We start from the raw sequence: 115,343 nt of genomic DNA, 5'->3' as shown, positions 1-115,343 counted from the left end.
GCTGTACCGGCCGGATCGCGGAACGGTCGTGTATGAGGCGATAACTCGGGAAGGTAGGGAGGAACGACGGACCAGTGAACGACAGGAGAGGAGCGAGTGGGTGCACAGTGCACCGGAAAAGGCGGTCCCGAACGCCGTCGGCAGGATGCTCCGTGCCGCAGTGATCGCCGCTCCTCGCGATTCTTTCGAAATAAACAGGAACTGAACGTCAACTTGCATCGTTGCAGGTGGTGAGAGCCGCAATTCACCTGAACGGAGGTACGCCGCAGTAGAGGGTGACGACATCCGTCCGGGCGAGATATGTTCGGGTGTGAGGAAAGGCGCAGGCCAGGCCTCGCATATCCGAATGCCGTGCTGCGGGTTTTTCCGCAATCACCCGCACCGGTGGGGTGCAGATCTCGCCCATGGGGGAGGAGGAGGTGGAAGTCACCGAGTCCGAGGTCCGGTGATCACCGGACCTGGTGCGAAAGGGAGATGCTCCGCCGAGGCAGCGGAGCGATCCGGGAACGGAGTTCTGCGTGGACATCGTCGTCAAAGGCCGCAAGACCGAGGTGCCCGAGCGGTTCCGCAAGCACGTGGCCGAGAAGCTGAAGCTGGAGAAGATCCAGAGGCTCGATGCCAAGGTGATCAGCCTCGACGTCGAGGTGTCCAAGGAGCCGAACCCCCGACAGGCCGACCGCTGTGACCGAGTGGAGATCACGCTCCGCTCCCGCGGTCCGGTGATCCGGGCGGAGGCGGCGGCCAGCGACCCGTACGCGGCACTCGACCTGGCGGCGGAGAAACTGGACGCCCGGCTGCGCAAACAGCACGACAAGCGGTTCTCGCGCCGAGGCGCGCGCCGGATCTCGGCGGCAGAGGTCCCCGACCACGTCCCGGACGCGGCGACCCTGAACGGCAACGGCCTCCCCGTTCATGACGAGGAGACGGACGGAGTGCCGACCAAGAAGATCGGCTCGCTGGAGGTCAAGGGCGAAGGACCCCTCATCGTCCGCGAGAAGACGCACGTCGCCGCTCCGATGAGCCTCGACCAGGCCCTCTACGAGATGGAACTGGTCGGCCACGACTTCTACTTGTTCGTCGACTCCGAGACGAAGGAACCGAGCGTCGTCTACCGGCGACACGCCTACGACTACGGCGTGATCCACCTCAGCACGGACCCGATGGTCACCGAGGCGCAGGCCCCCGCGGCGGGTGGCACGCTGGGCGGCTGACCCGCCCGGCTGAAGCTGAGCCGGTGCCCCTGGAGCGCGTGTGCGCCCCCAGGGGCACCGGTGTGCGACCACTTCGCGCCCCGCACGTCACCTCCGTGTCGTCCGGGCATGAAATCATGGCCGCACCGGCCCAACCGGTGGGCCGCTGCCTTGGGTTGGCGATGGCACAGGACCACAGGCCACAGCCTTCAGGGGGAGGAACGATGGCGGACACCTTCGGACCGATGCGGGACGGGGACGCCGACGACGATGTCATCGGCATGGGCCCGGACGCGGGCCCGTCGCGCAAGGAGCCGATCAGGGTCCTGGTCGTGGACGACCACGCCCTCTTCCGGCGCGGACTGGAGATCGTGCTCGCGGCCGAGGAGGACATCCAGGTCGTCGGCGAGGCGGGCGACGGGGCCGAGGCCGTCGACAAGGCCGCCGACCTGCTGCCCGACATCGTGCTGATGGACGTCCGCATGCCCAAGCGCGGCGGGATCGAGGCCTGCACCTCCATCAAGGAGGTCGCCCCCAGCGCCAAGATCATCATGTTGACGATCAGCGACGAGGAGGCCGACCTCTACGACGCGATCAAGGCGGGCGCGACCGGATACCTCCTCAAGGAGATCTCGACCGACGAGGTGGCCACCGCCATTCGCGCGGTGGCCGACGGACAGTCGCAGATCAGCCCCTCGATGGCGTCGAAACTCCTCACCGAGTTCAAGTCGATGATCCAGCGCACCGACGAACGCCGGCTGGTGCCCGCGCCCCGGCTGACCGACCGGGAGCTGGAAGTCCTCAAACTGGTCGCCACGGGCATGAACAACCGGGACATCGCCAAAGAGTTGTTCATCTCGGAGAACACCGTGAAGAACCACGTCCGCAACATCCTGGAGAAGCTGCAGCTGCACTCCCGCATGGAGGCCGTGGTCTACGCGATGCGGGAGAAGATCCTCGAGATCCGCTAGCGCCCAGACCGATCCGGCGGCGCCTATCCGAGGAGACCGGCGAGTTCCCGGGTGAGGGGCTCGCGCAGCTCGGGCGCGTCCACACGCTCGACGCGGACGTTCGTGCAGTCCACCCAGGTCGCCGCCTCGACCAGGGCCTGGGCGACCGCCCGGACCGCCTTCGGGCCGTCCAGGGTGACCTGCTTGGCCACCAGCGTGCGGCCCTCCCGGGCCGGGTCGACACGCCCGACCAGCCGGCCGCCGGCGAGCACCGGCATCGCGAAGTAGCCGTGGACCCGCTTGGGCTTGGGGACGTACGCCTCCAGCCGGTGGGTGAAGCCGAAGATCCGCTCGGTGCGCGCCCGCTCCCAGATCAGCGAGTCGAACGGCGACAGCAGCGTGGTGCGGTGCCGGCCGCGCGGAGGCGTCGCCAGGGCCGCCGGGTCCGCCCAGGCCGGCCGGCCCCAGCCCTCGACCTCGACCGGCACCAGCCCCGAGTCCGCGATCACCGCGTCGACCTGCTCGGCCTTGAGACGGTGGTAGTCGGCGATGTCCGCGCGCGTGCCGACGCCCAGCGACTCGCCCGCCAGCCGGACCAGACGGCGCAGGCACTCGGTGTCGTCCAGCTCGTCGTGCAGCAGCGCGTCCGGGACGGCGCGCTCGGCGAGGTCGTACACCCGCTTCCAGCCGCGCCGCTCCACGCACACCACCTCGCCGTACATCAGCGCGCGCTCCACGGCGACCTTCGTGCCCGACCAGTCCCACCAGTCGTTCGTCTTCTTCGCGCCGCCCAGCTCCGTGGCGGTCAGCGGGCCCTCCGTGCGCAGCTGCTTGATGACCTGGTCGTAGGCGCCGTCGGGGAGTTCGTGGTGCCAGTGGGGGCGGTCGCGGTAGGCGCGGCGGCGGAAGGCGAAGTGCGGCCACTCCTCGATGGGGAGGATGCAGGCGGCGTGCGACCAGTACTCGAAGGCGTGGGCGTCCGTCCAGTACGCGGCCTCCACGGCCTTGCGGCCGACCGCGCCCAGCCGGGCGTACGGCACGAGCTCGTGGGAGCGGGCCAGGACGGAGATCGTGTCGAGCTGCACCGCGCCGAGGTGGCGCAGCACCCCGCGGACGCCCGCGCGCCGGTCGGGCGCGCCGAGCAGGCCCTGGGCCCGCAGAGCGATCCGGCGGGCGTCGTCCGCGGTGAGGGTGGTGGTGGGGCGCGGAAGGGTCGTCATGCGTCGGACGATAGAGGGTGCCACTGACAGCCCGTGGCGAGCTGGGAATTCAGCACAGCGGGCCGGGCTCAGGCACGCGCGGGCAGGTACGGGGCCGTCGAGGGCAGGCCGAGGTCCGAGGGGAGCAGGGAGCCGACCCAGCAGTCCCGGCGCACCCCTTTGTTGTTGATGCCGGAGCGCAGGGTGCCCTCGACGGTGAAGCCCGCGCGTTCCGCCACCGCGCGCGAGGCGTGGTTGCCGACCTCGGCCCGCCATTCGACACGGTCGACACCGACCTCGGTGAAGATCCACCGGCAGGCGGTGAGCGTGGCCTCCACGACATACCCGCGGCCGCGGTGCTCCTTGGCCGCCCAGAAGCCGACCTCGGCCGTGCCCAGCGAGCGCATGGTGAGGGCCAGCATGGCGGCCAGCTCCTCGCCGGCGCGGAAGACGCCGAAGGTGAACATCGACCCCTGCGCCCAGCCCTCGGGGACGATCTGCTCGGTGAAGCCGATCGCGTGCTCGGGCAGGTAGGGCGAGGGGACCGTCGTCCAGCGCTGGATGTCGGGGTCCTGCGCGGCCGCGTACACCGCGTCGGTGTCGGCGGGGCCGACCGTGCGCAGCACGAGGCGGTCCGTGGTGAGCGTGACGGGTTCCATCGCCCGATTCTGCTCGGGTCGCCCGTCCGGGGCCATGGATTTTCGCGATGCGTGAGCGTGTGATCACTTTTCGCGTAATTCCTTGCGCCGGTGCGGCACTATCCGGATGGACCGCCCGTTGTCCAGGGTGAAGCAGCCGTCGGGCCGCCAGGCCTCCCGGCACAGCCGGGTCCTCGCATACGATGGCCGTTGCTCAGTACGTCAGAAGGAAAACCGACCGTCCCAGGCCCGACCGGCAAGGAGACCAGCCCCCGTGTCCGTCCTCTCGAAGATCATGCGTGCAGGCGAAGGCAAGATCCTGCGCAAGCTGCACCGCATCGCGGACCAGGTCAACTCCATCGAAGAGGACTTCGTCGACCTCTCCGACGCCGAGCTGCGGGCCCTCACCGAGGAGTACAGGCAGCGCTACGCCGACGGTGAGAGCCTGGACGACCTGCTCCCCGAAGCATTCGCCACGGTGCGCGAGGCCGCCAAGCGCGTCCTCGGCCAGCGGCACTACGACGTGCAGCTGATGGGTGGCGCCGCGCTCCACCTCGGCTACGTGGCGGAGATGAAGACCGGTGAGGGCAAGACCCTCGTCGGCACGCTGCCCGCGTATCTGAACGCCCTGTCCGGGGACGGCGTCCACCTCATCACGGTCAACGACTACCTGGCCGAGCGCGACTCCGAGATGATGGGCCGCGTCCACAAGTTCCTGGGCCTGAACGTCGGCTGCATCCTCGCCAACATGACGCCGGCCCAGCGCCGCGAGCAGTACGCGTGCGACATCACGTACGGCACGAACAACGAGTTCGGCTTCGACTACCTGCGCGACAACATGGCGTGGTCGAAGGACGAACTGGTGCAGCGCGGCCACAACTTCGCCATCGTCGACGAGGTCGACTCCATCCTCATCGACGAGGCCCGTACGCCGCTGATCATCTCCGGTCCGGCCGACCAGGCCACCAAGTGGTACGGCGACTTCGCCAAGCTGGTCACCCGCCTCAAGCGCGGCGAGGCCGGCAACCCGCTCAAGGGCGTCGAGGAGACCGGCGACTACGACGTCGACGAGAAGAAGCGCACGGTCGCCATCCACGAGTCCGGCGTCGCCAAGGTCGAGGACTGGCTGGGCATCGACAACCTCTACGAGTCGGTGAACACGCCGCTGGTGGGCTACCTGAACAACGCCATCAAGGCGAAGGAGCTCTTCAAGAAGGACAAGGACTACGTCGTCATCGACGGCGAAGTCATGATCGTCGACGAGCACACCGGCCGTATCCTCGCCGGCCGCCGCTACAACGAGGGCATGCACCAGGCGATCGAGGCGAAGGAAGGGGTGGACATCAAGGACGAGAACCAGACGCTCGCCACGATCACCCTGCAGAACTTCTTCCGCCTCTACAAGAAGCTCTCCGGCATGACCGGTACGGCGATGACCGAGGCCGCCGAGTTCCACCAGATCTACAAGCTCGGCGTGGTCCCGATCCCGACCAACAAGCCGATGGTCCGCAAGGACCAGTCGGACCTGATCTACCGCACCGAGGTGGCCAAGTTCGAGGCGGTCGTCGACGACATCGCCGAGAAGCACGAGAAGGGCCAGCCGATCCTCGTCGGCACGACCTCCGTCGAGAAGTCGGAGTACCTCTCGCAGCAGCTCAGCAAGCGCGGCATCCAGCACGAGGTGCTGAACGCCAAGCACCACGAGCGCGAGGCGCAGATCGTCGCCCAGGCCGGCCGCAAGGGCGCCGTGACGGTGGCCACCAACATGGCCGGCCGTGGTACGGACATCAAGCTCGGCGGCAACCCCGAGGACCTCGCCGAGGCGGAGCTGCGCCAGCGCGGCCTCGACCCCGAGGAGCACATCGAGGAGTGGGCCGCGGCGCTGCCCGCCGCCCTGGAGAAGGCCGAGCAGGCCGTCAAGGCGGAGAAGGACGAAGTCGAGCAGCTCGGCGGGCTCTACGTCCTCGGCACCGAGCGGCACGAGTCGCGGCGGATCGACAACCAGCTGCGCGGTCGTTCCGGCCGTCAGGGCGACCCGGGCGAGTCCCGTTTCTACCTCTCCCTCGGTGACGACCTGATGCGCCTGTTCAAGGCCCAGATGGTCGAGCGCGTGATGTCGATGGCCAACGTGCCCGACGACGTGCCGATCGAGAACAAGATGGTCACGCGCGCGATCGCGTCCGCGCAGGCCCAGGTCGAGACGCAGAACTTCGAGACCCGCAAGAACGTCCTGAAGTACGACGAGGTGCTCAACCGGCAGCGCGAGGTCATCTACGGCGAGCGCCGGCGCGTGCTGGAGGGCGAGGACCTGCACGAGCAGATCCGGCACTTCATGGACGACACGATCGAGGCCTACGTCCGTGCCGAGACCTCCGAGGGCTTCCCCGAGGACTGGGACCTGGACCGGCTGTGGGGCGCCTTCCGGCAGCTGTACCCGGTGAAGGTCACCATCGAGGAGCTGGAGGAGGCGGCCGGCGACCGGGCCGGTCTGACCGCGGAGTTCATCGAGGAGTCCATCAAGGAGGACATCCACGAGCAGTACGAGGCCCGCGAGGCGCAGCTCGGCTCCGAGATCATGCGTGAGCTGGAGCGCCGGGTCGTGCTGTCGGTCCTGGACCGCAAGTGGCGCGAGCACCTCTACGAGATGGACTACCTCCAGGAGGGCATCGGCCTGCGCGCGATGGCGCAGAAGGACCCGTTGGTCGAGTACCAGCGCGAGGGCTTCGACATGTTCACCGCGATGATGGACGGCATCAAGGAGGAGTCCGTCGGCTACCTGTTCAACCTGGAGGTCCAGGTCGAGCAGCAGGTCGAGGAGGTCCCGGTCGAGGAAGCCGAGCCGGTGGGCGAGGGCGTGCAGGACACCGTCCCGGCGCAGGCGGGCGCGCGTCCCGAGATCCGCGCGAAGGGGCTGGACGTTCCGCAGCGGCGGGATCTGCACTTCTCGGCGCCGACGGTGGACGGCGAGGGCGGCATCGTCGAGCGTGACCTGGAGGACGAGGAGCCGGTGCGGTCCGAGTCCGACGGGCTGACGCGCGCGGAGCGGCGGCGACAGGCCAAGGGCGGACGCCGCCGTAAGAAGTAACGCAGGCGCTGCGTGAGAAGGGCCGGGTTTCCTTTCGGGAGCCCGGCCCTTCCGCATTGCCGGTGGGACACTCCTCGGCCGACGGCGGGGCCGGCTCCCCGGGGGCGCGGGGAACGTCGCGCCCGACCACGACGCGCCCGCGCCCGACCGGGCGCCCCGGCGCACACTTGGGTCCGGGCTCAACCGGCGCCGCGGCGCCCGTTCGGGTCCGCGTCCGACCGGCGCTCCGGCGCCCGTTCGGGTCCGCGCCCGACCGGCGCTCCGGCGCCCGCTCGGGTCCGCGCCCGACCGCCGCCCCGGCGCCCGCTCGGGTCCATGCCCGACCGGCGCCCGGGCGCACGCCCGTGCCCGCGCTCGACCGGTGCCCTGGCGCACGCTCATGCCCGCGCCTCACCGGCGCCCTGGCGCCCGCTCATGCCCGCGCTCGACCGGCGCCCCGGCGACGCCTGTGCCCGTACTCGGCCGGCGCCCCCGGCGCACGCCTGTGCCCGTACTCGGCCGACGCCCCCGGCGCACGCCTGTGCCCGTACTCGGCCGGCGCCCCCGGCGCACGCCTGTGCCCGTACTCGGCCGGCGCCCCCCGGCGCACGCCTGTGCCCGTACTCGACCGGCGCCCTGGCGCCCGCTCATGCCCGCGCCTCGACCGGCGTCCGGGCGCACACCGGGGTCCGCACTCGACCGGCGCCCTGGCGCCCGCTCGGGTCCGCGTCCGACCAGCGCCCCGGCGCACGCCCGTGCCCGTACTCGGCCGGCGCCCCCGGCGCACGCCGGTGCCCGCACTCGACCGGTGCCCCGGCGCCCACCCATGCCCGCGCCCCACCGGCGGGCGGCCCCGGTGTCACGACGGGCCCGTTTCCACTGCTGTGCAGCGCCAGCGGAGGTCCTTGCCGCGTTCCAGGCGGAAGGCCATGGCGCGGAGTCGGTCGCCGGCGGCGATGCGGGCGAAGACCTCCAGCGTGCCCTCGCTGGGGACGAAGTAGCCGATGTCGTGGACGAAGGGGCGGGGCCCGAGGGTGCGCAGGGGGCTGCGTTCGGCGAGCCGGGCCAGGTCGTCATAGGCGCGGCCCGCCGTGTGGCGGAGCATCCAGTGGACGGGGCGCTGGCCGCTCAGGACGGCCAGCAGGCGCTCGGCGAAGAGGTCGGTGGGCCGGGGCTGCCGCAGGGCCGCTCCGGGCAGCGTACGGGCCGTCTCCGGTCGTGCGGCCGCCGGCCGGCTGGGCGTGCGGGGCGGGGCGCCGCCGGGCCGGCGGGAGTCGCGGCGGGTCGGCGGGCGGTGCCGCGGGCGGGACTGGGCGGTACGGCTCATGACCTTGTTCATGGGGGTCCCCGTTCGGCGGGCCCGGGATACCGGGCGGTAACTAGCTGGTGGGGATCTTGTACGGGGTGCGGGAGACGCCGGCAAGGAAGGCGCGGCCGACGGGGGAGGGGCCGCGAGGTTCACCTATCCGAGGGACGCGGGATGCCCGCAGGCCCGTGGCCAAGCGGGCGGAGAGGGTGAATCCCGGGCCCGGAGTCGACGCTTCCACGGGGGTGGGCAGGGACTCGAAAGGGGACGGCCGCACGTATCCTGAAGGCCCTTCGGGAGACGCGCCAGCCGCCCTCCCCGGGGCCCAGCGGAGCCTTCGACCAGGAACAGGAAAGAGCGGCCAGCATGCGCGTCTACGTCCCCCTGACCCTCCCCGCTCTCGCCGAGGCGCACAAGACGGGGGAGCTGGGGAGCGGCCCCCTCGTCGCGTACGCCGTCACACCCGCGCTCCGCGAGTGGTACCTCTCCGAGGACATCGAGGAGCTGGAGTACGCGGCGCTCAGCCGGGCCGCGCTGGCCTCGCTGCGGCTGCTGGCGGCGGACCCGGACGCGGTACGGCGCCGGGTCGTGGTCGCCGTGGACGTGCCCGACCGCGCCGCGAGCGCCGACCCGGACCGCGGGCTGGAACCGTCGGCCCTCGGCGAGGTCACCGTGACGACGGCGGTGCCGCTCGCGAAGGCGGCCGCCGTGCACGTCGACGCCGAGGACGCGGAGCCGGACGTGGCCGCGGCGGCGGACGCGCTGGAGGCGGCGGACGGCGGGGACGACGACGCGCAGTCCGCCGTGGACGGGGCGGACGACCACGAGCTGCTGTGGTACGCCACGCAGGAGATCCCCAACCTCGTCGGCCTGGCCTGAACTGGTCCGATCCGGGCGGCGTCTTCATTGTCGGTGGGGGCGGGTACGGTCTTGGACATGGGGATGCACGGAAGCGCGCACATCGTCTGGGACTGGAACGGGACGCTGTTCCACGACAATGACGCGATCATCGGGGCGACGAACGCGGCCTTCGCCGAGCTGGGGCTCGCGCCGATCACGCTGGAGCAGTACCGGACGCTGTACTGCGTGCCGGTGCCGAAGTTCTACGAGCGGCTGCTCGGCCGGCTGCCCAGCGACGCCGAGTGGGAGCTGATGGACGGGGTCTTCCACCGGTACTACGCCGAGCACCGGGTGCGGTGCGGGCTGACCGAGGGGGCCGAGGAACTGCTCCTGGGGTGGCGGTCGGCGGGGCACAGCCAGTCGCTGCTGAGCATGTACGGGCACGAGGAACTGGTGCCGCTCGTGCGGGGCTTCGGGATCGAGGCGCACTTCATACGGGTCGACGGGCGTACGGGGCCGTCCGGGGGCAGCAAGGCCGAGCACATGGTGCGGCATCTGGAGGCGCTGGCGGGGTCGGTGGCGCCGGAGCGGACCGTGGTGATCGGGGACGCGGCGGACGACGCGGTCGCCGCGCGGTACGTGGGGGCGCAGGCCGTGCTGTACAGCGGGGGCTCGCACAGCCGGGAGAGCCTGGAGCACGTGGGCGTGCCGGTGGTGGACACGCTGGCCGACGCGGTGGCCGAGGCGTGGCGGATGGCGGCGTAGCCCGCGGCTCTTCCGGAGACCTCAGCTCGCCGGGGCCTTGGAGCGCAGCACCTTCAGGAACTCCCGCATCCACGCCGGGTGGTCCGGCCAGGCGCGGGAGGAGACGAGGGTGCCGTCGACGACCGCCTCGGTGTCCTGGAAGCCCGCTCCGGCCGACTGCATGTCCGGCTCCAGCGCGGGGTAGGCCGTGACCCGGCGGCCCCGGAGGGAGTCGATCGCGGCGGTCAGCAGCGGGCCGTGGCAGATCTGGGCGACCGGCTTGTCCGCGTCGAAGAAGGCCTTGAGGATCTTGCGGAGTTCGGCGTCGTTGCGCAGGTACTCGGGGGCCCGGCCGCCGGGGATGACGAGGGCCGCGTAGTCGCCCGGGTCGACCTCGGAGAAGGCCAGGTCGGCGGGCCAGGTGTAGCCGGGCTTCTCGGTGTAGGTGTCGTAGCCGGGTTCGAAGTCGTGGACGACGAAGCGGAGGGTCTTGCGGGTGGGGGCCGCGACGTGGACCTCGTAGCCCTCCTCCAGCAGCCGCTGGTAGGGGTAGAGGACCTCCAGGGACTCCGCTGCGTCGCCGGTGACGATGAGGATCTTGGTGGGCATGTCGGCTCCTCCGGTCGTACTCCGGGCGGCGGGTGGGACTCTGGGCACCGTGCCCCCGCCGGGCGCGCTTGCCAAGAGGGCCCGGTTGTTTCTCAGGGTGCCGCCGCGGGCGCGGGGACGCGAGCGGGTGACCGAAGTCCGGCCGCTGCGCACCCGGCGCCGGCACCGGGTGTGCGGCACCTGCGCTCGGATACGCCACCGACGCCCACCCCGCCGCTGTGCAGAACGTCAAACTTCACCCCTCGGTTTTGTACACATACGGCTCATGACGGCCCCGGGGTAAGTGGCGATAGCCTTGTGGCGTGATCAGCGCGATAGCTCGCGGGGGCGATCCTGCTCCTGCCCTGCGCCCGGGTTGCACGGAACACCTCCGTGACCGGGCGGCGGTCGCTGGTCTTCGCGGGCGGGACGGGAGCGCCGACGCTCCCAGGACGCCGAGGACGCTCCGGGACACGGCGGTGCCGAGGGCAGCGTCACAGTCGACGGGCGTGCCGAGATTGGCCGAATACCCCCCGCTCATCTCACCTCGCGGCATAGCGTCGGATCGGACCGGACACCCCGGGCCGTGGCGTCGAGCCGGAGGGAAAGAGACCGTACTTCCTTCTACGTCACGCAACGGCGCGCGACAGGAGCCAGAGGACAATGCAGACCAAGCTGGACGAAGCCAAGGCCGAGCTGCTCGAAAGGGCCGCCCGGGTAGCTGAGAACAGCCCGGTCGGGGGGCACCTACCGACCGGGACGACGAGCGAGGGCACCCCCGGCACCCCGGACAGCGCATCCGTGCTCGCGTTCCTCCAGCGTTACTACCTGCACACCGCCCCGGAAGACCTCGCCGACCGCGACCCGGTCGACGTCTTCGGCGCCGCGGTCTCGCACCACCGTCTCGCCGAGACCCGCCCGCAGGGCACCGCGAACGTCCGGGTGCACACCCCGACCGTGGAGGAGAACGGGTGGACCTGCAGCCACACCGTGGTGGAGGTCGTCACCGACGACATGCCCTTCCTCGTGGACTCGGTCACCAATGAGCTGACCCGGCAGGGGCGCGGCATCCACGTCGTCATCCACCCGCAGTTCGTGGTCCGGCGGGATCTGACCGGCAAGCTGATCGAGGTGCTGCCGACCCCGCCCGCCGGAGACCTCCCGCACGACGCGCACGTCGAGTCCTGGATCCACGTCGAGATCGACCGGGAGACCGACCGCGCCGACCTGAAGCAGATCTCCGCCGACCTGCTGCGCATCCTGTCCGACGTCCGCGAGGCCGTCGAGGACTGGGAGAAGATGCGGACCACGGCGACCCGGCTCGCCGACGGCCTGAGCGACGAGCCCGCCCCCGGCGACCTGCCCGGGGCCGAGGTCGAGGAGGCCCGTGAGCTGCTGCGCTGGCTGGCCGACGACCACTTCACCTTCCTCGGCTACCGCGAGTACCAGCTGCGCGAGGACGACACGCTCGCCGCCGTGCCCGGCACCGGGCTCGGCATACTGCGTTCGGACCCGCACCACGCCCAGGAGGACCAGCACCCGGTCAGCCCCTCCTTCGAGCGGCTCCCGGCCGACGCCCGCGCCAAGGCCCGCGAGCACAAGCTGCTGGTGCTGACCAAGGCCAACAGCCGGGCCACCGTGCACCGGCCGTCGTACCTGGACTACATCGGCGTCAAGAAGTTCGACGCGGACGGCAACGTCGTCGGCGAGCGGCGCTTCCTCGGACTGTTCTCCTCCGCCGCGTACACCGAGTCCGTGCGCCGGGTCCCGGTGATCCGCCGCAAGGTCGACGAGGTGCTCGGCCGCGCCGGTTTCTCGCCCCACAGCCACGACGGCCGCGACCTGCTCCAGATCATGGAGACCTACCCGCGCGACGAGCTGTTCCAGACCCCGGTCGCCGAGCTGCAGTCCATCGTCACCAGCGTGCTCTACCTGCAGGAGCGTCGCCGGCTGCGGCTGTACCTGCGCCAGGACGAGTACGGCCGCTACTACTCGGCCCTCGTCTACCTCCCGCGCGACCGCTACACCACCGGCGTCCGGCTGCGGATCATCGACATCCTGAAGGAGGAGCTGGGCGGCACCAGCGTCGACTTCACCGCCTGGAACACCGAGTCGATCCTGTCCCGGCTGCACTTCGTCGTCCGCGTCCCGCAGGGCACCGAGCTGCCCGAGCTGTCGGACAACGACAAGGAGCGCATCGAGGCCCGCCTGGTCGAGGCGGCCCGCTCCTGGGCCGACGCGTTCGCCGAGGCGCTGACCGCCGAGTGCGGCGAGGAGCGCGCGGCCGAGGTGCTGCGCCGCTACAACCACGCCTTCCCCGAGGGCTACAAGGCCGACCACAGCCCGCGTGCCGCGGTCGCCGACCTGGTCCACCTGGAGCAGCTGAGCGAGGACAAGGCCTTCTCGCTCAGCCTGTACGAACCGGTGGGCGCCGCGCCCGACGAGCGCCGCTTCAAGATCTACCAGAAGGGCGGCACGGTCTCCCTCTCCAAGGTGCTGCCGGTGCTGAGCCGGCTCGGCGTCGAGGTCACGGACGAGCGGCCGTACGAGCTGCGCTGCGCGGACCGCACCACCGCCTGGATCTACGACTTCGGTCTGCGCATGCCGAAGTCGCTCGGCGGCGGCAACGGCGACTACCTCGGCGACGACGGCCGCGAGCGGTTCCAGGAGGCCTTCGCCGCGACCTGGACCGGCAAGGCGGAGAACGACGGCTTCAACGCCCTGGTGCTGAGCGCCGGGCTGACCTGGCGGCAGGCGATGGTGCTGCGCGCCTACGCCAAGTACCTGCGGCAGGCCGGCTCGACCTTCTCGCAGGACTACATGGAGGACACCCTCCGCAACAACGTCCACACCACCCGGCTGCTCGTCTCCCTCTTCGAGGCGCGGATGTCCCCGGACCGGCAGAAGGCCGGCCTGGAGATCACCGACGCCCTGCTGGAAGAGCTGGACGCGGCCCTGGAGCAGGTGGCCAGCCTGGACGAGGACCGCATCCTGCGCTCCTTCCTGACCGTCATCAAGGCGACCCTGCGCACGAACTTCTTCCAGGAGGGGCTCGGCGGCAAGCCGCACGACTACGTCTCCATGAAGTTCGACCCGCAGGCCATCCCGGACCTGCCCGCCCCGCGCCCGGCGTACGAGATCTGGGTGTACTCGCCGCGGGTGGAGGGCGTGCACCTGCGCTTCGGCAAGGTCGCGCGCGGCGGTCTGCGCTGGTCGGACCGGCGTGAGGACTTCCGCACGGAGATCCTCGGCCTGGTCAAGGCGCAGATGGTGAAGAACACCGTCATCGTGCCGGTCGGCGCCAAGGGCGGCTTCGTCGCCAAGCAGCTGCCCGACCCGGGCGTGGACCGCGACGCCTGGCTGGCCGAGGGCATCGCCAGCTACAAGACGTTCATCTCGGCCCTGCTCGACATCACCGACAACATGGTGGCCGGCGAGGTCGTGCCGCCGCAGGACGTGGTCCGGCACGACGGCGACGACACCTACCTGGTGGTCGCGGCCGACAAGGGCACGGCGACGTTCTCCGACATCGCCAACGAGGTCGCGGACAAGTACAACTTCTGGCTCGGCGACGCCTTCGCCTCCGGCGGCTCGGCCGGCTACGACCACAAGGGCATGGGCATCACCGCGCGCGGCGCCTGGGAGTCCGTGAAGCGGCACTTCCGCGAGCTGGGCGTGGACACGCAGACCGAGGACTTCACGGTCGTCGGCATCGGTGACATGTCCGGTGACGTGTTCGGCAACGGCATGCTGCTCTCCGAGCACATCCGCCTGGTCGCCGCCTTCGACCACCGGCACATCTTCATCGACCCGCACCCGGACGCGGCCACCTCCTACGCCGAGCGCCGCCGCCTGTTCGAGCTGCCCCGCTCCAGCTGGGCCGACTACGACACCGAGCTGCTGTCGGCGGGCGGCGGGATCTTCCCGCGCACCGCCAAGGCGATCCCGCTCAACAGCCACATCCGCCAGGCCCTCGGCATCGAGGACAAGGTCGCCAAGATGACCCCGGCGGACCTGATGAAGGCGATCCTCAAGGCGCCGGTGGACCTGCTGTGGAACGGCGGCATCGGTACGTACGTGAAGTCGTCGGCGGAGTCGAACGCCGACGTCGGCGACAAGGCCAACGACGCGATCCGCGTCGACGGCGGGGACCTGCGGGTCAAGGTCGTCGGCGAGGGCGGCAACCTGGGCCTGACCCAGCTCGGCCGGATCGAGTTCGCCATGCTCGGCGGCAAGATCAACACCGACGCGATCGACAACAGCGCCGGTGTGGACACCTCCGACCACGAGGTGAACATCAAGATCCTGCTGAACGGCCTGGTCGCGGACGGCGACATGACCGTCAAGCAGCGCAACAAGCTGCTCGCCGAGATGACCGACGAGGTCGGCGCGCTGGTCCTGCGCAACAACTACGCGCAGAACACCGCCCTGGCCAACGCGCTCCTCCAGGCCAAGGACATGCTCCACGCCCAGCAGCGGTTCATCCGCCACCTGGTGCGCGAGGGCCACCTGGACCGGGCACTGGAGTTCCTGCCCACCGACCGGCAGATCCGCGAGCGCCTCGCCGGCGGCCAGGGCCTGACCAGCCCGGAGACGGCCGTCGTGCTGGCCTACACGAAGATCACGGTGGCCGAGGAGCTGCTGGACACCTCGCTGCCGGACGACCCGTACCTGCGCGGTCTGCTGCACGCCTACTTCCCGACGGCGCTGCGCGAGCGGTTCGCCGAGGCGATCGACAACCACCCGCTGCGCCGCGAGATCACCACGACCGTGCTGGTCAACGACACGGTCAACACGGGCGGTACGACGTATCTGCACCGGCTGCGCGAGGAGACCGGGGCCTCCCTGGAGGAGATCGTCCGCGCCCAGACCGTGGCCCGCGCGATCTTCTGCTCGGCGCCGGTGTGGGACGCGGTGGAGGCCCTGGACAACAGGGTCGAAGCGGCCGTCCAGACCCGGATCCGGCTGCACTCGCGCCGCCTGGTCGAGCGCGGCACCCGCTGGCTGCTCAACAACCGGCCGCAGCCGCTGCAGCTGGCCGAGACGGTCGAGTTCTTCGCCGAGCGGGTCGAGCGGGTCTGGCAGGAGCTGCCGAAGCTGCTGCGCGGCGCGGACCTGGAGTGGTACCAGCACGTGTACGACGAGCTGTCCGCGGCCGGCGTCCCGGACGAACTCGCCACCCGCGTGGCCGGGTTCTCCTCCGCCTTCCCGGCGCTCGACATCGTGTCGGTGGCCGACCGCATGGGCAAGGAGCCGCTGGACGTCGCCGAGATCTACTACGACCTCGCCGACCGGCTGAACATCACCCAGCTGATGGACCGCATCATCGAGCTGCCCCGCGCCGACCGCTGGCAGTCCATGGCCCGCGCCTCGATCCGCGAGGACCTGTACGCGGCCCACGCGGCGCTCACCGCGGACGTCCTGGCCGTCGGGAACGGCACCTCGACGCCCGAGCAGCGCTTCAAGGCCTGGGAGCAGAAGAACGCGGCGATCCTGAGCCGCGCCCGCACCACGCTGGACGAGATCCGCAGCTCCGACTCCTTCGACCTCGCCAACCTGTCGGTGGCGATGCGGACGATGCGGACGCTGCTGCGCACGCACTCGTAGGCGTACGACACGACAGGCGCCCCCGGCCGTACACCGGGGGCGCCTGTCGCGTTCCGGCGTTCCCGCATTCTCGCGTTCCGGCGTTTCTGGCGGGCTTCTTGCCGGCGTCTTGCCGGAAACCTGCGGGGTATTTACCTTTTCCTGCTCTTCGCGGGGCTTCGGATAGGGTCGGCGGTGTGCACACCGCGCCGTCAGACACCGAACCGGTGAGCCCCACGGCATCGCCGAGTGGCTCCGCGCCGCGCGCCGGCCGGACGCTGCCGCAGCTCGCCGCCGCGCTGGTCATGGTGCTGCTGCTCCTGGCCGTCGTCCGCCTGCCGTGGGCGGGCGACCTCGGCATGCACGCGGCCACCGTCCAGCGCCTCGGGCACAGCCTGCTGCACCCCGGCAACCCGCTGGTCGACGCCGACACGCCGAGCCCCTACTACTCGCCGTGGATGCTGCTGCTCGGCGTCGTCGCCAAGCTGACGGGCCTGTCCGTCTTCGTGGTGCTGCGGCTGGCCGCGCTCACCGGGCTGGCGCTGCTGGCGACCGGGGTCCTGCGGTACGTTCGCACGCTCAGCGCCCATCGCGCCGCCCCCGCCCTGGCCCTGCTGAGCCTGCTGCTGCTCTGGGGGCCGGTGCTGTTCAACTGGAGCGGCTTCCTCGGGCTGAACTCCCTTGCCCTGACGATGGCGTACCCCAGCGTGTTCGCGCTCGGGCTCAGCTTCCACTTCTGGGCCTGGCTGACACGGGCGGTGCGCGCGGAGGCCGCGTGGGGGGTGTGGGCGGGGCTGGGGGTGCTGTGGGCGCTGATCCTGCTGTGCCATCAGTTCACCGGGGTCGTGGCGTCCCTGGGCGGGCTGGCCGTGGTGCTCGCGGGGAAGCCGGCGCGGGGGCTGCTGCTGCGGCTCGGTGCCGGGCTGGTTCCGGGGCTGCTGGTGCTGTGGCTCTGGCCGTACTACGACTTCTTCGCGCTGTTCTCCGTCGGCGCGGACCTGGAGGCCATCCACCAGCCGCTCTACCAGGACCTGGCCGGACGGTTCGGGCTCGTGCTGCTCGGGGTGGCGGCGCTGGGCCTGCGCTGGCGGCGGGACCACCGGGACCCGCTGGTCCTCTTCTTCCTCCTCGGCGTGCTGGTGTTCGCCGCGGGGGGTCTGACCGGGCACTACTCCTGGGGCCGCGCCCTGCCCGCCGCGCTGATCCCGGCGCAGCTCGCGGCCGCGCTGGAGGCGGTGTCGGCGGGGCGGCGGGCCGTGCGGCGGGGGTGGGCGTGGGTGCTGCTCGCCGCGCTGGCGGTGGGGGCGTGGACGCAGGCCGGGACGCTCGGGTACGTGGTGGACCGGGAGGCGCTTCCCCGGGTGGTCGCCGAGAAGTACCGGACGCCGTGGGTGGGTTATCAGTGGATCATGCGGGCCGGGGTGAAGTACGGGGATGTGGTGATGGCCCGTACGTTCCCGGCCCGGCAGATCCCCGCGTACGGGCCGTACACCGTGGCGCCGGGGTATCCCGATGTGTTCCTTCCGGATGCGGGGCGTCGGGAGGCGGCGGTGGAGCGGTACTTCTCCGCGGGGGCGGGGGCGGCCGAACGGCGGGAGATTCTGCGGGAGTACGGGGTGCGGTGGGTCGTCGGAGGCAGCCCGGCACCGGGGTTGCGCAAGGTGGCCGTGGGCCCAGGCAACCAGACCCTGTACCGAGTGCTCCCCTGAGCCGCACGGGGCCGGGGGTGGGTCCGCTTACCGGCGCGGGCAGGGTGCTGCTTCTTCTGGGACGGGCGCCGCCCCAGCGGCACGACTGCCCGCAGGCTGCGGCGTGCCGACGGGGCGGCCCCGGCCTACTTCAACACGCTCGCTGCCAGGCGGGCGGCGTTTCGGAGGCGGGGGTGGGCCAGGCGGTGGAGCAGGGGGCGGGTGACGTGGGCTGTCACGCCGACCGGGGTCCAGCGGATCTGCAGCCGGCCGGGGTTGCGGGTTTCCGGTTCGATCGTGAGGTCGTGCGGGGCTGCGCCCGAGTGGTAGGGGATGCGGACGGTGCGCGGCGCGAAGTCCAGCGGGGCGAGGAGCACGGCCGAGTTGGAAAGGCCCTGCTGGTCCAGGCGGACCAGGGGGTGCCGTAGGCCGGCGAAGCCGTGGAGCGGGACCTGCGCGGCGGCCAGGTCCAGCCGGACCGTGCCCTCGAAGACGCCGGGGCGGACCGGGTCGAGGCGGAAGGGCACCGTCATGCGGCGTCGGCCGGGCGTCAGGAGCAGCGACGCGCGCTGGGGCCCGACGGGCAGCCGCAGACCGGGGTCGTAGGTGCGGATCGCGAGGAGGAGAGACGCGCCGGGCCCGGGCGTCAGCTCCGTGATCTCGTGGCGGAACTGGGCGGTGGGGAACGGCCGGGTGTCCAGCTCCAGCTCGGAGACGTCGAGTTCGCGGCGGGCACGGTCCGTCGACGGGACGCTGTCGCCCCAGTAGGGAATGCCGTCGGAGCCGGTCGTCACCTGCCGCGGCGCCACCGCGTGGCCCAGTCCGCGCGCCGCCAGCCGCACCTCGGCCAGGCGGCCGTCGCGCAGCAGCTCCAGCACCACCCGCTCGGCGCGGGGCAGCCGGGCGTACGCGTCGGGGGAGAGCGTGTCCAGGTAGGGGGTCATGAGGTCCGCGAAGGACGCCAGCCACTCCTCGTCCCGGTACGGCAGGTCGCCCGCGTACATCCGGAAGTCGTGCTTGAGGAACTTGAAGTCCTTGTCCTCCCGCAGCCCCGCGTGCCCGCTGCTCACCAGGAAGTCGTCGATCAGCCGCTGGACGTGGACCCGGTCGCGGACGTTGGAGATCTTGTGCCGCTGGTTGGAGATGGAGGCGGAGGCCGCCGCGGCGAACGGCTCGATGTACCAGACGTACACCGGGTCCGGGATGATCGTGAACGCCTTCGCCAGGCAGTACGCCTGCGCCGAGAACAGCTGGTCCTCGTAGTGGATGCCCTCGGGGAAGCGGAGCTGGTGGCGGTCGAGGAAGGCACGGGCGTACATCTTGCTGGTCGACAGGTGCTCGAAGAGGAGCCGGGGGTCCTGCTCGATGCCCTCCACCGTGCGGCGTTCGGCGACCAGGTGCGGCATCCACGTGGTGCGGCGGCCGTTGTCCACCCGGACCCGGCGGACCGCGCCCATGGTGAAGTCCACCTCCTGCTCGCGGTGCGCGGCGAGCAGCAGTTCCACCGCGCGCGGCGGGAGTTCGTCGTCGCTGTCGAGGAACATCAGGTACGGCGCCCGGGCGATCTCGATGGCCCGGTTGCGCGGGGCGCTGCACCCGCCGCTGTTCTCCGGCAGGCGGATGTAGCGGATCCGGTGGTCCTGCGCCGCCAGTTCCCGGGCCACCGCGGGCGTGTCGTCCGTCGAGTGGTCGTCGCTGATGACGATCTCGATGTTCGCGTGGGTCTGCGCGCGCAGCGAGGCGACCGCGCGGGGAAGGCGGGCCGCGTCGTTGAAGACGATGACCGTGACCGTGACGTCGGGGGTGGTCATGCGGTGGCCTCCTCGGGCGTCGGGGCGGGGGTGCGGTCCTCCAGGGGGAGCACCGGTGGCAGGGCGTCCTCCGGTTCGCCCAGGAACACCCGGCGTACGACCCGTTCGGCGGCGCGTCCGTCGTCGTACTCGCAGAACCGGCGCCGGAACGCGGCCCGCGCCTTGGCCGCGCCGTCGTCGCGCCAGGCACCGGAGGCGAAGATCTCCGCGAGTTCCTCCTGGGTGCGGGCGACCTGGCCGGGGTGTTCGGCCATCAGGTCGAAGTAGACGCCCCGGGTGGTCCGGTACGTCTCCCAGTCGTCGGCGTAGATCACGATCGGGCGGTCCAGGTTGGCGTAGTCGAACATGATCGACGAGTAGTCCGTGACCAGCGCGTCGGCGGCCAGGCAGAGTTCCTCGACGGGGTCGTAGGAGGAGACGTCGATGATCCGGCCGGAGCGGCGCAGGCCGGTCAGCGGGGAGGCGGCGCCGCCGTAGAAGTAGTGGGCGCGCACCAGCAGGACGGTGTTCTCGCCGAGGCGGTCGGCGAGGGCGGCGAGGTCGAGGCGCGGGGTGAAGCCGGCCTCGTAGTCGCGGTGGGTGGGGGCGTAGAGGACGGCGGTCTTCCCGGGCGCGATGCCGAGGCGGTCGCGGGCGGCGCGGACGTCGGCGGCGGTGGCCCGGTAGAAGACGTCGTTGCGCGGATAGCCGTAGTCCAGGGACGTGTAGCGGGACGGGTAGGCGCGCTCCCACATACGGGTGGAGTGGCTGTTGGCGCTGACGCTGTAGTCCCACTTGTCGATGCGGGCCAGCAGCGCGGCGAAGTCCAGGCCCTTGGCGGCGGCCGGGTGGTCCATCTGGTCCAGGCCCATCCGCTTGAGCGGGGTGCCGTGGTGGGTCTGGAGGTGGATCGCGTCCGGGCGTTTGACCACCGCGTTCGGGAAGTTGACGTTGTTCGTCAGGTACTTGGCGGTGGCCAGGGTCTCCCAGTAGCGGGGGGTGCCGGGGACCACGTGGTCGGTGCCGGGCGGCAGCAGGGCCGCGTTCTCCTTGTTCACCACCCAGACCGGGTGGATGTGCGGGGCGAGTTCGGCGAGTTTCGCGGCGATCGCGGCCGGGTTGCAGGACACCCCGCGGTCCCAGTAGGCGGCGAACACGGCGAGGCTGGGGTTCACCGGGCGGCTCAGCGCGCGCTGGTACTGGTGGTCGCGGATCTTGGCGCCCAGCCGCCGCTTGCGGGTCCGTACGGCCTTGCGGGCGGCGCGGCGGGTGCGGTTGGCCGTCTGGAACGCGCGGTACTTGGTGTAGGCGCCCTCCTCCAGCAGCCCGTGCCGCACGCCCTCCAGGCCCGCCGGGCGCCGGTGGCCCTCGGGGCGCCAGCGGACGGCGGCCAGGGAGGCGCGGCGGAAGAACTCGCGGGCCACCGGCTCGGGCAGGTCCTCGCGGGCGAAGGTGCGGATGAGGTCGCGCACCATCAGGTCGTAGAGCACCGTGCGGGGGGCGCGGCGGTCCCTGGTGAGCGCGAGCAGGGACTCGTAGTGGTCGATGAGCCTCAGCCGGTCCTCGGGGACCCGCGGCGGCAGGCTCTCGGGGCGCAGCACGCGGTGCTCGTACGCCGTCTGGTTCAGGCAGGCGACGCGGCCGGCGAGCAGCAGGGCCGCGTGGGCGGCGCGGGGCTCGTCCTCGGTGTTCAGCTGCTCCTCGTGGGCCTGCCAGAAGGCGGCGCGCAGGGCGCGGTTGCCGAGCAGCGGGGTGAGCCGCAGCAGGTCGGCGGCCTCGTCCAGGGGCAGGCTCGCGCGGCCGACGGCGGCGAGGTGGCGGCCGTCGCGGGAGGGCCGGGCGGCGGTCTGCCAGGTGGTGGTGACGTGGTCGAAGAGGAGGACGTCCACGGGGGTGTCCGGCGCCGGGCTCACGGCGTCCAGTTCGGCGGTCCGCTCGACGATCAGGCGGGGCGCGCCGGCCGGCAGGCCGTCCTCGGTGTGGACGAAGTGCAGCCAGCGGCCGGAGGCGCGGGCGGCGCCGGCCGCCCGGGCCTCCGCGTCACCGGTGCCGTCCGGCAGCGGGACGACGACGGTCTCGGGGGCGTGGGCCTCGGCCGTCTCCCGCGCCCACGCGCCGACCGCGGCGACGATCACCTCGGTGTCGGGGAGGGGGTGGGACTCCAGGGAGCCGAGCAGCTCGGTCAGATGCCCCTGTGCGTTCGGCCCGTAGACGATCACACTCAGCTGGGGCATCGCAGTGGACTCCTTCGGCTTGATGTCTCCGGGCGCAACCCTTCATAACATACTGTCACTAAGCGGATGAAAGGGATGACTGCGCTCGGCGTAAGAGAGGGCTCAGGAAGGAAGAGGCACTTTGGGCGCGTCCGGTTGCGATGTGCCCGTTTTCGTGCCGGACGCTTTCGCCTCCTTCACTTCCCCTTTCGGGTCGGCTGCCTTCGGCTCCGGTTTCTTCTGCTCCGGTGTCTTCGCCGCAGGCCTCGCGGGGGCCGGCTTCTTGTCGCCGGTGAAGGCCTCGTACTCCTTCATGACCTCTTCGGTCGGACCGTCCATGCGCAGTTCGCCGCGCTCCAGCCACAGCACCCGCTCGCAGGTGTCGCGGATCGACTTGTTGTTGTGGCTGACCAGGAAGACCGTGCCCGCCTGCTGCCGCAGCTCGCGGATGCGCGCTTCGGAGCGCTTCTGGAAGGAGCGGTCGCCGGTGGCCAGCGCCTCGTCGATCAGCAGGACGTCGTGGTCCTTGGCGGCGGCGATGGAGAAGCGGAGCCGGGCGGCCATGCCGGAGGAGTACGTGCGCATCGGCAGGGTGATGAAGTCGCCCTTCTCGTTGATCCCGGAGAAGTCGACGATGTCCTGGTAGCGCTCCTTGATCTGCTCCCGGGACATGCCCATGGCGAGACCGCCGAGGTAGATGTTCCGCTCGCCCGTGAGGTCGTTCATCAGCGCCGCGTTGACGCCCAGCAGGGAGGGCTGGCCGTCGGTGTAGATGTGCCCGCTCTCCACCGGGAGCAGGCCCGCGACCGCCTTGAGCAGGGTGGACTTGCCGGAGCCGTTGGTGCCGATGAGACCGATCGCCTCGCCCCGGTAGGCGACGAACGACACCTTCTTCACCGCGTGCACCCGGCGTACGCCGGCCGCCTTCTCGGTCTGCTTGCGGCGCAGGATGCGGTTGAGGGCGGCGGTGGCGGAGCCGCGGCCGGCGCCGGTGCCGTTGACCCGGTAGACGATGTCGACGTCGTCCGCGACGACGGTGGGGATCTTCTCGCTGTGCTCAGCCACGGCCGTACGTCTCCTCAGCCTTCCAGAAGTAGATGAAGCCGCCGATGCCGGCGAGCAGGGCCCAGCCGGTGGCCGCCGCCCAGACGTGCGGGGGCAGGGACGTGGCGTGGAAGCTGTCGATCAGCGCGAACCGCATGAGGTCGATGTAGACCGCGGCCGGGTTGAGCTCCAGCAGGACGGTGACGATGTGCGGCAGGTCGTCCTTCCGGGCCAGTTTGTCGATGCTCCACATCACGCCGGACACGTACATCCACGTGCGCAGCACGAACGGCATCAGCTGCGCGATGTCCGGGGTCTTGGCGCCCATCCGGGCCACGATCATCGACACCCCGGCGTTGAACGTGAACTGCAGCACGAGCACCGGGAGCGCCAGCACCCAGGAGGCGGCGACCGGCACGCCGAAGCAGAGCAGGATGACGACCAGGGCGGCCATCGAGAACAGCAGCTGCTGGAGCTGCTGGAGGGCGAAGGAGATCGGCAGGGCGGCGCGCGGGAAGTGCAGGGCGCGGACCAGGCCGAGGTTGCCGGAGATCGCGCGGGTGCCCGCCATGATCGAGCTCTGGGTGAACGTCCAGATGAACACGCCCGTGACCAGGAACGGGACGTAGTCCGGGACGTTGTGCTTGGTGCCGAGCAGCACGCCGAAGATGAAGTAGTACACCGCCGCGTTCAGCAGCGGGGTCATGACCTGCCAGACCTGGCCGAGCTTCGCCTGGCTGTACTGCGCGGTGAGCTTGGCGGTGGCGAAGGCGCTGATGAAGTGGCGGCGGGCCCACAGCTGGCGGACGTACTCCGGCAGGGAGGGGCGCGCGCCGCTGACCGACAGGCCGTGCCGGGCCGCCAGCGCCGCGAGGTCGTCGTCGGCCGGGGCCTGGGTCGGGGGCGGTGTGTGGAGGACCTGACTCACATCCGCTGCTTTCGCTCGGGGGAGGGGGTGCTGCGTCCGACTTTCGCCGGGATCGCCGCGTTCGCTCCCGTCGTCCGGCGTTTCCTTACGCTTCTCTTCACGTTCTCTTACGTCGGGACGGGACCGTATCGTCGTAACGGGAGCGTAGGGCCAATCGACGTCGGAACGCAACCGTTTCGTCGTGACGCCCCTATGCTGTGCGGTATGACGACGAACGCCGCCGGGTCCGCCGACGAGCCGCCGGTGCGTGCGCGCCGCCGGGCGCCCGCCGGGGCGGCCGTGCTCCGGGAGGACGTGACCGAGGCCATCCGGGCGGCCGTCTTCGAGGAGCTCGCGGCCGTCGGCTACGCGCGCATGTCCATCGAGGGGATCGCCCGGCGGGCCGGTGTCGGCAAGACGGCGGTGTACCGGCGGTGGCGTTCGAAGCTGCACCTGGTGCTGGACGTGGTGTCGGCGCTGGCGGTGACCGGGTTCCCGGTGCCGGACACCGGGTCTCTGGAGGGTGACCTGCGGCTGCTGTACGAGGTCACCTCCCGCGCGCTGCGGCATCCGGTGGCGTCGCAGATCATTCCCGACCTCCAGGCCGAGGCGGCCCGCAATCCCGACCTCGCGGAGGCCTTCCAGAAGGCGCTGCGGGACGGCCAGGAGGGCGTGGCCAGCCGGATCGTGGCGGCCGCGGAGACGCGGGGGGAGCTGCCGGCGGGGCTCGATCCCGAGCTGGCCCTGGACCTGATCTCCGGACCGCTGTACTGGCGCGCGGTGGTGATCCGCTCACCCAGGCTGCCCAAGGACTACCTGGAGAAGCTGGCCCGGGCCACGGCGGGGGCGCTCAAGGCGCTGTGACGGGACCCGCCGAGCCCCTCTGCTACGACCGCGCCGCCTCCGGACGGACCCGGACCCAGCCCTCCCACGCCGACGTGATCATGTCCTGGACGTCGTACTTGGCCTGCCAGCCGAGTTCCGTGGCGATGCGGGTGGCCGAGGCGACCACGCGGGCGGGGTCGCCGGGGCGGCGCGGGGTGACCGTCGGGGGGCGGTTGTAGCCGGTGACCGCGTTGACGCGGTCGATCATCTCGCGGACGGACACGCCCTCACCTCGGCCGATGTTGAGGGTCAGGTCGGTGCCGGGCGCGGAGCGCAGCGCGCGGGCGACGGTCACATGGGCCTCGGCCAGGTCGACCACGTGGATGTAGTCACGGACGCACGTGCCGTCGGGCGTCGGGTAGTCGTCGCCGAAGATCCGCGGCGCCGCGCCCTCGGTGAGCCGCTCGAACACCATCGGGATCAGGTTGGACACCCCGGTGTCGGCCAGCTCGGGGCCGGCCGCGCCCGCCACGTTGAAGTAGCGCAGCGCCGCCGTGGCCATGCCGGTCGCCCGGCCCGTGGCCCGCACGAGCCACTCGCCGGCCAGTTTCGTCTCGCCGTACGGGGACAGCGGCCGGCAGGGGGTTTCCTCGGTCACCAGGTCGACGTCGGGCATGCCGTAGACGGCCGCGGAGGAGGAGAACAGGAAGGACGGGATCTGCGCCGCCGTCACCGCCTCCAGCAGCACGCGCAGGCCCTCGACGTTCTCCCGGTAGTAGTGCAGCGGGCGCTCCACCGACTCGCCCACCTGCTTCTTCGCCGCCAGGTGGACCACCCCGGTGATCTCGTGCTCGGCGAGGGCGCGGGCCAGCCGGTCCGCGTCCAGGACCGAGCCGCGCACCAGCGGGACCTCGGCCGGCACGCGCGCGGCGACCCCCGTGGACAGGTCGTCGTAGACGACCGCGCGCTCGCCCGCCTCGGTCATCGCCCGTACGACGTGCGCCCCGATGTATCCGGCGCCGCCGGTGATCAGCCAGGTCATTGCGGCCATCCCCTCGTCAGCTCGTCGGTCGGCCCGTGTTCAGTGAAACAGGCGGCGGAGCCGGCCGCGGACCACCCGCAGCACTCCGCCGAGTCCGGTCGCGACCCGGAGGGCGAGTGCGCCGGAGTGCGTGGCGTACGGCTGGACCAGGAGCACGCCGTGCACGGCGCTCGGGACGGCGCGCCGGCGCAGCCGGCCGGCGCCCGTGAGGGCGTGCGCCGTCATCTCCCGCTGCGTGCCGTCCGCGAAGCGCAGGGCCAGGCGCAGGTCCCAGGTGCCCGAGCCGATTCGCGCCAGGTCGACGGGGACCTCGGCCGACCAGGTGTCCGTGCCGGAGGGCGTGAGCGCCACCGTCGTGCGTCCGCGCGTGCGGTCGTCCTCGCGTGCCTGCCACTCCAGCTCCACCTCGCGCGGGTCCGCCTCGGCCACCCTGCCGTACAGCTCGTGCAGCCGCAGGCGCAGCAGCGAGACCCGCGCGCGGGGGTGCAGTTCCGCGTCCACGGCGAGCGGCAGCCCGGCGACGGGCCGGGTCAGGAAGGGGGCCAGAGAGACCTGGGGGAGGTCGGCGGACCACATCGGGGTCCCGTCGGGGGTGCGGGCGTACGGCGGGAGCAGGCGCGCCGGGCGGGCGGCGAGCTCCCGCAGCCGGGGCAGGTCGCGCGGCTCGGGCGACTCCAGCAGGACCCGGCCGATCAGGCGGCCGGGGGCGGACGGGTTCAGCTCCCAGTCGGCCGCGTCGTAGCGCGCGAGGTACTCCCGGGTGTGCTCCCACCACGCGCGCCGGTACTCCGCGTCGCGCAACCCCAGCTCGCGCACGTACATGCGCACCTCGTGGTCGAGGAACTTGGCCCGCGCCGCCCGCGCCAGGTCCTTCTGCCCGGCGCTCAGCAGGATGTCGTACGCCAGCGCGGACGCCTCCAGACGCGCGGTCCAGTTCTCTATGCGCCCCCGGTCCAGCGAGAGCGACAGCCGCTCGGCCGACCGGCGGACCTGCCACACGTACACCCGGTCCGGTACGAGCGCCATGCGCGGGCTCGCGGCCAGCACCCGGGCGACGAAGACGAAGTCCTCGTAGAGGAAGCGGCCCTCGGGGAAGCGGATGCCGTGGGTGCGCAGGAAGTCGGTGCGGTACAGCTTGTTGACGCACAGCGTGTCGTGCACCAGGCGGGGGCGCTGGGCGGGGCGCGCGAGGACGGCGGGCGCCGTGTAGAGGGGCTCCTGCCAGGGCTGGTCGCGCCCCGAGGGCAGCTCCCGGCGCACGCACAGTCCGCTCGCCACCTCGGCGCGCGCCTCCGTGGCCGCCGTCAGCAGCGCGTCCACCGCGCCGGGCGGCAGCACGTCGTCGCTGTCCAGGAACATCACGTACGGCGCGGTCGCCGCGTCGACGCCGGCGTTGCGCGGACTGCCGCAGCCGCCGCTGTTCACCGGGCGGCGCACCACGCGCAGCCGCGGTTCCCCGGCCGCCAGCCGGGCGAGCAGTTCGTCGCTGCCGTCGGTGGAGCAGTCGTCGACGGCGATCACCTCGGCGACCGCGGGGCCCTGCGCGAGTGCCGAGCGCACGGCCTCACCCACATGGGCGCGGTCGTTGTAGCCGATCACGACGACGGCGACCTGGGGCGCCGGCGTCGACGATGATGCCGGTCCTGGCGCCGGGGCCGGCGCCGGGTGCGGGTGTCGCGGTTCTGGATGCATGGGGTCCACGGGCCGGGAGCGTACGAATATTCGGTAATACCCCGTTAAGAGAGGCTTAGTGCTCGCTCCGGAAGACGGTCGGAACCGGGTCGGGGTTGCGTCTGCGGCTGGTTCTTTCCGGCCGGCGGCCGCGCGGCCCGCCACAGCCGCACGAAAGAGACCACCGCGGCGGCCGTCAGCACCCCGTTGCGGGCCAGCATCAGCAGGCACCCGGTCCAGGTGCCGTCGACCACCTCACCGTAGAACATCGGGTACACCAGGGTGCTGAGCGCGGACGCCCCCAGGACCAGCATGGCCACCGGCCGCTGGCTGGTGTGCCGCGAGGTCAGGCACACGGCGGCCAGGCCGATCAGCCAGATCATGTACTGCGGGCTGATGACCCGGCTGGTGACCGTGAACAGCAGCACCGCGGTCAGCGCCGCGTCGAACGGCGTGGCCCCGGTCCAGTGCCGCGCCCGCACCCGCCACAGCACCAGCAGCCCGAAGGAGACCGCCGTCAGCGCGAGGGAGGCGGTGGCGACGGCCTGCACGTGCGGGCCGACGACCTCGATCGCCCCGTACCGGTAGCGGGCCCGGCCCGGCCAGCCGGCGAGCCGGGCCAGGTTGAGCGCCGTACCGCCGAGCGACTCGATCTGCACGCCCCGGCCGCCCTGCTCCCGCAGGAACGACAGCGGGTGGGTGAAGCGGGCCGCGAGCAGGGCGAGGCACGCGAGACCGGACCCGGCCGCCCACGCCCACGCCGTGCGCGTCGGCCGGCCCCGGGGCGTGCCCAGCAGCACCAGCGCCGGCCACCCCTTCGCCAGCGCGCCCAGCGCCCCGAGGACACCGCCCGCGCGCGGGGAGCGCGCCGAGGCCAGCAGGGAGAGCATGGCCAAGGCGGTGACCTGGACGTCGTACCGGGCGAGCGGCAGGTGCAGCAGCAGCGGCAGGCCGCCGGTCCACAGGGCGGCGCCGAGCAGGCTGCGTCCGGGCCGGGTGCCCGCGCGGAGCAGCGCCGCCAGCGCCAGCGCGTCCACGGCCAGCGTGACCACCACGAACGCCTCGAAGTACGTCAGGCCCGGCAGCAGGCCGGGCGCCAGCAGCACCGCGCCGGCGCCCGGCGGGTACTGCCACAGCGTGTCGTGCACCGGGAAGGAGCCGTGCGTGAGGACGCCGTACCAGTGGAAGTACAGCCGCCACACCTCGCGGCCCACCGAGCCGCCGCCGAGCAGCCGGGCGCCGCCCTGGACGAGCAGCCACAGCATCAGGGCGCGGGTGGTGAGCCAGACGGCGGTGAGGGTGAGGACCGGGCCGGGGGTGACGCGGAGACGGTTCATCACATGGGAGCCTAAGCGGTGCGGATGGTGTATTCATGCTGATACGCCGTCAAGAACCGCAAATATTGGCTAATCGTAAGAGATCGGGCCATGGTGAACGTCGGGCTTCCTGCGAAACCCCAGTCGCCTCGGGCGGCTGTGACCCCCGGTGTGCCGACGGGTGCAACGAGCCACCCACCGTACCGGGTACCGGTGTCCCGGACCCGGCTGCACCGGGCCGCCGTCGTGGGCCTGCCCGCGCTGGTGATGTCCGGGCTCGGCCTCTGGGGACTCGACCGGGGCGGCATGTGGCGCGACGAGGCGGTCAGTCACCAGGTCGGGCGCCGTACCGTGCCGCAGATCTGGCGGCTGCTGCACGACGTGGACGCGGTGCACGGCCTGTACTACCTGCTGGTGCACGCCGTCCTCGCCGTCCACCCCGGCGAGGTCGCCCTGCGGTTGCCGTCGCTGTGCGCGGCGGCCGGCACGGCGGGCCTGGTGGCCGCCCTCGGCATGCGGCTGGCCGGACCGCGGGCCGGGCTGTGGGCCGGACTGCTGTACGCCGTCACGCCGATGGCCGGCCACTTCGCCCAGGAGGGCCGCTCCTACGCGCTCGTCGCGGCCGGTGCCACCGGCGCGACGCTGCTGTTCGTCCGGGCCGTGCGGGGCGGCTCCTGGTGGCCCTACGGCGCCGTCCTCGGACTCACCTGCTGGCTGCACGAGTTCGCGGTGCTGCTGCTCCTCGCCCACGCGGTGTCGCTGGCGCTGGCCCGGGCCGCGCGGCGGGTGTGGCGGGGCTGGGGGTGTACGGCGGCGGCGGTGGTGCTCGCGCTGCTGCCGATGGTGGCGGTGTCCCAGCGGCAGGCGGCGCAGCTGGCGTGGCTGCGCGCGCCTACGGCCGGGACTGCGGAAAGGTTGCTGCGGGAGTTCCTGGGGCCGACGGACGAGGTGTTCTGGGTGTGCTTCGGGCTGGGGGTCCTCGGACTGGCGGGGTTGGTGGGCCGGCGGGGAGAACTGACCTGCGCGGGGGTGGCGTTGCCGGTGGTCGTGGTGCCGCCGGTGGTGCTGATGCTGGCGTCGCAGTGGTCACCGCTGTACGTCGACCGGTACGTGCTCTACGCCCTGTCGGGGGCGCCGCTGCTGGTGGCCTGCGGGGCCGAGCGGGTGGCGGGGGCCGTCGGGCGCCTGCGCGCCGGTGTCCGCCCTGTGCCCGCCCGCCCGGGCAGGAGCGCCCCCGTACCGGGGTCCCCCTGCGCGACCCTCACCGGCGTACTCGCCCTGGCCCTCTCCCTCCTCCACCAGCTCCCCCTGCTCCAGAAGGACCGGGAGCCCGGTCACCGGCCGGACGACCTGGGCGCGATCTCCCGGGCGGCCGGGCGGAACGTACCCCCCGGCGCCCCCGTGCTGTTCCTCCCCGGGCCGATGCGGAACGTGGCGCTCACGTATCCGGGGGCCTTCCGTGGGACGCGGGACGTGGCGCTGGTGGCGGGGGCCGCCGAGTCCGGGACGTTGTACGGGCGGGAGGCCGGGCCGGCGGAGGTGCGCCGGAGGCTGGCGCGACTGGACCGGGTGTGGGTCGTCGCGGACGGGCGGCTGCTCGCCGGCCGGCGGGCGCCGCGCAACCCCGTCGAGCGGGCGAAGGCCACCGTGCTCGGGCAGCAGTTCGTGGCCCGCCGGGAAGCCGTGCGGGGCGTGGTCACCGTACGGCTCTACGTCCGACCGCTCAGCGGGCTGCCCGCGCCTCCGCCTCCGCCGCCGCGTCCAGAGCGGTGGTGAGCTGGTCGAGGCGGGCGCGCAGGTCGACGATCTCGGCCAGGTCGAAGCCGGTCGCCGACATGATCCGGCGGGGCACCTCCAGGGCCCGCTCGCGCAGTGCCGCGCCCTCCCCGGTGAGCTGGACCAGGACCGAGCGCTCGTCCTCGGCGCTGCGTTCGCGCCGCACCAGACCGGCCGCCTCCAGCCGCTTGACCAGCGGGGACAGCGTGCCCGAGTCGAGCCGCAGCTGTTCGCCGAGCTTCTTGACCGGCAGTTCGCCCTGTTCCCACAGCACCAGCATCACCAGGTACTGCGGGTAGGTGAGCCCGAGTTCCTTCAGGATCACGCGGTAGACGCCGTTGAAGGCGCGGGACGCGGCGTGCAGGGAGAAGCAGATCTGCCGGTCCAGGCGCAGCCAGTCCATGTCGTTCATGGCTCCAGGATAGCTCTTGCGAACCATTTTGTTGTGCACAACTTAATTGTGTGCTCTACTTGTGGTCGCAACGAACCGCCACACCCCAGAGGGATGGTCTCCATGGACGCGCTCTACACCGCTGTCGCCACCGCCACCCACGGCCGCGAGGGCCGTGCCGTCTCCTCCGACGGCAAGATCGACCTGGCCCTCGCCATGCCGGTGGAGCTGGGCGGCAACGGCCAGGGCACCAACCCGGAGCAGCTCTTCGCCGCCGGGTACGCCGCCTGCTTCGGCAGCGCCCTCGGCCTCGTCGGCCGCCAGGCCAAGGTCGACGTCAGCGACGCCGCCGTGACCGCCGAGGTCGGCATAGGCAAGCAGGGCGAGGGCTTCGGTCTGAAGGTCACTCTGCGCATCGAGCTGCCCGAGACCGTGGACGAGGCGACCGGCCGCAAGCTGATCGAGACCGCCCACCAGGTCTGCCCGTACTCCAACGCCACCCGCGGCAACATCGAGGTCGACCTGATCGTCGAGTGACGCCGAGCGCGTCCGAGGGGGCCGGTCCCGGTCGGGGCCGGCCCCCTCGCGCACCGGTCACGCAGAGGTGAGCGCGTCCGGGGCCGCCGCCTGGCCCGGGATCCGCACCGGCTGCGGCCCGGGCGCCGGCTCGCCCAGCAGCAGCGTCCGGACCACCCGTTCGGCGGCCCGCCCGTCGTCGTACGCGCAGAACCGGGCCCGGAAGTCCGCGCGCAGCCGCGCCGACTCCTCGTCCCGCCAGGAGCCCGAGGCGAACAGCCAGGCCAGCTCGCGGTACGAGGTGGAGACGTGGCCGGGCGGCTCGGCGGTGATGTCGAAATAGGTGCCCCGGCTCGCCCGGAACGCGGGCCAGTCGTCGGCGTGCACCACGATCGGCCGGTCCAGGACGGCGTAGTCGAACATCACGGACGAGTAGTCGGTGACCAGCACGTCCGCCGCGAGCAGCACGTCCGCCGTCCGCGGCTCGTCGGTCGCGTCCACCACGATCCGGCGCCGGGCCAGCTCCGCCAGGCCCATGCCCCGCGCGGGGCCGGCCGCCAGCGACGGGTGCAGCCGGACCACGAGCGTGTGCCCCTCGCCGAGGTCGGCCGCGAACCGGGCCAGGTCGATCCGGTCCACGTGCCCGCCCCGGCGGTAGTCCCGGCGGGTCGGCGCGTACAGCACGACCGTGTGGTCCGCCGGGATGCCGTGCCGCTCCCGGAAGTCACCGGCCCCGCCGTTCACCAGCACGTCGTTGCGCGGGCTGCCGGTGCGCACCGACGTGAAGTGGCAGGGGTAGGCCCGCTCCCACACCAGCTCGGAGTGGTGGTTGGCGACCAGGCTGTAGTCCCAGCGGTCGGCCCGGCGCAGCATCTGCGGCACGTCGAAGCCGAGCCGGGCGCCCGGCTTGTCGAGCAGGTCGGCCCCCATGTACTTCAGCGGGGTGCCCTGGTGGGTGTGGATGTGCACACTGCCGGGGCGCTTGACCAGGGAGCCGGGCCAGTTGACGTCGTTGACGAAGAACTTCGCGCGCGCGGTCACCTCCAGGTACCGCCGCGAGCCGACGATCACGTGCTCCGTGCCGGGCGGCAGCTGCGCGGCCGTCTCCGCGTCCCGCACCACCCACACCCCGCGCAGCTGCGGGGCGATCTCCCGGGCCGCCGCGTGGACGGCCGCCGGGTCGCCGAGCAGGCCCCGGTGCGAGGACGCCGAGTAGACCACGAGGTGCTCGTCCAGCGGACGGTGCGCGTGCAGGGCCGCCCAGCCGGCGCGGGCCCGGCCGCCGGCCGCGTGGCGCACCCGTTCCGCCCGCCGGGCCGCCTCTCGCCCGGCCCGCGCCGCCTGCTGCTTCAGCCGGTACCCGGCCCAGGACCCCTCCAGCACGGCGACCTCGCCGTCCACCGGGGCGCCCGCGGGCCGGTGCCGGCGGAACATCTCCGCCGTACGCCGGAAGAACTCGGCCTTGTCCGCGGGCGGCAGCCGGTCCGGCTTGGCGAGGATGTCCAGGCAGTGCTCGCCCATCTTGCGGTGCAGGTACGGCCGCCAGCGCGCCAGCTCCGGCCGCCCGGCCACGAACGCGAAGACCCGCTCGTACTGGTCGTGGATGTCGAAGTGCTTGCGGCTGGTGGTGGACAGGATGTTGCCCTGCCGGCGCTGCCGGTAGTTCAGGCAGATCCGGTCCAGGGCGGCGATCCGGCGGGCGCTCAGCATCACCGGGAACGTCCAGGGCGTGTCCTCGTAGTAGCCCGGCGGGAACTCGAAGCCGTTCTCCGCGACGAACTCCCGCCGGTACACCTTGTTCCAGACCACCATCAGCAGGTCCAGGATCTGCGGGTACTCCGAGACGGCGAAGGTGGCGGGGGCCTCCGCCAGGACGGGCGCGAGGACGTTGCGCCGGGTGCCGCCCCACCAGTAGGTGCGCGCGTAGTCGAAGACGAGCACGTCCGGGTCGTCGGCCTCGGCGAGCCGGTCGGCGACGGCCCGCAGCGCGCCCGGGGTGAGGGTGTCGTCGCTGTCCAGGAAGAACAGGTAGTCGCCGGTGGCGTGCGGGAGACCCGCGTTGCGGGCCCGGCCGAGGCCGACGTTCTCCGGCAGGTGCAGCACCTTCACGCGCGGGTCGCGTGCGGCGTACTCGTCGAGGATCGCGCCGCAGCCGTCCGGGGAGCGGTCGTCCACGGCGATCAGCTCGAAGTCGCCGAAGGACTGCCCGAGCACCGAGTCCAGGCACTCGCGCAGAAAGCCCTGCACCTTGAAACAGGGCACGATCAGACTGAAGCGGGGCACGGCGGGTCAGCTCCTCACGAGGGTCGCGGCGGCGGGGGCGGGCAGGCGTTCCGCGAGCGGGATCACCGGCGGGACCGCCTCCGGTGGCTCCCCGAGCAGGACCCTGCGCACCACCCGCTCGGCGGCCCGCCCGTCGTCGAACTGGCAGAACCGCTCCCGGAACGCGGCTCTGAGCGCCCGGGCCTCCGGGCCGGCGTACGAGCCGTCGCGGAAGACGGCGGCCAGTTCCTCCGGGGTCCGGGCGACCGGTCCGGGCGGCTCGGCCGTCAGGTCGAAGTAGACGCCCCGCGTCTCCCGGTAGACGTCCCAGTCGTCGGCGTACACGACGATCGGCCGGTCCAGGTTGGCGTAGTCGAACATGATGGACGAGTAGTCGGTGACCAGCGCGTCCGCGGCGAGGCACACGTCCTCGGAGGAGCGGTGCGCGGTGACGTCGATGATCCGCTCCGAGTTCCGGGAGCGGCCCCGGTCGTAGAAGTAGTGGGCGCGCAGCAGGACGACGACGTCCTCGCCGGCCGCCTCGCAGAACGCCTCCAGGTCCAGGCCGGGCTCGAAGCCGGTGTGGTGGTCGCGGTGGGTCGGCGCGTACAGCACGGCCGTGCTGCCCTCGGGGACGCCGAGTTCGCGCCGGATCCGGGCCACATCGCTCGCGGTCGCCGTGTAGTAGACGTCGTTGCGCGGATAGCCGTACTCCAGGTGCTCGTAGGAGCCGGGGAAGGCGCGTTCCCACATCTGGGTGGAGTGGCGGTTGGACGACAGGTTGAAGTCCCAGCGGTCGACCCGCCCCAGCAGCCTGGTGAAGCTGCCGGACTGGGCGGCCACCACCGGGTACGTCGACTGGTCCACGCCCATCGTCTTCAGCGGGGTGCCGTGCTGGGTCTGCAGGTGCACACTGCCCGGCCGCTTGACCACGCCCTCGGCGAAGTTCGCGTTGTTGATCAGGTACTTCGCGCGGGCCAGCACCTCCCAGTAGCGTCGGGAGCCGATCACCGCGTACTCGACGTCCTCCGGTACGGCGTGCTCCTGGCCGGCCTCGACCAGGAACACCGAGCGGATGTGCGGGGCGAGTTCGCGGGCCTTGGCGTGGATCGCGGCCGGGTTGCAGGCGTAACCGCGACCCCAGTAGGCGCAGTACACGGCGAGCCGGGCGTCGAGCGGGCGACGCAGGTCGCGCAGGTAGCGCAGCCGGGTGCGCAGCGGGCGCGGGCGCGGCAGCCGGCCGACGGCGCCGTCGGCCGCCCGGTTGGCGCCGCGCAGGGCCCGGAACGCGGTGTACGCGCCCGCCGCCAGCAGCCGGTGCTGCACCCCCAGGCTGCCGCCCGGCACCCGGTGCCCGGCCGGCCGGTGCCGCCGGTAGAGCCGCGCCGCGCGGCGGAAGAACGCCCGGTGCCCGGAGGGCAGCCGCTCCGGCCGGGACGCCGTCTTCAGCACCACGGAGAACAGCTGGTCGAACAGCGGCCCGGTCCGCTCGGCCGGCAGACCGCTGTCGGCCGCCCGCGTCAGCACCTGCTCCACCTGGTCCAGCAGGGTGTGCTGGTGCGGTCCGGGCTGATTGAGCCGGCTGCCCTGCCGGCGCAGCCGGTGCCGTACGACGGCCTGGTGCAGCACCGCGATCCGCCCGGCGGCGACGGTCACCAGGCCGCCCCAGCCGAGGTCGGTGAAGTGACCGTCGGGGAAGACGAGTTCCCGGTCGGCGAGGAAGGCGCGGCGGTAGACGGCGCTCCAGGCCGGCAGCTGCACGCCGGTCAGGGCGGGCCGGTCGGCGGGGGCGAAGGCGCCCTTCGGGGCCCCCGCGAGCAGCGGTGCGGCCGGGTTCGCCGGCTCGCCCTCCCACCAGGGGACGCGCTCGTGCCCGGTGTACAGCACGTCCACGCCGGCGGTCTCGGTGAGCCGGGCGTCCAGCGCGGCCAGCGCGCCCGGCAGCAGCAGGTCGTCGCCGTCCAGGAACAGCAGGTAGGTGCCGGTCGCCGCCCGCATCCCGGTGTTGCGCGCCCCGCTCAGCCCGGCGGACGGCGGCGAGTGGACGGGAGTCACCCGGGAGTCCCGCCCGGCGTACCCGGCGGCGACCTCGGCGGCCGGGGCGTCGGGGGCGTCGCAGACCGGGATCAGCTGGAGGTCGCCGAAGGACTGGCCGAGGACCGAGTCCAGCGCCTGGGACAGCCGGCCGGCGACCCCGTGGGACGGGACGATGATGCTGAAGCGGGGCATTCTGTTCTTTCTGTCGTCGTGCGGACGCGGCCGGGCCGTCCCGCCGGGCGCCAGGTGGACGGCCGGCTCGGGGTGGGCCGCGTCGAGCCGAGGGGCATGGGAACTCCCGGAAGGACCAACGGTGTTCAGTGGCTCTCGGTGACGGGAAGGGGACCGGAAGGTTGCGGCACGGTGGCCAGCGGGGACCGTGCGCAGGCCGCCGGCGCCGGCTTCCGGTCGGCGAGCGGCACCACCGGCGGCAGCTCCGTCTCGCCCCGCACCACCCGGCGTACGACCCGTTCGGCGGCCCGCCCGTCGTCCCACGGGCAGAACCGCTCCCGGAACGCCGCCCGCAGCTGCGCCGAGCGCGAGCCGCACCAGTGGCCGGTGGCGAAGATGTCGATCAGCTCGTCCTCGCTGCGCGCCACCGCGCCCGGCGGGAAGGCCCGCAGGTCGACGTAGACCCCGTGGACCGCCTCGTACGCCGCCCAGTCCTCGGTGTGCACCACGATCGGCCGGTCCAGGCCCGCGTAGTCGAACATGACCGGCGCGTAGTCGGTGAGCAGCGCGTCGGAGGCCAGGCACAGCTCCGCCGGGTCCGGGTGGCCGGAGACGTCGATGATCCGGGTGCCCCGCACGGGGGTGTGGGTGCGCGCCAGGACCACGAAGCGCGGGCCCAGCCGGCGCACGATCCGCTCCAGGTCGAGCAGCGGCTCCTGGGTGCGCCGGTGGTCGCGGTGGGCGGGCGCGTACAGGATCGCGACCGCGCCCTCCGGGACGCCCAGCGTGGCGCGCAGCCGGGCCACGTCCGCCGCGGTCGCCCGCTGCAGCACGTCGTTGCGGGGCAGCCCGTACTCCAGCGTGGTGTAGCCGCCCGGGTGGACGCGCTCCCAGGTCAGGGTGGCGTGCCGGTTGCCCGACAGGACGTAGTCCCACTGGTCGACGCCCCGCAGCAGCTCCGCGAGGTCCAGGTCCCGGGCCGCCGCCGGGCGCTCCAGCAGGTCGAGGCCCGCGTACCCGAGCGGGGTGCCCTGCTGGGTCTGCACGAAGATCTGCCCGGGCCGCTTGCGCAGCCGCCCCTCGAAGCCGGCGTCGCTGACCAGGTAGCGGGAGCGGGCCAGCGCCGTCCAGTAGGCGGCCGTGCCGGGCCGCAGCCGGCGCGGGCCCGCCGGTGCCGCGTGCTCCCGCCCGGGCCGGGCGACCCACGCCGTGCTCACCCGCGGCACGTGCGTACGGAACGCCTCCTCCAGCGCGGCCGGGTCCCCGCGGCCCTCCCGGGCGGCGAACACCGCACGGTCGCAGCGCAGCGGCAGCCGCAGCTGGAACCGGTAGTGCAGCTGGAGGCCGGCGGTGCGCGCGGCGCGCACCAGCTTGACCGCGGACTTCAGCGCCCGCCGGCGGACGGCCGCGGCCAGCTGGAGCGCCCGGAACGTGCGGTGCAGCCCGAAGCGGACCAGGGCGTGCCGCAGCCGCAGGCGCGCCCCCGGCACCCGGTAGCGGCGGTAGTGGGCGCGGGCCCGGCGCAGGAACGCGCCGTGGCTGCCGCGCGGCAGCCGGCCCGGCTTGGTGAACACCGTCACGTAGTGGTCGACCATCCGCCGGAACAACTCGGGTCGCCAGCGCGCCAGTTCGGGCCGCTCCTCGACGTACGCGAACACCCGGTCGTACTGCTCGAACAGGTCGAAGTGCCGGTCGCTGGTGGTGCCGAGGATGCTGCCCTGCCGGCGCTGCCGGTAGTGCACGCACACCCGGTCCAGGGTGGCGAGCGACTGCGCGGTCAGCAGCACCGGGAAGGTCCAGGGGGTGTCCTCGTAGTAGCCCGGCGGGAACCGGAAGCCGTGCCGCTCGACGAAGTCCCGCCGACAGGCCTTGTTCCAGGCCACCATCAGCACCCGCAGCAGCCCCGGCCGGTCCTCCAGCCGGAACGGCGCCGGGCCCTGCTCGGTGAGCTGGGCGGCGAGCTGGTTGCGCACCATGCGGCCGTCCCAGTAGGTGCGCGCGTAGTCGAAGACCAGCACGTCCGGGTCCCCGGTCTCCTTGAGCCGGTCGGCGACCGCCCGCAGCGCGTCCGGGGTGAGGGTGTCGTCGCTGTCCAGGAAGACCAGGTAGTCACCGGTCGCCTGGGCCAGGCCCGCGTTCCGGGCCCGGCCCAGGCCCTGGTTCTCGGCCAGGTGGACCGGCTTCACCCGGGCGTCCCGGGCCGCGTACTCGTCGATGATCGTGCCGCAGGCGTCGGGCGAGCAGTCGTCCACGGCGATCAGTTCCAGATCGGGATACGACTGCGAGAGCACCGAGTCCAGGCACTCGGGGAGATACGCCTGGACCTTGTACGCGGGGACAATGACACTGAACCTGGGCAAGGGACATCCATGGGTCGGTCGGCGCGGGCGTTCTGCCCGGGAACGGCCGATGAAGTGACTTGGTTACGGGTTCCTACGGCATTCGGGGGACACCGGGTGAACGCCGAGGGGCGGGCCGCCGACGGCCCGCCCCTCCAACACTGCCCTTTCCGCGGCTACTTGACCGCTCCGGCCATCACCCCGGACACGAACTGCCGCTGGAACGCGAAGAACACGGCCAGCGGGATCACCATGGAGATGAACGCGCCCGGCGCCAGCACGTCGATGTTGTTGCCGAACTGCCGTACCTGCGTCTGCAGCGCGACCGTGATCGGCTGGGTGCCCGACTTGGTGAACACCAGCGCCACCAGCATGTCGTTCCACACCCACAAGAACTGGAAGATGCCGAGGCTGGCGATCGCCGGCCCGCCCAGCGGCATCACCACCCGGGCGAACAGCCGGAGTTCGCCCGCACCGTCGAGCCGGGCCGCCTCCAGCAGCTCGCGCGGGATCTCCGCGAAGAAGTTCCGCAGCAGGAACACCGCGAACGGCAGGCCGAAGCCGGTGTGGAACAGGATCACCCCGAGGATCGTGCCGAACAGCCCGATCCTGCCGAACAGTTCGGCGATCGGGATCAGCGCGACCTGCACGGGAACCACCAGCAGGCTCACCACGCCCAGGAACCACCAGTCCCGGCCCGGGAACTCCATCCACGCGAAGGCGTACCCGGCCAGCGACCCGATCACCACGACCAGCACGGTCGCCGGAACCGTGATCAGCACCGTGTTCACCAGGGAGTTGGTGATGTCGGAGTTCTCCAGCAGCCGCTGGTAGCTGTCCACGGTCAGCTGGGACGGCTCGGTGAACACCGTCCACCAGCCGCTCGCGCTCATGTCCTGCGGTGTGCGCAGGGACGAGACGAGCAGGCCGATGGTCGGCACCAGCCAGAACAGGCCCACCAGGATCAGGACCACCCGGACCAGCCCGCCGCTCAGCCGCTCGGCGATCCGGGCGCCGGCCGACCGCCTCGCCTTCACCGTACGGACCGGTTCGGCCTTGCCGATGCTTCCGGCGGTCGCCGTCATCGCCGTACCTCCCGCCGCAGCCGACGCACGTTGAACAGCATCACCGGAATCACCAGAAGCAGCAGGAACACCGAGATCGCGCTCGCGATGCCCGGCTGGCCCTCCGCGAAGCCCTTGCGGTACAGCTCCAGCGCCAGCACGTTCGCGTCGTCCTGGGAGGAGCCCGGCGCGATGATGAACACCAGGTCGAACACCTTCAGCACATTGATCATCAGGGTGACGACCACGACCGCCAGCACCGGCGCCAGCAGCGGCACGGTGACCTTGCGGAACACCTGCCACTCGGTGGCGCCGTCCACCCGCGCCGCCTCCAGCAGCTCCCGGGGCACGCCCGCGAGCCCGGCCGCGATCAGCACCATCGCGAAGCCCGCCCACATCCACACGTACGACCCGATGATCGACGGCGTCACGAGCGCCGGACCGAGCCAGTCGACCCCGTTGTACGGCTCCCTGAAGTTGCTCGCGGGCAGCCGGAGCACGGCCCCGTCGGCCGCCGCGGGCAGGGTGAAGGTGCCGTCGCCGGACGCCTTCGTGGACGCGACCACCGCGCCGTCCTTCACCGCCTCGATCCGCATCCCGGCGTACCCCACCTCGGACGGATCCGGCGTGCCGAGCCGGCCGACGCCCTTGCCGCGGGTGAAGTCCTGCCAGGTGCTGCCGGTGACCTCCCCCGGCCGCGGCTTCGCGGCGGCGGCCTTCTTCGCGTCGTCCGGCAGCTGGTCCGGGGCGACGCCGACCAGCGGCAGGGCCACCGGCTGCCCGGCGCGGACGGGCGCCTTGGTGACGAAGCCGCCCTGATCCGGCCGGAGCGGCGAGTCACGGCCCGGGTGCGCCTTCGGGAACGCCGACGACTGCGCGAACGTGTCGTGCACGCCCACCCACACCGCGTTCGCGACGCCCTTGTCCGGGTCCTGGTCGTACACCAGCCGGAAGATGATCCCCGCGGCCAGCATCGAGATCGCCATCGGCATGAAGACGACCAGCTTGAACGCCGTTCCCCAGCGCACGCGTTCGGTCAGCACCGCGAAGACCAGGCCCAGCGCGGTGGCGACCGTCGGCGCGAACACCACCCACAGGACGTTGTTCTTCAGGGCGGTGCGGATGCCGTCGTCGGTGAAGAGGGTCTGGTAGTTGTCGAAGCCGGCGAAGCCGTCGCCGGAGGAGTTGTAGAAGCTGCGGACGAGCGAGTACCCGATCGGGTAGACCACGAGCGCACCGAGCAGCACCAGCGCGGGCAGCAGGAACAGCGCTGCCACGGTCCTGCGGGTGCCGGTCACGCTCTTGCGACCGCGGGGCGCGGCGGGACCCGGCGGGGCCCCGGCCGCCGCTGCCGACGCCATGGCCGGATCAGCTCCCGTTCCCGTAGGCCGCGGCCGCGTCCTTCTCCAGCTTCGCCTGGGCGCCCGCGACGTCCTTCGGGTTCTTCAGGAAGTCCTGGAGGTCCTTCCACTCGCCCTTGCCGGGTGTCCCGCCGAAGGCCTGCGGGGCCTGGTCGGACATGTCGAAGCGGAAGTCGTCGCCGGACGCGATCAGCGCCTTGGCGATCTTCTGCTGGACCGCGTTCGGGTACGCCGAGAGCGGCACGTTCTTGTTCGGGGAGAGGTAGCCGCCGAGCTTCGCCTGGATCGTGGCCGCGTCCGGGGAGGCGAGGAAGGTGGCCAGGGCCTGTGCGGCCTTGGAGTCCTTCAGGATCACCGCCGCGTCACCGCCGGAGACCACCGGCGCGTTGGCGCCGACCGCCGGGAACGGGAACACCTTCGCGTCCGTGCCCACCTTCGCCTTGGTCTCCCCGATGTTGACCTGCACGAAGTCGCCCTCGTACACCATCGCGGACTTCGGCTGGTCGCCGCCGGTGAAGGTCTGGGTGACCGACTGCGGGAACTCCGTCTGGAGCGCGCCCTTCTGGCCGCCCGCGAGATAGTCCTTCCTGCCCCAGATCCCGGCGAGCGTGGTCAGGGCCTGCTTGACCGACGGATCGGTCCACTTGATCTTGTGCTGGGCCAGCTGGTCGTACTTCTCCGGACCCGCCTGGGACAGGTACACGTTCTCGAACCAGTCGGTCAGCGGCCAGCCGTCCGCGCCGGCCACCGAGAACGGGGTCACACCCGAGTCGTACACCGCGCGCGAGGCGGTCAGCAGGTCCTGCCAGGTCTTGGGCTCCTTGGCGCCGGCGTTCTCGAAGACCTTGGCGTTGTACCAGATCAGCGACTTGTTGGCGGCCTTGTAGTAGACGCCGTACTGCTTGCCGCCGACCTTGCCGATGTCCTGCCAGCCCTGCGCGTAGTTCCCGGCCAGCTCCTTGACGGCCTCCGGCCCGAGGGGCTTGGCCCAGCCCTTGTCGACCGCCTGCTTGATGGCGCCGGGCTGCGGGAGCAGCGCGACGTCCGGCGGCTGGCCGCCCGCGATCTTCGAACCGAGGAAGTTGATGATCGGGTCCTGCGCGGGTACGAAGGTGACCTTGGCGCCGGTCCGCTTCTCGAACTCGGCGAGCACCTTCTTGAAGTTGGCCTGCTCGGCGCCGGTCCAGACGGCGGCCACCTCCAGGTGGGCACCGTTCAGCTTCGGCAGGGTCACGGTGGAGGCGGTGGCTCCACCGCTCTTGTCCCCGTTGTCCTTCTTGTCGTTGTCGTTGTCGCTGCTGGAGCAGGCGGAGAGCGCGAGCGCTCCCGCGAGCAGTGCGGCGCATGTGGTGACGGCCCTGTGTGTCCGGAACGTGCTGCTCTTGCTGCGCATCACTTCCCCGTTCGTCGTTCGTCGTTGAACGCTGTTGAACGTCAGAACTCTGTCCCGTGCGCTCCGGTGTACGCCGGGCCGCTCCGGGCGGGCAAGAGCGCCTGCCGGGTCCACCGGGTCATCGTGACCGGCTCGTGACCAGGGGTGTATGCGCGCGGGTTCGCGGGGGCCGGGGGCGGGGCGGTCCCGCCCGGGAGACGGCAGGTTCACCTGGAGGGATGACGGCTTGCGTCGTCCTCCCCGAACGCTTCTCCCGGAGCGCTCAGAGCAGGGACGGGACCTCCGCCGCCGCGACCTGGCGGGCGGCCCGCTCCACCGCGCTCGCCAGCAGCGCCAGGTCCGTCGGGCCGTTGCCCAGCTCCCGCACGGGCCGGCGGGCCGGCGGGTCGCCCATGCGCTGCCAGTCCAGCGGGACGACCGTGGGCCGCTGGGTCGCGGTACGCGGGATACGGCCCGTCACCCGGCCGCCCTGGAAGCCCACGGTCCGCCCGTCCGCGTACGCCAGCGTGCCCCGGCCCGGCGCCGGCTGGTCCGGCCCCGGCTGCGGGGCGTCCAGCGTGATCCGCAGGGCGGCCCGGCGGGCCGGCTCGGACTCCGCCGTACGGCCGCCGGCCCCGGCCGCCGCCACCAGGTGCACGCCGAGCCGCTCGCCGTCCCGGGCCACCGCCTCCAGCACGCGTATCACCGAGCCGGCGGCGGGCCGGCCCGGCGAGCCGAGGGCGGGGGAGACCAGCGCGTCCAGGTCGTCGACGACCACCACCAGCCGGGGCAGCGGGGGTGCCGCCGCGGCCCGCTGCCGGGCCGCCCCGCCCGGCCGCAGCCGCAGGGTGGAGCTGGACGGCGACTCGATGTCACCGGCCGAGGAAGCGGAAGCGGAGGCGGGACCGGCGTGACCGGAGGCGGGGGTGCGCTGGGACACCATCCGGCCGGACACCTCCTGCCCGGCGTGCCACCGCGCGAAGTCCGTCCGGCCCAGCAGCTCCGCCCGGCGCTTCAGCTCGGCGGTCAGCGACTGGGCGAACTCCCGCATGCGCACGGGGTCGTTGGCGATCAGGTGCGTGGTGACGTGCGGTATGTCGGTGCACACGCGCAGGCCCTCGCCCAGGCCGGCGCCCGTGCCGACGCCGTCCCGGCCGTCGAGCAGCACCATGGCCAGCCGGTCCGGGCGTTCGGCGGCGGCCAGCGAGGCGACCACGGTCCGCAGCAGCTCGGTACGGCCGCTGCCGGCCGGGCCCTCGATCAGCAGGTGCGGGCCCTCGGCCACGAGGTCCGCGGTGACCGGCCCGCGCGGCCCGGCACCCAGCACCGCCCGTGCCCGGCCGCCCAGCGACTCGGTGTCGTCGGCCGCGTCCGCCCAGCGCGCCATCAGCGACGCCGGGGTGGCCCGGGCCAGGCCCAGCTCGTCCAGCAGCCGCGCCGAGCGGGGCAGCGGCGTGGCCACGCGCGCGTGCCGCTCGCCGGGCGGGCCGTCCGGGCGCAGCGGCGCCAGCGCCCGCGCGAACCGTTCCGCCCAGGCGGCGGAGACGGCGTCGACGGCGGCGAGCGTGCCGGTGCCGACGGGACCGCCCGGCGCGACCCGCAGCAGTTGCAGCGCGGCGGCGACGTCGCCGCTCAGCAGGGCCACCGCACCGCAGTGCCGGAACGTCGGCGTCACCGTGCACGCGGCCTCGTACGTGCGGGCCACCGGGGAGGCCGGCGAGGCGGTCTCGGTCTCGGCGAGACACACCACGTGGATCCCGGCCCGCGGCCCGGCCACGGCCAGCCGCGCGAGCGCGTCCCGCAGCGCCGAGCCGCCGGGGTCCCCGTCCACGACGACGATCGTGTACGGCCCGGCGAAGCCGCCGGCACCGACGTCGTCCTTGGCCCAGGAGGGCCGCCGGGCGGCGGGCGTCCCGGTGAAGGGGTCGGGGGACGGTGGTGCGGGCATGGGTGCCCGTGCCGGTGTGGCCGGTGGGATCGGGGCCGTGTCGTGGGCGGCGGGGTCGCCGGACGGCGGGGTCGGACCCTGGGGGCCGGGGGCCGTGGGGGTGGCGTTGCGCGCCGGGGCGGGGTGGGCCGCGGTGCGGCCCGTCGCCGCGTGGTCGTCCAGGCGGCGCAGCAGCTCCTCCGCGCGGGCCGCCGCCTGCTCGCGGTCGTAGGCCAGCAGCAGCCGGCAGTCCTGGCCGTGGCCCGGCCGGACGTGCGGGAGCCAGCCCAGCCAGGCCCACTCGGCCGTACGGTCCGCCACCGGCCGCGAGCGGTCGGCGCTGATCAGCACGATCTCCAGCAGGTCGGGGGAGTGCAGCGCGGCGAGCTGGGCCAGCACCGCGCGGGCCAGCCCGGACAGCCGGGGGCGCGGACCGGCCAGGCCCAGCGCGCCCGCCTCGCGCAGCGCGGCGGTCACCGGCACCGCGGGCAGCAGGCCCGAGCCGTCCGGCGCGCTCCGGTCGGCCGTGCCGAGCCGCACGGCCAGCGCCTCGGGGTGTCCCGGCCCGCGCTCCCACAGGCGGGGTCCGGGACCCAGCGCGGTCAGCAGCAGGGCGGCCGGGTCGGGCCAGGTCTCCGGCTGCCGCGCGACACCGGCCGCCGGGGCCACGCCGGCCTGGGCGGCCGTGCCGCCGCCCGTCCCGGGGCCGGCCGGCTGCTCGTCGCGTCCGCCGGCCAGCCGGCGCGCCCAGGCCCCGAGACCGCGCCGCCGGGCACCCTGCGGGGCGTCGGTCCCCCTGAGCGGGGTGCCCTTGCGCCCGCCCGCCCGCGGGTCCTCACCGGCGATCCCGAAGCGCCCCGCGTGGGTGTCCCCGCCGGCCGCCCCGCTCCGGCTCTCCGCACTCGGCGCCGCGGCCTGCCCCGGCACCGCCGCGGACGGCCCGCGCCGGTGCTCCTGAGCCCCCGCGTCCCAGCGGGCGGCGCCCTCGGGGCCGTAGGCGTGCTGCGCGGCCGCACCACCGGGGGCGGCCCCCGCCCCGCCGGGCCGGTGCCCGGCACCGGAGGGAGGGGCGGGCCGTGCTCCGGCGCCGCCCGCGCCGTCCGCCGCGGCCGGTCCCCCGCCGGGAGCACCCGCGCCCGCCGACGGGGACGACTCCCGCGCGGGCGCGGCGGCGGATCCGGCGCCCGGTCCGACCCGTACGCAGCCCTCCCCGTCGGGCACCGTCGGCACGCGCATCCCGGGTCCCCCGGCGGGCGCGACCCGCAGCGCCGACTCGCCTATCCGCAGCAGGCCCCCGGCGGGCACCCGTACCGGCCGCTCCGAGACCCGCACGCCGTCGAGCGTCGTGCCGTTGGTGGAGCCGAGGTCGGCGACCGCGACCCGGCCGTCCGCGTCGACGGTGACCGCGCAGTGCAGGCGGGACACGTCCGGGTCGTCCAGCGGGACGTCGGCGTCGGCGGAGCGGCCGACGGTGATCCGGCCGCCGTGCAGCAGGTGCACCCCGCCCGCGTCCGGGCCGGCGACCACGTGCAGCTGGGTCGGGGCCTCGTCCAGTTCGGGGTGGGGTTCGGGGGCCGCCGGGGCGCCGAGGGAGAGCACGGCGCCGTCCGTCAGCGGCGGTTCGCCGAGGGTGCTGCGCCGGGGGTCGAGCCGCTCGGTGCCCGCGTACAGCACCACGGAGGCGCCGCCGGCCTCCCGGCCGGTGCCGGCGTCGCCGCTGACCGCCCCGGCCAGCGCCGACGCGACCGCGGCCAGCTCCGTGCCCGCGGGCGCCGTGACCAGAACGTCGCGGCTCACGGCGCGGCCCCGCTGCGAGGCCGGGCCGAGCGGGTCTACGACGGTCAGCCGGATCTGCATCCCCACCCCAACACGAGCACGTCGGCCAGTACTGGAAGGCATCCTCGCACCTGCCGCCGACAGCGTGCCCGGAACCCGGTGACAAGTGATCTTGATTGGTCGGCTCTGCCCGCAAAAGTGCCTGACCATCAGGGCGCCGCCGATCAGTTGAGATCGGTCACGTCCGGTTCGGGCAACCAGCGGACCGGGGCGTGCGTCTTTCCGTCGAGCACCTGGGGCTCCCAAGGGCGGCACTACAGTGGGTCGGAACAACAGGAATGCAGGCAAGCAAGCAACAGCAAGCAGCAGGGAGCGCGTGACGTGCGGCCAGTCGGCAGCAAGTACCTGCTTGAGGAGCCGCTCGGACGCGGCGCCACAGGCACCGTCTGGCGTGCCCGCCAGCGCGAGACCGCGGGCGCCGAGGCGGCCGTGCCCGGCCAGCCGGGAGAGACCGTCGCGATCAAGGTCCTGAAGGAGGAGCTGGCGAGCGACCCGGACATCGTGATGCGCTTCCTGCGCGAGCGTTCCGTGCTGCTCCGGCTCACCCACCCCAACATCGTCCGGGTCCGCGACCTGGTCGTCGAGGGCGACCTGCTGGCGCTGGTCATGGACCTCGTGGAGGGCCCCGACCTGCACCGCTACCTGCGCGAGAACGGCCCCCTCACGCCCGTCGCCGCCGCCCTGCTGACCGCCCAGATCGCCGACGCGCTCGCCGCGAGCCACGCCGACGGCGTCGTCCACCGCGACCTGAAGCCCGCCAACGTGCTGCTCATGCAGAACGGCGGCCAGATGCACCCGATGCTGACCGACTTCGGCATCGCCCGCCTCGCCGACTCCCCGGGCCTGACCCGCACCAGCGAGTTCGTCGGCACGCCCGCGTACGTCGCCCCGGAGTCCGCCGAGGGCCGCCCGCAGACCTCCGCCGTGGACATCTACGGCGCCGGCATCCTGCTGTACGAGCTGGTCACCGGCCGTCCGCCGTTCGGCGGCGGCTCCGCCCTCGAGGTCCTGCACCAGCACCTGAGCGCCGAGCCGCGCCGCCCCTCCACCGTCCCGGACCCGCTGTGGACGGTCATAGAGCGCTGCCTGCGCAAGAACCCCGACGAGCGGCCGAGCGCCGAGAACCTCGCGAGCGGGCTGCGGGTCGTCGCCGAGGGCGTCGGCGTGCACGCGAACGCCGCGCAGATCGCCGCCGCCGAGGGCGTGGGCGCGCTGCTCGCCCCGGACCCGGACCCGGCCGCCGTCCCGGGCGTGCCCGGCGCCGCCGACCCCACCCAGGTGCTGCCGACGAACGCGCCGCAGGGGGCGTACGACCCGAACGCGGCGACCAGCGTGCTCCCGCACACCGGTGGCCCGGCCGGCGCCGCCGACCCCACCGCCGTCCTGCCGAACACCGGCGCGGCGGACCCCACGGCCGTCCTGCCGCCCGTCGGCCAGGGCCAGTACGGCCAGCAGGGCCAGCAGGGGCAGCAGCCCGAGCAGCCGCACCCCTGGCAGACGCAGCTGCGCGCCGCCCGCGACCGCAACGAGCAGACGCAGATCCAGTACCTGGACCCGGACGAGGACCCGCTGCGCCGCCGCCCCCAGCGGCAGGTCGCCCGGCCCCAGCAGCAGCCGCGCCAGGCTCCGCAGCCCCGCCCGCAGCAGCCGCAGCCGCGCGGCCGGCAGCGGTCGCCGCAGGCCCCCGGCTACGGCTATCCGCAACAGCAGCCCCAGCAGTACGCACCGCCGCAGCAGCCCCAGCAGCCGCAGCGGTACGCGCCGCCCGCCCGGCCCGAGCCGCAGCGGCCCGCGCGGGAGCCCCGGGCCCCGCGGCAGCGCAGCGCCAACCCGACGAAGATCCCCGGTCTCGGCTGCCTGAAGGGCTGCCTGTTCACGATCGTCATCCTGATCGTGGCGAGCTGGCTGATCTGGGAGCTGACCCCGCTGCAGGACTGGATCGGCACCGGCAAGGGCTACTGGGACCAGATGACCGACTGGATCGGCAAGGTCGGCGGCTGGATCAAGGACCTGAGCGGTTCGTCCGGCAGCGGGAACTGATCGCCGCCCGGGCCTTCGGTTTAAAGATTTGTCGACATCTGCCGGGTGATTTCCGTCTCCGCGGTGAAGGTTGGCTCGGCGGACGCGTAGTTTTGGCGACAACACGCGTCTGTAGGAGCAGTCTTGGCACGGAAGATCGGCAGCCGGTACACCGCGAACCAGATCCTGGGGCGGGGGAGCGCCGGCACGGTGTGGCTGGGCGAGGGACCGGACGGCCCCGTCGCCATCAAGCTGCTGCGCGAGGACCTCGCCTGCGACCAGGAGCTCGTCGGACGCTTCGTGCAGGAGCGCACCGCCCTGCTCGGGCTGGAGCACCCGCACATCGTCACCGTGCGCGACCTGGTCGTCGACGGCAACGACCTGGCCCTGGTCATGGACCTCGTGCGCGGCACCGACCTGCGCACCCGGCTGGAACGGGAACGGCGGCTCGCCCCCGAGGCGGCCGTGGCGATCGTCGCCGACGTCGCCGACGCGCTGGCCGCGGCCCACGCGGCCGGGGTCGTCCACCGGGACGTCAAGCCCGAGAACGTCCTGCTCGACATGCAGGGCCCGCTCGGGCCGGGCGGCGCCCACCCGGCGCTGCTCACCGACTTCGGCGTCGCCAAGCTGATCGACTCGCCGCGGCGGACCCGCGCCACGAAGATCATCGGCACGCCGGACTACCTGGCCCCGGAGATCGTGGAGGGCCTGCCCCCCCGGGCCGCCGTGGACATCTACGCGCTGGCGACCGTCCTGTACGAGCTGCTGGCCGGCTTCACGCCCTTCGGCGGCGGGCACCCCGGCGCGGTGCTGCGGCGGCACGTGACCGAGACCGTCGTACCGCTGCCCGGGATCCCCGAGGAGCTGTGGCAGCTGCTCGTGCAGTGCCTGGCCAAGGCCCCCGCCTCCCGGTTGCGCGCCTCGGAGCTGGCGGCGCGGCTGCGCGAGCAGCTGCCCATGCTGGCCGGGATGCCGCCGCTGGACGTGGACGAGCCGGACCCGTCCGAGGAGGCCGCCGAGGAGTCCGCGCCGTCGGCTCCGCAGGGGGAGCCGGTACGGCGGCGGGGGGCGGTGTCCCTCGTTCCCGGGGCCAGGCCCGACTCCAACCGCGACACGCACACGTCGATGCGGGTGCCGGGGCCGGACGAGCTGGCCGGCGGGGCCCACGGGACCGCCCGCGCACCCCGGGCCCCCGGCGCGCCCCGCCCCGGCTCGGCCCGCCACAAGGCCGCGGTGCGGCGGCGCCGGGTGACCCTGGGGGTGGCCGGGGTGGTGGTGGCCGCGGTCGTGGCCGTCGGCGCGTGGCTCGCCTCCTCCGGCGAGGACTCGGACACACCCCGGCCCGGCCACAGCACGTCGGCCCCCTGACCCGCCCGGGGAGCGGGGGGCCGCGGTGCCGGGTACCGTTCGGCCGAGGTCGCTTGCCACAGCCGTTACGCTGGAAGGCGTGGCAGTCGTCGATGTATCCGAAGAGCTGAAGTCCCTCTCCTCGACCATGGAGTCGATCGAGGCCGTCCTGGACCTCGACAGGATGAGGGCAGACATCGCCGTGCTCGAGGAGCAGGCGGCCGCGCCGTCCCTCTGGGACAACCCGGACGAGGCGCAGAAGATCACCAGCAAGCTCTCCCACCTCCAGGCCGAGGTCAGGAAGGCGGAGGCGCTGCGCGGACGGATCGACGACCTCGCGGTCCTCTTCGAGATGGCCGAGGAGGAGAACGACCCGGACACCCGCGCGGAGGCCGAGTCCGAGCTGGCCTCGGTGAAGAAGGCGCTGGACGAGATGGAGGTCCGTACCCTCCTGTCCGGCGAGTACGACTCCCGTGAGGCGCTCGTCAACATCCGCGCCGAGGCCGGCGGCGTCGACGCCGCCGACTTCGCCGAGAAGCTCCAGCGCATGTACCTGCGCTGGGCCGAGCAGCGCGGCTACAAGACGGAGCTGATCGAGACGTCGTACGCCGAAGAGGCCGGCATCAAGTCGACCACCTTCGCCGTCCAGGCGCCGTACGCCTACGGCACCCTCTCCGTCGAGCAGGGCACGCACCGCCTGGTGCGCATCTCGCCCTACGACAACCAGGGCCGCCGGCAGACCTCCTTCGCCGGTGTCGAGGTGCTCCCCGTCGTCGAGCAGTCCGACCACGTCGAGATCGACGAGTCGGAGCTGCGCATCGACGTCTACCGGTCCTCCGGCCCCGGCGGCCAGGGCGTGAACACGACCGACTCCGCGGTCCGCATCACCCACCTGCCCACCGGCATCGTGGTCTCCTGCCAGAACGAGCGGTCGCAGATCCAGAACAAGGCGACCGCGATGAACGTCCTCCAGGCCAAGCTGCTGGAGCGGCGCCGGCAGGAGGAGCAGGCCAAGATGGACGCCCTCAAGGGCGACGGCGGCAACTCCTGGGGCAACCAGATGCGTTCGTACGTGCTGCACCCGTACCAGATGGTCAAGGACCTGCGCACCGAGCACGAGGTGGGCAACCCGGAGGCCGTGTTCAACGGCGAGATCGACGGGTTCCTGGAGGCCGGGATTCGCTGGCGCAAGCAGCAGGAGAAGTAACTTTGTCGACATGACAACTGCCGTCCTTCGGGCGGCAGTTGTCTTATGTCTGGGTTTTACATCACACTCACAGGCTTCAACTCTCCGCAAAGGCCACCCCTCCGGACATTGCGCCCGCAACGCCCTTGACGTTGCTTTGACGAATGGGGAAGGGTGAGGCGCGGCATGCGTACTCGAGGGGCGCATGTGAACCGGGGGATCGAGTTGACGCGCTTCGTCACCAGCTGCCTCCGTCGATCACGGCACGCCCCATCGCGCCGCCTCATTGACGAACAGCTACTGGGGGTAGCAACCATATGACGAAGAAGACGCGGATCCGGGTCGCGCGGATAGCCGCCGGCGCCGTGATCGCGGCCGGTGCGTCACTGACCGCCGCCGGCGCGGCTTCCGCCCTGGACCTCGATGTCCAGGCGGGTCCGATCAGCCTCGGTGTGAGCGGTGTCGGCGCCGACGGTGGCAACACCGACGGCGGCGGCGACCCTTGCCCGATCGGCATCTGCACCGCGGGCGGCACTGACAGCTCGGGCGGCACCAACGGTGAGACCGGTACCAACGGTGAGACCGGTACCAACGGTGAGACCGGCACGAACGGTGAGACCGGCACCAACGGGGAAACCGGCACCAACGGGGAAACCGGCACGAACGGGGAAACCGGTACGAATGGTGAAACCGGTACGAACGGTGAGACCGGCAACAACGGCGGTACCGGTACGACCGGCACCACTGGTACGACCGGCACGACCGGCACGACCGGTACCACTGGCACCACTGGCACCACTGGCACCACGGGTGCGACCGGAACGACCGGCACCACCGGTACGACCGGCACCACGGGTACCACCGGCACCACGGGCAGCACCGGTACGACCGGCACCAGCGGCACCAGCACCTCCGGCTCCACCGACGGCGGCTCCGGCACCACCGGGAGCGGCACCTCGGGTTCCACCGACGGCGGCTCCGGCACCACCGGTGAGACCGGCGGCGGCAACAACACCTCCCCCGAGGGCGGCAACAACAGCGTCCCGCAGAACGAGGGCTCCTCGGCGCTGACCGCGACCGGCTCCGACGACTCGGTCCAGGGCGGCGGCGGCAAGCAGCTCGCCGAGACCGGTGCCGGCCAGACCGCGTTCCTGCTCGTCGGCGCCGCGACGATGATCGCCGGCGGCATCGGCTTCCGCGTTCTGCCGCGCCTGGTGACCGGCCGGGGCGGCGCCGCCGCCTGACCGTAGCCACACGGTCACGCACGGCACGCGCTGTACACGTAAGGGCCCGGAGCTTGGCGCTCCGGGCCCTTACGACGCTGTGTGCGGGCTCTTCCGCCCGGTCACGCGGTCTGGTGCGCCAGCAGCGCCACCGCGGCGATCAACACCGCCAGCAGCGCGATCAGCGCCATCGGGTTCAGCCCGTTCAGGCCTCCGAGGAAGCCCTCCTGCTGCAGTCGCTCGCGGTTGGCACGGCACACCGGGCACCGGCCCTCACTCACAGGCGACGCGCAATTCGCGCACACCAACCGGTCGTACGTCATGCGCTCGCCCTCCTTGCACCGGCCATCACATGTACAACGTTCGCCGGAACGAGAACGTTCCCCCCGCTCCCGTTCTCTCCTTCGTTTTCCTTCCACTGTGCCAGGTTCCGGCGGAGCGTGCGCGGGGCCCGGGAGAACGGGGCGCGGGAAGGGGCCGGTACAAAAACGTACAAGTCTTGCCCAACCTCAACCTGCGACTGCACTTGCACACCCGGTTCGCGTATGGTCACGCTCATCTACCCCCGGCGACCCGTGGTGCATCCGTGATCCGATTCGACAACGTCTCCAAGGTCTACCCCAAGCAGACCCGCCCCGCACTCAGGGATGTCTCCCTGGAGGTGGAGAAGGGCGAGTTCGTCTTCCTCGTGGGGTCCTCCGGCTCCGGAAAGTCCACCTTCCTGCGGCTCATCCTCCGCGAGGAGCGGTGCAGCCACGGCCAGGTGCACGTGCTGGGCAAGGACCTCGCACGGCTGTCCAACTGGAAGGTGCCGCAGATGCGCCGCCAGCTGGGCACCGTCTTCCAGGACTTCCGGCTGCTGCCGAACAAGACGGTCGCGGAGAACGTGGCCTTCGCCCAGGAGGTCATCGGCAAGTCCCGCGGCGAGATCCGCAAGTCCGTCCCGCAGGTGCTCGACCTCGTCGGGCTGGGCGGCAAGGAGGACCGCAGGCCCGGCGAGCTGTCCGGCGGTGAGCAGCAGCGCGTCGCCATCGCGCGCGCGTTCGTCAACCGCCCCAAGCTGCTCATCGCCGACGAGCCCACCGGCAACCTCGACCCGCAGACCTCCGTCGGCATCATGAAGTTGCTCGACCGCATCAACCGGACGGGCACCACCGTCATCATGGCGACGCACGACCAGAACATCGTGGACCAGATGCGCAAGCGCGTCATCGAGCTGGAGAAGGGCCGCCTCGTCCGCGACCAGGCCCGCGGCGTCTACGGCTACCAGCACTGACCGCAAGCACCCAGTTCCCGAAAGGCCTGAAGACCCCGCCATGCGCGCCCAGTTCGTCCTGTCGGAGATCGGTGTCGGTCTCCGCCGCAATCTGACGATGACCTTCGCCGTCATCGTCTCCGTCGCCCTGTCCCTGGCCCTGTTCGGCGGTTCGCTGCTGATGAGCGACCAGGTGAGCACCATGAAGGGCTACTGGTACGACAAGGTCAACGTCTCGATCTTCCTGTGCAACAAGCACGACGCGGAGAACGACGTGCACTGCGCCAAGGGCGCCGTCACCGAGGACCAGAAGAAGCAGATCCGCGCGGACCTGCTCGGGATGCCGGTCGTCGAGAAGGTGACCTACGAGTCGCAGAACGACGCGTACACGCACTACAAGGAGCAGTTCGGCAACTCCCCGCTGGCCGGCTCGCTGTCGCCGGACCAGATGCAGGAGTCGTACCGGATCAAGCTCAAGGACCCGCAGAAGTACCAGGTGATCGCGACCGCGTTCAACGGGCGCGACGGCGTGCAGTCGGTGCAGGACCAGAAGGGCATCCTGGACAACCTCTTCCAGCTGCTGAACCTGATGAACCGGGGCGCGCTCGGCGTGATGGCGATGATGCTGATCGTCGCCCTCCTGCTGATCGTCAACACCGTGCGCGTCTCGGCGTTCAGCCGACGGCGCGAAACCGGAATCATGCGCCTGGTCGGTGCCTCGGGCTTCTACATCCAGGCGCCGTTCATCGCCGAGGCCGCGGTCGCCGGACTCATCGGCGGCGGCCTCGCCTGCGTCGCCCTCGTCGTCGGCCGGTACTTCACCATCGACCACGGCATGGAGCTGTCCCACAAGCTCACGCTCATCAACTTCGTCGGCTGGGACGCGGTGTTGACCAAGCTGCCGCTGATCCTCGCCACCAGTGTGCTGATGCCCTCGCTCGCCGCGTTCTTCGCACTGCGCAAGTACCTGAAGGTGTGACGCATGCCAAGGGGGCCGTACGGGCCTTCGGCCGTACGGCCCCTTCGCGTTGCCCTAGACTCGCCGCCATGTCAGGCCGTGACCTGTTCTGTCAGCCCCGCCGCGTCCGCCGTGGGGCCGCCCTGACATTGGTCTTCGCCGGGGCGCTGGTCGCCGGCGTCGTCACCGGCTCCTTCCCGGAGCCGGACGGGCCCGCGCGCGGCACCGCCGTCGGTCCGTCGGGTACGGCCGCCCGGCACGAGGCCGTCGAGAAGGCCGCCGCCGAGGCGATGGCCGACGGCAAGTCCCCCATGGAGGCCGCCGAACGGGCCGTCAGCCGCAGCGGGGACCGGTGGGCCGCGGTCTACTCCGAGGGCGAGTACGAGGAGTTCCAGGACGCGCTCGACGGCCGCTACACCGGCGTCGGCCTGTGGGCGCGGCAGGAGGCGGACGGCCGGATCGTGGTGACCCGGGTGCAGCCCGGCTCGCCGGCCGCCGACGCCGGGATCCGCACCGGCGACCGGCTGCGCAGCGTCGACGGCCGCCGGGTCGACGGGCGGCCGGTCACCGAGGTGGTCGCCTTACTCCGCGGCGACGCCGAGGACGCCCCGGCCGGTACGACGGTCACCCTCGGCCTGGAGCGCGGCACGCGCGCGTGGACCGAGAAGCTGCACCGGGCCCGGCTGTCCACCGACTCCGTGACCGTGCGCCGGCTGCCCGACGGGGCCACCGTCCTCAGGATCGCGGCGTTCACCAAGGGCTCCGCCGACGCGGTCCGCGAGGCCCTGCGCACCGCACCGGACGACGGCCGGACCGTCCTCGACCTGCGCGGCAACTCCGGCGGCCTGGTCACCGAGGCGGTGGACACCGCCTCCGCGTTCCTGGACGGCGGCCTGGTCGCCACCTACGACGTCGACGGCGCCCAGCGCGCCCTGCACGCCGCCCCGGGCGGCGACACCACCCGGCCCCTGGTCGTCCTCGTCGACGGCGGCACCATGAGCGCGGCCGAGCTGCTCACCGGCGCCCTGCAGGACCGGGGCCGCGCGGTGGTGATCGGTTCGCGCACCTTCGGCAAGGGCTCCGTCCAGATGCCGACGAAGCTGCCCGACGGGTCGGTGGCCGAGCTGACCGTCGGCCACTACCGCACGCCTTCCGGGCACACGGTCGACGGCCGCGGCATCACCCCCGACCTGGAGGCGGGAGCGCACGCCCTGGAGCGGGCCGAGACGGTCCTCACCGGCCTGGGCGACCCGTCGTAGCCACGCCGCGCTGCCCCGCGTAATCGGCTGTACGCACACCCCCTGTGTGGTGCGAAAATGGGCGGCACTATGAGCAAGGGAATGTACGTACCGAAGGAGTCCCAGCCCAAGCAGGGCGGCGGGGCCGCCAAGGCCAGGGACGGCGAGAAGGGCGGCAAGCGCAAGATCGTCGCCCAGAACAAGAAGGCCCGGCACGACTACGCGATCATCGACACCTACGAGGCCGGGCTCGTGCTCATGGGCACGGAGGTCAAGTCGCTGCGCGAGGGACGGACCTCGCTGACCGACGGCTTCGTCCAGATCGACCGGGGCGAGGCGTGGCTGCACAACGCCCACATCCCCGAGTATCACCAGGGCAGCTGGACCAACCACTCCGCGCGCCGCAAGCGCAAGCTGCTCCTGCACCGCGAGGAGATCGACAAGCTGGAGTCGAAGTCCCAGGAGACGGGACACACGATCGTGCCCCTCGCCATCTACTTCAAGGACGGCCGGGCGAAGGCCGAGATCGCCCTCGCACGGGGCAAGAAGGAGTACGACAAGCGGCAGACGCTGCGGGAGAAGCAGGACCGGCGGGAGTCGGACCGGGCGATCGCGGCGGCGAAGCGCAGGCAGCGCGCCGTCTAGCGGGCCGGCCGCCGGGAATAGGCTGGCATCGTCGGGCGTTGGTCACGTACGATGGCAGTGCACTCCACAGAGGGTGCGAGCCTCCTCTACGGAGGGTTTGAAAAATCAACATGGGGATGATCGGTTTCGACAGCGGCTGTCGAAGCAGGGGAAGCGTGTCGAGGAAGCGGCAATGATCTCGTAAACCATATGTCGCAAAAAATAATCGCCAACACCAAGCGCGATTCCTTCGCCCTCGCTGCCTAAGTAGCGACTTGCGAAGTGTCAGCCCGGGGCTGTTCCCGACCCGGATCCTGGCATCAGCTAGGGAACTAAACCTCTAGACCCGGTCACGGGGTGTAGAGGGAAATCAAACAGTGACTGAGCCCGTCGGAGACTTGTCCGCGTGATCTCCGGGGCCGAGAAAATCGCAGCGGACTGCACACGGAGAAGCCCTGATTCCGCACCGTTGGACGCGGGTTCGATTCCCGCCATCTCCACGAGGCCCCTCCGGGGGTCGACCCCATGTGGGCAAGGCCCCGTCGCTTTCAGCGGCGGGGCCTTCGCCGTCGCCGGGTGCGCGCTCATCGCCGTCGCGGCCTGCCGGCGTGGATCAGCAGCGCCAGAGCGGCGGCCGCGGGCGGTACGGCGTACCCGGTGGTGGGGGAGAGGTGTTCCGCCGCCCACCCTCCTGCCGCCGAGCCGCACGCGATGCCCGTGAGCAGGCCCGTCACCATCAGACTCATGCCCTCGTTGAGGCGGTCGGCCGGGGTGCGCCGCTGCACCAGGGTCATCGCCGTGACCATCGTCGGCGCGGTCGCCATGCCGGCCCCCAGCAGCGCGACCGCCAGGGCCCAGAGGGAACCGGTGAGGCCCGCGGCCAGCCACGGCAGGGCCATCAGGACGGCCATCCCCGCCAGACAGTGCCCGAGCCGCACCCTCGCCGGCTTCAGCGCGCCGTAGGCCAGGCCCGCCGCGCACGACCCCGCCGCCTGGAGCGCGAGCACGGCACCGGCCGCCGCGCGATGGCCCTGCCCGTCGGCGTACGCGATCGTGACGACCTCCATCGAGCCGAACACCGCTCCGGTCGCGACGAAGCAGGCCAGCAGGGGCGGGATGCCCGGGCTGCGCAGCGGCGAGGGCGCCAGCGAACGGGCCGTCGGCGGCGGCTCGGTCGCCCGCTGGGCGGTGAACAGCAGCATGCCGGCGAGCAGCAGCGCCGCCGCCGTGAGCGTGCCCGCCTCCGGGAAGAACGTGCCGGTCAGGAAGGACGCCAGCACCGGTCCGAGCATGAAGCACAGCTCGTCCGCGGCCTGTTCGAACGCGTTCGCGGTGTGCAGCGCGCCGGGTTCGTCGCGCAGCAGGTGGGCCCAGCGGGCGCGGGACAGGCCGCCGATGTTGGGGGTGGCCGCGGTGCCGGCGTAGGCGGCGAACAGAGTCCAGTCGGGGGCGTCGTAGCGGACGCAGAGCAGCAGCGCGAGGCTGCCCAGCACGGCGACGACCGTGGCCGGCAGCGCGATGCGGGCCTGCCCGTGCCGGTCCACCAGCCGGGCGAGCCAGGGCCCGGCCACCCCGGTCGCCGCGAGCCCGGTCGCGGAGACGGCACCGGCGAGGGCGTACGAGCCGCGGGACCCGGCGATCATCACCACGGCGCTCACGCCGAACATGCCCACGGGCAGCCGGGCGAGCAGGTTGCCGGTGGTGAAGGCACGGGCGCCGGGGAGGGCGAACAGGCGGCGGTAACCGGTGGACTGCGGGGCTTTGCCGGATATCCGGCCGTCTTCGGTGGTCTGGTACGGCATGGCTCCACGGTCGCCCGGAGTGGATCACCGGGTCCAACACCTTCTGCGTACCGATTCACGCACCGACGTTGTAAGTTCGCCGCCATGTCCGCTCCCGCCCACATCGATCCCCGGCTGCTGCGCGCCTTCGTCGCCGTCGCCGAGGAACTGCACTTCACCCGGGCCGCGGCTCGCCTCTACGTCGCCCAGCAGGCGCTCAGCCGGGACGTACGGCGACTGGAGCGGGAGCTGGGTGCCGAACTGTTCGTCCGGACCACCCGGCAGGTCACGCTGACCCCCGACGGGGAGCGCCTGCTGCCCCACGCCCGCCGCGTCCTCGCCGCCCACGACGACCTGCTGGGCGCGTTCGCCGCCGGCCAGGCCCGCCCGCTGCTCGTCGACCTCAACACGCCGGGTCTGGTCACCGGCCGCCGGGTGCTGCACCGGGCCCGCGAACTCGCCCCCGACTGCGAGCTGATGGCCCGCTACGAGAGCGGTCTCACCGGAGCCGCCGCCGATCTGCTGGCCGGCCGCCTCGACGTCTCCTTCGGCCGGTTCGCCGGACTCGACCCGGCGCTCCGCTCCGGCCTGGCGCAGCAGCCGGTGCGGTACGAGCCGATGGCCGTCGTCCTGCCCGAGGACCACCCGCTGGCCGGGCCGGCCCCGGTGCCGCTGTCCGCGCTCGCCGGGGAGACGGTCTACGCCGGGGCCGGCAACCCGGGCACCCGGGAGTGGACCGACCTGGCCCAGCGCCTCTTCGCGGACCACGCCGTCCGGCTCGCCCCGCCCCTCCCGCTGGCCGTCGGGGACGAGGAGTTCGGCCGCATCATGGCGAAGACCCGGACGCCGGTGCTGGCCGTCGTGGACTTCCCGCCGCTGCCCGGCACGGTACGGCGCCCGCTCGTCGACCCCGTTCCGCTGTCGCCCGTCTCCCTGGTGTGGCGGAAGGGGCTGGTTCATCCCGGACTGACCGCACTGCGGACGGCGGTGGCCGAGATCGCTCGGGAGGAGGGATGGTTGCGGCGGCCTGCCGGTGGATGGATTCCGGCCATGGACGAGGAGGTGATGAACCCGGACGTGCGGGACGGGGCCGGTGTCCACCGGTGACGACCTGGCGAAGGGCACCCCCTCGCGTGCGCTACATTCATGGCCCTGGGCGTAGGTGGTAATGGGGATCGTGAGCGCGCCCGGGTCTGTCCCGTGGGGGGATGTAAGCGCGTGAAGAAGTGGCCGGAAGGCGCCCAACCAGAAGAGCGGGCAACGGCGTCGGCAGGGCTCGGTGAGCCGGTGGACGAGGGCGACGAGCAAATGAATCCGGACGCGACGGCGACCGCAACAAGAACCGAGGCTCCGGCCGAGCCGGCCGAGCCGGCGAAACCCGTCGCGCCTGCGGAGTCTGCGGAGCCCGCGCAGTCCGTCGAGCTTGTCGAGCCGGCGGAGCCGACCGAGCCCGCGGAGTCTGCCGAGCCCGCGCAGTCCGTCGAGTCTGCGGAGCCTGCACAGCCCGTCGAGTCCGTGGAGCCCGCCGAGTCCGCGAAGCCCGCGCAGTCCGTTGAGTCTGCGGAGCCCGCGCAGTCCGCCCAGCCCGCGCAGTCCGCCGAGCCTGTCCCCTCCGGCGCCCCTGAGCCTTCTGACTCCCCTGAGCCTTCTCACTCCGCTGGGCCCGCCGAGTCCGCTGATGCCCCCGAGCCCGGGCGCTCCGAGGCTTCCGCCGCTGGGGCTTCCGCGGAATCCCCCGTAGCCGCCGTCCCCGCCGTCCCCGGCGAGGCGGAACCTCTCTCCGAGCCCGGTGCCGGTGCGTCGGTTTCCGTCCCCGTCCCGGTCACCGGACCGGACGATGCGACCGTCCGGTTGGACGACGTACGGCTCGGCGCGCCGGGGGCGGTCGTGGGGGGTCCGCGTGGTTCCGACGGGCCGGTCTTCGTGGACGAGTCGGGCCGTCGCAGCCGCCGTTTCCGTCGGCTCGGGCAGGCCGTGGCCGTCGCCTGCGCGGGGTACGCCGCCGTCATCGTCGCCACCCTGCTGTCCGGGAACTCCGCCGCCCCCTGGCTGCCGGTGCCGGGCCAGCACGCGGACAGGCCGGCGAGCAAGGTGGACACCTCGCCGCTGCCCAGCGCCTCCACGACCCCGACGCCCCCCGGCACCGGCACGGTGACCGGGCCGGCCGTGGGCACCGTGGAGACCGGCACCGCCGTACCGGCCAGCGGATCGCCTGCCGCGGCCGACGTCTCCGCCGCGGGCGAGCCGTCGGCCGGCACCTCCTCCGCGCCCGGCACCACGGCGTCCCCGTCCCCGGCCGCGCCCTCCACCGCACAGACCCCGGCACCGTCCGCCTCGGCCACCGCGACCGCTCCCGCGCCCACGCCGACCCCGTCGGGCCGCACCCACACCCCGCCCGGCCGCACCCGGCACCCGCACCCCAAGCTCTCCCTCTGACCAGGCGGAACACCCTCAGATGGCTTCACACCCCCGGCGCCGCACCCGGCTGCCGCTGCGCTACCTGCTGCCCCTCCTGGTCCTGGGCGCGACCCTGGCGATGCTGATGCTGCGCGGCTACGTGCACAACGAGATCCTCGCCGACCACCGCATCCGGCCCGCCGCGGCGAACGACGAGGTGCCGCGGCGGATCCTGGACGGCGGCCCGGTCATCGACACCCGGCACGGCCGCAGCAGCAGCCTGCGCATCCCCGACCACCGCATCGTCCTCACCTTCGACGACGGCCCCGACCCGATCTGGACGCCGAAGGTGCTCGACGTGCTGAAGAAGCACCACGCGCACGCGGTCTTCTTCGTCACCGGCACCATGACCTCCCGCCACCCGGAGCTGGTCCGGCGCATGGTCGCCGAGGGCCACGAGGTCGGCCTGCACACCTTCGACCACCCCGACCTGTCGTACCACTCCACGCGGCGCATCGACTGGGAGCTGTCCCAGAACCAGCTGGCGCTCGCCGGAGCGGCCGGCATCCGCAGCTCGCTGTTCCGGCCGCCGTACTCCTCCTCCGCGAACGCCCTCGACAACCGGTCCTGGCCCGTCACCCGGTACATCGGCGGCCGCGGCTACCTCACCGTCGTGGACGACACCGACAGCGAGGACTGGCGCAAGCCGGGCGTCGCGCGGATCGTCCGCAACGCCACCCCGCACGGGGGCCGGGGCGCGGTCGTCCTCATGCACGACTCGGGCGGCGACCGGCACCAGACCGTGCAGGCGCTCGACACGCTCCTGCCCCGGCTGCAGCAGCAGGGCTACACCTTCCAGACCCTGACCGCAGCGCTGCGCGCGCCCAGCGCGGACACCCCCGTCGAGGGCCTCGACCTGTGGAAGGGCAAGGCGTGGGTCCTGCTGGTGAAGGGCGCCGACGACCTCACCGCCGTCCTCGTCGTGGGCCTCGCGGTCGTCGGCTGCCTCGTCCTCGCCCGCTTCGGCCTGATGCTGCTGCTGTCCGGCGCGCACGCCCGCCGCACCCGGCGCCCCGGCTTCCGCTGGGGCGACGGGCCGGTCACCGAGCCGGTGTCGGTGCTGGTGCCGGCGTACAACGAGGCCGAGTGCATCGAGAACACCGTCCGTTCACTGACCCGCGGCGAGCACCCCGTCGAGGTGCTCGTCATCGACGACGGCTCCAGCGACGGCACGGCGGATCTCGTCGAGGCGCTGGGCCTGCCCGGGGTCCGGGTGATCCGCCAGGCCAACGCGGGCAAGCCGGCCGCCCTCAACCGGGGCCTGGCGAACGCCCGGTACGACCTGGTCGTGATGATGGACGGCGACACCGTCTTCGAACCGGCCACCGTCCGCGAACTCGTCCAGCCGTTCGCCGACCCGCGCGTCGGCGCCGTCGCCGGCAACGCGAAGGTCGGCAACAAGAACCGGCTCATCGGCGCCTGGCAGCACATCGAGTACGTGATGGGCTTCAACCTCGACCGCCGGATGTACGACGTCCTGCGCTGCATGCCGACCATCCCGGGCGCGGTCGGGGCCTTCCGGAAGTCCGCCCTGCAGCGGGTCGGCGGCATGAGCGACGACACGCTCGCCGAGGACACCGACGTCACGATGGCCCTGCACCGCGACGGCTGGCGCGTGGTGTACGCCGAGAAGGCCCGCGCGTGGACGGAGGCGCCGGAGTCCGTCCAGCAGCTGTGGTCCCAGCGCTACCGCTGGTCGTACGGCACCATGCAGGCCCTCTGGAAGCACCGCCGGGCCGTGTTCGAGCGGGGCCCCTCGGGCCGCTTCGGCCGGGTCGGTCTGCCCCTGGTCGCCCTGTTCATGGTCGTCGCCCCGCTGCTGGCCCCGCTGATCGACCTGTTCCTCGTCTACGGCCTGGTGTTCGGCCCGACCGGGAGGACGATCGCGGCCTGGTTCGCCGTCCTCGCCGTGCAGGCGGCCTGCGCGGCCTACGCCTTCCGCCTCGACCGCGAACCTCTCACCCCGCTCCTGTCCCTCCCGCTCCAGCAGCTCCTCTACCGCCAGCTCATGTACGTCGTCCTGCTCCAGTCGTGGATCACCGCCCTGACCGGCGGCCGGTTGCGCTGGCAGAAGCTCCGCCGCACGGGCGCGGTGGCGGCACCACCGGCTCCTACTCCGGGTGGGCCACCGCTTCCTTCTGCAACTGCACCGCGGCCAGCAGACTGAGCCCCGGCTCGGCCTGCCGCAGCGCCTTGATGGCGGCGACGGAGGTGATGTCCCCGGTGAATCCGACGTCGGCCAGCCGGGCGCGGACCCAGTCGGCCCGAAGCCGCCCCTCGCTGGCGCCGGCGATCTCCCCGACGATGGCGACCGCCCGCTCCAGCCCGGCCCGCTCCTCCTCCGAGGCCCCGTCCAACGCCTCGCGCAGCGCCGCCGCGACGAGGTCGGAGTCCCGGATGACCAGTACGAGGTCCTGCCGCTTGGCGAATCCTGCGAATCCCTTCATGTGGATCATGCTGGCCGCCGCGACCGGCCCTCTTCAAACCACTTGAGGAGTTCCAGAGCCTTGTCCCGCTTCCGGCGAGGCAGGGCAGGCGAGCGTGGGGGGCATCGAGCGGTTGGGGGAACAGGTCACGACGGCCAGCGACAGATAGGTGGGACGCTCCAGATAAGCCCCGATGGACACATCCCGGCCCGAACACAACTGCTCGGCGGCCAAGTCGACCAGTACGGCTCTGGATTGGTCCCAAAGAGCGCTTCGACAACGAGGCTCTGCGCCGGCCTCCGCACCCAGAGCCCCCGCCTCCGCCGGCCCCAGACGACCCGGCGGCGGAGCGGCTGTTCTGCGAACCTCTCGAACTTCTCGATGTAGAGAGAGACGTCTCGTGGATCGGACACTGTCAGCTCCGCATGGACGGTTTCCACCGTCACCATGCGGTCGTCCTTGATCGAGAAGGAGTGATTGGGGAAGTCGGTCTGCCGCACTGACAACGGCACAATCCGGAGGTCGACACTCGGGAGCCGGGAAACTGCGACCAGCCTATCGAGCTGCCCGGCCATTACCAGAGGCGGGACGATTCTCCACCGGAGTACGGGCTCTGTGACAATGAAACGGAGCTGCCGCCCCGGCTCGTAGAGAATGCTCTGTCTTGCCAGTCTTGCCCCTACCGCACGCACGAGCTGATCCGGCGTGAGCTGCTTGCGTCCGAGGACTGCCTGCGCATATTCCGGCGTCTGCAACAGGCCAGGTACAAGCGCAGGCTGAAACAGTCGGAGGAGAGTCGTACGGGATTCGACCGCCTGGATCTGCTGCTGCTTCCGGTGATAGCCGAGCCGCCGGTAAAGACGCCATGCCGTTGCCTCGGTTGCTGCTGCCCGAGCAACCGACATGTACTCGGCTTTGACCGCCTCGGACACCCCTACGGCGGTGAGGATCTGTTCCACGTCCACGACGCTCGGCATGACACTGCCGTTCTCGATCTTGGACAGTCTCCCGGATGCCTGCCGCAGCGCCCGCAGCGCGGACCCCAGCTCAGCCTTGTTCACTCGCCGTACTGTGCCCACCACTCCGTGAACGGCACAGCATGCACGAGGGCGGTGTCCCGGTAGGACCGGAATTCTGTCAGTCGGTCTTCGGCGCTCACGAATTCGCTCCCGAGATACTTTCCGGTGGCGTCGTACGCCATTACGCCGACCGCCCTGTCGTCGAACATCCAGAAGTCGGGTGCCTCAGGGATCGGGTTGTCCCGCTCGGTGGTGTCGAGGATGAAGAACTCCTCGCCGGCGGTCATGTTCCGTTGGTATCCCCAGGACAACTCGAATCGTAGGTAGTCCGTCAGTGGGCGCGACAGGACGTGCACGCGGTACATTCGCTTGCCGGCTGCGGTGGCGTTGCCTACCGTCGTCAGCCATGCAGCGTTCTTGTGTGACTCGGGCTGTTCGAGTCCTGCCACAAATGCCTGGTATGCCTCGACTCCGCCCGACTGGCTGTAGTCGTCCAACGTCTCCAGTCGAAAGGCTTCCCGTTCGAATGCAGTGAACCAGTCCGCCAGGGAACGGCTAGATGAGGTTGTCACGGACAGCCTTCCAGATCAGTTCGGCGGGGATTTCCACAACGGCTTCATGTGCCGGGACCTCCCTGCCGTGGTCGGTCAGGAGGCCTCCCTGCACCGCCAGGGTGCCACGGTCCGTGACGTATAACGCGGGGCACTCTCCGTCCTCGCACTCGCCCACCAGCCGTGTCAGTTTCACCACTGCGCGCTCCTCGCATCCGGCGGGATGACTGTCAGGGCTGATCGTCCCCATCGCGTCGGGCGTTCGGCAAGGGTCCGTGGTTTCCGCATCTGGAAACCGTCAACGCGAGGCGGATGGTGATCCTTCTCGTGCCGCGTACAGCAGGAACTCGGCCCAGGTGGAGGGCGCGAGGGTGAGGTGGGGGATAGTGGGGGTTTTGGAGTCGCGGATGTGGATGGTGGTGAGGGTGGTGGCTATTTCGACGCAGTTGGAGGCGTCGCCGCTGTAGGTGGACTTCTGCCAGGTCAGTTCGGGCATGGTGGAGTTCCTCAGAGGTCTTGTGCGATGCGGTGGATGACGTCGCGGGACGCTTCGGGGCGGAGGGCACTCGCCTCCATGTGGTCCACCACCGCACGGTACTTGTTCAACTGCGCTTCTCCATCGAGGAATTCGCAGCCATGGTGGGTGTCCAGCTGCACCGTGTCGAGCTGGGGCACCGCTCCGGCGACGTAGTCGATTCCCTGGCCGGTGCCGTGGAAGCACGCTTCGCCGAAGGGGATGATCCGGATGGTGACGTCTGGGAGTTCACTCATGCTCAGCAGGTGCCTGAGCTGAGCGGCGGCCACGTCCCGGCCGCCGAACCCCCCGGCGCCGTTCGGGGATCCGCCCTGGGACCGTGTTCCGGCCGCTCCGGTGGACGCCGAAGCGGGGCGCGGACTGCACCTCGTGCAGGAGTACGCCGACTCCTGGGGCGGCCTGTCCCTGGCGGACAGCCCACTGGACCGGGGCGCGGGGAAGCTGCTGTGGTTCGAGGTGGGCGGGGCACCGCTGCGCCGGATGCCACGTCGCTGTCCGTGATGCCCAGTACGGTGGGTTGCAGGAAGCCGAGCACGTGCGCACGGAGGAGCCGCGGTGTGACCACACAACCGGACCACAGTCACGAGCTGATCCCGCGCCCCGAGGGCACCCCGGCGGCGGTTCGCATAGCGCTGGCCCGCATCGCCCCGCATCGCCTGGGCGAAATGGAACAGCATAAGGAGCAGGCCCTGGGGGCCGCCCTCCAGGACGGCAAGATCGGCCACCTCCAGTACTGGCTCACCTACTGGCAGGCACAGGTGGAGATCGAGCGGCGACCCGACCTGCGTTCCCGCTACCAGGCCGCCCTCGTCGCCGTGCACAACGCCGACAGCCGGGACGAGCCGGAGTTCCGTGCGGCGATGGCAGAGCTACGCACCGTCGAGGCCGAGGCCCGGCAGGCGGTGTCCGCGTGACGTGGCGATGGGAGTACGACCCGGACGAGGCGTACGTCATCGGCGGCGCTCCGCCTGCCTTCGTGGCCGAGGTGGAGAAGCAGGCCGACGAGCTGGTCCGCGCGGCAGCCGCGTTCCACCTCGACGGTGCCTCGTACCACGAGGCGGACCCGAAGGGGAACGTCTCGCACGTCCCCGGCGGGTTCTTCCTCTATTTGATCGTCCCGAGGCACGAGTGCCTGTACGTCCACCAGGCCACCTACCTGTGAGCAGAGCCCGGGTGCCGCCTCACGCGTCCGCGTACTTCGCGTCCGCCGCCGGATCCAGTGCCAGGCGGTACCCCCGCTTCACGACCGTCTGGATCAGCTTCGGAGCGCCGAGGGCCGTGCGGAGGCGGGCCATCGCGGTTTCGACGGCGTGCTCGTCGCGGCCCGCGCCCGGCAGCGCGCGGAGCAGGTCGGCGCGGGCCACCACCCAGCCGGGGCGGCGGGAGAGGGCGCGCAGGAGGGACATGCCGGCCGGCGGGACCGGCTTGAGCTCGCCGTCCACCAGGACCGCGTGGCCGCGGATCTCCACCCGGTGGCCGGCGACGGGCAGGGAGCGGGCCCGGGCCGGGAGTTCCTGGCACAGGAGCTGGACCAGGGGGCCCAGGCGGAACCGTTCCGGCTGGACGGTCTCCACCCCGCGGGCCTGGAGGGGGATCGCGGTGACGGGGCCGACGCAGGTCGGCAGGACGTCGTGGACCAGGGCCGACAGCAGCTCGTCCAGCAGGCCGCGGTCCTCCGCTCGGGAGAGGAGCGAGGCGGCGGCGGGGGCGCTGGTGAAGGTGAGGGCGTCCAGGCCGCGGCTGACGGCCGCGTCCAGGAGGCGGTCCAGGGGGCTGAGGTCCTCGGGCGGCATCCAGCGGTAGACCGGGACCGGAACGACCTCCGCCCCGGCGGCCCGCAGCGACTCGACGAAGCCGGGGAGCGGTTCGCCGTGCAGCTGTACGGCGATGCGGTCGCCGTCGACGCCCTCCTCCAGCAGCCGGTCGAGGACCTCGGCCAGGGATTCCGAGGAGGGCGACCACTCCTCGTTGAGGCCGGCCGCGCGGATCGCGCCCTTGACCTTCGGGCCGCGCGCCAGCAGCCGTACCCCGCGCAGCCGGTCGAGGAGCTGCTCGCCGAGGCCCCAGCCGTCGGCGGCCTCGATCCAGCCGCGGAAGCCGATCGCGGTGGTGGCCACGACCACGTCCGGCACCTGGTCGATGATCTCCTTCGTGGCGGCGAGCAGTTCGCCGTCGTCCGCGAGCGGCACGATGCGCAGTGCGGGGGCGTGCAGGACGGTGGCGCCGCGCCGCTGGAGCAGGGCGCCCAGTTCCTCGGCCCGGCGCGCGGCGGTGACGCCCACCGTGAACCCGGCGAGGGGGCCGTGCTCGGGTTGCTGCTCTTCGTCGTACATGGGGCTCTCCTAGCTGACCGGCACGCCGAACGAGCCTGTCAACGAAGCGTGACAGGCTCGGTTCGGCTTGATGTCACCGGTGTTACGTCACACCTCGGCATAGCTGAGCTGGGTCTTCTCCTGTGAAGCGGCCGCCGTTGCCGTGACCTGGCCGGCCGGGCGGCGAAGGTATACGGCCCAGGTCACCGCGAAGCAGACACCGTAGTAGGCGAGGAAGGCGACGAACGCGCCGGTCCCGGAGCCGTAGGAGAGGAAGGACTGGCGGAAGGCGAGGTTGATGCCGACACCGCCGAGCGCGCCGACCGCGCCGATCAGGCCCATGGACGCGCCGGACAGCCGCCGGCCGTGGGCGACGGCGGCCTCGCCCTCCAGGCCCTTGGCCAGCGCCTTGGCCTGGAAGATGCCGGGGATCATCTTGAACGTCGACCCGTTGCCGAGCCCGCTCAGCACGAACAGGACGACGAAGACGGACACGAACAGCGCCAGCGACTTCTGCATGCTGGCCACGACGAGGACGGCGGTGGCGGCGGCCATGCCGACGTAGTTCCACAGGGTGATGCGGGCGCCGCCGTAGCGGTCGGCGAGCCAGCCGCCGAGGGGGCGGATCAGGGAGCCGAGCAGCGGGCCGATGAAGGTGAGGTAGGCGGCCTGCAGCGGGGTCCGGCCGAACCCGTTCGTCAGCACCTGGCCGAAGGCGAAGCTGTAGCCGATGAAGGAGCCGAAGGTGCCGATGTAGAGGAAGGCCATGATCCAGGTGTGGGCGTCCCGGGCGGCGTCCTTGGCCGCGCCGGTGTCGTTCTTCACCGAGGCCAGGTTGTCCATGAACAGCGCGGCCATGACGGCGGCCACGACGATCAGCGGGATGTAGATCCCGAGCAGCACGCGCGGGCCGCCGCTCGCGCCGATGATGGCGAGCGCGATGAGCTGGATGACGGGCACGCCGATGTTGCCGCCGCCCGCGTTGAGCCCGAGCGCCCAGCCCTTCTTCCGCAGCGGGAAGAAGGCGTTGATGTTGGTCATGGAGGAGGCGAAGTTGCCGCCGCCGATGCCGGCCAGCAGGCCCACCAGGAGGAAGGTGGAGTACGACGTCCCCGGCTCCATCACCGTGAACGCGGCGACGGTCGGGATCAGCAGCAGGCCGGCGGAGACGATCGTCCAGTTGCGGCCGCCGAAGACGGCCACGGCGAAGGTGTACGGCACCCGGACCACCGCGCCGACCAGGGTGACCATCGAGGTCAGCAGGAACTTGTCGGCCGGGGTGAGGCCGTACTCCGGGCCCATGAACAGCACCAGCACGGACCACAGGGTCCAGACGGAGAAGCCGATGTGCTCGGAGAGCACGGAGAACCACAGGTTCCGGCGGGCGATCCGTTCCCCGGTCGCCTGCCAGAATTCCTCGTCCTCCGGATCCCAGCGCTCGATCCAGCGGCCACTGCGACGGGTTGGGGCTGGGGGTGTCATCACGCCTCCACGGTGCTCCGGCTGCTCGGTCTGCCGACCACTGACTGAGCCCGAAGGTAGGGAGGCCGGGTTTCCGCCCTGTGGCAGCGGGTGACCGGAAGGGAACGTTGCTCTCACTCGGCCGGGGACCCGCCGGTGAGGCGGGCCGCCCGCCCCCTGTGACCGACGGTTCGGGGCCGGTGCGGCACGAGGGGTTCCGGTGTTCCCTCCGCGCGGGCACTGTGGGGGAGACCCCGCACGGTTCCTGCCTAGGCGGTGACTGGCACATGGCACTCGGGAGCGCCCCCTCCGCGCACGAGCCGCGGTTCGACGCCGGACGGGTGTGTCTGGATCTCCTCGCCACCACGCATCCGGGCGAACGGCTGGACGGCGTCGGCGCGTTGTGCGCGTGGATCGCCGGCGCCGGGCTCGTCCCCGGCGGTACGGCGCTCGGGCACGCCGACGACTCCTGGCTGACGGGTTTCCGGGAACTTCGGGGGCACGTGGGGCTGTTGGTGCGGGGGACGCAGGGGGTGGAGGCGCCGGCGTACGGGCGGGCGCTGGCCCGGGTGAACGAGGTCGCGCGGGCCGCGACCCCGGCGCCCCTCGCCGTACGCGGGGAGGACGGCCGTCTCGTACGGGAGTTGGCCGGGCCGCCCGGCTGTGCCGCCCTGCTCGCCGTCGTCGCCCGGGACGCCGTGGAGCTGCTCACCGATCCGGTCGCGCGGGCCGCCCTGCGGGAGTGCGAAGGGGACAACTGCCCGCTGGTCTACCTCGACACCTCCCGCGGCCGGCGCCGGCGCTGGTGCTCCAGCGAGGTGTGCGGGAACCGGGAGCGGGTGGCCCGGCACCGGCGGCGGGCGGCGCTGGCACGCGCCTGAGGCGGGAGTGATTTCCGTAACACCGGGTTTTCGGTGCCCTGTACACGGGCATCGTGAGTCGCCTCCGGCGATGTGTCGGAAATGTAAAGATCATGCGGTGGGAATGTGCGCCCATGTCCCGCTCGTCACGTCACTCCAGAGAAATCTGTCACTCCGGTTTGAACACTCGCGCACCGGGGTCCGTACAGGTGGGCGAGCGACCGACTGGGGGAACCCCCGGACACCGGAGGTGGGCGTGCGCAAGGATGCGGCCGTGGCCAATGAACGTGGAGCGAGGGCCCGACATCGCATGTCCTCATCGCAGCCGTCCGAACCCGACGAGGAGCTGATGCGTGCCCTGTACCGGGAGCACGCGGGGCCCCTGCTGGCGTATGTCCTGCGGCTGGTCGCCGGTGACCGGCAGCGTGCCGAGGACGTCGTGCAGGAAACGCTCATCCGTGCCTGGAAGAACGCCGGTCAGCTCAATCGGGCGACCGGTTCGGTACGCCCCTGGCTGGTGACGGTCGCGCGCCGCATCGTCATCGACGGCCACCGCAGCCGGCAGGCCCGGCCGCAGGAGGTCGATCCGTCGCCGCTGGAGGTCATCCCCGCGGAGGACGAGATCGACAAGGCGCTGTGGCTGATGACGCTGTCGGACGCGCTCGACGACCTGACCCCGGCCCACCGGGAGGTGCTCGTCGAGACGTACTTCAAGGGGCGTACCGTCAATGAGGCGGCCGAAACACTGGGCATACCGAGCGGAACGGTCCGTTCCCGGGTGTTCTACGCCCTGCGGTCGATGAAGCTGGCACTGGAGGAGCGGGGGGTGACGGCGTGATGAGCAACGGGTACGGGGGGATGCAGGGATTCGGACCGGCTGGTCCGGGTATGTCTGGGCCCATGAACCCCAGTCAGGGATCTTCGGTGCCGAGCGAGCACGAGACCGTCGGCGCCTACGCCCTCGGGATTCTCGACGACGCCGAGGCAACCGCTTTCGAAGCGCACCTCGCCGGCTGCGAGTGGTGCGCCCAGCAGTTGGACGAGCTGGCCGGAATGGAGCCGATGCTCGCCGCGCTCGCCGACCTGCCCGGCTCCGGCAGCACGCCCGCGATCGGCGAGTCGCTGTCCGCCAAGCCCAGCCCGCGGCTGGTGGAGAAGCTGGTCGACGAGGTCGCCGAGAAGCGTGCCCAGAAGCGCCGGCGCAGCTTCTACATGATCGCCGCGGCGGCCGCGCTGATCATCGCCGGACCGCTGGCCGCGGTCGCGGTGAACGGCGGCTCGGACTCGGGCGGGCAGGTCACCGCCACGCCGGCCCAGGCGACCTTCCGGACCATGTCCGACAAGAAGTCCGCCACGGACGCGTCGACCCACGTCAGCGCGACCGTCGCCACGGCGCAGAAGGACTGGGGCACGCAGGCGGTCCTGGAACTGAAGAACGTCAAGGGCCCGCTGAAGTGCTCCCTGGTGCTGGTCGCCAAGAACGGGCAGCGCGTCACCATGTCGTCGTGGTCGGTGCCGAACTGGGGTTACGGCATCCCGGACGCCACGACCGAGCAGTCGAAGCAGCCGCTGTACATCGGCGGGGCCGCCGCCTTCCAGCCCAACGAGATCGACCACTTCGAGGTGGTGACCTTCGAGGGCAAGAAGCTGGTCCAGGTGGACGCGTAGCCGACGTAGCTTCGACGGGCCCCCTTCGCGTACGGTTGACGGCTGCCCAGCACGTCAGAAGGGGGCCAGGTGGCCGCTCAGGTTCAGCAGTCCGCGGTCGGCTCGGTACAGGACGCACCCGATTCCGTCCGTGACCGGGAGATCGGCGTCGAACAGGAACACCTGGACCGGGTCTACCGGCGGCTGGAAGAGAAGATCCACGAGGCCGAGTTCCTGATGCACGACGCGGCCCAACGCGGCCAGGTCGGCACCCCGGGCGCACTCGCCGAGCGGGACGCGCAGGTCTTCCGGGCCGGCGTCCACCTCAACCGGCTGAACAACGAGTTCGAGGACTTCCTCTTCGGGCGGATCGACCTGCTCCTCGGCAAGGACGGCAAGAAGGGTCCCGACGGGGCCTACACGGCCGTGGAGCCGGCCGAGGGCGCGGTGCGGTCCGACAACACCGCCGACATCGCCGAGACCCTGCACATCGGACGTATCGGCGTCCTCGACGAGGACTACTCCCCGCTGGTCATCGACTGGCGCGCGCCCGCCGCCGCCCCCTTCTACCGGGCCACGCCCGTGGACCCGGGCCGGGTGGTACGGCGCCGGGTCATCCGCTCCAAGGGGCGCCGGGTGCTCGGCGTCGAGGACGACCTGATGCGGCCGGAGCTGCAGGCCTTCCTCGACGGCAGCGAGCTGCCCGTCATCGGCGACGGCGCCCTGATGGCCGCCCTGGGCCAGGCCCGCAGCCACACCATGCGGGACATCGTCTCGTCCATCCAGGCCGAGCAGGACCTGGTCATCCGGGCCCCCGCCGCCTCCATCACCTACGTGGAGGGCGGTCCGGGCACCGGGAAGACCGCCGTCGCCCTGCACCGCGCCGCCTACCTGCTCTACCAGGACCGCAGACGCTACGCGGGCGGCATCCTGATCGTCTCGCCGACCCCGCTGCTCGTCGCCTACACCGAGGGCGTGCTGCCCTCGCTGGGCGAGGAGGGCCAGGTCGCGATCCGCGCGATCGGCTCGCTGGTCGACGGCGCGGAGGCCACCCTGTACGACTCCCCGGCCGTGGCCCGCGCCAAGGGCTCGTATCGGATGCTGAAGGTACTGCGCAAGGCCGCCCGGGGGGCCCTGGAGCTGGGCCCGGCCGCACCGGAGGGGGAGACGGTCACCGGCCCGCCCGCCCGGCTCCGGGTCGTCGCCTTCGGGCGCCGGCTCGAACTGGAGGCCGACGAGCTGGAACGTATCCGCCGTACCGCCCTCGGCGGCACCGCGCCGGTCAACCTGCTCCGCCCGCGCGCCCGCAAGCTGCTGCTGGACGCCCTGTGGGCCAAGTCCGGCGGCGCCGCCCGGCACACCGACCCGGAGCTGGCCGCCGAGCTGCGCTCGTCCTTCGACGAGGACGTCACCGGCGAGGATTCCTTCATCGCGTTCCTGGACGCCTGGTGGCCCGAGCTGACCCCGGGGGCCGTGCTCGCCGCGATGGCCGACGAGAAGCGGCTGGGCCGCTGGGCCCGGCGGATCCTCAACCCCGGCGAGGTCCGCAAGGTCGCCCGCTCGCTGCGCCGGGACGGCCACTCCGTGCACGACATCGCCATGCTCGACGAGCTCCAGGCGATCCTCGGCGCCCCGGCCCGCCCCCGCAAGAAGCGCGAACTCGATCCGCTGGACCAGCTCACCGGCCTGGAGGAGCTGATGCCGGTGCGCGAGGAGACCCAGCGCGAGCGGGCCGAGCGGCTGGCGCAGGAGCGCACCGAGTACGCGCACGTCATCGTGGACGAGGCGCAGGACCTCACGCCGATGCAGTGGCGCATGGTCGGCCGCCGCGGCCGGCACGCCACCTGGACGGTCGTCGGCGACCCGGCGCAGTCCTCCTGGTCCGACCCGGACGAGGCGGCCGAGGCCCGCGACGAGGCCCTCGGCACCCGGCCCCGGCGCCGCTTCCAGCTCACCGTCAACTACCGCAACCCGGCCGAGATCGCCGAGCTGGCCGCCAGGGTGCTCGCGCTCGCCATGCCCGGCTCCGAGGCGCCGTCCGCCGTGCGGTCCACCGGGGTCGAGCCGCGTTTCACGGTCGTGCGGGACTCCCTGGAGCGGACCGTGCGCGCGGAGGCCGAGCGACTGCTGGACCGGGTGGACGGCACGGTCGGCGTGGTCGTCGCGATGAACCGGCGCGAGGAGGCCCGGCGCTGGCTGGCCAGGCTCGGCGACCGCGTGGTGGCCCTGGGCAGCCTGGAGGCCAAGGGCCTGGAGTACGACGCGACGGTCGTCGTCTCGCCCGCGGAGATCGCCGACGAGTCGCCGGCCGGCCTGCGCGTGCTGTACGTGGCGCTGACCCGGGCCACCCAGCAGCTCACGGTGGTGTCGGGGGAGCGGGACGAACCGGACGCGGCGGGGGTCCCGGACCTGCTCCGGGACTGAGGTCGCGGCACGGGAATGGCCTTGCCGGATCCTTTTGTTAGCCTGGGTGTGGCACCGGCCCGATCCAAGCCCCCGGGCCCAACCTTCGTCCCTCAGAGGGACCACTTGCCGCGAGGCGAGCATGGCGGGTCGGTGTCATGAACGAAGGAGAGACCCACGTCACGATCGTGACGTGGGTCTCTTTCTTTGCCTGATCGTTTCTCGTATGGTGGAAGTGGTTTTCCGAAACCAGGCACCGCTCATGAACACAACGTCCGCAATCCGGGGCGACTACCGCGTACTCCGCGGTAGGTGCGACGATCGGACGGCACAACTCGCGACACGGTGAAAGCAGAGGAAGTCGGCCATGGCAACGGCGCCCAGCGTCTCCTACTCGATGACGATCCGGCTGGAGGTGCCCGCGAGCGGAACCGCCGTCTCGCAGCTCACCAACGCCGTGGAGTCCTCCGGAGGCTCGGTGACCGGCCTCGACGTCACCGCGTCCGGTCACGAGAAGCTCCGTATCGACGTCACCATCGCGGCCACCTCCACGGCCCACGCCGAGGAGATCGTCGAGAAGCTGCGCGGCATCGAGGGCGTCACGCTGGGCAAGGTCTCGGACCGTACGTTCCTGATGCACCTCGGCGGCAAGATCGAGATGGCGTCGAAGCACCCCATCCGCAACCGTGACGACCTCTCCATGGTCTACACGCCCGGCGTGGCCCGCGTCTGCATGGCCATCGCCGAGAACCCCGAGGACGCCCGCCGCCTCACCATCAAGCGCAACTCCGTTGCGGTCGTGACGGACGGCTCCGCCGTGCTCGGCCTCGGCAACATCGGCCCCAAGGCCGCGCTGCCCGTCATGGAGGGCAAGGCGGCCCTCTTCAAGCGCTTCGCCGGCATCGACGCCTGGCCGATCTGCCTGGACACCCAGGACACCGACGCCATCGTGGAGATCGTCAAGGCGATCGCCCCCGGCTTCGCCGGCATCAACCTGGAGGACATCTCCGCGCCGCGCTGCTTCGAGATCGAGGCCCGGCTGCGCGAGGCCCTCGACATCCCCGTCTTCCACGACGACCAGCACGGCACCGCCATCGTCGTGCTCGCCTCCCTGACCAACGCCCTGCGCGTCACGGGCAAGGCCATCGAGAACATCCGGGTGGTCATGTCCGGCGCCGGCGCGGCCGGTACGGCCATCCTCAAGCTGCTCATCGCCGCCGGCGTGAAGAACGCCGTCGTCGCCGACATCCACGGTGTCGTCCACGCCGGCCGCGAGGACCTGGTGAACGCCCCGGCCGACTCGCCGCTGCGCTGGATCGCCGACAACACCAACCCCGAGGGCCTCACCGGCACCCTGAAGGAGGCCGTGCGCGGCGCCGACGTCTTCATCGGCGTCTCCGCCCCGAACGTCCTGGACGGGGCGGACGTGGCCGCCATGGCCGAGGGCGCCATCGTGTTCGCGCTCGCGAACCCGGACCCCGAGGTCGAGCCGGCGATCGCCCGGCAGACGGCGGCCGTCGTGGCCACCGGCCGCTCGGACTTCCCGAACCAGATCAACAACGTGCTGGTCTTCCCGGGTGTCTTCCGCGGCCTGCTGGACGCCCAGTCCCGCACGGTGAACACCGAGATGATGCTCGCTGCCGCGAAGGCCCTCGCCGACGTGGTCACCGAGGACGAGCTGAACCCGAACTACATCATCCCCAGCGTCTTCAACGACAAGGTCGCGGGCGCGGTCGCCGGAGCGGTCCGCGAGGCCGCCAAGGCGGCCGGCGCGACGGCCTGAGCACGGCGTGTCGTAGTGTGCAGGGGGCTGTGAACATCACCACGGCAGCCCCCGCACCGGCGCGTCGTGGAACGACCAGGTGCCGGGCGCGCTCTAGGGTGACGGCCGAGCGGGCGCTTTTCGTGTGACTCCCCAGGGTGTTCTCACGACTCCTACGGGTGCCGGATTGGCTTTCCCGCCGCAGGTAGGGGCAGGATGCTCCCCCAGGGACACAGTCCCCGGGGGCACCCCCAAGGGCGCGAGCGCATCGGCATCGCAGTGCCTCGGGCGGCTCCGCCGCGTGGCACACCCCAACGGCAAGAAATACACGGGAGTAACAACATGAACCGCAGTGAGCTGGTGGCCGCGCTGGCCGACCGTGCCGAGGTGACCCGCAAGGACGCCGACGCCGTGCTGGCCGCGTTCGCCGAGACCGTCGGCGAGATCGTCGCCAAGGGCGACGAGAAGGTCACCATCCCCGGCTTCCTGACCTTCGAGCGCACCCACCGTGCCGCTCGCACCGCGCGCAACCCGCAGACCGGCGAGCCCATCAACATCCCGGCCGGCTACAGCGTGAAGGTCACCGCGGGCTCCAAGCTCAAGGAAGCCGCCAAGGGCAAGTAATCGCTCCGCTTTCAGGCGCCGTCCCCCTGACGCGCCGTGGCATGGAGCGGTGGGTGACTGCGGGCCGGTCGTGGCTGGTCGCGCAGTTCCCCGCGCCCCTTCGGGCGCGAATCGGTTGAAGACGTCGAAAGGGCGGCCCCCGTCGAGGGGGGCCGCCCTTTTGCCGTTCGTGGCGTTTGCCGTTCGTGGCGCCTAGCCGAGCGCCTTGCCCGGCAGTTCGACCTTCGCGCCCAGTTCCACGAGCTTCTCCATGAAGTTCTCGTAGCCGCGGTTGATCAGGTCGATGCCGTGGACGCGGGACGTGCCCTCGGCGGCCAGGGCCGCGATGAGGTACGAGAAGCCGCCGCGCAGGTCCGGGATGACCAGGTCGGAGCCCTGGAGCTTGGTGGGGCCCGAGACGACCGCGGAGTGCAGGAAGTTGCGCGCGCCGAAGCGGCAGGCGGAGCCGCCCAGGCACTCGCGGTAGAGCTGGATGTGCGCGCCCATCTGGTTCAGCGCGGAGGTGAAGCCCAGCCGGGACTCGTACACCGTCTCGTGGATGATGGACAGCCCCGTGGCCTGGGTGAGGGCCACCACCAGCGGCTGCTGCCAGTCGGTCTGGAAACCGGGGTGCACGTCCGTCTCCAGCGCGATGGACTTCAACTGCCCGCCGGGGTGCCAGAAGCGGATGCCCTCGTCGTCGATCTCGAAGGCACCGCCCACCTTCCGGTAGGTGTTCAGGAACGTCATCATCGAGCGCTGCTGGGCGCCGCGGACGTAGATGTTGCCGTGGGTCGCGAGGGCCGCGGAGGCCCAGGAGGCGGCCTCCAGGCGGTCGGGAAGGGCCTGGTGGGTGTAACCGCCGAGCTTGTCCACGCCCGTGATGCGGATCGTGCGGTCGGTGTCCATCGCGATGATCGCGCCCATCTTCTGCAGCACGCAGATGAGGTCCTCGATCTCCGGCTCGACGGCCGCGTTGGACAACTCCGTGACGCCTTCGGCCAGTACGGCCGTCAGCAGCACCTGCTCGGTCGCGCCGACGGACGGGTACGGCAGCCGGATCTTGGTACCGCGCAGCCGCTGCGGGGCCTCCAGGTACTGGCCGTCCGCCCGCTTCTCGATGACCGCGCCGAACTGCCGCAGCACGTCGAAGTGGAAGTCGATGGGCCGGCCGCCGATGTCGCAGCCGCCGAGGCCCGGGATGAACGCGTGGCCGAGGCGGTGCAGCAGCGGACCGCAGAAGAGGATCGGGATCCGGCTGGAACCCGCGTGGGCATCGATGTCGGCCACGTTGGCGCTCTCGACCCGCGTCGGGTCCAGCACCAGCTCGCCGGGCTCCTCGCCCGGACGGACCGTCACCCCGTGCAGCTGGAGCAGGCCGCGGACGACCCGCACGTCACGGATGTCCGGAACATTGCGCAGTCGGCTCGGTTCGCCGCCCAGCAGGGCGGCGACCATGGCCTTCGGTACGAGGTTCTTCGCACCGCGGACACGGATCTCGCCCTCCAGCGGGGTTCCGCCGTGGACAAGCAGGACATCGTCGTTGACGGTCATGAATCTCGCGTTCCGATGAGTTGGTCAGGGGCCGGCCGATCACTGTGCGCAGGGGCCGGGAAGACAGGGTAATCGCCGATCACCCCCCGTCCGTAAGCCCGAGGACCGCCCAGTCGCGTCATAGGTGTGTCACAACACGAACCGTTCCCTATCGGGCACATGCGGTCACCGGCCTCCCGGGTGTGCGCCCCTCGGCTTCGATGCGCCCTGAGCAGCCTTCACTCCGGTGCGCCCGATTGGGTCCCCACACCCGGGGAAGATGCGGGATCATGTCTGGCATGACCGAGGTGTCCTCGCTCACAGGGCGGCTGCTCGTGGCTACCCCCGCCCTGGCGGACCCGAACTTCGACCGTGCGGTGGTGCTCCTCCTCGACCACGACGAGGAGGGTTCCCTCGGTGTCGTGCTCAACCGCCCCACTCCGGTGGTCGTCGGCGACATCCTGGAGGACTGGGCCGAGCTCGCCGGCGAGCCCGGTGTGGTCTTCCAGGGCGGGCCGGTGTCGCTGGACTCGGCGCTGGGCGTGGCGGTCATCCCGGGCGGCGCCGACGGTGACCGGGCCCCCCTCGGCTGGCGGCGGGTGTACGGCGCGATCGGCCTGGTCGACCTGGAGGCACCGCCGGAACTGCTCGCCTCGGCCGTGGGCAGCCTGCGGATCTTCGCCGGGTACGCCGGCTGGGGCCCGGGCCAGCTGGAGGACGAGCTGGTGGAGGGCGCCTGGTACGTCGTGGAGTCCGAACCGGGTGACGTGTCCTCGCCGGCCCCGGAGAGACTCTGGCGCGAGGTGCTGCGCCGCCAGCGCAACGAACTGGCGATGGTGGCCACGTATCCGGACGACCCTTCGCTCAACTGATGCCTGTGAGCTTCAGTACTCTTGCTGATATGAGCACTCTCGAGCCCGAGCGCGGGACTGGTACGGGGACCCTCGTAGAGCCGACGCCGCAGGTGTCCCACGGCGACGGCGACCACGAGCGCTTCGCCCACTACGTCCAGAAGGACAAGATCATGGCGAGCGCCCTCGACGGGACCCCCGTCGTGGCGCTGTGCGGCAAGGTCTGGGTGCCGGGCCGCGACCCGAAGAAGTACCCCGTCTGTCCCATGTGCAAGGAGATCTACGAGTCCATGGGCAGCGGCGGCGACGAGGGCAAGGGCGGCGACAAGAAGTAGGTCACCGGCCTGCCCGCCGGCGGTGGGATCCCCGGGACGTGCGTCCGGCACGTCCCGGGGATCTTCGCGTTTCCCGGCCGCCACATGGTCCAGACCTCTTGTGAGGCCTCGGTCCAGTCCCTAGCCTTCTGATACGTCGGACGTGTGTTGCGCAGGGCGACGGGCGCGTTGCATGCAGTGCGACGCGGTGAGGGGCTGATGTCGTGGAACTGATTCCGGCGCCGCGCGCCGTCGACGTACCGGCGGGACCCGGTGTGCCGCTCGACGACGGCACCACGCTGTGGGCCGGCCCCGGCACGGAACGCACCGAGCGCTGGCTGCGCGCCACCCTCGGCGCCGCCCTGGGCCTGCCGCTGCGCCCCGGGCCACGGGACGCCCGCGACGGCGTACGGCTGCTGCTGGACGACACCCTCGCGCCCGAGGCGTACCGGCTGAGCGCGGCCGCCGGGCAGGGCGTGGAGATCCGCGGCGGCGGACCCGCGGGCGTGTTCTGGGGCGCGCAGACCCTGCGCCAGCTGCTCGGCCCCGACGCCTTCCGGCGCGCCCCCGTCCGCCCGGGCACCGCCCTCGGCGTCCCGCCCCGGGTCGTCGAGGACGCGCCCCGGTTCCGCTGGCGCGGCCTCCTGCTCGACGTCGCCCGGCACTTCATGCCCAAGGAGGGCGTGCTGCGCTACCTCGACCTGATGGCCGCGCACAAACTCAACGTCCTGCACCTGCACCTGACGGACGACCAGGGCTGGCGCATCGAGATCGAGCGCTATCCGCGACTGACCGAGATCGCCTCCTGGCGCACACGGACGAAATTCGGCCACCGCGCCTCGCCGCTGTGGGACGACAAACCCCACGGCGGGTACTACACCCACGACGACATCCGGGAGATCGTCGCCTACGCCGCCGAGCGGCACATCAGCGTCGTCCCCGAGATCGACGTACCGGGCCACTCGCAGGCCGCCATCGCCGCGTACCCCGAACTCGGCAACACCGACGTCGTCGACACCACCGCCCTCTCCGTGTGGGACACCTGGGGCATCTCGTCCAACGTACTGGCCCCCACCGACACCACCCTGCGCTTCTACGAGGGGGTGTTCGAGGAGGTCCTGGAGCTGTTCCCGGCGGACGCCGCCGAGTTCTCGCCGTTCGTCCACGTCGGCGGCGACGAGTGCCGCAAGGAGCAGTGGACCGAGTCCGTCACCGCCAAGACCCGGATCGCGGACCTCGGCCTCGCCGACGAGAACGAGCTGCAGTCCTGGTTCATCGGCCACTTCGACGCCTGGCTCGCCGCGCGCGGGCGCCGCCTCATCGGCTGGGACGAGATCCTGGAGGGCGGGCTCGCACCCGGTGCGGCCGTCTCCTCCTGGCGCGGCTACGCGGGCGGGATCGCCGCCGCGCGGGCCGGCCACGACGTGGTCATGTGCCCGGAGCAGTACGTGTACCTGGACCACCGTCAGGCCCCGGGCGAGGACGAGCCCGTACCGATCGGTTTCGTGCGCACCCTGGAGGACGTCTACCGGTTCGAGCCCGTCCCGGAGGGACTCACCGAGGCGGAGGCCCGGCACGTGCTGGGCACCCAGGCCAACGTGTGGACGGAGGTGCTGGAGGACAGCGCGCGCGTGGACTACCAGGCCTTCCCCCGCCTCGCGGCCTTCGCCGAGGTCGCCTGGAGCCCGCTGCCCGCCCCGGCCGAGCGCGACTACGCCGGCTTCGAACGCCGGATGACCGCCCACTACCGGCGGCTTGACGCCCTCGGTGTCGCCTACCGGCCGCCCACCGGACCCCGCCCCTGGCAGCGCCGCCCCGGCGTGCCCGGCCGCCCGGTCGAGGGACCGCCCCCGAACCGGTGACCGTGCCGGGCCGCCCCGAAGAGCGAACGGAAAAACCCCGGCAGCATCACCGAAGAGTGGCAATCCGCGCGCACCGGTGATGCCGTACGAAAACGGACCATCTCCCCGGTGAGATGGGCGAATGCCTCCTAGCGGACCCCCGCGTTCAGGCCTTGCGAAGATGTGCCAGAGTTGCGTCGTCCGCCCTGTCAGCACGTACCGTACGGCAACACAGGCGGGACCATGTGGGGCAGCGGGAAGGGGCAGCCGGTTTGACCACGCACGCACCGCAGGCGGCGCAGGCCGTCACCTTGCCCACGACACTGGACGAGGCCGTGGCGGCCCTCACCGCCATGCCCACCGCCGTCCCCGTGGCGGGCGGCACCGACCTGATGGCCGCCGTCAACTCCGGCCAGCTCCGGCCCGCCGCACTGGTCGGCCTCGGCCGGATCAGCGAGATCCGCGGCTGGCAGTACCAGGACGGCCACGCGCTGCTCGGCGCCGGCCTCACGCACGCACGCATGGGCCGCCCCGACTTCGCGGCCCTGATCCCGGCGCTCGCCGCCGCCGCGCGCGCCGCGGGACCGCCGCACATCCGCAACGCGGGCACCCTGGGCGGCAACATCGCCTCGGCCGCCCCCACCGGGGACGCGCTGCCGGTGCTGGCCGCCCTGGAGGCGACGCTGATCATCGCGGGCCCGGGCGGGGCCCGCCGGGAGATCCCGGTGTCGCACCTGCTGGCCGGCGTGGAGATGCTGCGCGGCGGCGAACTCATCGGCTACGTGCGCGTACCGCTGCTGCACGCCCCGCAGGTCTTCCTGAAGGCGACCGGCCGCACCGGACCGGGCCGCGCGCTGGCCTCCGTGGCGCTCGTCCTCGACCCGGCCCGGCGCGGCGTGCGCTGCGCCGTGGGGGCCATAGCGCCGATGCCGCTCAGGCCCCTGGAGGCCGAGCAGTGGGTCGCCCAGCTGATCGACTGGGACAACGACCGCGCCCTCGTCCCGGAGGCCCTGCACGCCTTCGGGGAGTACGTCGCCGCGGCCTGCATCCCCGACCCGGCCCCCGAGCCCGACGGATCGGTGACCCCGCTTCCGCCCGCCGTACTGCACCTGCGGCGCACCGTCGCCGCGCTGGCCCGACGAGCACTGGGGAGGGCGCTGTCGTGACCGACGACCAGCACGGAGAGGGCACCCCCCGGGGCGGCGGACGCTGGAACCCGCTGCCCCAGGGCGACTACGACGACGGAGCCACGGCCTTCGTCGAACTCCCCGAGGGCGGCATCGACGCCCTGCTGTCCGGTGACAGCCCGCTGGCCGCGCCCGGCCACGGCTACGTGCCGCCGCAGATAACGGCCACGCACACCGACGGCGCCACCTGGCCCGCGCCCGACGACGGCGCCCGGTGGCCCGACCCGAACGCCGCGCCGGCCCAGCCGCCGACCGCGGACGACCGGTTCACGTACCAGCCCGGTGCCACCCAGCACTGGACCTTCGACGAGCCCGCGGCACCGGCCGCCCCGGGACACGACGTCACCGGGCAGTGGTCCATCCCCGTCGCCGGGGGCGAGTTGCCGGACGAGTCGGGCGAGTACACCGCGTCCTCGCTGGTCGAGCAGTGGGGCGGCACCCCGCCGGCCACACTGCCCGGCGGCGCGCCGGCGCCCTGGGCGACGGACGGCGCGGGCCACACCTGGGACCGGCCCGAGGACCGGCCGGCCGCCCCCGCGCCGGACCGGGACGCCGCCGTCGGCCACCGCCCGGAGGGCGGCACGCCGGACGCGTACGGTCCGCGGGAGGAGTACGGCCCGGCGGACGGGTACGCGCCGGAGGACGGGTACGCGCCGGAGGACGGGTACGGCGGCCACGCCGACGCCGGGCACACCGGGGAGGCCGGGCACACCGGGGAGGCCGGGGACGGCGGGGAGGCCGACACGCCCGGCGGTTCGGGCCTGCCCGCCGCGTCCGCCGAACCGGTCGCGTCCGCCGAACCGGTCGCGCCGGACGAGTCCGGCACGGCGCCGGAAGCCGATTCGCACGGCCTCGCCGAAGCCCCTGAGCGGCCCGCTGACGGCCCCACGGGCCCCGAACAGCCGACGGATCCCGCCGACGCGTCCCAGCCCGCCACGGCGGCCGCCACGGCCGAGCCGGCCGCCTCCCCGGACGCCCCCGGCAGCGACGCGGAGGACCCCGCTCCCGCGGCCGGATCCGTCGTACCGGAAGGCGCGGGCGCCGACGAGGAGACCCCGCGCGCGCAGGAGGACGCCTCCGGCGACGCCGGGGAGCAGGCGTCCGAACCGCCGCCGCACGACGACCACCCCCTCGCCTCCTACGTGCTGCGCGTCAACGGCGCCGACCGCCCGGTCACCGACGCCTGGATCGGCGAGTCCCTGCTGTACGTGCTGCGCGAACGGCTCGGTCTCGCCGGCGCCAAGGACGGCTGCTCCCAGGGCGAGTGCGGGGCCTGCAACGTGCAGGTCGACGGCCGCCTGGTGGCCTCCTGCCTGGTCCCGGCGGTCACCGCGGCCGGCAGCGAGGTCCGTACGGTCGAGGGCCTGGCCGCCGACGGTCAGCCCTCGGACGTCCAGCGCGCGCTCGCCCGGTGCGGTGCCGTGCAGTGCGGTTTCTGCGTGCCCGGCATGGCGATGACCGTGCACGACCTGCTGGAGGGCAACCCGGCGCCGACCGAACTGGAGACCCGGCAGGCCCTGTGCGGCAACCTGTGCCGGTGCTCGGGCTACCGGGGCGTCCTGGAGGCCGTCAAGGAGGTCGTCGCCGAGCGCGAGGCTTCCCACGCGGGCGGCGATTCCGAGGCGGACGAGGCCCGCATTCCGCACCAGGCGGGCCCCGGCTCCGGCGGCGTGCACCCGTCGGCGTTCGAGGCACCGGGCGCGTTCGACACCCCGCGGGCGCCGAACCCGTACGACCCGCCGGACTCGTACGACCCGTCGCATCCGTACGATCCCTCGCACCCGTACGACCCGTCGGACCCGTACGACCCGTCGGACCCGTACGGCGCACCCGACGGGTACGGCACACCGCCGGGACCGCAGGACCAGCACTACGGCCAGGACGGAGGCCAGGCGTGAGCAACGAAGCCGGCACCGCGACCACCGCCGCGGAACCCGCCCCCGCGGCCGAGCCGTTGCCGCACGGCATCGGCGCCTCCCTGCCGCACGCCGACGCCCGCGCCAAGACCGAGGGCACCTTCCCGTACGCGGCCGACCTGTGGGCCGAGGGCCTGCTGTGGGCGGCCGTGCTGCGCTCCCCGCACGCGCACGCGCGCATCGTCTCCATCGACACCACCCACGCGCGCGAGATGCCCGGCGTCCGCGCCGTCATCACCCACGAGGACGTGCCCGGCACGCCCCGCCACGGCCGCGGCACGCCCGACCGGCCGGTGTTCGCCTCCGAGGTCGTACGCCACCACGGCGAGCCCATCGCCGCCGTCGCCGCCGACCACCCGGACACCGCGCGGATGGCCGCCGCCGCCGTCATCGTCGAGTACGAGGTGCTCGATCCGGTCACCGACCCCGAGCAGGCCTTCGAGGCGGAGCCGCTGCACCCCGACGGCAACCTGATCCGGCACATCCCGCTGCACCACGGCGACCCGGGTGCGGTCGGCGAGGTCGTCGTCGAGGGCCAGTACCGCATCGGCCGCGCGGACCCGGCCCCCATCGGCGCCGAGGCCGGCCTCGCCGTGCCCCGCCCCGACGGCGGGGTGGAGCTGTACCTGGCCTCCACCGACCCGCACACCGACCGCAACACGGCCGCCGCCTGCTACGGCCTGTCCCCCGATCGAGTGAAGATCGTCGTCACCGGGGTGCCCGGTGCCACCGCCGACCGCGAGGACCAGGGCTTCCAGCTCCCGCTCGGCCTGCTCGCCCTGAAGACCGGCTGCCCGGTGAAGCTGACGGCGACCCGCGAGGAGTCCTTCCTCGGCCACGCCCACCGCCACCCCACCCTGCTGCGCTACCGCCACCACGCCGACGCCGAGGGCAAGCTGGTGAAGGTGGAGGCGCAGATCCTGCTGGACGCGGGCGCGTACGCCGACACCTCCGCCGAGGCGCTCGCCGCCGCCGTCTCCTTCGCGTGCGGCCCGTACGTCGTCCCCCACGCCTTCATCGAGGGCTGGGCGGTCCGCACCAACAACCCGCCCTCCGGACACGTGCGCGGCGAGGGCGCCATGCAGGTGTGCGCCGCCTACGAGGCGCAGATGGACAAGCTGGCGAAGAAGCTGGGCCTGGACCCGGCCGAACTGCGCCTGCGCAACGTCCTCGCCACCGGTGACGTCCTGCCGATCGGCCAGACCGTGACCTGCCCGGCCCCGGTCGCCGAACTCCTCCAGGCGGTACGGGACTTCCCGCTCCCGGCGCTGCCCAAGGACACCCCCGAGGAGGAGTGGCTGCTGCCCGGCGGCCCCGAGGGCGCGGGCGAACCGGGCGCGGTGCGCCGGGGCGTCGGCTACGGCCTGGGCATGGTGCACATGCTCGGCGCGGAGGGCGCCGACGAGGTGTCGACCGCGACCGTCAAGGTCCACGACGGCATCGCGACCGTGCTGTGCGCGGCCGTCGAGACCGGCCAGGGCTTCACCACGCTGGCCCGGCAGATCGTCCAGGAGACCCTCGGCGTCGAGGAGGTCCACGTCGCCCCGGTCGACACCGACCAGCCGCCGGCCGGCGGGGGCTGCCGGGGCCGGCACACCTGGGTGTCCGGCGGCGCGGTGGAACGGGCCGCCAAGATGGTCCGCACGCAGCTGCTCCAGCCGCTCGCGCACAAGTTCGGCATGTCCACCGAGCTGCTCCAGATCACCGACGGCAAGATCACCTCGTACGACGGCGTCCTGTCGACCACCGTCACCGAGGCGATGGAGGGCAAGGAGCTGTGGGCCACCGCCCAGTGCCGCCCGCACCCCACCGAGCCGCTGAACGCCTCCGGCCAGGGCGACGCCTTCGTAGGCCTCGCGTTCTGCGCGATCCGCGCGGTGGTGGACGTCGACGTCGAGCTGGGCTCGGTCCGGGTGGTGGAGCTGGCGGTCGCCCAGGACGTGGGCCGGGTGCTGAACCCCGCGCAGCTGGCGGCGCGTATCGAGGCGGGCGTCACGCAGGGCGTGGGCATCGCCCTCACCGAGAACCTCCGTACGCCCCGCGGCCTGATCCGCCACCCCGACCTCACCGGCTACGCCCTGCCGACCGCCCTGGACGCCCCCGACATCCGGATCGTGAAACTGGTCGAGGAACGGGACGTGGTGGCCCCCTTCGGCGCCAAGTCGGTCAGCGCGGTCCCGGTGGTGACGGCACCGGCGGCGATCGCCTCCGCGGTCCGCGCCGCCACCGGCCGCCCGGTCAACCGCCTGCCGATCCGCCCGCAGGCGGCCGTGGTGACCGACCGGTGAGCACACCGCCGCCCGACGGGCTCCGCCACGAACCACCGCCCAGCCCGGGCAGGCCGGCCCTGTGAATCCTGGTGTTCGCGGCGGCGGCACTGGCCGTCGTCCTGGGCGGGATCTACTTCACGTGAGACACGGCGCCGTCCCGCGCACCGGGGCGGGGTCGGCGGACGGGCCCACGGCCGCCCCGGCCGCCCCGGTCGAGGAACGGCGCCCGCGCACCCAGAGGATCCTCGCGGACGCGCAACGAGCCCGGGTCGCCCGACGTCTTCCCTCGTGAGGGCCGTTGTCAGTGGGGCGGCGTAGTGTGCCGAGCGGTGGGGGCACCCGCCCGGGGGCCGCGTACGACGGTGTGCGCCGGCCCGTCACGCACGGGGAAGATCGCGGGGGAGCGATGAGCACGACCGACGCCGAAGTACCGGTGATCACGCTGACCGAGGCGGAGCTGGACCGGTTCGTCACGCACTCGCCGACCCGCGGCCTGCTCACGGGTACCGGCCTGCCCGCCGAGACCGACCTGCTCACCTTCTCCCCGCTGCGCACCCACGGCCTGCGCACGCTCGCCGACGCCGCCGGGAGCCCCTTCGGCCTGGCCGAGGAACTGCGCGGCCGCCTGGTGATCGGCGAACTCCTCACCCCGGCCGGCATGGAGCGCGCGTCGATCCTGCTGGACGGCGCCACGGGCGAGCTGACCACGGCCTACCTCTTCGACCCGTCCGACGCCCGCCCCTTCGCGCCCTCCCTGGCCACGCTGCTGCGCTTCGCCGCGGTCACCGAGGAACTGGCGGGCCTGCGCGGCCGTTTCGCCTCCCTGGCGGGCCGGTACGGCCCCCAGACCGCGACCGAGGCCTCCCGCCGCCTCCTCACCCTCTTCGCGGAGGGCACGGGCGGCGAGGTCCCGCCGTACTGGAAGGCGGCCGCCCTGATCCGCCCCCTCTCCCTCGCCGCCGGCCCCGGCACGGCCTCGGGCCTCACCCTCGACGTCCCCGCGCGCGTCCTGGACCAGGAGTTCGGGCAGGGCAGGGTGGCCCGCTTCGAGGAGGTCGACTTCCCGGCGACGCTCACCCACGAGCCGACCCGCCGCTTCCTGCGCGAGACGGGACTGCCGGAGGAGGCGGTCTTCTTCCACGCCGACACGGACGTCCCGCTGCCGACGCTCCGCGAGTACTTCACCGAGGAACGCCCCGAGTACCCCCTCGCGGAACTCCCCGCCCACTGCGACCACTTGATCCGCCTGGGCCGCCTGCCGGAGGACACCAGCCTGGTGGTCGACGGCCGAACGGGCGCGGTCCTCACCTTCCAGGAGCCCGAGGCGGCCCTCCACCCCCTCAACACCGACGTCTCCACCCTGGCCTTCACCCTCTGGCTCATCCACCACGAGCGCACGATCGACACCCACCTGAACCACGAACTCGCCACCCACGCCTACGACCACCTGGTCGCCGCCATGCTCCACACCCTGACCACCCTCGACCCCACCGGCACCCTCCCGGACACGCCCTGGCACTACTGGACGGAGCTCTTCCAGGACGAGACGGGCGGGGTGTTCTGACGTCGAGCCGCGGTGACTTCCCCGGTTCCGGCGACCGGAGTCATCCGGGTGCCCTGTGACCCGTCGGCTCGGCAGACGGCGTGGGACGCAGGCCCATGAGGCTGGCGCAGGCCGTACCGGCGGACATGTACCACCGGTCGGCGGCCAGTCTCCTGGACGTCTGGTTCTGGCTCCCCGGTCGACACTGGATCGTGAAACCCTCGGCTGTCGACGTCAGCAGTTGCCGCCAGTCGTCGGCGCCCACAGGCGCGGGGAAGAGCGGGAACGTCAGCGCCTCACTCATTGTCCTTCGCAGCGCGGCGCACCCCTGATGCTGGTCTGATCCGTCCTCGCGGTCCAGGGTTGCTGTCAGGGCGGCATCGAAGCGCTTGAGGAGATCGGTGCCGCCTCCTTCGAACCAGGCCGTCATCCGCGCCCGTGTGTCGGGGTCGTATGACGGACGCGTCTGCATCCATGGCACGCCCAACGGGGCGGGCGCCTCATACCCCGAGGAGTCCTCACCCATCCCGGCGAGTGGATCGGTGATGAAGAAGGAGATCGTGACGGCCACGCCGATGCGCCAAGCCCGCTTCGACTCCGGCTTGAGACGGGGCCCGTCTCGTTCGGCCGGAGTGAAGCTCGTCGGCCGGGGCTTGCGGCGCGGGAGTACGCCGACGGCCGTGGCGATGACGAGCGGCGATGCCAGATAGGCCAGCACCCTTACGACGCGCTGGGGGACAGCCTCGTTGTCCAGCCACACGAGCACCGTGTACAGGAGGGTCGCGTACGCGCCGACGAAGAGCAGAAACTGGAGTTTGGTGCCCCCCTTGTCCACCTCCGGAGGGTGGGTCAGCATGCGGTGCCGCTCGGCCCAGTCGGGGTGGGAACGCCAGATGCGGGTGAGTCGGGTCAACGTGGCGCCGCGCCTGTCGCCCGGTCGCTGCGCGGCCCACACCGAAGGGTCGGCCCCGTACATCATGGCGTCGTGGTCGGCGACCAGTTCGCGGTGCCGGAGGATGTCCGCGTGGGCCAGGTAGGTCTGCACCACGAGCCCGGCCGCCAGCGCGAACGCCGCCGGCCCCGGTGCGCCGCCGTCCCAGTAGACACGTGACGTCCCGAGCGCTCCCTGGAACAGCAGCCACACGTTCAGCAGGAGATACGGGCCGAGCACCAGGCCCAGGAAGACGCGCCAGAGGGCCACCGTGAAGTAGGCGAGGTCGACGTCGCCGTTGCGCACATGAGCCAGCTCGTGCAGTACGACGGCGTCGAACTGGCTCGGGGCTGTCGCCCTGCGTACCAGCAGCCCCGCGTGCAGGCAGACGGTGTAGCCGTCCGCTCGTCCGAAGGTGACCGCTCCGGCCGACATCGCCCGCGGGTCGACCACGAACGCGGGGGTGCTGACGGACGGCACACCGGCTTGCCTCACCAGTCCGGCGAGGTGGCGCGCCAAAGCGTTCCGGTCGTGCTCGTTCGGTGCGTCGGGCGGCCCTGCGGCTGTGGCCGCCCTCCTGGTCTCCTCCGCGGTGAGCAGAGGGGTGTACCGCCCCCTGCCCAGTGGCCGGTGCGACATCTGCCAGAACAGCGCCACTGCGGCGCCGGCCACGATACAGGTGTACGACAGCGCCGCGTATAACGCGATCCGAGCCGCGTCCGACCTGCAACCGGTGAGGTCCTCGTGGAACCGCGCCGTCAGCAGGGCGCGCCATGCCGGAGTCTGCACGTCCACTCCGGCCGCCGCCGCACAATGCGGCAGGGAGGTGAGGGAGAGAATGGTCAGCGTGGAGGTGCTCACCAGGGCGGTGGTGCTGGCGAGCAGCACCGTGACCAGCAGCAGGAACCTCCGGGTCGAGGCCCGCGCGACGAGGTCCCTGGACTCGGCGGAGACCACGGTTGCCGTGTCTTCCGCGCTGTCAGCCGGCGGACTGCCCGTCATTCTGCCGCGGCTGAGGCTCGGTGGGCCGGCCACGTGCCAGCCGGGCGACGACGGCGTCCGCGAGACGCTGCGACTCCTCGGTGCCGATGCCGACTTGGGCCGCCTGCTCGCGTATGCGGGTGTGAACCGCGTCCAACTCGTCGGCAGTCAGCGTCGGTACCGCAGGGGACTCCTCGGCGGACGCACTGCCGGACCGCCGACGGGACAACCGGCGCACACGAGCCATGATGCCGTCCACCGCTGTGGTGGCCCCACGTGAGACGAGTTCGTGAAGGACGAGCCATACGACGGGGGTGACGAGCGGAGTGACGTCGGTGAGACCGAAACCGAGACCGGCTTCGTCCTTCTCGCGTCCGGTGAGTGCCGCCGTGATCTGACCGTCGTCCAGCGGCTCCATGGAGTCCAGGAGCACCAGTTCATGCGGAGCCTGGTCGGCGACGACGTCCCTGACAACCGTACGCATGGCCGTGTCCATAGCGGCCATGCTAGCCGCCGAGGCGCCCACGGAACCGAACCCGCTTTTCGTTCCCGGCCTACGCGCGGCCGGACTGCTGGGGCGGGATAGTCCCGCGAAGCAGCGCATCGGCGGCGATCGACGACCGGGAGTCCGCTGCCGGTGGAGGTGCCAGGCTGACACCGGCATCCGTCAGGATGGACAGGTCGAGCTCGTAGCTGCGCTCGGACCGGGCCCTCCAGACTTCGAAGGCCTCGGCAACGTGCGCGCGGGCCTGCTGCTCCGTCATGCCCGTGACGTTCATCAGATGCAGCAGCGCTTCCGGGGCTTGCCCTCGGAGCTGGGCCAGCCCGAAGTGGGTGACCCTGTGGCAGTCGGTACACAGGCAGATCAACCGGCCCAGCTTCTGTACGAGCCGGTCCTCGTCGTACACCCACCGCTCGTGGGCTTCCAACCAGCGCTTCGCATCGCGGTCCTGTGCCGCGCCGCACACTTCGCACCGCTGGCCTGCCCTACCGGTGATCATCCGGCGGAGACGTTCCCAGTCCCTCGGCGAGACGCAGGAACGGACATTGGTGAACCAGCAGGAAGACGGCACCAGGTCGACGAACAGGCCCTGCCCCAGCGTTCGGTCCTCACCCGGCAGAAGTTCCGGCACGGCGGGGCCGGCGAGCCAGCGCTCCAGGGAAGCTTCGCGGCCAGGCGGGGCGTACCACCGCCGTGCAGTGGCGTCCCACCGGGCGCCGGCTGCCTTGGCCTCGTCCTTCTCCTGGTAGCTCACGTCCAACCACGTACGCGAGGCCCCCATATCCCCTCCCAGCGCCGCGAGTTGCCCGACCATGAGATCTTACGGCGCGTCAGAGTGCTTGAGTGGGCTAATCGCGACACCTCCTCAACCGAGCTGATGCGTACGTCGGGGGAGCAGAGCGTCACCTTCCGAGATCACAGGCGCGGGAAAGGGCGGCGCCCCTGTTGGAGTGCCGCCCTTTCCTTTTGCCTGGTCAGGCGCTAGAGGCCGTGGCGGGAATCGAACCCACGTAACTCGCTTTGCAGGCGAGTCCCTAAACCACTCGGGCACACGGCCGTGTTCTGTTGTCGTTCTCGGCCGTGGTGGGGATCGGACCCACGTGACTCCCCGCGAGCGGAGCTCGCTGTTGGATGCAGCGCAGGCGAGTCCCTGAACCACTCGGGCACACGGCCGTGTTCGTGAGAAGAACGTACGGGCCGGGGCGTGGGGGGCTCAAGGGGAGTGGGGGTGCTGCAACGGGACTGCCACACGCCGTTCATGAAGCGGGGTGTGTGTACGACCAAGGGTGTAGTCCGGAGTCGGACTTCCGACAGGGGTCAAACAGGGGAACGGGGCTTACTCTGGCGAGCATGAGTGCCCTCGAGTCCCGTGAACCCGGTGTCCTTGACCCGCTCGATGAGACGAGCGAGGGGGTGCTGAGCAGGGCGTACCGGGCGCTGAGTGTCGGGATCGTGTCCGTCGTGGTGCTGATCGCGTTCGAGGCGACCGCCGTGGGGACGGCGATGCCGGTGGCCGCGCGGGAGCTGGACGGACTCGCGCTGTACGCGTTCGCGTTCTCCGGGTACTTCACGACCAGCCTGTTCGGGATGGTGCTCGCCGGGCAGTGGTCCGACCGGCGGGGTCCCCTGGGCGCTCTCACCACGGGCATCGGCGCCTTCGCGGCGGGGCTCGTCGTCGCCGGGACCGCGCAGGCCATGTGGGTGTTCATCCTCGGGCGGGCCGTGCAGGGGCTGGGCGGCGGACTGGTCATCGTGGCGTTGTACGTCGTCGTCGGCCGCGCCTACCCCGAGCGGCTGCGCCCCGCGATCATGGCGTCCTTCGCGGCCGGCTGGGTCGTACCGTCCATCGTCGGCCCCCTGGCCGCCGGAGCCGTCACCGAGCACCTCGGCTGGCGCTGGGTGTTCCTCGGCATCCCGGTCCTCGTCGTGTTCCCGCTCGCCCTCGCCCTGCCCCAGATACGGCGCAGGGCGTCGGGCCCGGTGGACGAGGAGGCCGGCGCCGGCTCCTTCGACCGGCGGCGGATCCGGCTCGCGCTCGGCATCTCGCTGGGCGCCGGGCTCCTCCAGTACGCCGCCCAGGATCTGCGCCCCCTCTCCCTGCTCCCGGGGCTCGCCGGTGCCGCCTTCCTCGTGCCCGCCGTCCTCGGACTGCTGCCCCGCGGCACGTACCGGGCCGCCCGCGGCCTGCCCTCCGTGGTGCTGCTGCGCGGCCTGGCCGCCGGTTCCTTCGTCGCCGCCGAATCGTTTGTGCCGCTGATGCTGGTCACCCAGCGCGGGCTGTCGCCGACCCTCGCCGGTTTCTCGCTGGCGGCCGGCGGCGGCACCTGGGCGCTGGGCTCGTTCGTGCAGTCCCGGGCGCGCGTGACGCCGTACCGGGAGCGGCTGATGACCGTGGGGATGGTGCTGGTCGCCGCCGCGATCGTCACCGCGCCGAGTGTCCTCGTGCACGCCGTGCCGGTGTGGACCGTGGCCGCCGCCTGGGGCGTCGGCTGCTTCGGCATGGGACTGGTGATCTCCTCCACCAGCGTGCTGCTCCTCCAGCTGTCCGCCCCCGAGGAGGCCGGCTCGAACTCGGCCGCGCTCCAGATCTCCGACGCCCTCGCCAACGTCGTCCTGCTGGCGGCGACCGGCGCGGCCTTCGCGGCCCTGGGCGGCGGCAGCACGGCGGCCACCACGGCCACGGTGTCCGGCAGCGGGCACCCCGCCGCCTTCGCCGCGGTCTTCCTGCCGATGGCGGGGGTCGCGCTGGCGGGGGCCTGGGTGACGCGGCGCCTGCGGGGACGCACCTCTGAGCGCTGAGTGACCGGCGGTGACACCGGGGCTCGCGCGGCTGCTGTGACGTGCCTCGCACCCGAGGGCGACCCGGCCCCGTTCGCGCGTGGACGGTCCGGCGGCGCCGGTAGGGTGGCCCGGTTGTCATACGTAGCCGCCCTACCCCGCACGGAGACCGTGACTACCACCGCCGCTTCAGCGTCCGCCGCTCACTCGCACCACCTCTCGCCCGCCTTCCCGGGCCGGGCCCCCTGGGGTACCGCCAGCAAGCTGCGTGCCTGGCAGCAGGGCGCGATGGAGAAGTACATCCAGGAGCAGCCGCGTGACTTCCTCGCCGTCGCCACGCCCGGCGCCGGCAAGACGACCTTCGCGCTGACGCTGGCCTCCTGGCTGCTGCACCACCACGTCGTGCAGCAGGTGACCGTGGTCGCACCCACCGAGCACCTGAAGAAGCAGTGGGCGGAGGCGGCCGCCCGGATAGGGATCAAGCTCGACCCCGAGTACAGCGCGGGGCCGCTCGGCCGGGAGTACGACGGGGTCGCCGTGACGTACGCCGGCGTGGGTGTGCGCCCGATGCTGCACCGCAACCGGGTCGAGCAGCGCAAGACCCTCGTCATCCTGGACGAGATCCACCACGCCGGTGACTCCAAGTCCTGGGGCGAGGCGTGTCTGGAGGCCTTCGAGCCGGCCACGCGGCGGCTCGCGCTGACCGGTACGCCGTTCCGGTCCGACACCAACCCCATCCCCTTCGTGACGTACGAGGAGGACAACGCCGGGATCCGGCGGTCCGCGGCCGACTACACCTACGGCTACGGGTCCGCCCTCGCGGACGGGGTCGTCCGGCCCGTCATCTTCCTCTCCTACAGCGGCAACATGCGCTGGCGGACCAAGGCCGGCGACGAGGTCGCCGCGCGGCTCGGCGAGCCGATGACCAAGGACGCGATCAGCCAGGCCTGGCGTACGGCCCTCGATCCGCGCGGCGACTGGATGCCGAGCGTGCTGCGCGCCGCCGACCAGCGGCTGACCGAGGTCCGCAAGGCCATCCCGGACGCGGGTGCGCTCGTCATCGCCTCCGACCAGGACTCCGCGCGGGCGTACGCCAAGCTGATCCGGGAGATCACCGGTACGAAGGCGACGCTCGTGCTCTCCGACGACACCGGGGCCTCGAAGAGGATCGACGACTTCAGCGCGAGTGACGACCGGTGGATGGTCGCGGTGCGGATGGTGTCCGAGGGCGTCGACGTACCGCGGCTGGCGGTCGGCGTGTACGCCACCACCATCTCGACCCCCCTCTTCTTCGCGCAGGCCGTCGGGCGCTTCGTACGGTCCCGGCGGCGGGGCGAGACGGCGTCCGTGTTCCTGCCGACCGTGCCCGACCTGCTGACCTTCGCCAACGAGATGGAGAAGGAGCGGGACCACGCCCTCGACAAGCCGAAGAAGGAGGGCGAGGAGGACCCGTACGCCGAATCCGAGAAGGAGATGGAGGAGGCGAACAAGGAGCAGGACGAGGACACCGGCGAGCAGGACATGCTGCCGTTCGAGGCGCTGGAGTCCGATGCGGTGTTCGACCGGGTGCTGTACGACGGCGCCGAGTTCGGTATGCAGGCGCACCCGGGCAGCGAGGAGGAGCAGGACTACCTGGGGATCCCGGGGCTGCTGGAGCCGGAGCAGGTGCAGTTGCTGCTGCAGAAGCGGCAGGCACGGCAGATCGCGCACAGCCGGAAGAAGCCGGACAGCGAGGCGGACCTGCTGGAGCTGCCGGCCGAGCGGCGGCCGGTGGTCAGCCACAAGGAGATGATGGAGCTGCGCAAGCGGCTCAATACGCTGGTCAGCGCGTACGTCCACCAGAGCGGCAAGCCGCACGGGGTGATCCACACCGAGCTGCGGCGGGTGTGCGGGGGGCCGCCCAGTGCGGAGGCCACGGCGGGGCAGTTGCGGCAGCGGATCGCCAAGGTGCAGGAGTGGGCTACGCGCATGCGGTGACGCTCCGCTGGTTGGCGGTCCTCTCCCACCCGCCCACCCGTCTCGGCCGACCGAGAACCGAACGCCGAGCGCCACGGGGCTCCGCCCCGGACCCCAGTGGGGGGTGAGTGCGGCGTGGGGGGCGGTGGTGAGTGCGGCTCGGTAAGTCAAGAGCCAGCCGTCACGGGGGCTCCGCCCCGGACCCCGTGGCGGGTGAGTGTGGTGCGCGCGGGTGGGTGGAGTGCGGCTCGGCAGGCCGGGAGTCAACCGCCGCGGGGTTCTCCGGCCCCCGAGCCAGGAGCCGGCCGTCACGGGGCACCGCCCCGGGCCCAGAGGGCGAGAGGCGGCCGGTGCGGGGCTCCGCCCCTTCGCCCCCCCCGTTTTCCGAACGGGTTTGCTTCCCTTCGGCCCCCTGTGCCGTGTGCGTATCCGGACGAATGCAGGCAGGCCGGATCTGGCCTTGCCCGGATTCTGGACGAACACTTCCGCTCAGCGAACCGGCTTCGCTACTGTCCCGCTACGCACACGCCCCGTGGCAGCGCCGCCGCGGAGCGCAGCCGTGAAGCGACTCGGCCCGGGAGCCGCCGGGCCGTTCTGCCGATCGGCGGCCTCTGAAGCGCGTCGCCGACGGGACTCGGTGACGCATCTCTCGCTCAGGGGTTGCCGACCTCACCGCCGAAGGAGTGGGCGTCGTGACCGCGGAGACCTCTCAGACGCTCGACCGGGGACTACGTGTCCTCAAACTGCTGGCCGACACGGACCACGGGCTGACCGTCACCGAGTTGTCCACCAAGCTGGGCGTCAACCGGACCGTGGTGTACCGGTTGCTCGCCACGCTGGAGCAGCACGCGCTCGTACGACGTGACCTGGGCGGGCGAGCCCGGGTCGGGCTCGGGGTGCTGCGGCTCGGGCGACAGGTGCATCCCCTGGTACGCGAGGCCGCGCTGCCCGCGTTGCGGTCGCTGGCCGAGGACATCGGGGCGACGGCGCACCTGACGCTGGTGGACGGGTCCGAGGCGTTGGCCGTCGCGGTCGTCGAGCCGACGTGGACGGACTATCACGTGGCCTATCGGGCCGGGTTCCGGCATCCGCTGGACCGGGGTGCGGCGGGCAGGGCGATCCTGGCCGCGCGGCAGTCGCCGTCGGCCGACCCCGGGTACACGCTCACGCACGGCGAGCTGGAGGCCGGGGCGAGCGGGGCCGCCGCGCCCCTGGTCGGCGTCACGGGCGTCGAGGGCAGCGTGGGCGTGGTGATGCTGGCGGACGCCGTACCCGAGCGGGTCGGCGCCCGGGTGGTGGAGGCGGCCAGGGAGGTCGCGGAAGCACTCCGCTGAGTCCGGGCAGTGCCCGGGAGGGGCGCGGTGAAGTGGGCGAGCGGCCGTGGCGAACCCGCATGCGCGGCGCGACGGCCGCGCCCCCTCGGCCGACGCCGCCCGAAGCACTGCGCTGAGCGCAGGCAGTGCCCGACGCGGTGGAGCGTGCGACCGTGCCGTGGCGAACCCGCACCCGCGGCGCGACGGCCGCGCCCCCTTGGTCGACGCCGCCCGAAGCGCTGCGCTGAGTCCGGGCAGTGCCCGGGAGGGGCGCGGTGGAGTGTGCGACCGGCCGTGGCGAACCCGCACCCGTGGTGCGTCGGCCGCGCCCCCTCGGTCGACGCCGCCCGAAGCACTCGCGGAGTCCGGGCAGTGCCCGGGAGGGGTGCGGCGTAGGGGCGACCGTGCCGTGGCGAACCCGCACCCGCGGTGCCACCGCCGCGCCCCCTTGGCCGACGCGCCAAGCCAGCCCGTCGGGGTTTGGCGGATCCGTACACCACGAGGTCGTCCCTGATCCGCATCATCGAGGGCCCGGCATGTTGTGCAGCCCTGCACGGCATCCGGTACTCCAAGCTCGCCCAGCCCCAGGAAGACCCCGCATGAGCGTCCTCGATCCCAGCGCCGACGTCGTCACCCTCACCCGTGCCCTGGTCGACCTGCCCTCCGAGAGCGGGCGGGAGGAGCGGATCGCAGGGGCCGTCGAGGACGCCCTGCGCCGCCTGCCGCACCTCGCCGTGGACCGGGTCGGGAACTCCGTGATCGCCCGTACCGGTCTCGGGCGCGCGGAGCGCGTTCTGATCGCCGGGCACCTGGACACCGTGCCGGCCGCCGGGAACCTGCCCTCCCGGCTCGCCGACGGGCGGGTCCACGGGCTCGGCGCCTGTGACATGAAGGGCGGGGTGGCGGTCGCGCTGCGGCTCGCGGCCACCGTGCCGGAGCCGGTGCGCGACGTCACCTACGTCTTCTACGAGTGCGAGGAGGTGGAGGGGGAGCGCAACGGGCTCGGCCGGATCGCCGCCGCCCGGCCGGGACTCCTGGAGGAGGCCGACCTCGCGATCCTCATGGAGCCCTCGGACGCCGGTGTCGAGGCAGGCTGCCAGGGCATCCTCACCGCCGACATCGTGGTCCGCGGCGCCCGCGCGCACACCGCCCGCGCCTGGCAGGGCACCAACGCCGCGCACAAGGCGGGACAGGTGCTCCAGCAGCTCGACGCGCACGTCCCGGAACGGGTCCTGATCGACGGGCTGGAGTTCCGGGAGGGGCTGAGCGCGGTCGCCGTACGCGCCGGCGTCGCCGGGAACGTCGTACCGGACGAGTGCGTCGTCACCGTCAACTGCCGCTTCGCGCCGAGCCGTTCCGCTCGGGAGGCGGAGGCGTACGTGCGCGGGCTGTTCCCGGGGTACGAGGTGCGGGTCACCGAGGTGGTCGGCGGCGCGCTGCCGCACCTGGACCGGGTGGGCTCCCTCGTCACCGCCCTCGGGGCCGAGCCCCGGGCCAAGCTGGGCTGGACCGACGTGGCCCGGTTCGCCGCGCTGGGGGTGCCCGCGCTCAACTACGGCCCCGGCGACCCCTCGTTGGCGCACACGGCGGGGGAGTACGTCCCCGTGGCGCACCTTCGGCGGTGCGAGGAGCGGCTCAGGGCGTGGCTGCGGTGATCCCCGCCAGCGTCCGCAGCTGCAGCCACAGCACCAGCCGTTCGTCGGGGTCGTCCAGGTCGACCCCGGCGTGCTGCTGGAGCTGCCTGAGCCGGTAGCGGCAGGTGTTGGGGTGCACGGCCAGCAGCCTGGCCGCGCCCGCCATGTCGCAGCCCGCGTCGAACCAGCAGACCAGGGTGCGGGCGTACTCGGTGCCGTGCCCGGCGTCGTACGCCAGCACCCGCTGCCAGGCGCCCGCGCTCAACTCCCGCCGCTCCGCCATCACTTCGGCCAGCCGCAGCAGCGTCACCCGGGCCCGCACCTCGTCCACCGCGGCCACCGGCAGCTCCGCGTCCAGCAGCCGCAGCACCAGGTCGGCGTCCGCCCGCGAGTCCGCGAGCCCCGCCGCGCCCGGCGCCACCTCGCCCAGCGCGGCCCGCACCGGCACCCGCAACGCCTGCCCGGCCCGCGCCACGATGTCCTCGGCGAGCTTCCGGTGCCGCTCGCCGGAGCCCGGCAGCACCGCGTACACCACCCCGTCCAGCAGTACGCACGCGTGCCGGCCGTAGCGGGCCTCGCACTGCAGGCGGACGACGTCCAGCAGGCGCAGCGCGGTGCGTTCGGCGTCCGGGACGCTCGCGGCGGAGTCCAGGACGAAGGCCGCCACCCGGGCCGGGCCCGCGACCCCCAGCCGCTCGGCGGCCGTCGGCGCGTCCGCCGTGCCGTCCAGCAGGCGGCGCAGCAGATCGCTGTTGCGGTGCCGGGCCAGTTCGCGCGCCGCGCGAGCCCGGAGCAGCAGCAGGGCGGCCGTCGAGGCGCCCTGGACGAGGGTGTCCTCGGCGTCCGGGGCGAGCGAGCCCGCGTCGACCACCCACACCGAGCCCAGCGTCTCGCCGCCCGCCCGCACCGGCATCGCCAGCCGGGGCAGGCCCGAGCCGGACAGCGCGGGCAGCCGCACCGGCCGGTCGGCGGCGAACAGCCGCCGGTACTGCTCGGTGTTCTCCGCGCTGGCCGGCACCTGGAGCCCGAGGATGCCCTGCCGTCGGTCCTCGTCCACCGGCTGCCCGGAGACGGTCGAGTAGGCGAGGATCCGCTGCCGGGGGTCCTCGACGGCGGTGGCCCCGCCGGTCGCCGCCGCGATCGCGTCGGCCAGCGCGAACAGGTCGCCGAGCCCGGTGTCGGAGGCGGCGGCGGGCCGGGCGCCGATGGCGGAGGCCAGCAGCAGGTGCACCTGGTGCCAGGCCGCGTCCTCGGCGACCGACAGCAGCGCGATGCCGTGCGCCCGCGCCTCCTCGACCGGCCCGTCGGCGCCCCGCACCACGACCCCGGCCAGCTCCGCCTCGGCCGCCGCCCGCACCAGCGGCCCCGCCTCCGCCGCCCGGACGCCGACCGCCAGCAGCAGCGCGCCGGGCAGCCGGGGGAGCGGGGCGTGGCCGTCGTGGAGCACCGCCTCGGTGACCGGCACGGCCCGGCCGGCGGGGGCGGTGTGCAGGCGCAGGGCGGGACCGCCGACGACGTCCAGCAGGTCGCCGAGGGTGCAGGTGTCCATGGGGGTCCTCGTGGGGCGGGCTTGGCTGATGCTGCAACGAACGTACGCACCCGTTGGCCGCTCGCACAACACATGCCGGTCCCGGGAGTCCGAGACTCGGTGCCATGACAGCAGGCACCACCATCCGTACCGTCCACGACGTCGCCGGGCTCGCGGCCGTCGCGGACCACTTCAGCGACGTCTGGCGGACGCCCCGCACCGCCCCGCCGTACCCGGCCGAGGTCCTGCACAGCCTGGCGCACGCCGGCGGCGCGGTGCACGCCGTGTACGCCGGGCAGCGGCTCGCCGGGGCGGCCGTCGCCGTCCTCGGCCCGGACCGGAGCACGTACTCGCTGGTGGCCGCCGCCGAGCGCGGTCTGGGGCCGGCACTGAAGCGGGCCCAGCGGGACTGGGCCCGCGCCCTCGGCGCCCGCACCATGCGCTGGACCTTCGACCCGCTCGTCGGCCGCAACGCCCGCTTCAACCTGGTCAAGCTGGGGGCCGTCGGCACGGAGTACCTGGTCGACTTCTACGGCCCCATGACCGACGGCGTGAACGACGGCGACGAGAGCGACCGGCTGACGGTCACCTGGGACCTGGCGGAGCCGGGACCGTCGTACGACGTCCGGCCCGAGGGGGAGGTGGTGCGCTCCGCACCCGACGGCGGGCCGCTCGCCCGGCGTGCCGGCCGGCACCTGTGGTGCCGGGTGCCCGAGGACGTCGTCGCGCTGCGCGCAGGCGATCCCGAGCTGGCGCTGCGCTGGCGGCGCGCGGTCCGCGAGGTTTTCCTGGACGCCTTCACGGACGGGTTCCGGGCCACCGGGATGTCCCGCGACGGCTGGTACACCCTCACCCGGACGGAGGCGGCCGCGTGAAACTGGAGCGCGTCGAGATCGTGCACGTGGCGATCCCGCTGGTCACCCCGTTCCGTACGTCCTTCGGGACCATGACGGCGAAGGACACCTTCCTGCTGCGCGTCGTCACCGACCGGGCCGAGGGCTGGTCGGAGTTCGCCGCCGACCCCGAACCCCTGTACTGCTCGGAGTTCGTCGCCGGCGCCGAGATCGTGCTGCGCGACTTCCTGCTGCCCCGCGTGGCCGCGCTGCCGCACCTCACCGCGGCCGCGCTGGCCCCGGCCATGGCGAAGATCAAGGGCCACGAGCTGGCGAAGGCGGCCCTGGAGACGGCCGTCCTGGACGCCGAGCTGCGCTCCTACGGCATGCCGCTCGCCGCCTACCTGGGCGCGGTCCGGGACCGGGTGCCCGCCGGGGTCTCCGTCGGCATCAAGAACTCGGTGCCCGAGCTGCTGGACGACGTCGAGCGCTACCTCGCCGAGGGGTACGTCCGTATCAAGCTGAAGATAGAGCCCGGCTGGGACGTGGAACCGGTCCGGGCGGTCCGCGAGCGCTTCGGCGACGGCCTGCCCCTCCAGGTCGACGCCAACACCGCCTACACCCTCGCCGACGCCGAGCACCTGCGGCGGCTGGACGCGTTCGGGCTGCTGCTGATCGAGGAGCCGCTGGAGGAGAACAACCTGCACGCCCACGCCCTCCTCCAGCAGCGCCTGGCCACCCCCGTGTGCCTGGACGAGTCCCTGCACCACGCGCGTGACACCGCGTCCGCGATCGCGATGGACGCCTGCCGGGTGGTGAACGTCAAGCCCGCCCGGGTCGGCGGCTACCTGGAGGCCCGCCGGGTCCACGACGTCGCCCACGCGCACGGCGTGCCGGTGTGGTGCGGCGGCATGCTGGAGACCGGCATCGGACGGGCGCCGAACCTGGCCCTGGCCGCGCTGCCCGGCTTCACCCTGCCCGGGGACACCTCGGCGTCCAGCCGCTACTTCGCCGAGGACCTCACCGAGCCGTTCGTCCTGCAGGACGGGCACCTGCCCGTACCGACCGGTCCCGGTATCGGCGTCGAGCCCCGGCCGGACGCCCTGCGCCGGTTCACCCGCGAGCGGCGGGACCTGTACACGGCGTGAGAGGCAGCTGTACGGGGCACGAGGGGCGGTCGGCCGTCACGTTAGATTGATCCCGTGCTCTCACGTCTCACACGCCCCCAGGCCCTCGCCGTCTGCGCGCTGCCCGTCGTGGCCCTGCTGGCCACGGCGGTGTCCGCGCCGCTGCCGTTCTCGGTGGCGCAGCCCGGTATGACGGCCAACGTGCTCGGCGAGAACAAGGGCACCCCGGTGATCACCGTCTCCGGCGCGGCGACCCGCGACACCAGCGGGCAGCTGCGGATGACCACCATCGAGGCGACCGGCCCCGACACCCGGGTCTCCCTCGGTGACGTGCTCGGCAACTGGTTCCGCACCGACCGGGCGGTCATGCCGCGCGACGCGGTCTACCCGAGCGGCGACACCGTCAAGGAGATCGAGAAGCACAACGAGGCGCAGATGCACCAGTCCCAGGACGCGGCGACCCAGGCGGCGCTGAAGTACCTCGGGCTGAGCGCCGGCAAGGTCAAGGTCACGCTGAAGCTCGCCGACGTCGGCGGGCCCAGCGCGGGGCTGCTGTTCACCCTGGGGATCATCGACAAGCTCGACGGCGACGGCAGCGGCGGCGACCTCACGGGGGGCCGCACCATCGCCGGCACGGGCACGATCGACGCCGCCGGCAAGGTCGGCGCGGTCGGCGGGGTGGCCCTGAAGACCCAGGCCGCGCGCCGGGACGGGGCCACCGTCTTCCTGGTGCCGAAGGCGGAGTGCGCCGACGCCCGGGCCGAGCTGCCGAAGGGGCTTCGGCTGGTTCCGGTGACCACCCTGAAGGGCGCGGTCGACTCCCTGGTGGCACTGGAGAAGGGCAAGGGGTCGGTCCCCAGCTGCTAGGCGGCTTCCCCCGTTCCTGTCCCGGCGTGCCTCCCGGCCCCGCGCGCACCGCGGTGCCGACAATCGGGCATGGCTTCGTCCTGGACCGGTGAACGGGTACGCCTGCGTGCCATCGAGCCCGACGACTGGACGGCGTTCGCGCGCTTCGCCGACGACGGGCGGCCGGAGGGCCGGCTGGACCTGCCCCGGTCCGCCGAGAGCCACCGTGCCTGGGCGAAGCAGCAAGCCGTCGCCGAGGGCGACGGCGACCGCTTCCGGCTGGCGGTCGAGACGACGGCCGGGAAAGAGCTGGTCGGCACGGTCGGCTCGCACCGCACCGGCTCCTGTTCGGGCTGGTTCGAATGCGATGTCATGATCGGTGCCGAGCACCGGCGCCGGGGCTACGCGACAGAGGCCATGGCGCTGCTGCTGCGGTTCATGTTCGCCGAGCGGCGCTACCACAAGTGCCTGGCGGTGATCTTCGCCCGCAACGAGGCATCGCTGGCCCTGATGCGCCGGCTCGGCTTCACCGAGGAGGGACGCCTGCGGGAACACGTCTTCTTCGCCGGCCGGCACCACGACCTCGTCATGATGGGCCTGCTCGCCGACGAGTTCGACCGGGGACGCACCACCAGCGGCACACGGTGAGCGGACCGGGACGAGCGGACCAGGGTGAGCGAGCAGGTCACCGGACGCGGGACTGCCCCGGGCCGCGCGGGGTGGCACGCAGGCGCAGGCCGGCGGTCGCCAGACCCTCGAAGGTGGTGACCTGGAAGCCGGGTTCCGGTCCGGGCGGCTCGCTCAGGCGGTGGCAGCCGGCCGTGTGCGCGGTCAGGAGCGTCAGCATCGCCATGGCCAGAGCGGCCCCCTCGCAGCCGTGCGGTCCGGTGCCGAAGGAGAGGAAGGTGCCGGGGTTCGCCGGAGAGCCCGGACCGTCGAGCCAGCGCTCGGGCCGGAACCGGTCCGGCTCGGGGTGTTCCCGTGCGTCCCGGTGCGCGGTGTAGGGGCAGACGAGAACGGTGGCCCCGGCCTCGATGCCGTAGTCGGCGAGCTGGGTCTGCCGTGCGGCCCGCCGGGTCAGCAGCCAGCTCGGGGGATACAGCCGGAGCACCTCGTGGACCAGCGCCCGGGTGTAGCGCAGGTCGTCGAGGTGGGCGCTGGTCGTCGCGGCCGGGTCCGCGGGCAGCGAGGCGGCCTCGGCCGCGACCCGGTCCGCCGCCTCGGGGTGCCGGGCCAGGTGGAGCAGGATCCATCCGGCCGCCCGGGTGGGCGCCTCGAAGGTGGCGACGGTGATTCCGGGGAGGGTGTCGAGAACGGCCTCTTCCGGTAGCGGGCCGTAGCGCGAGGAGGGCAGGAGCATCTGCCCGAGCACGTCGTCACCGAGCCGGCCCGAGGAACGGCGCCGGCGGACGACGGGCCGCAGGGCGTCGATGAAGGCGGCCTGCTGCCGTGTGCGGAACCGCCGTGCCGGTGTGGGGATCCACCGCGGCCATTCCCAGCGCGAGGGGCGTACGAGCACCTCCCGGGCGAGGAAGAGCTGTGCCGCGAACGGCAGCAGGGCCGGGGCGTCCTCGGAGAAGAGGTAGCGGACGCCGATCTCCGCCAGGGCGTGCCGGGCCGCGGGCAGGACCTCGACGTCCTGGTCCGCGGGCCACCGGGCGGCGAAGAGAGCGGCTCCGGGCGCGATCTCCCCGACCCGGGCCGCGACCGCCTGCGCGCGCAGTCCGCGCATGCGGGCGGCGTGAGCGTGCGCCCGCTCCTCGGCCGTCGGTGCTCCGTTCGACCCCTTCAACGGCGGGAAGAGGGGCGAGGGTGCCTTGGGGAAGTCCTGCGCGCGGCGCAGCACCGCTTCACAGGGTCCGGCGGTGGCGGCCACGTAGACACCGGGCTCGAGCTGCCAGACGTCCCCGCACACGGCGGCGCCACGGCGGGCCACCGCCAGCCGGTCGCGGCTCCAGGCCGCGAAGCTGCCTCCGGGCAGCCGCGGCGGCTCATTCATCCGGCCCATGAGATCGTCCCCGGCCTTCGTGCCCGTCCAGGCCGATGTCGTCGGCGGTGCGGCTGGGAGACGGCGGACGCCCGGGGCGCCCGCCGAGGGTGCCGTCAGTCGCCGGCGTACGCGTCCCACTCGTGGTCCCCGTACGCACCGTAGCGGCGGGTGAAGGACAGCTTGCCCAGCAGCTTGGCGATCATGATGCGCTCCTCTCGCCGTGTCCGAGCCCTTCCAGCCGAGGGTTCCGAGGAACCGTCGACGCCTGGTGCATACCAGAATGTCTATTTTCTCACGCATGACTTGTATGTCACTACCCGGGCGCCTACGACCGCCCGGCGTCCGCCGCCGCCTGCTCCACCAGCGGGATGATCCGCAGCGGGACGGGGTTCTCCATGACGATCGCCGTGGAGGCCCGGACGATGCCGTCGAAGCCGACGACCCGGTCGATCACCCGCTGGAGATCGGCGTTCGAGCGGGCCACCAGCCGGCACAGCATGTCCCCGCTGCCGGTGGTGGTCAGCAGCTCCAGCACCTCCGGCACGGTCGCCAGGTACGCCCGCACGTCGGCTCCCTGGCCCTGCCGGATCTGCAGGGTGGCGAACGCGGTGACCGGGTAGCCCAGGGCCGCCGGGTCCACCTGCGGACCGAAGCCGCGGACCACCCCGTTCGACTGGAGCCGGTCCAGGCGCGCCTGGACCGTGCCGCGGGCGACACCCAGCCGCCGGGACATCTCCAGCACCCCGATGCGCGGCTCCTCGGCCAGCAGCACGATGATCCGCCCGTCCAGATGATCGATCGCCACGGGACCCCCTGAGATGGTCATCCTGTACAGAACGCCCGCCGATACGGCCGTTCCGCTGGTCAGATTGCCCAGCGATGAAGCGAACTATTGCGCACCTTGCAGAGCAGAGCCACCCTTCCGCTATGACGCAGACCACACAGCACACTCCCGACGCGACCGCCCGGCAGGACGACCCCTTCCCGGTCAAGGGAATGGACGCGGTCGTCTTCGCCGTGGGCAACGCCAAGCAGGCGGCGCACTACTACTCCACCGCCTTCGGCATGCGGCTGGTGGCCTACTCCGGACCGGAGAACGGCAGCCGCGAGACCGCCAGTTACGTGCTCGAGAACGGCTCCGCCCGCTTCGTGTTCACCTCGGTGATCAAGCCGAGCAGCACCTGGGGCCACTTCCTCGCCCAGCACGTGGCCGAGCACGGCGACGGCGTCATCGACCTGGCCATCGAGGTCCCGGACGCCCGCCGCGCGTACGCCTACGCGATCGAGCACGGCGCGAAGAGCGTCGCCGAGCCGTACGAGATGAAGGACGAGCACGGCACGGTCGTCCTCGCCGCGATCGCCACCTACGGCGAGACCCGCCACACCCTGGTCGAGCGCACCGGCTACGACGGCCCCTACCTGCCCGGCTACACCGCCGCCCGGCCGATCGTCGAGCCGCCCGCCCAGCGCACCTTCCAGGCCGTCGACCACTGCGTCGGCAACGTCGAACTCGGCCGGATGAACGAGTGGGTCGGGTTCTACAACAAGGTCATGGGCTTCACGAACATGAAGGAGTTCGTGGGCGACGACATCGCCACCGAGTACAGCGCGCTGATGTCGAAGGTGGTCGCGGACGGCACCCTCAAGATCAAGTTCCCGATCAACGAGCCCGCCATCGCCAAGAAGAAGTCCCAGATCGACGAGTACCTGGAGTTCTACGGCGGCGCGGGCGTCCAGCACATCGCGCTCAACACCAACGACATCGTGCAGACGGTCCGCACCATGCGCGCGGCCGGTGTCGAGTTCCTCGACACCCCCGACTCGTACTACGACACCCTCGGCGAGTGGGTCGGCGACACCCGCGTGCCGATCGAGACCCTGCGCGAGCTGAAGATCCTCGCCGACCGCGACGAGGACGGCTACCTGCTGCAGATCTTCACCAAGCCGGTCCAGGACCGGCCGACCGTGTTCTTCGAACTCATCGAGCGGCACGGTTCGATGGGCTTCGGCAAGGGCAACTTCAAGGCACTGTTCGAGGCGATCGAACGCGAGCAGGCCAAGCGGGGCAACCTGTAGCCGACGGGTCCCCCGCCGGACATCCGAGGGGGGACCGTGGCGGAACGCATCGACCTCGCCGCGCCGGCCGTCCGCTGGCTGCGCGAGAAGGACACCCTGCGCGAACCCACGGTCCTCCAGTCCTTCGCCTTCGACGAGGTCCACCACCACCTCTACGTCCTCCAGCTCACCCCGGGCGGCCGGACCGCCGGCGACCTGTGCCTCAACCGCCTGGACCTGACGGGCAGGCGCCTCGGCCACATGTACCTCAAGGGCTTCGGGCACGGCGTGAGCATGGGCGTCCAGCACGGCGCCGACGGCACGGTGTGGATCTGGACCGAGACGGACGCCGTGGACGGCTACGGCCGGGGCGTCACCCGCTTCCGGTTCGCCGCCGGAGCCACCCGCACCACCCGGGACGTCAAGGTCCGCCACCCCGTCGAGGGCTCCCGCACCAACCAGCCCGCCCTCTGCCCGGCCACCGGCCGCATCGCCGTCCGCTACCGCCTGGGGAACACCCCCCGCTACCGCGTCTGGGACCTGGCCGCCTTCACCGCCCGCGACTACGCGTCCCCGCTGGCCGACCTCCCGCAGACCGGCGCCCACCCCGACCCCCGCGTCCCCTTCCAGGGCTTCGCCCTGCACGGCGACCACCTCTACCAGCTCGCGGGCTCCGCGTACGACCCGCGCACCAACCCGCCCGCCGGCCATGGCGACACCTACGTGTCCTGCCTGGACATCCGCACCGGCGAACTCCTCGCCCGGCGCCGCACCGAGGCCGCGTACTCCCTCGACCACCGCGAGCCGGAGGGCCTGGCCGTCCGCACCACGGGCACCCCGCGCCTGTACCTCGGGTTCGCGTCCGGGGTGCCGGGCGCGCGGAAGTTCTCGGTCTACTACAAGTGACCCGCCGCGCCGGGCCCCTCAGGACTCGGGCGGCTCGTCGGCCGGCGGCTCGCCCAGCGTCCGCAGCGCGTCCCGGGCCACCGGCACCCACAGCGGCGAGAAGTACGGATTGATCCGCAGCGCCTCCTCCAGACACCGCCGCGCCGGCCCGTACCGCTCCAGCTCCGCCTCGATCACCCCCCGGTGGAACGCGTACAGCGCGCTGCGCACCCCGCCGCCCTTCGCCTTGTCCGTCGCGGCGGTCGCGTACGGAAGCGCCCGCTGGTCCTCACCGGCCCGGTGCAGAGCCCAGCCCAGCGCGTCGGCCACCTCGATCCCCGGCTGCCGCCGCCACTCCTCCTCCAGCCGCTCCACGGCGTCCCACGGATCCCCGTGGTCCGCCTCGTACCGCCCGATCACCAGCTCCTCGTCGACCCCGCCCGCCACCGACTGCCGTACCGCCGCCTTCAGCCGCGCGTACTGCTCCTCGGCCACCCCCCGCTGCTCCAGCGACTCGTACAGCTCGCCCAGCTCCAGCAAAACCTCCGGGTCCGGCCGCTTGGCGACGGCGGCCCGGTACGCGGCCAGCGCCTGCGCCGTACGCCCCAGCGCGGCCAGCGTCCGGGCCCGCCCGGCCGGTGCCGCCCGCTGGTCGGGGTCGAGCCGCAGCGCCGCCTCGAAGTGCCGCAGTGCGTCCGGCAGATCCCCGCGCTCCCAGGCCAGCTGCCCCAGACCGGCCAGCCAGGCGGCCTGCTCGGCGGGGGTGCGGGCGGCGGCCGCCGCGTCGGTCAGCTGGGCCACCGCGTCCTCGCGCCAGCCCCGGTCCCGGTACACCGCGGCGGCCCGCGCCATCACCGCCGGCCGCTCGGCCGGACCGGTGCGCAGCTCCATCAGCTTGTCCAGCGTGGCGCGGGCCTTCGTGTAGTCGCCCAGGCCGTGGTAGGCGTCGATCAGCGGCGGATACGCCGACCACCGCTTCGGCGTCGCCTTCAGCGCCTGCTCGCCGTACCGTTTCGCCGTCGGGAAGTCCCGGCGCGCCAGCGCCAGCGCGGTCAGCCCGTCCAGCGCCTCGGTGTTCCGGGTGCCGCGCACGTCCAGCGAGGTCCGCAGCGCCCGCTCGGCCCGCGGATAGTCCGCCGCGTCCCCCGCCCGGCGCCCCCGCGCCACGTACGCCGAGCCCAGCACCGCCCACGCCCGGGCGTCCCGCGGCTGCGCCCGCACCCGCTGCTCCTCGCGCCCGATCAGCGCGGTCAGCCCGGGCAGCGCGGCCGGCACGCCGTACGTCACCGTCGTCAGCGCCTGCGCCCGCGGCTGTGCCGGCGGACCGGCGGCGGGCGGCGGGGCCGGCCGGTGCGGCCGGCGCTCCTCGGGCAGCAGCACCAGCGCCGAGCCGACGACACCGCCCGCCAGCGCGGCGACCAGCACCCGGCGCAGCACCCGCCGGGACCGGCGCGGCGCCGGCGGCTCCGGGACCAGGGACGTACCCACGCACTGTCGGTTGTCCATGGCGCTCACTGTGCGTCAATACGACGAGCACATCCGGGTGGCCCAAGGGCGGCGCGGGCGGGGTTCACACCGATGGCCGCGAGTGCCACGCTGTGATCATGAGCCGTATCGAAGCGCCACGCGACGAGCACACGGGGAACCTCACCGACCGGCTCCTGGCCGGCCTGCCGGCCGAGGCGGTCGTCACCGACCCCGACGTCACGGCCTCCTACGGACACGACATGGCGAGCTTCTGCCCCGCGGGCAGCCCCGCCGTCGTCGTCCTGCCGCGCACCGTCGAACAGGTCCGGCACGTCATGCGCACCGCCACCGAGCTGCGCGTCCCCGTCGTCCCGCAGGGCGCCCGCACCGGCCTGTCCGGCGGCGCCAACGCCACCGACGGCTGCATCGTGCTGTCCCTCACCAGGATGGACCGCATCCTGGAGATCAGCCCCGTCGACCGGATCGCCGTGGTGGAGCCGGGCGTGGTCAACGCGGCCCTCTCCCGCGCGGTCGAGGAGCACGGCCTGTACTACCCGCCGGACCCCTCCAGCTGGGAGACGTGCACCATCGGCGGCAACATCGGCACGGCCTCCGGGGGCCTGTGCTGCGTCAAGTACGGCGTGACCGCCGAGTACGTCCTCGGCCTGGACGTCGTCCTCGCCGACGGCCGGCTGATGTCCACCGGCCGCCGCACCGCGAAAGGCGTCGCGGGTTACGACCTCACCCGGCTCTTCGTCGGCTCCGAGGGCTCACTCGGCATCGTCGTCCGGGCCGTTCTGGCGCTCAAGCCCAAACCGCCCCGGCAGCTCGTGCTGGCCGCCGAGTTCGCCTCCGCGGCCGCCGCCTGCGACGCCGTCTGCCGCATCATGGCGGGCGGTCACGTCCCCTCCCTCCTCGAACTGATGGACCGTACGACGGTCAAGGCGGTCAACGACCTCGCCCACATGGGACTGCCGGAGACCACCGAGGCCCTGCTGCTGGCCGCGTTCGACACCCCCGAACCCGCCGCCGACCTCGCCGCCGTGGGCGCCCTGTGCGAGGCCGCCGGTGCCACCCAGGTCGTGCCCGCCGAGGACGCCGCCGAGTCCGAGATGCTGTTGCAGGCCCGGCGGCTCTCGCTGACCGCGCTGGAGGCGGTGAAGGGCACGACGATGATCGACGACGTGTGCGTGCCCCGCTCCCGGCTCGGCGCCATGCTGGAGGGCGTGGAGCGGATCGCCGCCACGTACGACCTCACGATCGGCGTCTGCGCCCACGCGGGCGACGGCAACACGCACCCCACCGTCTGCTTCGACGCCGGAGACCCCGACGAGTCCCGGCGGGCCCGCGAGTCCTTCGACGAGATCATGGCCCTCGGCCTGGAGCTGGGCGGCACCATCACCGGCGAACACGGCGTCGGCGTACTGAAGAAGGAGTGGCTGGCCCGGGAGATCGGCCCCGTCGGGGTGGAGATGCAGCGGGCGGTGAAGCAGGTCTTCGACCCGCTGGGCATCCTCAACCCGGGCAAGCTCTTCTGACGCCGGGTCACTGGGCGAGGAGGTGGTCGAGCGCGTCGTCGATGGCCGGCTCCCCGCCCTCCGTGCCCGGCGGCACCACCCGCAGCGTCCGCTCCAGCCAGGCCGACACCTGCGGGACCGGCGCCTCCAGCAGCGCGTCGCCGTCCGGTGAACCGAGCGCCATCAGCACGACGCTCCGGCCGTCCGCCTTCGTCGGCCACACCCGCACGTCGCCCTGCCCGCACGGCCGGAACACCCCCTCCACCAGCAGGTCGCGGGCGAACGTCCAGTTGACGGGGTGTTCGGAGTCGATGTGGAAGGCGATGTGGACGGCGTACGGGTCGTCGGAGCGGTAACCGAGGCGGGCGGGGACCGGGACGCTCTGCTCCGGGGACAGGATGAGCCTCAGCTCCAGCTCGCGTTCCACCACGGTGTGCTGCATGACCTGCGTTCCTTTCTGGCCGGGGCCGCTCCGACCGGGCCCGCACCGGGGGAGAGGGAGCAGGGGCCGGGGCATTACGCGGGTTCGGGGAAATCCTTTGCGCGGACCCGTGCGAGTCCGGTACGGCGTTACCCGGAAAGGGGTGGGTCCCGCGGGACTGGCGCTGTGGGCTGCCGCGGTCTGATAGATGTGGAGGCCCCCATCCCACCCCCGAGCAGATACGGGACGACGGACATGAGCGCCCCAACCCCGGCCCCAGGTGACGACCGGCCCCGCGAGGGCTACTACCCGGACCCGTCCATCCCCGGCTACGTCCGGTACTGGAACGGCGCCTCCTGGGTGCCCGGCACCAGCCGCCCGGCGCCGAAGGACGGCGAACCGCTCACCCCACCCCCGGGCGTCCGCCCGGCAGCCCCCGCGGTGGAGGAAACGGGTCCGCACTTCTTCGACGAGGACCCGCCCGAGGTGCCCCGGCAGGGCGGCCCGGGCGAGCAGTGGGTGCAGGCGGGCCAGGGGGGACAGGCGGGCCCCGCCGGTCAGGCCGCGCAGTGGAGCCGGTCGGCTCAGCCGGGACTGCCGAGCCAGCCCGGCGGACCCGCGCAGTGGGGCGGCTCCGGCCAGCCCGGTCGATCCGTGCCGGGTGCACAGGCGGCCGGGTCCGGCGGTGACGCCGGACGCGGGGACGCCTGGGGAGCCGATCCGCGGGTGCCGTCCGACCCGGCGGGCGGATCCGACGGCCGTACGACCGCCGGTGCCGACGGCACCGCCACGATCCCCCCGGCGGAGGACGACGCCCCGGACCCCGGCACCTTCATCTTCCGCCGCCCGATCCCCGGCCCGGCGGCGGCCCGCACCGACGACGGCACGATGACGTTCCGCCCGGTACCGTCGGGCACGTCGGGCACGTCGGGCACGTCGGGCACGTCGGGCACGTCGGGCACGTCGGGCACGCCAGGCACTGTTGACACCCCGGCCACGTCTGCCGCGCCGGGCACTGCTGGCACACCGGGTGCGCCGGGCACCGCCAACCCTTCTGCGGCTCCGGCGCCCTTCGGCACCCCCGGCCCGGTGCCCGCCCCCGCCCCCGCCCCCGACAACGCTCCCTCCGGCTTCGGCGCGCAGGGACCCGTCGGGGCGCCCGCCGGCTCGGGGTTCGGCGCGGGGAAGGCCGCCGCGGCCCGGGCCGCCGGCGCGCAGGCGCCGCAGCCCGCCCCCGCGGTGCCGCAGCAGGCCGGTCCCGGGCAGGCCGCGGCCTCCGGCACCCCGCTGACCAGCGGCCCCGGTGGCGGGCAGGCCTCCTGGGCGCAGCAGGTGCACCAGCTGGCCGGGGGCGGGGACGAGCAGCCCGTCGCGCCGTGGAAGCCGCCGGTGGAGGACCTCTTCCAGGCCGCCGCCCGCCGGCAGGCCTCCGCCCGCCCCGCCGGACTCGGCAAGCGGCTCGCGGCGCGGCTGATCGACCTGGTGGCCGTGGGCGCGCTGACGTCGGCCGCCGCGGTCCCGCTGGGGATGCGGGCCGTCGACCACGTCCAGCAGAAGATCGACGCGGCCCGGCTGTCCGGCCACGAGGTCACCGTCTGGCTGCTCGACGGCACGACCGGCACCAGCCTCGGCATCGTCCTGGCCGTCCTGCTGCTGGCCGGCGTCCTGTACGAGGTGCTGCCCACCGTGAAGTGGGGCCGCACCCTCGGCAAGAAGCTGTGCGGTCTGGAGGTGCGGGACATCGAGGGGCACGAGCCGCCGACGTTCGGTGCGGCCCTGCGCCGCTGGCTGGTCCTGAGCGTGCCGAGCCTGCTGGTGGTCGGGATCGTGGGCGTGCTGTGGTGCCTGTTCGACCGGCCCTGGCGCCAGGCCTGGCACGACAAGGCGGCCCACACCTTCGTCGCGGGCTGACGCCGGCGCAGGGGCCGTACCCCGTACGGCCGCTCGCCGGATGCGGAACCGGGTTCGTCGGGTTCCACTCGGGCCATGAGCAGCGAACCGCCCCCCGGCTCCGGAGAGCAGCCCCCCGAGGACGACCCCTTCAGGAAGCGGCCCCCGTCGGACCAGGGATCGGGCTCGCCGTACGACGCCCCGTACGGCGGCGCCGAGCAGCCGCCACCGTCCGGCGACTCCCCGTACGGTGGTGGCCCGGGCGGCCCTTACGGTGGTGGCCCCGGCGGTCCCTACGGCGGTGGCCCGGGCGGCCCCTACGGCGGTTACCCGGCCGACCCGCTGGCCGGCATGCCCCCGCTCGCCGACAGCGGCAAGCGGACGCTCGCGCGGATCCTCGACATGATCCTGGTCGGCATCGTCGTGTGGCTGCTCACCTGGGTGTTCGGGGTACGCGAGTACACCGTCGGCAGCGACCGCGTCGAGATCGGCAGGTCCGTCGCCCAGGCCGTCATCGCGGCCGTGCTCTACGTCGCCTACGACACCCTCATGATCAGCAGGTCGGGGCAGACCCTCGGCAAGAAGTGGCTCGGCATGCGCGTGGCCAACCTGGAGAACGGCGCCACCCCCTCCGTCCAGTCCGCGCTGCTCCGCGCCCTGGTGCTGTGGCTGCCGTTCGCCTTCTGCTGCGCCTGCATCTGGACCGTCATCGCGGGCGGTTGGAGCTTCTTCGACAAGCCGTACAAACAGGGCCTGCACGACAAGGCGGCCAAGACGGTGGTGGTCAGCACCGGTTGAGCGACGCGCCGAGGGGTGCCCTCACAGGGTCGTGGGGACCCGCTCCTCGTCCGCCGCGGGCTCGGCGGACGACTGCGCCGTGCGCGTCCCGGGGGACGGGACCGTCAGGGCGACCAGCAGGCCCAGCGCGAGTGCCGCGAGGGCGATGACGGCGATCCCTGGGCCCGAACTCGTCTGCGACAGCAGCAGCATGGCGAGCGTCGAGAAGATCACGGTGCAGGAACCGTAGGCGAGCTGTGCGGGGGTCGGACGAGGCATGGCAATCGTGTCCTCGGCAGTGTTCGGACGTTCGGGGCGTGCCGTTCGACTCTCTTGGCCTGCATGCCCGAGCGGGACGCCCGGTAAGCGTGACCTAACCCACGGTACCGGTGCACGGGGGGCGCATGGAGTCACCCGTCCCACCAAACGGACGTTCCCCTGCGCCGGTTACCGGGTCGACACGTGTCCGTAAAGCGGACGTCGGCTCCGCATAGTGCACTTGTCCTGCTCAAGTCAAGGGCTGTCTTTTCTTCTAAACCTCTAGTCAAATGTCGTCACTTGATTACACGCGTTGATCGTGCGCGCACGGATTCCTCCATGACCCGGAACCCCCTGTCCGTGTGCGCGGCGCGGGGGAGGAACTCAAGTGACCAGCAGATCCTGGACGTTCAGAGCAGCCGCGATCGGCGTGACGCTCGCGGCGGCCTCCGCCACGTTCGCCACCTTCGCCGTGGCGGAGGCGGGCACCCAGGCCGGGACCGCCGCCGCCAACCGGCACGACCCGGCCCCGGTCAAGCAGCAGAAGCACGACCTGGACGGCCCGCTCAGCAAGACCCAGGACGCCCAGCGCGAAGAGGCCCTGAACCAGCTCATAGCCGGCAAGGCCACCGCGCAGGAGCGCAACGGCTCCAAGGTCGTCAAGCTCAAGAGCCGCAAGGGCCAGAGCAAGTACGTCGAGCTGAGCCGCGAGAAGACCGACAAGATCTTCACGATCCTGGTGGAGTTCGGCAACCAGACCGACCCCAAGTTCGGTGGGACGCCCGGCCCGCTGCACAACAAGATCGCCGCGCCGGACCGCAAGAAGGACAACTCGACGGCCTGGCAGAAGGACTACAACAAGAAGCACTACCAGGACCTCTACTTCGGCACCGGCAAGAAGACCGAGTCGCTGAAGAAGTACTACGAGAAGCAGTCCTCGGGCCGCTACTCGGTCTCCGGCGAGGTCACCGACTGGGTCAAGGTCCCCTACAACGAGGCCCGTTACGGCAACAACGCCTGCGGCCAGACCAACTGCCCGAGCGTGTGGAACGTCGTCAGCGACGGCCTGAGCGCCTGGGTCGCCCAGCAGAAGAAGGCCGGCCGGACCGACGCCGACATCAAGAAGGACCTCGCCAAGTACGACCAGTGGGACCGCTACGACTTCGACGGCGACGGCAACTTCAACGAGCCGGACGGCTACGTCGACCACTTCCAGATCGTGCACGCCGGTGAGGACGAGTCCGCCGGCGGCGGCGCCCAGGGCAAGGACGCGATCTGGGCCCACCGCTGGTACGCCTTCGGCACCGACGCCGGCGCCACCGGCCCCGAGAACAACAAGCTCGGCGGCACGCAGGTCGGCAGCACCGGCATCTGGGTCGGCGACTACACCATCCAGCCGGAGAACGGCGGACTCGGCGTCTTCGCCCACGAGTACGGCCACGACCTCGGTCTGCCGGACGAGTACGACACCGCCGGCGGCGACAACTCCACCGGTTTCTGGACCCTGATGTCCTCCGGTTCCTGGCTCGGCACCGGCAAGGAGTCCATCGGCGACCTGCCGGGCGACATGAACGCCTGGGACAAGCTCCAGCTGGGCTGGCTGAACTACGACACCGCCAAGGCCGGCAAGCAGTCCACGCACAAGCTGGGCGTCGCCGAGTACAACACCTGGGACAAGCAGGCGCTCCTGGTGACCCTGCCCGACAAGGCGGTCACCACCACCATCACCGAGCCGGCGCAGGGCTCGACCCAGTGGTGGAGCGGCAGCGGCAACGACCTGAAGAACACGCTGACCCGCTCCGTGGACCTGACCGGCAAGTCCTCGGCGAACCTCTCCCTGGACGGCTGGTGGGCCACCGAGGACGGCTACGACTACGTCTACACCGAGGTGTCGACCGACGGCGGCGCCAACTGGACCGCGCTGGACGGCACCGCCGACGGCCAGGCCCTGCCGAAGGACGCCAGCGGCAAGCCGGCGCTGAGCGGCTTCTCGCAGACGCACAAGAAGCTGTCGTTCCCGCTCGACGCCTACGCGGGCAAGAAGATCGACATCCGCTTCCGCTACGCCACCGACGGCGGTGTCGCGGAGAACGGCTTCACGGCCGACGAGATCACCGTGACGGCCGACGGCACCCCGCTGTTCTGGGACAACGCCGAGACCGCTGACGCCGGTTGGACCGCGGCGGGCTTCTCCCGCATCGGCGCGTCCTTCACCAAGGACTACAAGCAGTACTACCTCGCCGAGAACCGCCAGTACGTGTCGTACGACAAGACCCTCAAGGTCGGCCCGTACAACTTCGGCTTCGCGTCGCGTCCGGACTGGGTGGAGCACTACCCGTACCAGAACGGCCTGCTGATCTGGAAGTGGGACACCTCCCAGGCGGACGACAACACCAACGAAACCAACGGCCACCCGGGCAGCGGTCTGATCCTGCCGGTCGACTCGCACTGGAAGGCCCTGAAGTGGGCCGACGGCACGCTGCTGCGCAACCGCATCCAGGCGTACGACTCCCCGTTCAGCCTGTACGGCACGGACGGCATCACGCTGCACAAGGCCGACGTCGCACTGAAGATCAAGGGCTCGAAGGGTGTCCCGGTCTTCAACGACCACACCAGCACCTACTACGACCCGTCGAACCCGACGGGCGGGGTGAAGGTCACTGACACCAACACCAAGATCACGATCGTCAAGGAGGCCAAGGACGGCTCCACGATCCAGCTCAAGGTCGGCCCCGCGGTGAAGTAGTCCGCATCATCGCAGGTCACAGGCGTATCGGCGGCAACCCCATTGGGGGGTGGGGCCCCTGGGGTTTTTGTGCGTGCTGTGGGGCGCGGTTTTTCACCCCCCGCAACCGGGGTGTGTCCCCCAGGCCGCTGGG

The 115,343-nt window shown here is 72.5% G+C and carries 91 protein-coding genes, 2 tRNA genes and 1 other RNA gene (1 of these 94 running past the window's edge); 53 read left to right on the top strand and 41 right to left on the bottom strand.

Translation table 11 applies throughout. From position 1 onward, the window contains the following. The 3 genes from ABZ923_RS08595 to ABZ923_RS08585 form a co-directional block, all read left to right on the top strand. Positions 1–205 carry the end of a ComF family protein gene (locus tag ABZ923_RS08595; RefSeq protein ID WP_361468488.1) on the top strand. Its footprint begins 659 nt before the window's first position, so 205 of the gene's 864 nt are visible here — the last part of the coding sequence; the start codon falls outside the window, past its left edge; it ends in the stop codon at positions 203–205. Positions 206–518: 313 nt separating this feature from the next. Beyond that, positions 519–1,211 carry a ribosome-associated translation inhibitor RaiA gene (gene raiA, locus ABZ923_RS08590; protein WP_361468485.1) on the top strand — a complete coding sequence of 231 codons (693 nt, stop codon included), beginning with the start codon at positions 519–521 and terminating at the stop codon, positions 1,209–1,211. Between the two features lie 203 nt (positions 1,212–1,414). Continuing rightward, positions 1,415–2,161 (top strand): response regulator transcription factor, encoded by a 747-nt coding sequence (locus tag ABZ923_RS08585; protein ID WP_059249857.1) that lies wholly within the window; start codon positions 1,415–1,417, stop codon positions 2,159–2,161. A 23-nt stretch (positions 2,162–2,184) separates the two neighbouring features. On the opposite strand, the gene ABZ923_RS08580 is transcribed toward ABZ923_RS08585, so the two are convergent. Together ABZ923_RS08580 and ABZ923_RS08575 are read right to left on the bottom strand one after the other, a co-directional pair. Continuing rightward, on the bottom strand, positions 2,185–3,360 hold the full coding sequence (locus ABZ923_RS08580) for a crosslink repair DNA glycosylase YcaQ family protein (RefSeq protein ID WP_361468482.1): 1,176 nt from the start codon (positions 3,358–3,360) through the stop codon (positions 2,185–2,187). A gap of 68 nt (positions 3,361–3,428) precedes the next feature. Beyond that, the gene (locus ABZ923_RS08575) at positions 3,429–3,998 is read right to left on the bottom strand and encodes a GNAT family N-acetyltransferase (RefSeq protein WP_361468479.1); all 570 of its coding nucleotides are present in this window, start codon (positions 3,996–3,998) and stop codon (positions 3,429–3,431) included. 253 nt (positions 3,999–4,251) lie between these two features. On the opposite strand from ABZ923_RS08575, the gene secA reads away from it, so the two are divergent. After that, complete coding sequence (gene secA, locus ABZ923_RS08570) at positions 4,252–7,062, top strand: preprotein translocase subunit SecA (protein ID WP_361468476.1); 2,811 nt, start codon at positions 4,252–4,254, stop codon at positions 7,060–7,062. A gap of 838 nt (positions 7,063–7,900) precedes the next feature. On the opposite strand, the gene ABZ923_RS08565 is transcribed toward secA, so the two are convergent. Continuing rightward, positions 7,901–8,380 carry an Rv3235 family protein gene (locus tag ABZ923_RS08565; protein ID WP_361468473.1) on the bottom strand — a complete coding sequence of 160 codons (480 nt, stop codon included), beginning with the start codon at positions 8,378–8,380 and terminating at the stop codon, positions 7,901–7,903. A 333-nt stretch (positions 8,381–8,713) separates the two neighbouring features. Here ABZ923_RS08565 and ABZ923_RS08560 point away from each other — a divergent pair, with 333 nt between their 5' ends. Together ABZ923_RS08560 and ABZ923_RS08555 are read left to right on the top strand one after the other, a co-directional pair. Further along, on the top strand, positions 8,714–9,226 hold the full coding sequence (locus ABZ923_RS08560; RefSeq protein ID WP_361468470.1) for a hypothetical protein: 513 nt from the start codon (positions 8,714–8,716) through the stop codon (positions 9,224–9,226). 57 nt (positions 9,227–9,283) lie between these two features. After that, positions 9,284–9,952, top strand: a complete 669-nt coding sequence (locus ABZ923_RS08555) for an HAD family hydrolase (RefSeq protein ID WP_361468467.1) — start codon at positions 9,284–9,286, stop codon at positions 9,950–9,952. A gap of 21 nt (positions 9,953–9,973) precedes the next feature. Here the strand turns inward: ABZ923_RS08555 and ABZ923_RS08550 are convergent, their stop codons facing one another. After that, on the bottom strand, positions 9,974–10,540 hold the full coding sequence (locus ABZ923_RS08550) for a DJ-1/PfpI family protein (RefSeq protein WP_361468464.1): 567 nt from the start codon (positions 10,538–10,540) through the stop codon (positions 9,974–9,976). A 642-nt stretch (positions 10,541–11,182) separates the two neighbouring features. Here ABZ923_RS08550 and ABZ923_RS08545 point away from each other — a divergent pair. Together ABZ923_RS08545 and ABZ923_RS08540 are read left to right on the top strand one after the other, a co-directional pair. Next, positions 11,183–16,126, top strand: a complete 4,944-nt coding sequence (locus tag ABZ923_RS08545) for an NAD-glutamate dehydrogenase (protein ID WP_361468461.1) — start codon at positions 11,183–11,185, stop codon at positions 16,124–16,126. A gap of 284 nt (positions 16,127–16,410) precedes the next feature. Continuing rightward, positions 16,411–17,814 carry a hypothetical protein gene (locus tag ABZ923_RS08540; protein WP_361468524.1) on the top strand — a complete coding sequence of 468 codons (1,404 nt, stop codon included), beginning with the start codon at positions 16,411–16,413 and terminating at the stop codon, positions 17,812–17,814. 125 nt (positions 17,815–17,939) lie between these two features. On the opposite strand, the gene ABZ923_RS08535 is transcribed toward ABZ923_RS08540, so the two are convergent. From ABZ923_RS08535 to ABZ923_RS08520, 4 genes are all read right to left on the bottom strand, one after another. Beyond that, positions 17,940–19,604 carry a glycosyltransferase family 2 protein gene (locus tag ABZ923_RS08535; RefSeq protein WP_361468459.1) on the bottom strand — a complete coding sequence of 555 codons (1,665 nt, stop codon included), beginning with the start codon at positions 19,602–19,604 and terminating at the stop codon, positions 17,940–17,942. Continuing rightward, complete coding sequence (locus ABZ923_RS08530; protein ID WP_361468456.1) at positions 19,601–21,817, bottom strand: CDP-glycerol glycerophosphotransferase family protein; 2,217 nt, start codon at positions 21,815–21,817, stop codon at positions 19,601–19,603. The genes ABZ923_RS08535 and ABZ923_RS08530 overlap by 4 nt, the downstream gene beginning before the upstream one ends. Positions 21,818–21,919: 102 nt before the next feature. Continuing rightward, a complete protein-coding gene (locus tag ABZ923_RS08525; RefSeq protein ID WP_361468454.1) occupies positions 21,920–22,861 on the bottom strand; it encodes an ABC transporter ATP-binding protein in 942 nt (313 codons plus the stop codon). Next, positions 22,854–23,768 (bottom strand): ABC transporter permease, encoded by a 915-nt coding sequence (locus ABZ923_RS08520; RefSeq protein WP_361468452.1) that lies wholly within the window; start codon positions 23,766–23,768, stop codon positions 22,854–22,856. The genes ABZ923_RS08525 and ABZ923_RS08520 overlap by 8 nt, the downstream gene beginning before the upstream one ends. A gap of 204 nt (positions 23,769–23,972) precedes the next feature. On the opposite strand from ABZ923_RS08520, the gene ABZ923_RS08515 reads away from it, so the two are divergent. Continuing rightward, positions 23,973–24,611: a TetR/AcrR family transcriptional regulator gene (locus ABZ923_RS08515; RefSeq protein WP_361468450.1), complete on the top strand. Its 639-nt coding sequence runs from the start codon at positions 23,973–23,975 to the stop codon at positions 24,609–24,611. Positions 24,612–24,633: 22 nt separating this feature from the next. Here the strand turns inward: ABZ923_RS08515 and galE are convergent, their stop codons facing one another. From galE to ABZ923_RS08500, 3 genes are read right to left on the bottom strand one after another with little or no spacing between them, the layout of a single operon-like run. Then, the gene (gene galE / locus ABZ923_RS08510; protein WP_361468447.1) at positions 24,634–25,614 is read right to left on the bottom strand and encodes a UDP-glucose 4-epimerase GalE; all 981 of its coding nucleotides are present in this window, start codon (positions 25,612–25,614) and stop codon (positions 24,634–24,636) included. 39 nt (positions 25,615–25,653) lie between these two features. Next, the gene (locus ABZ923_RS08505; RefSeq protein WP_361468444.1) at positions 25,654–27,306 is read right to left on the bottom strand and encodes a glycosyltransferase family 2 protein; all 1,653 of its coding nucleotides are present in this window, start codon (positions 27,304–27,306) and stop codon (positions 25,654–25,656) included. Positions 27,307–27,350: 44 nt separating this feature from the next. Then, positions 27,351–28,622, bottom strand: a complete 1,272-nt coding sequence (locus ABZ923_RS08500; RefSeq protein WP_361468442.1) for a glycosyltransferase 87 family protein — start codon at positions 28,620–28,622, stop codon at positions 27,351–27,353. A 192-nt stretch (positions 28,623–28,814) separates the two neighbouring features. Between ABZ923_RS08500 and ABZ923_RS08495 the strand changes: the two genes are divergently transcribed. Next, on the top strand, positions 28,815–30,377 hold the full coding sequence (locus ABZ923_RS08495; protein WP_361468439.1) for a glycosyltransferase family 39 protein: 1,563 nt from the start codon (positions 28,815–28,817) through the stop codon (positions 30,375–30,377). Here ABZ923_RS08495 and ABZ923_RS08490 read toward each other — a convergent pair. Further along, the gene (locus tag ABZ923_RS08490; protein ID WP_361468522.1) at positions 30,325–30,816 is read right to left on the bottom strand and encodes a MarR family transcriptional regulator; all 492 of its coding nucleotides are present in this window, start codon (positions 30,814–30,816) and stop codon (positions 30,325–30,327) included. The genes ABZ923_RS08495 and ABZ923_RS08490 overlap by 53 nt on opposite strands. A gap of 75 nt (positions 30,817–30,891) precedes the next feature. On the opposite strand from ABZ923_RS08490, the gene ABZ923_RS08485 reads away from it, so the two are divergent. Next, positions 30,892–31,305, top strand: coding sequence for an organic hydroperoxide resistance protein (locus ABZ923_RS08485; protein ID WP_361468436.1), 414 nt, complete (start codon positions 30,892–30,894; stop codon positions 31,303–31,305). A gap of 57 nt (positions 31,306–31,362) precedes the next feature. Here ABZ923_RS08485 and ABZ923_RS08480 read toward each other — a convergent pair whose 3' ends face one another. From ABZ923_RS08480 to ABZ923_RS08450, 7 genes are all read right to left on the bottom strand, one after another. Continuing rightward, entirely contained in the window at positions 31,363–33,567 is a 2,205-nt protein-coding gene (locus ABZ923_RS08480; protein ID WP_361468434.1) for a CDP-glycerol glycerophosphotransferase family protein, read from the bottom strand. 6 nt (positions 33,568–33,573) lie between these two features. Continuing rightward, positions 33,574–35,775, bottom strand: a complete 2,202-nt coding sequence (locus ABZ923_RS08475; protein ID WP_361468431.1) for a CDP-glycerol glycerophosphotransferase family protein — start codon at positions 35,773–35,775, stop codon at positions 33,574–33,576. 125 nt (positions 35,776–35,900) lie between these two features. Continuing rightward, positions 35,901–38,114 (bottom strand): bifunctional glycosyltransferase family 2 protein/CDP-glycerol:glycerophosphate glycerophosphotransferase, encoded by a 2,214-nt coding sequence (locus ABZ923_RS08470; protein WP_361468428.1) that lies wholly within the window; start codon positions 38,112–38,114, stop codon positions 35,901–35,903. A 155-nt stretch (positions 38,115–38,269) separates the two neighbouring features. After that, complete coding sequence (locus tag ABZ923_RS08465; RefSeq protein ID WP_361468425.1) at positions 38,270–39,178, bottom strand: carbohydrate ABC transporter permease; 909 nt, start codon at positions 39,176–39,178, stop codon at positions 38,270–38,272. Further along, entirely contained in the window at positions 39,175–40,455 is a 1,281-nt protein-coding gene (locus tag ABZ923_RS08460; protein WP_361468520.1) for a sugar ABC transporter permease, read from the bottom strand. Before ABZ923_RS08460 ends, ABZ923_RS08465 begins: the two co-directional genes overlap by 4 nt. 70 nt (positions 40,456–40,525) lie before the next feature. Then, positions 40,526–41,911, bottom strand: coding sequence for an ABC transporter substrate-binding protein (locus tag ABZ923_RS08455; RefSeq protein ID WP_361468422.1), 1,386 nt, complete (start codon positions 41,909–41,911; stop codon positions 40,526–40,528). Between the two features lie 262 nt (positions 41,912–42,173). Beyond that, positions 42,174–45,674 (bottom strand): FtsK/SpoIIIE domain-containing protein, encoded by a 3,501-nt coding sequence (locus tag ABZ923_RS08450; RefSeq protein WP_361468518.1) that lies wholly within the window; start codon positions 45,672–45,674, stop codon positions 42,174–42,176. 300 nt (positions 45,675–45,974) lie between these two features. Between ABZ923_RS08450 and ABZ923_RS08445 the strand changes: the two genes are divergently transcribed. The 4 genes from ABZ923_RS08445 to ABZ923_RS08430 all read left to right on the top strand — a co-directional run bounded on the left by ABZ923_RS08445 (position 45,975) and on the right by ABZ923_RS08430 (position 51,449). After that, the gene (locus ABZ923_RS08445; protein ID WP_361468420.1) at positions 45,975–47,693 is read left to right on the top strand and encodes a serine/threonine-protein kinase; all 1,719 of its coding nucleotides are present in this window, start codon (positions 45,975–45,977) and stop codon (positions 47,691–47,693) included. Positions 47,694–47,816: 123 nt separating this feature from the next. After that, the gene (locus ABZ923_RS08440; RefSeq protein WP_361468417.1) at positions 47,817–49,040 is read left to right on the top strand and encodes a serine/threonine-protein kinase; all 1,224 of its coding nucleotides are present in this window, start codon (positions 47,817–47,819) and stop codon (positions 49,038–49,040) included. Positions 49,041–49,119: 79 nt separating this feature from the next. Next, positions 49,120–50,226, top strand: coding sequence for a peptide chain release factor 2 (gene prfB / locus ABZ923_RS08435; protein WP_361468414.1), 1,107 nt, complete (start codon positions 49,120–49,122; stop codon positions 50,224–50,226). Between the two features lie 296 nt (positions 50,227–50,522). After that, positions 50,523–51,449: a hypothetical protein gene (locus ABZ923_RS08430; RefSeq protein WP_361468411.1), complete on the top strand. Its 927-nt coding sequence runs from the start codon at positions 50,523–50,525 to the stop codon at positions 51,447–51,449. A 101-nt stretch (positions 51,450–51,550) separates the two neighbouring features. Here ABZ923_RS08430 and ABZ923_RS08425 read toward each other — a convergent pair whose 3' ends face one another. Beyond that, positions 51,551–51,751 (bottom strand): hypothetical protein, encoded by a 201-nt coding sequence (locus ABZ923_RS08425; protein ID WP_361468408.1) that lies wholly within the window; start codon positions 51,749–51,751, stop codon positions 51,551–51,553. 263 nt (positions 51,752–52,014) lie between these two features. Here ABZ923_RS08425 and ftsE point away from each other — a divergent pair, with 263 nt between their 5' ends. The 5 genes from ftsE (at position 52,015) to ssrA (ending at position 56,006) form a co-directional block, all read left to right on the top strand. After that, a complete protein-coding gene (gene ftsE, locus ABZ923_RS08420; protein ID WP_030610589.1) occupies positions 52,015–52,704 on the top strand; it encodes a cell division ATP-binding protein FtsE in 690 nt (229 codons plus the stop codon). A 40-nt stretch (positions 52,705–52,744) separates the two neighbouring features. Beyond that, complete coding sequence (gene ftsX, locus ABZ923_RS08415; RefSeq protein ID WP_361468406.1) at positions 52,745–53,662, top strand: permease-like cell division protein FtsX; 918 nt, start codon at positions 52,745–52,747, stop codon at positions 53,660–53,662. Positions 53,663–53,730: 68 nt separating this feature from the next. Continuing rightward, positions 53,731–54,900 carry a S41 family peptidase gene (locus tag ABZ923_RS08410; protein WP_361468403.1) on the top strand — a complete coding sequence of 390 codons (1,170 nt, stop codon included), beginning with the start codon at positions 53,731–53,733 and terminating at the stop codon, positions 54,898–54,900. Between the two features lie 81 nt (positions 54,901–54,981). Then, positions 54,982–55,524, top strand: a complete 543-nt coding sequence (smpB, locus tag ABZ923_RS08405; RefSeq protein WP_361468515.1) for an SsrA-binding protein SmpB — start codon at positions 54,982–54,984, stop codon at positions 55,522–55,524. A gap of 112 nt (positions 55,525–55,636) precedes the next feature. Then, positions 55,637–56,006: a transfer-messenger RNA gene (ssrA, locus tag ABZ923_RS08400) on the top strand. Positions 56,007–56,087: 81 nt separating this feature from the next. Here the strand turns inward: ssrA and ABZ923_RS08395 are convergent. Beyond that, positions 56,088–57,305, bottom strand: coding sequence for an MFS transporter (locus tag ABZ923_RS08395; protein WP_361468401.1), 1,218 nt, complete (start codon positions 57,303–57,305; stop codon positions 56,088–56,090). Between the two features lie 84 nt (positions 57,306–57,389). Here ABZ923_RS08395 and ABZ923_RS08390 point away from each other — a divergent pair, with 84 nt between their 5' ends. The 3 genes from ABZ923_RS08390 (at position 57,390) to ABZ923_RS08380 (ending at position 61,908) form a co-directional block, all read left to right on the top strand. After that, positions 57,390–58,391: a LysR family transcriptional regulator gene (locus ABZ923_RS08390; protein WP_361468398.1), complete on the top strand. Its 1,002-nt coding sequence runs from the start codon at positions 57,390–57,392 to the stop codon at positions 58,389–58,391. Positions 58,392–59,171: 780 nt separating this feature from the next. Continuing rightward, positions 59,172–59,720 (top strand): hypothetical protein, encoded by a 549-nt coding sequence (locus ABZ923_RS08385; protein ID WP_361468396.1) that lies wholly within the window; start codon positions 59,172–59,174, stop codon positions 59,718–59,720. Positions 59,721–59,739: 19 nt separating this feature from the next. Further along, a complete protein-coding gene (locus ABZ923_RS08380) occupies positions 59,740–61,908 on the top strand; it encodes a bifunctional polysaccharide deacetylase/glycosyltransferase family 2 protein (RefSeq protein WP_361468393.1) in 2,169 nt (722 codons plus the stop codon). Here the strand turns inward: ABZ923_RS08380 and ABZ923_RS08375 are convergent. From ABZ923_RS08375 to ABZ923_RS08350, 6 genes are all read right to left on the bottom strand, one after another. Then, a complete protein-coding gene (locus tag ABZ923_RS08375) occupies positions 61,853–62,188 on the bottom strand; it encodes a hypothetical protein (protein WP_361468390.1) in 336 nt (111 codons plus the stop codon). The genes ABZ923_RS08380 and ABZ923_RS08375 overlap by 56 nt on opposite strands. Before the next feature lie 125 nt (positions 62,189–62,313). Further along, entirely contained in the window at positions 62,314–63,228 is a 915-nt protein-coding gene (locus tag ABZ923_RS08370) for a helix-turn-helix transcriptional regulator (RefSeq protein WP_361468387.1), read from the bottom strand. Continuing rightward, positions 63,225–63,692, bottom strand: coding sequence for a DUF6879 family protein (locus ABZ923_RS08365; RefSeq protein ID WP_361468512.1), 468 nt, complete (start codon positions 63,690–63,692; stop codon positions 63,225–63,227). The genes ABZ923_RS08370 and ABZ923_RS08365 overlap by 4 nt, the downstream gene beginning before the upstream one ends. A gap of 49 nt (positions 63,693–63,741) precedes the next feature. Then, positions 63,742–63,933, bottom strand: a complete 192-nt coding sequence (locus ABZ923_RS08360) for a hypothetical protein (RefSeq protein WP_361468509.1) — start codon at positions 63,931–63,933, stop codon at positions 63,742–63,744. Between the two features lie 102 nt (positions 63,934–64,035). Continuing rightward, positions 64,036–64,233 carry a DUF397 domain-containing protein gene (locus tag ABZ923_RS08355; protein ID WP_361468385.1) on the bottom strand — a complete coding sequence of 66 codons (198 nt, stop codon included), beginning with the start codon at positions 64,231–64,233 and terminating at the stop codon, positions 64,036–64,038. Positions 64,234–64,244: 11 nt separating this feature from the next. Then, positions 64,245–64,508 (bottom strand): Scr1 family TA system antitoxin-like transcriptional regulator, encoded by a 264-nt coding sequence (locus ABZ923_RS08350; RefSeq protein WP_361468382.1) that lies wholly within the window; start codon positions 64,506–64,508, stop codon positions 64,245–64,247. A gap of 100 nt (positions 64,509–64,608) precedes the next feature. Between ABZ923_RS08350 and ABZ923_RS08345 the strand changes: the two genes are divergently transcribed. The 3 genes from ABZ923_RS08345 to ABZ923_RS08335 are packed head-to-tail and all read left to right on the top strand — an operon-like array spanning position 64,609 to position 65,434. Then, positions 64,609–64,773 (top strand): hypothetical protein, encoded by a 165-nt coding sequence (locus ABZ923_RS08345; RefSeq protein ID WP_361468380.1) that lies wholly within the window; start codon positions 64,609–64,611, stop codon positions 64,771–64,773. 56 nt (positions 64,774–64,829) lie between these two features. After that, positions 64,830–65,186 carry a hypothetical protein gene (locus ABZ923_RS08340; protein WP_361468377.1) on the top strand — a complete coding sequence of 119 codons (357 nt, stop codon included), beginning with the start codon at positions 64,830–64,832 and terminating at the stop codon, positions 65,184–65,186. Then, positions 65,183–65,434, top strand: coding sequence for a hypothetical protein (locus ABZ923_RS08335; RefSeq protein WP_361468375.1), 252 nt, complete (start codon positions 65,183–65,185; stop codon positions 65,432–65,434). The genes ABZ923_RS08340 and ABZ923_RS08335 overlap by 4 nt, the downstream gene beginning before the upstream one ends. A gap of 19 nt (positions 65,435–65,453) precedes the next feature. Here ABZ923_RS08335 and ABZ923_RS08330 read toward each other — a convergent pair whose 3' ends face one another. Beyond that, positions 65,454–66,605, bottom strand: coding sequence for a uroporphyrinogen-III synthase (locus tag ABZ923_RS08330; protein ID WP_361468374.1), 1,152 nt, complete (start codon positions 66,603–66,605; stop codon positions 65,454–65,456). An 87-nt stretch (positions 66,606–66,692) separates the two neighbouring features. Further along, a complete protein-coding gene (locus tag ABZ923_RS08325; RefSeq protein ID WP_361468373.1) occupies positions 66,693–68,066 on the bottom strand; it encodes a nitrate/nitrite transporter in 1,374 nt (457 codons plus the stop codon). A gap of 266 nt (positions 68,067–68,332) precedes the next feature. On the opposite strand from ABZ923_RS08325, the gene ABZ923_RS08320 reads away from it, so the two are divergent. The 6 genes from ABZ923_RS08320 (at position 68,333) to ABZ923_RS08295 (ending at position 75,341) form a co-directional block, all read left to right on the top strand. Beyond that, positions 68,333–68,926 carry an ABATE domain-containing protein gene (locus ABZ923_RS08320; protein WP_361468371.1) on the top strand — a complete coding sequence of 198 codons (594 nt, stop codon included), beginning with the start codon at positions 68,333–68,335 and terminating at the stop codon, positions 68,924–68,926. Between the two features lie 229 nt (positions 68,927–69,155). After that, positions 69,156–69,743 carry a sigma-70 family RNA polymerase sigma factor gene (locus tag ABZ923_RS08315; RefSeq protein WP_030348495.1) on the top strand — a complete coding sequence of 196 codons (588 nt, stop codon included), beginning with the start codon at positions 69,156–69,158 and terminating at the stop codon, positions 69,741–69,743. Positions 69,744–69,805: 62 nt separating this feature from the next. Beyond that, complete coding sequence (locus ABZ923_RS08310; protein WP_361468369.1) at positions 69,806–70,573, top strand: zf-HC2 domain-containing protein; 768 nt, start codon at positions 69,806–69,808, stop codon at positions 70,571–70,573. 69 nt (positions 70,574–70,642) lie between these two features. Next, the gene (locus ABZ923_RS08305) at positions 70,643–72,976 is read left to right on the top strand and encodes a UvrD-helicase domain-containing protein (RefSeq protein WP_361468366.1); all 2,334 of its coding nucleotides are present in this window, start codon (positions 70,643–70,645) and stop codon (positions 72,974–72,976) included. Between the two features lie 346 nt (positions 72,977–73,322). Further along, positions 73,323–74,738, top strand: coding sequence for an NAD-dependent malic enzyme (locus ABZ923_RS08300; RefSeq protein WP_361468364.1), 1,416 nt, complete (start codon positions 73,323–73,325; stop codon positions 74,736–74,738). A gap of 321 nt (positions 74,739–75,059) precedes the next feature. Continuing rightward, on the top strand, positions 75,060–75,341 hold the full coding sequence (locus tag ABZ923_RS08295; RefSeq protein ID WP_023550134.1) for an HU family DNA-binding protein: 282 nt from the start codon (positions 75,060–75,062) through the stop codon (positions 75,339–75,341). Positions 75,342–75,533: 192 nt separating this feature from the next. On the opposite strand, the gene murA is transcribed toward ABZ923_RS08295, so the two are convergent. Beyond that, positions 75,534–76,874 carry a UDP-N-acetylglucosamine 1-carboxyvinyltransferase gene (murA, locus tag ABZ923_RS08290; protein WP_361468362.1) on the bottom strand — a complete coding sequence of 447 codons (1,341 nt, stop codon included), beginning with the start codon at positions 76,872–76,874 and terminating at the stop codon, positions 75,534–75,536. 278 nt (positions 76,875–77,152) lie between these two features. Between murA and ABZ923_RS08285 the strand changes: the two genes are divergently transcribed. The 7 genes from ABZ923_RS08285 to ABZ923_RS08255 all read left to right on the top strand — a co-directional run bounded on the left by ABZ923_RS08285 (position 77,153) and on the right by ABZ923_RS08255 (position 86,796). Next, the gene (locus ABZ923_RS08285) at positions 77,153–77,725 is read left to right on the top strand and encodes a YqgE/AlgH family protein (protein WP_361468359.1); all 573 of its coding nucleotides are present in this window, start codon (positions 77,153–77,155) and stop codon (positions 77,723–77,725) included. A gap of 29 nt (positions 77,726–77,754) precedes the next feature. Further along, positions 77,755–78,039, top strand: a complete 285-nt coding sequence (locus tag ABZ923_RS08280; protein WP_208032514.1) for a DUF3039 domain-containing protein — start codon at positions 77,755–77,757, stop codon at positions 78,037–78,039. 203 nt (positions 78,040–78,242) lie between these two features. Further along, positions 78,243–79,880 (top strand): beta-N-acetylhexosaminidase, encoded by a 1,638-nt coding sequence (locus ABZ923_RS08275; RefSeq protein WP_361468356.1) that lies wholly within the window; start codon positions 78,243–78,245, stop codon positions 79,878–79,880. A gap of 251 nt (positions 79,881–80,131) precedes the next feature. Next, positions 80,132–81,025 (top strand): FAD binding domain-containing protein, encoded by an 894-nt coding sequence (locus tag ABZ923_RS08270; protein WP_030348487.1) that lies wholly within the window; start codon positions 80,132–80,134, stop codon positions 81,023–81,025. Then, a complete protein-coding gene (locus ABZ923_RS08265; protein ID WP_361468353.1) occupies positions 81,022–82,944 on the top strand; it encodes a 2Fe-2S iron-sulfur cluster-binding protein in 1,923 nt (640 codons plus the stop codon). Before ABZ923_RS08270 ends, ABZ923_RS08265 begins: the two co-directional genes overlap by 4 nt. Further along, the gene (locus ABZ923_RS08260) at positions 82,941–85,250 is read left to right on the top strand and encodes a molybdopterin cofactor-binding domain-containing protein (RefSeq protein ID WP_361468350.1); all 2,310 of its coding nucleotides are present in this window, start codon (positions 82,941–82,943) and stop codon (positions 85,248–85,250) included. Before ABZ923_RS08265 ends, ABZ923_RS08260 begins: the two co-directional genes overlap by 4 nt. Positions 85,251–85,638: 388 nt before the next feature. Next, positions 85,639–86,796, top strand: a complete 1,158-nt coding sequence (locus ABZ923_RS08255) for an SUKH-4 family immunity protein (RefSeq protein WP_361468349.1) — start codon at positions 85,639–85,641, stop codon at positions 86,794–86,796. A gap of 40 nt (positions 86,797–86,836) precedes the next feature. On the opposite strand, the gene ABZ923_RS08250 is transcribed toward ABZ923_RS08255, so the two are convergent. The 5 genes from ABZ923_RS08250 to ABZ923_RS08230 all read right to left on the bottom strand — a co-directional run bounded on the left by ABZ923_RS08250 (position 86,837) and on the right by ABZ923_RS08230 (position 90,362). Next, a complete protein-coding gene (locus tag ABZ923_RS08250; RefSeq protein ID WP_361468346.1) occupies positions 86,837–88,663 on the bottom strand; it encodes a M48 family metalloprotease in 1,827 nt (608 codons plus the stop codon). 22 nt (positions 88,664–88,685) lie between these two features. Continuing rightward, a complete protein-coding gene (locus tag ABZ923_RS08245) occupies positions 88,686–89,183 on the bottom strand; it encodes a hypothetical protein (RefSeq protein WP_361468343.1) in 498 nt (165 codons plus the stop codon). Positions 89,184–89,241: 58 nt separating this feature from the next. Further along, positions 89,242–89,970, bottom strand: coding sequence for a DUF5710 domain-containing protein (locus ABZ923_RS08240; RefSeq protein ID WP_361468506.1), 729 nt, complete (start codon positions 89,968–89,970; stop codon positions 89,242–89,244). 204 nt (positions 89,971–90,174) lie between these two features. Then, a tRNA-Cys gene (locus ABZ923_RS08235) sits at positions 90,175–90,246 on the bottom strand. Positions 90,247–90,264: 18 nt separating this feature from the next. Next, positions 90,265–90,362, bottom strand: a tRNA-OTHER gene (locus tag ABZ923_RS08230). A 177-nt stretch (positions 90,363–90,539) separates the two neighbouring features. Between ABZ923_RS08230 and ABZ923_RS08225 the strand changes: the two genes are divergently transcribed. The 4 genes from ABZ923_RS08225 (at position 90,540) to dapE (ending at position 96,891) form a co-directional block, all read left to right on the top strand. Next, positions 90,540–91,988 carry an MFS transporter gene (locus tag ABZ923_RS08225; RefSeq protein WP_361468341.1) on the top strand — a complete coding sequence of 483 codons (1,449 nt, stop codon included), beginning with the start codon at positions 90,540–90,542 and terminating at the stop codon, positions 91,986–91,988. A gap of 150 nt (positions 91,989–92,138) precedes the next feature. Then, positions 92,139–93,944: a DEAD/DEAH box helicase gene (locus ABZ923_RS08220; RefSeq protein WP_361468339.1), complete on the top strand. Its 1,806-nt coding sequence runs from the start codon at positions 92,139–92,141 to the stop codon at positions 93,942–93,944. Between the two features lie 671 nt (positions 93,945–94,615). Further along, positions 94,616–95,257: a helix-turn-helix domain-containing protein gene (locus ABZ923_RS08215; protein WP_030347782.1), complete on the top strand. Its 642-nt coding sequence runs from the start codon at positions 94,616–94,618 to the stop codon at positions 95,255–95,257. Between the two features lie 578 nt (positions 95,258–95,835). Next, positions 95,836–96,891 carry a succinyl-diaminopimelate desuccinylase gene (gene dapE, locus ABZ923_RS08210; protein WP_361468337.1) on the top strand — a complete coding sequence of 352 codons (1,056 nt, stop codon included), beginning with the start codon at positions 95,836–95,838 and terminating at the stop codon, positions 96,889–96,891. Here dapE and ABZ923_RS08205 read toward each other — a convergent pair. Continuing rightward, positions 96,872–98,419, bottom strand: a complete 1,548-nt coding sequence (locus tag ABZ923_RS08205; RefSeq protein ID WP_361468335.1) for a helix-turn-helix domain-containing protein — start codon at positions 98,417–98,419, stop codon at positions 96,872–96,874. The two genes, dapE and ABZ923_RS08205, sit on opposite strands and share 20 nt — an antisense overlap. A gap of 104 nt (positions 98,420–98,523) precedes the next feature. Here ABZ923_RS08205 and ABZ923_RS08200 point away from each other — a divergent pair, with 104 nt between their 5' ends. The 4 genes from ABZ923_RS08200 (at position 98,524) to ABZ923_RS08185 (ending at position 101,852) form a co-directional block, all read left to right on the top strand. Continuing rightward, on the top strand, positions 98,524–99,273 hold the full coding sequence (locus tag ABZ923_RS08200) for a chorismate synthase (RefSeq protein WP_361468332.1): 750 nt from the start codon (positions 98,524–98,526) through the stop codon (positions 99,271–99,273). Next, positions 99,270–100,379 (top strand): o-succinylbenzoate synthase, encoded by a 1,110-nt coding sequence (gene menC, locus ABZ923_RS08195; protein WP_361468329.1) that lies wholly within the window; start codon positions 99,270–99,272, stop codon positions 100,377–100,379. The genes ABZ923_RS08200 and menC overlap by 4 nt, the downstream gene beginning before the upstream one ends. Before the next feature lie 54 nt (positions 100,380–100,433). Then, positions 100,434–101,225 (top strand): S16 family serine protease, encoded by a 792-nt coding sequence (locus ABZ923_RS08190; protein WP_361468327.1) that lies wholly within the window; start codon positions 100,434–100,436, stop codon positions 101,223–101,225. A 69-nt stretch (positions 101,226–101,294) separates the two neighbouring features. Continuing rightward, positions 101,295–101,852 carry a GNAT family protein gene (locus tag ABZ923_RS08185; protein ID WP_361468324.1) on the top strand — a complete coding sequence of 186 codons (558 nt, stop codon included), beginning with the start codon at positions 101,295–101,297 and terminating at the stop codon, positions 101,850–101,852. Positions 101,853–101,889: 37 nt separating this feature from the next. On the opposite strand, the gene ABZ923_RS08180 is transcribed toward ABZ923_RS08185, so the two are convergent. Together ABZ923_RS08180 and ABZ923_RS08175 are read right to left on the bottom strand one after the other, a co-directional pair. Beyond that, a complete protein-coding gene (locus tag ABZ923_RS08180; RefSeq protein ID WP_361468322.1) occupies positions 101,890–103,203 on the bottom strand; it encodes a cytochrome P450 in 1,314 nt (437 codons plus the stop codon). 316 nt (positions 103,204–103,519) lie between these two features. Further along, positions 103,520–103,999 (bottom strand): Lrp/AsnC family transcriptional regulator, encoded by a 480-nt coding sequence (locus tag ABZ923_RS08175; RefSeq protein WP_361468319.1) that lies wholly within the window; start codon positions 103,997–103,999, stop codon positions 103,520–103,522. A 122-nt stretch (positions 104,000–104,121) separates the two neighbouring features. Here ABZ923_RS08175 and hppD point away from each other — a divergent pair, with 122 nt between their 5' ends. Together hppD and ABZ923_RS08165 are read left to right on the top strand one after the other, a co-directional pair. Beyond that, on the top strand, positions 104,122–105,270 hold the full coding sequence (hppD, locus tag ABZ923_RS08170; protein WP_361468316.1) for a 4-hydroxyphenylpyruvate dioxygenase: 1,149 nt from the start codon (positions 104,122–104,124) through the stop codon (positions 105,268–105,270). A 36-nt stretch (positions 105,271–105,306) separates the two neighbouring features. Beyond that, a complete protein-coding gene (locus ABZ923_RS08165; protein WP_361468313.1) occupies positions 105,307–106,155 on the top strand; it encodes a Teichoic acid biosynthesis protein C (Precursor) in 849 nt (282 codons plus the stop codon). 18 nt (positions 106,156–106,173) lie between these two features. Here ABZ923_RS08165 and ABZ923_RS08160 read toward each other — a convergent pair whose 3' ends face one another. Continuing rightward, positions 106,174–107,640 carry a tetratricopeptide repeat protein gene (locus ABZ923_RS08160; protein ID WP_361468310.1) on the bottom strand — a complete coding sequence of 489 codons (1,467 nt, stop codon included), beginning with the start codon at positions 107,638–107,640 and terminating at the stop codon, positions 106,174–106,176. A gap of 92 nt (positions 107,641–107,732) precedes the next feature. Here ABZ923_RS08160 and ABZ923_RS08155 point away from each other — a divergent pair, with 92 nt between their 5' ends. After that, positions 107,733–109,139 (top strand): FAD-linked oxidase C-terminal domain-containing protein, encoded by a 1,407-nt coding sequence (locus ABZ923_RS08155; RefSeq protein ID WP_361468307.1) that lies wholly within the window; start codon positions 107,733–107,735, stop codon positions 109,137–109,139. A 7-nt stretch (positions 109,140–109,146) separates the two neighbouring features. Here the strand turns inward: ABZ923_RS08155 and ABZ923_RS08150 are convergent, their stop codons facing one another. Beyond that, the gene (locus ABZ923_RS08150; protein WP_361468304.1) at positions 109,147–109,560 is read right to left on the bottom strand and encodes an SsgA family sporulation/cell division regulator; all 414 of its coding nucleotides are present in this window, start codon (positions 109,558–109,560) and stop codon (positions 109,147–109,149) included. Positions 109,561–109,794: 234 nt separating this feature from the next. Between ABZ923_RS08150 and ABZ923_RS08145 the strand changes: the two genes are divergently transcribed. Both ABZ923_RS08145 and ABZ923_RS08140 read left to right on the top strand, forming a co-directional pair. Then, positions 109,795–111,450: an RDD family protein gene (locus ABZ923_RS08145; RefSeq protein WP_361468302.1), complete on the top strand. Its 1,656-nt coding sequence runs from the start codon at positions 109,795–109,797 to the stop codon at positions 111,448–111,450. A 75-nt stretch (positions 111,451–111,525) separates the two neighbouring features. Next, positions 111,526–112,227, top strand: a complete 702-nt coding sequence (locus ABZ923_RS08140; RefSeq protein WP_361468300.1) for an RDD family protein — start codon at positions 111,526–111,528, stop codon at positions 112,225–112,227. 21 nt (positions 112,228–112,248) lie between these two features. Here ABZ923_RS08140 and ABZ923_RS08135 read toward each other — a convergent pair whose 3' ends face one another. Next, positions 112,249–112,485 carry a hypothetical protein gene (locus ABZ923_RS08135; RefSeq protein ID WP_361468298.1) on the bottom strand — a complete coding sequence of 79 codons (237 nt, stop codon included), beginning with the start codon at positions 112,483–112,485 and terminating at the stop codon, positions 112,249–112,251. 367 nt (positions 112,486–112,852) lie between these two features. Here ABZ923_RS08135 and ABZ923_RS08130 point away from each other — a divergent pair, with 367 nt between their 5' ends. Then, on the top strand, positions 112,853–115,210 hold the full coding sequence (locus ABZ923_RS08130) for an immune inhibitor A domain-containing protein (RefSeq protein WP_361468295.1): 2,358 nt from the start codon (positions 112,853–112,855) through the stop codon (positions 115,208–115,210). The last annotated feature ends 133 nt before the right edge of the window (positions 115,211–115,343 follow it).

The organism is Streptomyces sp. NPDC046881 (genome assembly GCF_040645015.1).
In the GTDB taxonomy this organism is placed as follows: Bacteria; Actinomycetota; Actinomycetes; order Streptomycetales; family Streptomycetaceae; genus Streptomyces.
The sequence above is the reverse complement of the archived record's forward strand: the minus strand, read 5'-3'. Positions and strand labels throughout refer to the sequence as shown.

Coding starts and splice junctions, on each gene's coding strand:
- ABZ923_RS08585 (WP_059249857.1), top strand. CDS start 1,415: ATGGCGGACACCTTCGGACCGATGCGGGACGGGGACGCCGACGACGAT.
- ABZ923_RS08580 (WP_361468482.1), bottom strand. CDS start 3,360: ATGACGACCCTTCCGCGCCCCACCACCACCCTCACCGCGGACGACGCC.
- ABZ923_RS08575 (WP_361468479.1), bottom strand. CDS start 3,998: ATGGAACCCGTCACGCTCACCACGGACCGCCTCGTGCTGCGCACGGTC.
- ABZ923_RS08565 (WP_361468473.1), bottom strand. CDS start 8,380: ATGAACAAGGTCATGAGCCGTACCGCCCAGTCCCGCCCGCGGCACCGC.
- ABZ923_RS08560 (WP_361468470.1), top strand. CDS start 8,714: ATGCGCGTCTACGTCCCCCTGACCCTCCCCGCTCTCGCCGAGGCGCAC.
- ABZ923_RS08555 (WP_361468467.1), top strand. CDS start 9,284: ATGGGGATGCACGGAAGCGCGCACATCGTCTGGGACTGGAACGGGACG.
- ABZ923_RS08550 (WP_361468464.1), bottom strand. CDS start 10,540: ATGCCCACCAAGATCCTCATCGTCACCGGCGACGCAGCGGAGTCCCTG.
- ABZ923_RS08545 (WP_361468461.1), top strand. CDS start 11,183: ATGCAGACCAAGCTGGACGAAGCCAAGGCCGAGCTGCTCGAAAGGGCC.
- ABZ923_RS08540 (WP_361468524.1), top strand. CDS start 16,411: ATGGTGCTGCTGCTCCTGGCCGTCGTCCGCCTGCCGTGGGCGGGCGAC.
- ABZ923_RS08535 (WP_361468459.1), bottom strand. CDS start 19,604: ATGACCACCCCCGACGTCACGGTCACGGTCATCGTCTTCAACGACGCG.
- ABZ923_RS08530 (WP_361468456.1), bottom strand. CDS start 21,817: ATGCCCCAGCTGAGTGTGATCGTCTACGGGCCGAACGCACAGGGGCAT.
- ABZ923_RS08515 (WP_361468450.1), top strand. CDS start 23,973: ATGACGACGAACGCCGCCGGGTCCGCCGACGAGCCGCCGGTGCGTGCG.
- galE (WP_361468447.1), bottom strand. CDS start 25,614: ATGACCTGGCTGATCACCGGCGGCGCCGGATACATCGGGGCGCACGTC.
- ABZ923_RS08505 (WP_361468444.1), bottom strand. CDS start 27,306: ATGCATCCAGAACCGCGACACCCGCACCCGGCGCCGGCCCCGGCGCCA.
- ABZ923_RS08500 (WP_361468442.1), bottom strand. CDS start 28,622: ATGAACCGTCTCCGCGTCACCCCCGGCCCGGTCCTCACCCTCACCGCC.
- ABZ923_RS08490 (WP_361468522.1), bottom strand. CDS start 30,816: ATGGTTCGCAAGAGCTATCCTGGAGCCATGAACGACATGGACTGGCTG.
- ABZ923_RS08485 (WP_361468436.1), top strand. CDS start 30,892: ATGGACGCGCTCTACACCGCTGTCGCCACCGCCACCCACGGCCGCGAG.
- ABZ923_RS08475 (WP_361468431.1), bottom strand. CDS start 35,775: ATGCCCCGCTTCAGCATCATCGTCCCGTCCCACGGGGTCGCCGGCCGG.
- ABZ923_RS08465 (WP_361468425.1), bottom strand. CDS start 39,178: ATGACGGCGACCGCCGGAAGCATCGGCAAGGCCGAACCGGTCCGTACG.
- ABZ923_RS08455 (WP_361468422.1), bottom strand. CDS start 41,911: ATGCGCAGCAAGAGCAGCACGTTCCGGACACACAGGGCCGTCACCACA.
- ABZ923_RS08450 (WP_361468518.1), bottom strand. CDS start 45,674: ATGCAGATCCGGCTGACCGTCGTAGACCCGCTCGGCCCGGCCTCGCAG.
- ABZ923_RS08430 (WP_361468411.1), top strand. CDS start 50,523: ATGACGAAGAAGACGCGGATCCGGGTCGCGCGGATAGCCGCCGGCGCC.
- ABZ923_RS08425 (WP_361468408.1), bottom strand. CDS start 51,751: ATGACGTACGACCGGTTGGTGTGCGCGAATTGCGCGTCGCCTGTGAGT.
- ftsX (WP_361468406.1), top strand. CDS start 52,745: ATGCGCGCCCAGTTCGTCCTGTCGGAGATCGGTGTCGGTCTCCGCCGC.
- ABZ923_RS08410 (WP_361468403.1), top strand. CDS start 53,731: ATGTCAGGCCGTGACCTGTTCTGTCAGCCCCGCCGCGTCCGCCGTGGG.
- smpB (WP_361468515.1), top strand. CDS start 54,982: ATGTACGTACCGAAGGAGTCCCAGCCCAAGCAGGGCGGCGGGGCCGCC.
- ABZ923_RS08395 (WP_361468401.1), bottom strand. CDS start 57,305: ATGCCGTACCAGACCACCGAAGACGGCCGGATATCCGGCAAAGCCCCG.
- ABZ923_RS08390 (WP_361468398.1), top strand. CDS start 57,390: ATGTCCGCTCCCGCCCACATCGATCCCCGGCTGCTGCGCGCCTTCGTC.
- ABZ923_RS08380 (WP_361468393.1), top strand. CDS start 59,740: ATGGCTTCACACCCCCGGCGCCGCACCCGGCTGCCGCTGCGCTACCTG.
- ABZ923_RS08375 (WP_361468390.1), bottom strand. CDS start 62,188: ATGAAGGGATTCGCAGGATTCGCCAAGCGGCAGGACCTCGTACTGGTC.
- ABZ923_RS08355 (WP_361468385.1), bottom strand. CDS start 64,233: ATGCCCGAACTGACCTGGCAGAAGTCCACCTACAGCGGCGACGCCTCC.
- ABZ923_RS08350 (WP_361468382.1), bottom strand. CDS start 64,508: ATGAGTGAACTCCCAGACGTCACCATCCGGATCATCCCCTTCGGCGAA.
- ABZ923_RS08330 (WP_361468374.1), bottom strand. CDS start 66,605: ATGTACGACGAAGAGCAGCAACCCGAGCACGGCCCCCTCGCCGGGTTC.
- ABZ923_RS08325 (WP_361468373.1), bottom strand. CDS start 68,066: ATGACACCCCCAGCCCCAACCCGTCGCAGTGGCCGCTGGATCGAGCGC.
- ABZ923_RS08320 (WP_361468371.1), top strand. CDS start 68,333: ATGGCACTCGGGAGCGCCCCCTCCGCGCACGAGCCGCGGTTCGACGCC.
- ABZ923_RS08310 (WP_361468369.1), top strand. CDS start 69,806: ATGAACCCCAGTCAGGGATCTTCGGTGCCGAGCGAGCACGAGACCGTC.
- ABZ923_RS08300 (WP_361468364.1), top strand. CDS start 73,323: ATGGCAACGGCGCCCAGCGTCTCCTACTCGATGACGATCCGGCTGGAG.
- ABZ923_RS08295 (WP_023550134.1), top strand. CDS start 75,060: ATGAACCGCAGTGAGCTGGTGGCCGCGCTGGCCGACCGTGCCGAGGTG.
- murA (WP_361468362.1), bottom strand. CDS start 76,874: ATGACCGTCAACGACGATGTCCTGCTTGTCCACGGCGGAACCCCGCTG.
- ABZ923_RS08285 (WP_361468359.1), top strand. CDS start 77,153: ATGACCGAGGTGTCCTCGCTCACAGGGCGGCTGCTCGTGGCTACCCCC.
- ABZ923_RS08280 (WP_208032514.1), top strand. CDS start 77,755: ATGAGCACTCTCGAGCCCGAGCGCGGGACTGGTACGGGGACCCTCGTA.
- ABZ923_RS08255 (WP_361468349.1), top strand. CDS start 85,639: ATGAGCACGACCGACGCCGAAGTACCGGTGATCACGCTGACCGAGGCG.
- ABZ923_RS08245 (WP_361468343.1), bottom strand. CDS start 89,183: ATGGACACGGCCATGCGTACGGTTGTCAGGGACGTCGTCGCCGACCAG.
- ABZ923_RS08240 (WP_361468506.1), bottom strand. CDS start 89,970: ATGGGGGCCTCGCGTACGTGGTTGGACGTGAGCTACCAGGAGAAGGAC.
- ABZ923_RS08225 (WP_361468341.1), top strand. CDS start 90,540: ATGAGTGCCCTCGAGTCCCGTGAACCCGGTGTCCTTGACCCGCTCGAT.
- dapE (WP_361468337.1), top strand. CDS start 95,836: ATGAGCGTCCTCGATCCCAGCGCCGACGTCGTCACCCTCACCCGTGCC.
- ABZ923_RS08205 (WP_361468335.1), bottom strand. CDS start 98,419: ATGGACACCTGCACCCTCGGCGACCTGCTGGACGTCGTCGGCGGTCCC.
- ABZ923_RS08200 (WP_361468332.1), top strand. CDS start 98,524: ATGACAGCAGGCACCACCATCCGTACCGTCCACGACGTCGCCGGGCTC.
- ABZ923_RS08185 (WP_361468324.1), top strand. CDS start 101,295: ATGGCTTCGTCCTGGACCGGTGAACGGGTACGCCTGCGTGCCATCGAG.
- ABZ923_RS08180 (WP_361468322.1), bottom strand. CDS start 103,203: ATGAATGAGCCGCCGCGGCTGCCCGGAGGCAGCTTCGCGGCCTGGAGC.
- hppD (WP_361468316.1), top strand. CDS start 104,122: ATGACGCAGACCACACAGCACACTCCCGACGCGACCGCCCGGCAGGAC.
- ABZ923_RS08160 (WP_361468310.1), bottom strand. CDS start 107,640: ATGGACAACCGACAGTGCGTGGGTACGTCCCTGGTCCCGGAGCCGCCG.
- ABZ923_RS08150 (WP_361468304.1), bottom strand. CDS start 109,560: ATGCAGCACACCGTGGTGGAACGCGAGCTGGAGCTGAGGCTCATCCTG.
- ABZ923_RS08145 (WP_361468302.1), top strand. CDS start 109,795: ATGAGCGCCCCAACCCCGGCCCCAGGTGACGACCGGCCCCGCGAGGGC.
- ABZ923_RS08140 (WP_361468300.1), top strand. CDS start 111,526: ATGAGCAGCGAACCGCCCCCCGGCTCCGGAGAGCAGCCCCCCGAGGAC.
- ABZ923_RS08135 (WP_361468298.1), bottom strand. CDS start 112,485: ATGCCTCGTCCGACCCCCGCACAGCTCGCCTACGGTTCCTGCACCGTG.